We start from the raw sequence: 115343 nt of genomic DNA, 5'->3' as shown, positions 1-115343 counted from the left end.
AGGGCCTGCGCGCCACGTTGTTCCTCGACATCGGCACGCCGAAGCCGGGCGATGCCGCGCCGTTCACGACGCAGTGGTGCCTGGCGCAGCCCGTCGCCGCGATGGACAAGCTCGGCCCCGACGGTCACCCGGCGCGCGGCGGGTTTCTCCCGCCTGTGCCGCTGCCGCGTCGCATGTGGGCGGGCGGTGAAGTGCAGTTCATCGAACCGTTGCTTGTCGGCGACGAGGTCACGCGCTCCTCGAAGATCCTCGACGTCAACCTGAAGACCGGCTCGACCGGCGCGCTGTGCTTCGTCAATGTCGAGCACCTGATCACCACCAAGCGCGGCCTCGCCATCCGCGAGCGTCAGGACATCGTCTATCGCGCCATGCCGACCAGCATGGCGCCCCCGGCCCCCGCGCCGAAGGAGGTCCCTGCGGCCAAGCATCAGGAGACGCATTACGCCGATCCCGTGCTGCTGTTTCGCTACAGCGCGCTGACCTTCAACGGCCACCGCATCCATTACGACCGCGACTATGTCACCAAGGTCGAATTCTATCCCGGCCTCGTGTTTCATGGGCCGCTGCAGGCAGCCTTGCTGGTGGAGTTCGCGGCGAAGCTGAAGGGTGGCAAGGCGCCCGCGAAATTCAGCTATCGCGGCGTGTCGCCGCTGTTCGATGGCGCGGATTTTTCGGTGAATGCGAACGAGACGGCGGACGGGCTCGACGTCTGGACGGCGAACAATCAGGGCGCGCCGACCATGAAGGCCACCGCGAGCTGGTAGCCGAAGGAGCGCGCTGATCTTACCTCTCCCCGCATTGCGGGAGAGGTCGCCGCGTCTTCGCGGCGGGTGAGGGCATTGCGCTGTAAGAGCCCAACTCACTCCGCTTTCGGATCGCTCAATTCTTCGACCCGAGCATCTTGCAAATTTCGCGGGCGATGTGCCCCGCCCCTCACCCCACCCCTCTCCCCGCGCAAGATGCGGGGAGAGGGAGCGACGGCGCGCCTCCGCCCGATCGGCGCGGTTTTGCCCCCTCCTCCCCGATTGACTCCCGCCCCCCTCCTGCTGTTGATGAGTCAACGACACACGGCAGACAACTGCCCGATAACGTGAGGAAACGACCTTGGCCCGCGACAGCAAGACAACCGCCGCCCGTACTCCCGTCAGTGTCAAAGACGCCACGCTGAACCTGTTGCGCGGCTTCGGCATCACCAAAGTCTTTGGCAATCCCGGCTCGACGGAACTGCCGTTTCTGTCCGACTGGCCCGACGATATCGATTACGTGCTCGGCCTGCAGGAAGCCTCAGTCATCGGCATGGCCGACGGCTATGCGCAGGCGACGCGCAATGCCGCTTTCGTCAATCTGCATTCCGCTGCCGGCGTCGGCCATGCGCTGGGCAATATCTACACCGCGCATCGCAACCAAACGCCGATGGTCATCACCGCCGGCCAGCAGGCGCGCAGCATTTTGCCGCTGCAGGCGTTTCTCTATGCCGAGCGCGCCTCGGAATTTCCGCGGCCCTATGTGAAATACAGCGTCGAGCCCGCACGTGCCGAGGATGTGCCCGCCGCGATCGCGCGCGCCTATTATGTGGCGATGCAGCCGCCTTGCGGACCGACTTTCGTGTCGGTGCCGATCGACGATTGGACGCATCAGGCCCAACCTCTTGAAGCACGTTATGTGAGCCGCGAGCTCGGGCCAGATCCCAAGGCGATGCAGGAACTCGTCGCCGCACTCGGCACAAGCAAGAACCCGGCGCTCATCGTCGGCCCCGGGATCGATCGCGCAAACGCCGTCGATCTCATGGTCAGCGTTGCGGAGAAGACGAAGGCTGCCGTCTGGGTCAGTCCGTTTTCGGCGCGTTGCAGTTTCCCGGAACTTCATCCGCAATTCGCGGGGTTCCTGCATGCGTCGCCGGCACAGCTCTCCGACGCGCTGCGCGAACACGATCTGGTCGTCGTGATCGGCGCGCCGGTATTCACCTTCCACGTCGAAGGTCATGCCGCGATCTTCGACGGCGATACCACGATCTTCCAGATCACCGATGATGCGGACTCCGCCGCCGTGGCGCCGATCGGCACCAGCATCATCGCGACCATGAAGCCGGCCCTCAAGCTGCTGCTCGATCTGCTACCAGACACCAACCGACATGTCGCGAAGGGCCGCATCCTGCCGCCGCCGCCCGCAGGTGCTGACCCGATCCCGATAGATTATCTGCTGCACACGCTGTCGCGGGCCATGCCATCGGATGCGATGCTGGTGGAAGAAGCGCCCTCGCATCGCCCGGCGATGCAGAAGTATCTTCCGATGCGCGGCGCCAACAGTTTCTACACCATGACCTCAGGCGGTCTCGGCCACTCCCTGCCGGCATCTGTCGGCATGGCGCTGGGCTATCCCAATCGGCGCACCGTCTGCCTGATCGGCGACGGCTCGGCGATGTATTCGATCCAGGCACTGTGGACCGCCGCGCAGCGCAAATTGCCTTTAACCATAGTGGTTATCAACAATTCCGGTTACGGCGCGATGCGTTCCTTCAGCCAGGTGATGCAGGTGCGTAATGTTCCCGGGCTGGATCTTCCCGGTCTGGATTTCGTCAAATTGGCGGAAGGCATGGGCGCGCATGCGGTGCGTGTGAGCAAATCATCGGAACTTGCGGGCGCTTTCGCGGCCAGTCTGCAACATCCGGGCGTCAGCCTTGTCGAAGTCATCGTCGACTCGGCCGTTCCCGTGCTTTATGGACAGAAGCACTGATATGACGGGATCATAACGGAAGGTCAGGCATGACGAAGCAGGCAAGCGACTCCTCGAAGAAAACGCACAGCTCCCACTGGGGTGCCTTTTCCGGACAATGGGTCGACGGCAAGCTGGTCATCACGCCGCATCCGATCGATCCCGATCCGAATCCGATCATCCAGAATTTTCCCGAGGCGCTGCGCCACAAAGCGCGCATCGCCAAGCCGATGGTGCGTCGTGGCTGGCTCGAAAATGGCCCCGGCCCGGATGATCGTCGCGGCCGCGATGCATTCGTCGAGATGGAATGGGACGAGGTGCTCGACCTGCTCGCCGGCGAGCTGAAGCGCGTCAAGGATACTTACAGTGCCAAGGCGATCTATGGCGGCTCCTATGGCTGGTCGAGCGCGGGGCGTTTCCATCATGCGCAGAGTCAGATCCATCGTTTTCTGAATGTCGCGCTTGGCGGCTATGTGCGTTCGGTCAACAGCTACTCGGCCGGCGCGTCGACGGTGCTCATTCCGCACATCCTCGGCAATTACGAAGATATGACCCGCCGCAATATCGGCTGGGATGAAATCGTCGAGCACACCGATATTATTCTCGCCTTCGGCGGCATGAACACCAAGAACTCGCGCGTTGCCGGCGGCGGCATCAGCAAGCACACCGAACATCGCGACATGGTCGCGCTGAGCAAGCGCGGCGGCGAACTCGTGCTGATCTCGCCGCTGAAGAGTGACCTGCCCGATGAAGTGAACCAGGACTGGGTCGCCGCGCGTCCCGGCACCGATGTCGCACTGATGCTCGGCATCGCGCACACCGCCGTGATGGACGGCACGCATGATCGCGCGTTCCTCGCCAGCCATACGCACGGCTGGGATACTTTCGAAGACTATCTGATGGGCCGCAGCGACGGCCAGCCGAAGGATGCGGCGTGGGCTGCCGGCATCACCGGCCTCACCGCCGACGCCATCCTCACGCTAGCGCGTCGCTTGCCCGGCAAGCGTGCGCTCTTTGTTGTTGCGCATTCACTGCAGCGCGCGAAACATGGCGAACAACCGGTCTGGATGGCCTCGGTGCTATCAGCAATGTTCGGCCAGTCGGGCCTGCCCGGCGGCGGCTTCGGCTATGCGCTCGGCGCCATCGCAAACTATGGCCGTCGCCAGAATGCCGTGCCGATCGCCGGCCTGCCGCAGGGCAAGAACGGCGTGAGCGAATTCATCCCGGTGGCGCGCGTCAGCGACATGCTGCTCAATCCCGGCGCCCCGTTCGAATATAACGGCGCGCATATGACCTATCCGGATATCAAACTGGTCTATTGGGCCGGCGGCAATCCGTTCCATCACCATCAGGACCTCAACCGCCTGCGCAAGGCTTTCGCGCGCGTCGACACGCTTGTGGTGCACGACCTCGCCTGGACCGCATCGGCGCGCCATGCCGACTTCGTGCTCCCCTGCACCATGTCGCTGGAGCGCGAGGACATCGGCAGTTCGCAGACCGATCCGATGATGGTGGCGATGCATCAGATGGCCGAGCCGTTCGGCGACGCGCGCGACGACTACGCGATCTTCACCGGCCTCTCGGAACGCCTCGGCGCCGCCGACGCCTTCACCGAAGGCCGCACGCCGCGTGAATGGCTGAAGCATCTCTATCAGCCGACTTACGACGGCCTGGTCGCCAAGGGCCTCGACGCACCTGACTTCGATGCCTTCTGGGCGGCCGGCGAAGTGATGCTGCCGCAATTGCCGCTCGATGGCGGCACGCTGCGCGCATTCCGCGAGGATCCCGAGGGCACGCCGCTGCCGACCACCAGCGGCAAGATCGAGATCACGTCCGACACCATCGCCAGCTTCGGTTACGACGACTGCCCCGGCCATCCCGTCTGGCTGACGCCAGAAGACACTGTCGATGCGACCAACCCGCTGCAGCTTGTCGCCAATCAGCCGGCGTCGCGGCTGCACAGCCAGCTCGATTTCGGTGGGCATAGTTCAGCCGAGAAGCGCCGCGGCCGCGAGGTCGCGCGGATGCATCCCATCGATGCGGATGCGCGCGGCATCAAGGACGGCGACATCATCAGGCTGTTCAATCAGCGCGGTTCGTGCCTCGCCTCTGTGGTGGTCACCGAAGACGTCATGGCCGGCGTTGTGCAGCTGCCGACCGGCGCCTACTACGATCCCGAGGATCCGAATGAGGAAAAGCCGCTCTGCGTGCACGGCAATCCGAATGTGCTGACAAGGGACACCGGCACCTCGCGCCTGGCGCAGGGCTGCACCGGCCAGCTCACGGTGGTGAATGTCGAGAAGTTCACCGGCAACCTGCCGCCGATCCAGGCCTATGATCCGCCGGTCCCGGTGATCTGGCCGCGCCCGCCGAAGCTGGAAGCGGCGGAGTGATCTTACCTCTCCCCGCTCTTTGCGGGGAGAGGTCGCCGCGTCTTCGCGGCGGGTGAGGGGCCGCGCGCGACATTCGCCACAGCGCCAGTCTCTCGGGTCGCGAAATTCCCTGAACGACACGGCATCATTCAGAGAGATCCGAGAGGGCTTCTGTGTGGCTGGCCGTGTACCATGCCCCTCACCCGGCGCTACGCGCCGACCTCTCCCCGCAAAGAGCGGGGCGAGGTTGAGAAAGCATCCACCCCTACTTCCCAAACGTCTCCCGCATCTTCGCCTGGATCTTGGCCATGCCGCCGATCCAGCGGTCGTAGTTCTCGGTCTTCTTGCGCATGTAGTCGATGACCTGCTTGTGCGGCAGGATCAGGAACGTCTCCGCCTCGATGCCGGCGAGCGCATCCTGCGCGACCTGCTCCGGCGACAGGTTGCCGTCATTGGATTGCGGGCCCTTCGGGATGTTCTTCAGCATGTTGGTGTCGACACCCTGCGGACACAGGATCGAGACCTTGATGTTATCTGCCCGGTGCGAGATCGCGAGATTTTCGGCGAAGCCAACCGCGGCATGTTTGGTGGTCGAATAGGCCGGGCTGCCGACTTGCGAGAGGAGCCCCGCGGCCGAGATCGTATTGAGGAAGTAGCCGCCGCCGCGCGCCTTGTAGAGCGGGATCAGATGCCTGGCAGCATAGACATGCGCCATCACATGAATCGCCCAGCTCTTCGCCCATGGTTCATCCGACGTGCCACCGGCATTCGGACTCATGGGATCGAAACCGCCGCCGATGCCGGCATTGGAACAGAACAAAGCGATCGGCCCGTAATGCCGTTCAGTCAGTTCGATCACATGCTGAATGTCTTTTTCCTTGCCGACATCGCATCGGAATGCGGCGCCGCCGATGGACTCTGCAACGGCTGTCGCGCGCTCATCGTCGAGATCCACGACGACGACTTTCGCTGCACCCGCTTGATGAAATGTCTCGCATAGCGCCTGGCCAATGCCATTGGCGCCACCGGTCACGACGACGACCTTGCCGTCTACCCGCATGCCGCACTCCCTTTGTTTGTTTTTGTTTCTTATTAGAGCATGATCTGATCCGAAAACCGGTACCCACTTTTCGGGATGATGCTCTAGGTGCTCAGCACCATGTCGAGCACGGCCGTATAGTGGCATGCGGCGCCGAGCAGGACAAATGCGTGCCAGATGGCATTCTGGAAACGCAGCCGCTGCCAGGCGTGGAATATGACGCCCAGCGTGTACAGCGTGCCGCCGGCGGCGACGAACCACATGGTGAGCGGCGGCAGCGGCGTGAACACGGCGTCATAGGCCATCATCCCGCTCCAGCCCATGGCGAGATAGAGCACGACCGCAAGGCGATCGAAACGGCCGGGATAAACGAGCTTGATGACGATGCCGGTGATGGCGACGCTCCACACGCCAGCCAGCAGCGAGATCGCGAGCCGCGTATTGGCGATCTGCGCGAAGAACGGCGTGTAGGTCGCCGCGATCAGCAAATAGATCGCGGAGTGATCGAAGCGACGCAGGAACCACTTTCGCGGTGACACCGGCCACATATTATAGATGGCCGACAGCACTAACATTGCCAGCAGGCCGACGGAATAGACCGAGACGGTCACGACCTCATAGGCCGTCGCAAACACGGCGGCGAGCACGATGAGAACCGTGGCGGCGATCAGGCCGGAGAACACGCCGAGACCGTGAACGATGCCGTCGGCGATCAGTTCGGCACGGTCGTAATTCCAGCGGATCGCGCCGGCCACCATGTGGGCGGAATTGCTGGTCAGTTCTTTGAATCGGAAAACGGTCATGGTGGCGTCAACCCGGCCGGTGCGATGCGGTGAGCTTGCCCCGTAAGCCCGCCTGTGACTTCCCCTGAAATCAGCGATAGATCATAGGTTGGAGATCGTCAACGAAAGCCAAACGACGAAGTAACGACGCTTTCGTGACGAACTTGATTTCAGTCAGACAATCGCCATTTTTAGAGGCAGACCAACACCCGCGCACCATTCACCATGATGAGCTTTCCCGCACGATGCCCAGCCTGTCCGAACTCGTCGAAGAAGCACGGCTGTCCGCGCGCGCATTGCTCGATTATGGCGATGGTCTGTTCAATCCCACGGTGCGGCTTGGGGTCACAGGCCTGTCGCGCGCCGGCAAGACGGTCTTCATTACCGCGCTGGTGCATGGCCTGACGCGCGGCGGACGCTTTCCCGTCTTCGAGTCGCTCGCCACCGGACGCATCGCTAAGGCGCGCCTTGCGCCGCAGCCCGACGATGCCGTTCCCCGGTTCGCCTATGAAGAGCATCTGCGCACGCTGATCGACGACCGCCGCTGGCCGAACTCCACCACCGATATCAGCGAGCTGCGTCTGGTCATCGACTATCAGCGCACGAGCGGCGCCGACCGCAAGCTCACACTCGACATCGTCGACTATCCCGGCGAATGGCTGCTGGATCTGCCGCTGCTCAGCAAGAGCTATGAAGAATGGTCGGCGGAGAGCCTTGCGCTATCGCGGCAGGGCCCGCGCGCGGCGCTGGCTGCGGCGTTTCACGCGCATCTTGCCACGCTCGATCCCAATGCACCGGAGAACGAGCAGGCGACGCTGATCGCAGCGAGGCTCTTCACCGACTATCTGCGCGCCTGCCGCGACGAACGCTTTGCCATGAGCCTGCTGCCGCCGGGCCGCTTCCTGATGCCGGGCAATCTTGCGGGCTCGCCGGCGCTGACCTTTGCGCCGCTCGACGTCGCCAGCGATGGCAGCGCACCGGATGGTTCGCTGTGGGCGATGATGAAGCGGCGCTATGAGGCCTACAAGGACGTGGTCGTCCGCCCTTTCTTCCGCGATCACTTCTCCAGGCTGGATCGGCAAATCGTACTCGTCGATGCGCTCTCCGCCTTCAACGCGGGACCCGAAGCACTGCACGATCTCGAAGCCGCGCTGGCCGGCATCCTCGATTGTTTCCGTATCGGCCGCAGCACGATCCTCAGCACGCTGTTTCGCCCGCGCGTCGATCGCATCCTGTTTGCGGCGACCAAGGCCGATCATCTGCATCACCTCAGCCATGACCGGCTGGAGGATGTGCTCCGGCGCACCGTGACCAAGGCGGTGTCGCGATCGGAACTGGCAGGTGCGTCGGTCGATGTCGTCGCCATCGCCGCCGTGCGCGCCACCAAGGAAGCGCTGGTGCAGCGCGGCCGCGACAAACTACCGTCGATCCTCGGCACGCCGGCCGCCGGCGAGGTCGCCAATGGCGAGACGTTCGACGGCGAGACTGAAGTCGCGACCTTCCCCGGCGATCTGCCGACCGATCTCGATGGCTTGTTTACCGGCGGTTCTTTCAAGGGCCTCTCGACAGATGCCGCCGACAAGGCCGACTATCGCTTCCTGCGCTTTCGCCCGCCGCAACTCACGCGCGATGGCGGCGAGGAGCCGGCACTGCCTCACATCCGCCTCGACCGCGCGCTCCAGTTCCTGATCGGAGACAGGCTGCAATGACCGACCGTACGCGCCGCCCGGCTACGTTCCGGCTCGACGATCCCCATGTCACCGTCTTGGACGCCGACGAGGACGCCGGCCGCCTCGCCCGTGGCACCATCCGCATCACGCCCGAGGCCGATCCGATGGCGATGCCCGTCGTCATCGACGAGCCGCTACGACCCGTACGATCGGGCTTCCGCTGGGGCACGCTGTTCTGGACCGGACTCGGCGGCCTCGTGCTGCTCGGCACAGGCCTGGGCGTCACGCAACTGGTCCGCGACCTGTTCGCGATCAATGACGGCCTCGGCTTTCTTGGCCTCGGCTTCGCCGCGCTGGTCAGCATCGCGCTGATCGCCATCATCACACGCGAGGCGCTGAGCCTGATGCGGCTCGCCACCATCGAGAAGCTGCATGCCCGTGCGCTGACCGTGATCGCCAGCGACGACCATGCCGAAAGCCGCGCCGTTCTCGCCGACCTGCTGAAGCTCGCACATACCAATCCGCGCCTTGCCCGCGCACGCACCGCATTGCAGGGCCACGCCGATGACATCATCGACGGCGCCGATCTCATTCGCGTGGCCGAGCGTGAATTGATGAGCCCGCTCGATATCGAAGCGCGTCGCCTCGTCTCGGTCGCCGCGCAGCGCGTCTCGGTGGTGACCGCCGTCAGCCCGCGCGCGGTGGTCGATGTGCTGTTCGTCGCCGCCGCGGCGATCCGGTTGGTCCGGCAGCTCGCAAAACTCTATGGCGGCCGGCCGGGAACGCTGGGCATGATCACGCTGATGCGTCATGCCATCAGCCATCTCGCCATCACCGGCGGCATGGCCGCCAGCGACAGCATGATCCAGCAGGTGCTCGGCCACGGCATTGCGGCAAAGCTCTCGCAGCGGCTCGGCGAAGGCGTGCTCAATGGCCTGCTCACTGCGCGCCTGGGTCTCGCCGCCATCGACGTGACGCGGCCATTGCCGTTCACGGCGCTGCCACGCCCGCAGCTTGGCGATCTCGCGAAGGATCTGCTGCGCAAGCGGGACGGCGAGGATTAGTTCATTTTGGCGCAGTGATCGTAGGATGGGTAGAGCGAAGCGAAACCCATCACGGTCTTGTTTGGGTGATGGGTTTCGCGAAGACGCTCTACCCATCCTACGATCTTGCTAAACCGCTGCCACGCAGTCGACCTCGACGTCGAACGGGCCATGCCATCCCGCAACGATGAAAAAGCCGCGCGCCGGCGGATCCGCAGAGAAGTAACGCGCATAAACCCGATTGATGGTTTCGAACTGATCGGCCCCCGTGCAATAGACATTGCACTTGATCACCCTGCCGATCGATGAACCCGCAGCCGTAAGGCACAGCGCCATCTGATCGAGGACAATCTCGATCTGCCGCTCCAGCGGGAAGCGCTTGATTTCACCGGTCTCGGGATCATAGGACGGCAATTGCGAGACATAGACGAGATCGCCATAGCGCACGGCCGGCGCGACAGGAACCTTTCGTGCCGCGAAATAGGATGAGAACGGTTCGACGCGGATGAATTGCGCTTCCATGTATTTGCCTCCCGGTGCAATCAATTCCCGGCACATGATCGCATGGGCGGCGGCTCCGGATGGGCCAATTGGTTCGGCGCCGGCCGAACCGACGGGAGTGGCGAATTATCCGGCGAGCCGCTACGCTGGGATATGGTCGCCTCCGCAAACATGGTCGAAGTCGCAGCGCTGGTTGGTGACACTGCGCGCGCGACCATGCTTGCGGCACTCATGGGAGGTCAGGCGCTCACGGCAACCGAGCTGGCGTTTCAGGCGCGGATATCCCGCCCCACTGCGAGCGAACATCTGGTTCGGCTGCTCAACGCGCGATTGATATCGGTGACACCGAGCGGGCGGTTTCGTTACTATCGGATCACATCACCGCTCGTGGCCCAGATGCTGGAAAGTATGATCGCCGTCGCGGCCCTGGAAATGCCACCGAGGCATCGACCGCGCTCCGCCCGCGATGAAGCGTTATGCCTTGCGCGCAGTTGCTACGATCACATGGCCGGACGGTTGGGCGTTGCAGTCGCGGACGCGCTGATCGAACGAGACTACATGCATCTGAGCGCAGATGGCGGGGTGCTTACCGACGCAGGCCACCGCTTCCTCTGCGACTTCGGAGCCAGGCTTGAAACCGACCGCCGCAGCAAGCGCATCTTCTGCCGGGCCTGCCTGGACTGGAGCGAGCGGCGCTATCATGTGGGTGGGTTGGTCGGCGCCGAGCTGCAACGGCGGTTTCTGGAACTCGGATGGGTTGCGCGAACGGGCGCGACTCGCGCCTTTAAAGTAACGGATGCCGGCAAGGTTGAATTGAAAGACATATTTGGTGTCGACCTGGACGTCGCATGCACCAATCGCGGCCTACTTCCGCCTCGTCAACCGGGAGAGAGTCCTCAGCGCGCTGCCAGCTGAATGCGTGACGGCACAGTCATCTCCGCCAGGGCCGGCCAGCGATAGAACGGCGTATCGGGCTTCGGCGTCAGGTCAGGCGTCCAGCCGGTGAGCTTGTCGATCGCATAGTGCTTCATGGCCGTGCCGCGCCAGATGGTATCGACTTTGGTGACAGGCGTGAGCACTGCACTCGTCGTCGCCAGCAGCGGGCGCTGATTGTCCGCGGTCTGCGCGATGTAAAGTCCGTTGTGCCCCTTAATTCTGTCCATGCCGGGATCGCGGAAGCCGATAAATCTGGCGCGCTCGTTGACCTGCACCACCGGGACCTTGTCCTTCAGATGCCAGCGCAGCATCGCATAGGTGCGGTAGTCGGTCGTCGCGATCCAGGTGGCGCCGGTAGCCTTCATCTCCGCCAGTGCGCGGTCGGCCAGCACCTGATAGCCGCCCTCGCCGCCAAGCGGATCGTTCTTGCCGATCAGGTTCCACGGCGCGGCCACGCTATAGAGGAAGACCAGGACCACCAGCGGAATGCCGGTGGCGATGGCAGCGATGCTCCAGCCATAGGAGGCACGCACCATGCGCGGCGACCAGCCGTCGCCCGCGAGCTTCGTCAGGTTGATCGCCGCCGCAGCGATGCCGACGGGCCACAGGAACATCGGCCAGGTATCGCCGACACGCAGGGTCAGCGACTTCCATGCAAAGAAAAAGAACGGCACCAATACACAGGTGGCGAGCAGGATCGCGACCGGTTCGCGGCGGCGATAGCCACGCCATGCCGTGACGACAACCGCGGAGAGGATCACCGGCATCAGGATGAAGCCGACCTGACCGAACTGCAGGCCGAGAAAATCGCCGAGCGTGCGCAGCGACACCTCGTTGTTCGTGGTAGCGCGGATGAACTGGAACCTGAACGACGCCCAGTCGTGGCCGGCATTCCAGATCAGGACCGGCGACGAGATCGCCAGTGCGATCAGCACGGCCAGCCATGGATACGGGCTGCGCAGCCAGCGCCCGCGCCAATCCGGCACCAGCATGAAAGCGAGAATGCCGGGCACGAACATCACCACAGTGAGTTTCGACAGCAGCGCGAGACCGCCGAAGACACCGGCCGCGAGCCACCAGCGCCCGTCATGGCTTTCGGCAAGCCGCACCAGCGACCACAGCATCGCCATGGCGAAGGGGATCAACGCGACATCCGGCGCGACCTTGGCCATCAACAATCCGTAATACAGCGCCGCTTCCGACATCAGCACCGCCAGCAGCACCGCGCGCAGATCCTGCGTGACGCGGCGAACGATGTCGGCGAGCAGCAATTGCGTCACCGCCATCGCCACGATACCGGCGAAACGCGCGCCGAAATTGGTGTCGCCGAAGGTCAGCGTGCCCGCACGGATGAACCATGAGATCATCGGCGGATGATCGAGGAACGACAGCACGTTTTCCTTCGACCAGGTCCAGTAATAGGCCTCGTCGGTGCGCAGATCGAACAGCCCGGCATAGACCAGCCGCATCGCTGTCAGCGCGACCAGCAATGCACCGATCACCCAAAAGGCGCGGCGGGAGACATTCCGATCGAGGTAAGGGTCGGGGAAAGACGTCATCGCCGAGCTTTTCGGCGGACTTCGCCATGCTGTCAACTTGTTGACTTTACTGCTGGATAAGGTCTGTCCGGAGGCCGCTCCGGATGGCATCGGAGCGCGTCTCGCCGTAGGGTTTCGCCATGGACGCGACGTTCAAGACAGCCGGCAGGCCGCCCGGGGCCACCCCCGCCACCGCGTGGTGGCGCGGCATCGGGCTGCGCCAGGTCAGGCTGGTCTGCGGACTCGTGCTGTTCACCTATCTGCTCAGCCATTTTCTGAATCACGCGCTTGGCAATATCTCGCTCGACGCGTTGCAGACCGGCGTCGTCATCCATGCCGGCTTCTGGCAGTTCTTTCCGGTCGCGGTGACCTTCTATTCGGCGGTGACGATCCATGGCGTGCTCGGCATCTGGGCGCTGTTCGAACGCCGGCAATTCCGCTGGCGAGCCGTCGAGCCGCTGCAACTGGTACTCGGGCTCAGCATTCCCGCACTCATCGTCGGCCATGTGGTCGCTGTCCGCCTGGGAGAAAACCTGTACGACATCAATCGCAGCTATCCTCAGGTGTTCTATGGCTGGATCACGTCGCCCGCGAAGACGTGGTCGATGTATCTCGTGGTGGTCGTCTCCTGGCTACATGCTTGTATCGGATTGTATTTCTGGCTGGGGCTGAAAGCACACTTCAGGAGCCTGGCGCCCTATCTTCTGTCGGCTGCCGTGCTGATCCCGACACTGGCGCTGCTTGGCATCTTCCAGGGCAAGCGTGAGGTCGAGGCCAAGCTGGCATCGCCGCAATGGCAGGCCGAGAATTTCGGCCCGGACCGGATGGGCACCGCTCCACAGCAGCAGACACTGGGCGACATCACCGACGATCTCCTGATCGGCTATCTCGCGCTGCTTGGTATCGTGCTCGCGGCCCGCGCCATCCGCATGGTCGTCGAACGCCGCGCCGGGATGATCAATCTGTCCTATAGCGACGGTCGCAAGCTGCGCGTTCCTCTCGGCCTCAGCGTGCTGGAAGCGAGCCTACGTCATCGCGTGCCGCATGCCAGCGTCTGCGGCGGACGCGCGCGCTGTTCGACCTGCCGCATTCGCGTCACCAGCGGTGTCGAGACATTGCCGGCACCTTCCGCGCGGGAAGCCTTCGTGCTGAGCAGGATCGGCGGCGCTGCAGATCCCGCGGTCCGGCTGGCCTGCCAGTTGCGGCCGACAACTGATGTGGCCTTCGTTCAACTGTTCGCGCCGCAGGTGACCAGCGCGAATGCGCACGCATCGCAGCCGGCGCGGATCGGCCAGGAGCGTTATCTCGTCTGCATGTTCGTCGACATGCGCGGCTCCACCATGCTCGCCGAGAAGCGGCTGCCTTACGACACCGTGTTCATCGTCAACCGCTTTCTCGACGCCGTCTCGCGAGCTGTGATCGCAAGCGGCGGCAAGCCCAACCAGTTCATCGGCGACGGCGAGCTGGCGCTGTTCGGCCTCGCCTGCGATCCGCAGACCGCGTGTCGTCAGGCCCTGCAGGCTGCACGGCTCATTGCCGAGAATATCGACGAACTCAATCGCGCCCTCGCCCATGACCTGCCGCAGCCGCTGCGTTTCGGCATCGGCATTCACGGCGGCGAAGTCATCGTCGGCGATATCGGCTATCGCGATCACATGGTGTTCACCGCACTCGGCGATGCGGTCAATGTCGCCGCGCGCCTGCAGGACATGACCAAGAGCCTCGCTTGCGAAGTCATCATCTCCGAGGAAGTAAGCACCACTGCAGGCCTCGCGGGTGACGCGCTGCCACAACAGGACGTTGCGATCCGCGGCCGTGCCGCGCCGATGAATGTCCGCACGATCACAGATGCGAAGGTGCTGTCGTCTCTCGTTACCAGCGACATGGTTTCCGCGCTTTAACACTGTTCCTGCAGGGCGCACACGCTATGCTTGCCTGAACAAGCATTCAGAAAATTCCTACAGAATTTCTTCGAACCCGCTCCGAAATCGATGCGACGAATTTGCGATGGATCGAACAGACAGATCCCGCAACCAGCGCTTCGCGCATCACTGAAGGAGAATGACCATGTTTCGCAAACTCGCACTCGCATTCGTTGCAGCAGCTTCCCTCGGCGCGATGGCGCTCACGCCGTCCACCGCATCGGCCCATGGCTGGGGCTGGCATGGCCATCACCACCACTTCCATGGCGGCGGCTTCTACGGCCCCGCTTTCGGCGTCGGCTATGTCGGTGGCGGCGGTGGATGCTATGTGAGCCGCCGCGTGATGACGCCCTACGGCCTACGCTGGCGCACGGTTAACGTCTGCTACTAATCCTCGCATGAGGGCTGCGAACCCCGGTCACCTTGGCCGGGGTTTTGCATTGCAGCGATATCACCCGCGTGCAGGCGACAACGCATGGTCGTATTGCGACCGAACCCGGCACTCTACTTTTGCGACCTTCCGCCGCGTCGGAAACATCCTGAATAGCGACGAATCCCGGCAAATTGGACAGATAACGGTCGGTTTGGACGATTTCTGCACGCCGTTTGAGCTATCAAGCTTGGCAATCCGCGGGTAACGTGCGCATGTCGGATATGCCGGTTTGCGGGGACCGGCAGTTCGTTATCGATTTTGATCCCGCGGAGACGACGTGATGACTAAAGGCACTGTGAAGTGGTTCAACCCGACGAAGGGTTATGGATTCATCCAGCCGGCGAATGGCGGCAAGGACGTGTTCGTTCATATTTCGGCAGTTGAGAAGGCTGGCCTTTCGACACTGAACGAAGGACAGACCGTTGAATTCGAGGAAGTTGCCAACCGCGGCAAGACCTCGGCTGAGAACCTCAAGGTCTGATACATCTGGTTTGATACCAGTGTGATCCGGCTGCTTCCCCGAAGTTTTCCAGATCACGCCTCAACAATGTAGAGCGCATTCGGCACGAGCGGTTTCCTCCAAAGGGGCACCTCTCCTGCAACGCAATCAGTTTCACGCAGGATTGCGCTAATTCGATCCGCGGTGTGCGCTCTAGCCTAACTCCAAAAACCCGAGCTGAGATCTTTCGAAGGTCCGCTCCTCAGAGCCGCCAGTTGACGTGACGCACGCCTCAGCGACGCGACGGCGCTCCATTCCCCGCTTCAGTTTTCCTTGACCCACTGATCGGCCGGTTTGACGTCCGGGAGCTGCGCATAGCCGCGCGTCCACATGTCGACGACCCATTCGGTGCCTGTCGCGCGGTCCAGCAGCACGGCGGTATTGTGCGGCGTCTGCAGCACCAGCGCATTGCCGCGATAGCGCGGATTGCCCACCGTGTGATGCTTGAGCAAACCCCAGTCCTGGATGATCAGCAGCAGGCTGGTGACGTTGCGCGTCGTGTCCCAGCAATCGAAATTGTGCTTGTCGTCGAAATAGCGGAAATCCGCATTGGCGATCCGCTTGTCGGTGCCGAGCACCGGGCCGACGCGGCGGTCCCACCACACCACCGCCTTCTGCACCGCGGCGCGTTCCGCCACGGCCGACGCCTTGCCCGCGGCGAGAAGCTTGGTGAGCGCCGCCCTGTCGGCAGGCGTGAAATCGAAGGCGTGGCGACGCCGGCAGACGAAGCCGTAGCAGATGGTCATGGAACCGGCGGATGGCGGGTAGATCGACACCGACGTGTAGAGATCACTGACCTCGCGGGACATTTCGATCGCGCGCGCATGAGACGCGGAGAGGAGTCCTGCCGCAGCAAAAATTGCTGCCGCTACCGCGACACGAAGATTGAAGTGGCCTGCCCGCATGATTTGCTCCGAGAAAAACGCGCGGAAACCTAACGCAGGGTCTCCACGCTGCCAAGACAACGGCAAGGCAACGGTGGTGTTATCCCGGTTCGCTATCCCACCGGCAGCGGTGCGTCGCGCTTCACTTCTTCCATGACGGCGTAAGTGCGGCTCTCGCGCACGCCGGGCAGCGCCAGCAGGCTCTCGCCGAGAAAACGGCGATAGGCGCTCATGTCGGCAACGCGCGCCTTCACCAGATAATCGAAACCGCCGGCCACCATGTGGCACTCCAGCACTTCCGGCGCGAGCCGCACGGCGCGGGCGAAGCGCTCGAATACATCGGGCGTGGTCTTGTCGAGCAGAACTTCTACGAACACGAGGAGGCCGAGACCGAGCATCTGCGGGTTGAGCCGCGCGCCATAGCCTTCGATGTAACCGTCGCGCTGCAGCCGCTTCAACCGCTCGCCGATCGAGGTTGGGGACAGGCCGACCTTCTCGGCGAGCTCAACATTGGCGATTCGGCCGTCAGCCTGCAGGACGGCGAGGATTTTCCGGTCGATTTTGTCGATATCGCTCATATCGGAGGTATAGCACGGCTATTTCCGGAATATCTAAGGTAAAATCGCGATATCTCCTATCGAACTACGGAAAGACCGGGATTAGGCTTGCAGGATATTCAAGGAAACGCCCATGCCGCCCGATTTCATGCCTCCCTTCACCGCTCCCTATGCACCGGATGATGGGGCCATCGCCGCCGGGCTTCTGGCCGACGCAGCCATGACGCCCGCCCAGGACGCGCGGATCGACGCAACGGCAACGCGCCTGATCGACGCGATCCGCGCCAAAGACGACCGCTTCGGCGGCGTCGAGGACATGCTGCGGGAATATGCGCTGTCCACCAAGGAGGGCCTTGCGCTGATGGTGCTGGCCGAGGCGCTGCTGCGGGTGCCGGACGCACGCACCGCCGACGCCTTTATCGAGGACAAGCTCGGCCAGGGTGATTTCATCCATCACGAGACCAGGTCGAGCGCATTCCTGGTCAATGCCTCGGCCTGGGCGCTCGGCATCTCGCAGCGCGCGATCCAGCCCGGCGAGACGCCGACGGGAACGCTCGGCCGGCTGGCAAAGCGGATCGGCCTGCCCGCAGTGCGCACCGCGACGCGCCAGGCGATGCGGCTGATGGGCAGCCATTTCGTGCTCGGCGAAACCATCGACGCGGCGCTGGCCCGCGCCCGCACGCCGTCCGAGCGTCCGGCGCGCTATTCCTTCGACATGCTCGGCGAAGGCGCCCGCACTGCCGACGACGCGCAGCGCTATTTCGACTCCTATGCCTCGGCCATATCAGCCATCGGCCACGCCGCGGGCAACAACCTGCTGCCGGACCGGCCGGGTATCTCGGTCAAACTCTCGGCATTGCATCCGCGCTATGAGGCGGCGAGCCATGAGCGCGTGATGCATGAACTGGTGCCGCGCCTGATCGCGCTGGCGCAGCAAGCGAAGAGCTATCACCTCAATTTCACCGTCGATGCCGAAGAAGCCGACCGGCTCGAATTGTCGCTCGATGTCATCGATGCGGCCTTTGCCGATCCGTCGCTGGCGGGATGGGACGGTTTCGGGCTTGCGATCCAGGCCTATCAGAAGCGCGCCGAAGCGGTGATCGATCACATCGACGCGCTCGCGCGCCGTCACGATCGCAAGATGATGGTGCGCCTCGTGAAAGGCGCCTATTGGGACACCGAGATCAAGCGTGCACAGGAACGCGGGCTCATTGGCTATCCGGTGTTTACGCGCAAGGCGATGACCGACCTCAACTACATCGCCTGCGCGCGAAAACTGCTGGCATCGCGGCCGCGCATCTTCCCGCAATTCGCCACGCATAATGCGCTGACGGTCGCGACCATCCTCGAACTGGCCGGCACCAGCGGCGGCTACGAATTCCAGCGCCTGCACGGCATGGGCGATGCGCTCTATGAGCGGCTCGGCAAGGACCACCCCGCGATCCATTGGCGCACCTATGCGCCGGTCGGCAGCCATCGCGATCTGCTGGCCTATCTGGTGCGACGGCTGCTGGAGAATGGCGCGAACTCATCTTTCGTGGCCATCGCCGCGGATGACGCCGTGCCGATCGCGACGCTGCTTAAGCGGCCTGCCGCGATCATCGGCTCTTCGAATGGTGCGCACCATCCGAAGATCCCTTTGCCGGCCGATCTCTATCGACCAGAGCGGACCAATTCACACGGCATCGAATTTGGCGAACGCGCCCCATTGGATGAATTGCTGGCCGAGATTGCGGCCAGCAAGCCAGACATGGACGAGGTCGTTGATGCCAATGCCGAGCAGGCAAATGCCGCGGTGACGACAGCGCGCGCAGGCTTTGCGTCATGGAGCCACACCCCAGCACATGAACGCGCGGCTATCCTCGACAACGCCGCCGATTGTCTGGAACAGCGCCGCGCGTCCTTCATCGCATTGCTGCAACAGGAAGGCGGCAAGACGCTTGATGATGCGCTGTCGGAAGTCCGCGAAGCCATCGACTTCTGCCGCTATTACGCCGCGCGGGGCCGCAAGCAATTCGGCACTAGCCAGACAATGCCCGGGCCCACCGGCGAGAGCAACGTGTTGAGCCTGCGCGGCCGTGGCGTCTTCGTCGCCATCTCGCCGTGGAATTTTCCGCTGGCGATCTTTCTCGGCCAAGTGAGCGCCGCGCTGGTGGCCGGCAATGTAGTTGTGGCCAAACCGGCCGAGCAGACGCCACGCATCGCGGCGCATGCCGTGCGCCTGCTTCACGAAGCCGGTGTGCCCGCGTCAGCCCTGCATCTGATCCAGGGCGACGGCCGCACCGGGGCGGCGCTCGTCGCGCATCCCGCCATCGCCGGCGTGGTGTTCACCGGCTCGACCGAGGTGGCCCGATCCATCAACCGCACCCTCGCCGCCAAGGATGGCCCGATCGTGCCACTCATCGCCGAGACCGGCGGCATCAATGCGATGATCGTCGATGCGACCGCCCTTCCAGAGCAGGTCGCCGACGATGTGGTGATGTCGGCGTTCCGGTCCGCGGGCCAGCGCTGCTCGGCGTTGCGGCTGCTGCTCCTGCAGGACGATGTCGCCGACCGCATGATCGAGATGATCGTGGGCGCGGCCCGGGAACTCAAGCTGGGCGATCCCCGCGATGCCTCCACCCATATCGGCCCGGTGATCGACACCGAGGCAAAGCAAAAGCTCGATGCGCATATTGCGCGCATGACGACCGAAGCACGCGTGCACCTTGCGGGCACGGCACCTGCAGGCAACTTCGTCGCACCGCATATCTTCGAGCTCGCGAGCGCACGGCAGCTCACCGAGGAAGTATTCGGCCCGATCCTGCATATGGTGCGCTACCGCGCTGCCGACTTCGATAGGGTGCTGCAGGATATTGCCGACACCGGCTTCGGGCTCACGCTCGGCGTGCATTCGCGGATCGACGATATGGTTGAGCGCGTGATCGCGCGCCTGCCGGTCGGCAATGTCTATGTGAACCGCAACATGATCGGCGCTGTGGTCGGCGTGCAGCCCTTCGGCGGCTTCGGCCTGTCCGGCACCGGCCCGAAAGCCGGCGGCCCGCATTACCTCGCCCGCTTCGCCACCGAGCAGACCGTCACGATCAACACGGCCGCGGCGGGTGGCAATGCAGCATTGATGACAGATCAAAACTGATCCTTCTTACCCTCCCCTGGAGGGGGAGGGTCGGTGAGCAGCACGCAACGCGTGTTGCGAGACGGGGTGGGGTGAAGCCACAACGACGGAGCTTGCTGCTTCACCCCACCCCGCTGCGCGCTATGCACGCAGCGACCCTCCCCCTCCAGAGGAGGGTTAGCTGAGCCCGTTGCATCACCCATCGAAGATGGGTCAAATGCGCCACCGGATTCCAGATGGAATTAAATTCCGGCAGACGGCAAGAACAACACGCAGAACAAAAGCGACGGGAGTGACGCATGGAAGACGGTCTGTTCAAAGGGCTGAAGGTGCTGGACTGCGCGAGTTTCATCGCCGCGCCCGCCGCAGCCACAGTGCTGTCCGACTTCGGCGCCGACGTCATCAAGATCGAACCGCCCGGTGCCGGCGATCCCTATCGCAATCTGCCCAACCTGCCCGGTTATCCCAAGAGCGAGCACAATTATGCGTGGATGATGGAGAGCCGGAACAAGAAAAGCCTGGCGCTCGATCTGGCCAAGCCGGAAGGTCAGGCGGTGCTCTACAAATTGATCGCCGAAGCGGACGTGTTCATCACCAATTTCCCGCCGCCGGTGCGCAAGCGCCTGAAGATCGCCTATGAGGATATCGCACCGCTGAACGAGCGGCTGATCTATGCCTGCTTCACCGGCTATGGCGACAAGGGCGCGGAAGCCGACAAGCCCGGCTTCGACTCCACCGCTTGGTGGGCACGCTCCGGCATGATGGATCTCGTGCGCGCCGACGAGGACACCACGCCCGCGCGTTCGATCGCCGGCATGGGCGACCACCCCTGCGCCATGGCGCTCTATGGCGCCATCGTCACCGCACTTTACAAGCGCGAGAAGACCGGCAAGGGCTGCCAGGTAAAATCCAACCTGATGGCCAATGGCGTGTGGTCGTCGAGCGTGCTGGCGCAGGCCAAGCTGGTGGGTGCCAAGTTCGAGAAGCGCCGCTCGCGCGAGGAAGCGCTCAATGCCGTCACCAATCACTACAGGTGCCGCGACGGTCGCTGGATCATGCTGTCGCTGCTTGCCGAAGAGCGGCAATGGCCGGCTTTCACCAAATGCCTCGGCCGCGAGGACCTGCGCGACGATCCGCGCTTCGCAACCAAACCCGATCGCCATGCGCGCTCGGTCGAGCTGATCAGGATCCTCGACGAGGTGTTCGCGACCCGCGACCTCGCCGACTGGCGCGAGCGGCTCGACGGCAATGGCCTCGTGTTCGGCTTTGTCGGCATTCTCGACGATATTCCGAACGATCAGCAGATGAAGGACAATGACGTGCTGATCCCGTTCGAAGGAACCGACATCCTCACCATCAACAGCCCGATCTGGATCGGCGGCGAGACCAAGCGCAAGCCGCATCTGCCGCCATCCATCGGCCAACACAGCGACGAGATCCTGCGCGCCGCCGGCTTCGATGATGTCGATATCGCGCGGTTGCGCGCTTCCGGCACGGTAGCATAGTCGCGCCGCGGGTTACGCAGCTCGCGCGAAAGAGTTTCAAATTGCGATGCGGCCTGTGATCACGAAGTGGTCACAGGCCGACCTGAAACCGCCTCCCCTAAAACGCGTAGCTGGTCTCGTTAGCGCAACAGGCACTCGCCATGTCGCGCGGCAACGAGATCACCACGCCTGCGGATTCCCCGCCGGCGACGCCACTATCAACCGGGAGACGACCATGTCCAAGAAGCGCATTGCACTGCTGTCATTTGCCGCCTTCAGCACGCTGATGATTTCGGCGAGCTTCCTTGAGCCTGCTGCTGCCAAGATGATGAAGGGCGAGAACACCGTCATGGTAGGCGGCGCCGCGATGTATCCGTCGAAGAACATCATCGAGAACGCGGTGAATTCGAAGGATCACACCACGCTGGTCGCCGCCGTGAAGGCTGCCGGCCTCGTCGATACGCTGGCCAGCCCCGGCCCGTTTACCGTCTTCGCGCCGACCAATGCCGCATTCGGCAAACTGCCGAAGGGCACGGTCAATACGCTGGTGCAGCCCGAGAACAAGATGACCCTCACCAAGATCCTCACCTATCATGTGGTACCCGGACGGCTCTCGGCGGCCGACCTCACCGATGGCAAGAAGCTGACCACCGTCGAAGGCGAACAGCTCACCGTCAAGCGTTCGGGCGGCAAGGTCACGATCGTCGATGCCAAGGGTGGCGCCTCCACGGTGACGATCCCGAACGTCAACCAGTCGAACGGCGTGATCCACGTCGTCAACACTGTGCTGATGCCGGGCTGATCGTTCCAACGCACAGTCCGAATTGACGCATCTCGCCTCTCCCTGTCCGCAAGGAGAGGCATATTTTTCGACTAGCGCGCCAGCAGCCATCCGAAGAAGCCGAGCCCGAGCAGAACCGCCACACCGATCGCCCAGACGCTGACGCGGATGCTGCTTGTCGTCTGCTGCTTGCTTTCATTCTCGGCGATCGCGATGTCGCGTTCCTTGATCTCTTTGTCGGTCTCGTTCATCGCGTCCTCATTTCATTTCACGAAACACATGCCGATTGCAGACGACGCATCCGCGCCAACCTGCTGACAGGCGAGACCTTCGGCACAAGTCCAGGACGCGAAGCTCTTGTCCGCGACGCCCTTCTGCTTCGGTCGATAACATGTCGCACCCCAGCCATCGAGGAGAGGCGATCCCGCGAGTTCATTGTTACCACGCATCTGCGGGCGATCGGAGAAGCCGCGCGAAAAATCCGGCGCCTTTCCATCGCGTATCGCCATGACGATATCGCGACGGCGGGGCTGGTCACCGATGAAATGCGGCGATGCCGGAACCGTTCCCTGCGATTGCTCTGCCAGCGTATCCGCACCAGGAAAGTGAAACCCGCCGATGCCGCGAATCTGGTGGCAGCCGCCGCAGGTGATGTCGTTCAGCCGGCGAGCAAAGCCGGCCGGTGAGCGGATGTTCTCGAGCGCGCCGCCCTGCGATATGGCTCGTTCCAGCGCGTTCACGACGTCGCGCTCGCTGAACACGCCCTTCCCCTCGCTGTCTATCAGCCCGAACTCCGGCTGCAGGGCCGACGGTGCAAAGCCGACCGGTGTCGATGACAGCGACGAGGTGGCAAGGAATTTCTCGGGGATCAAAACCGTACCACGATCAAAGGCTCGCAGATTGTTCGGCGCGAGCAGCCAGTCGCGAAACGCGCGACCGAGCGCCGCATCAGCCAGCAACCGGTCACGGTCGATCTGGTTCTCCATGGGTGCTGCGCGAAACTGCTTCGCGGTGGCATCGAAGCGAAACACCTTCTGCAAATAGTCGGTGCGGAATTCCTGCGTATCGGACTTCGGTCGATGCGCGATCTGCAGATTGGTCTCGATGCGATCGACATGCGCGGCTGTGATTGTCGCAAGCGGGCCACCTGGTTTCAGCAGGCGATCCGCGCGTGCTGCGCCGGTCTCGGTGAATGACGCGGCGTCGAGCCAGCGCCCGGCGAGCTCCGCGCATGTCACCGACATATCGTTCGGGTCCTTCGCACGAAGCACAAGATTGAGCGTCATCGGCAGACGCGGCGGCATTGTGCCGGCGGCCGTGCGTGTGAGGCGATAGATCAGCCTGATTTCACCGCAGGTATCGGGTGCGACATAGGCGCGATCCATGCGGTTGACGATTCCGGCGAGCACGAACCGCGCGTCCGGCGATGTCAGCATCGCCTGGTCGAACAGTTGCACATCATGGCCGGGGCCGACACCAATGCTCACGCGCGGCTGGCGGCTCCGGTGATCGGCGAGATAGCGCGTGAACGCATCATCCAACGCGGCGCGGACCGGCGTCATCGCAGGCAGAGCGAACAGGGTATCACTGGGGATCGGTACCGATCGCGCGGGATCGAGCAACTGCGCGAGACCGAGACCGTGGGTCCCGTGCGTCTCCAGCGCCCGCAACACACCGGGATCGGTGACGGCGAGACCGTTGCCCTCTTCAGCCTGCGCGACGGGAGCCACGAGGCACAGCAGGATAGCGATGAAGTTCAAGCGAAGTCGCACGGCGCAATCCCGACGGGTCAGGACGCGAGGCTAGCGCAAAACAAAGGCCGCTGCACTGGCAGCGGCCCGAACGCTTGCATCACAGGAAGAGGGGATCAGCGGGCAACGATTAGGCCGCGGCTCGTGACCACCGTCCAGCGGCCGTCCTGCTTGCGGATCGCATCGACGCGGCCGAGACCCGGAACCGGATCACCGGCATAGACTTCGAAGATTCCGGCACGGCCCTCGATGGTGGCGCCGCCGCCGGCGATGTCGATGATGTGCCAACCTTCGACCATGGGCAGGCGCGCAACCTCGGGCTTCGGTGCCGGAGTGGGCACAGGCACGTTGATCGAACCGGTCACTTCCTTGGCCGGCGCGGAGGCAACCGGTGCCGGGGTCGGCGCTGGCGCAGCTGCAGGCGGCGGCGTGGTGCGCAGCTTTTCGACGGTTTCGCTCAGCTTGGCGAGTTTCGCGGCCGGTTCGGCCTGCGCCTTCTCAAGCTTGTCGAGACGATCGGCAGATTTCGCGCGCGCCGCAATGGACTGCTTGGCGTTGCGGTCAACCTCGGCCTTGAGCGCCGTGAGTTCGCTATCGAGACGGGCGACCTGCTCTTCCAGCGCATGAGTGGAAGACCTGGTGTCGTCGGCGGCAAACAGCTTGCCGAGGCCCGACATGGCGACCGAACCGCCAACCGCGCCGACGGTGATGCCGAGCGCGATCATCGCGGCAATCGCCATCATCCGGCTGCGGCCAGCCTTCTCTGCCGACTCAATCTTCGGCTCGGAATTGACGAGGTCTTCCCAGGAGTGCTCGCGCGATGCATTCTCGCGGGATGCGCCTTCGTGCGGGCCGCTGTCGCGGGAGGGAGCCATGATGGTGATCCGGCCAGGCGCACCGAGCTTCGGCGCTTCCCTCTTTGGCATCTGAGCACGGCGCTCGTCGCCCTGCTCCGGTGCGAGCTTCGGCGACTCCACGTGGATGTCAGTATCGTGGGAACCGGCCGCCGCCGCGCCGGTGTCGACGTGATCGCCGCTGACGTCTGGGGTGGAATCGGCCTTGTGCTCGCTCACGATCAAATTCTCCAGAATAGATGAACACTTTGGTAACTTTCATTGCTTGCCAAATCCTTACCGGGTGCCGTGCTTACGAAAATTTCACCTCTCGTCCGGCGGTGGGAACCGTTGCTTGACGCGCACGCGCCCCGCTCGCACAACACCTGCAAACAGAACAATCGGGGAAATGCCATGAAGCTCTACGATTCCATCGGGCCGAATCCGCGCGTGGTGCGCATGTTCTTGGCCGAGAAGAGCATCAGCCTTCCCGTCCAGACCGTCGATCTTGCTGGTGGCGAGAACCGCGAGCCCGCGCATCTGGCGCGCAATCCGCACGGCCAGATGCCGACGCTCGAGCTCGACGACGGCGCCTATGTGTCCGAGACGGTCGCGATCTGCGAATATGTCGAGGAGACGCATCCGATGCCGCCGCTGATCGGCACCACGCCCGAACAGCGCGCCGAGGCACGGATGTGGCGGCAGCGCGTCGATCTCAACATCTGCCAGCACATCGCCAACGGCTATCGCTTCGCCGAGGGGTTGAAGCGCTTCGAGACGCGCATCGTCTGCGTACCCGAAGGCGCGCCGGGCCTGAAGACAATCGCGATCGACCGGCTGCGCTGGCTCGATGGACAGATGGGCGGCAAGACCTTCATCTGCGGTGAGTGGTTCACGATGGCAGATATCGTGCTGTTCTGCTGGCTCGATTTCGCCGACAAGGTGAAGCAGCCCTGGGATCGCGGAAATGCGAAGGTCGCGGCGTGGTTCGAGCGGGTCGGTGCGCGGGAGTCGGCGAAGGCGTGAGCGGAGGTCAATGGCCTCTCCACGTCATTGCGAGGAGCGAAGCGACGCGGCAATCCAGAAGGTCACAAGCGAAGACTGGATTGCTTCGCTACGCTTGCAATGACGGCTGAGGGAGCAGCGCGTTACAGCACCACCGGCGCATCGGGCAGCTCATTCGCCAACGCGCCGTCCCGCGGAAAGTGAGCCGCCAGATGCTGCGTCACCGCGTCGATCCCCTTGATCACGCCGCGTTCGAAATGCCCGGCGCGAAACTCGGCTTCCATCATCTGGCAGATCGCTTCCCAGCCGGCTTTGCCGACGCGGGCATCGATGCCGCGATCGACCACGATCTCGACGTCGCGATCGGCGAGCAGCAGATAGATCAGCACGCCGTTGTTATGCGCGGTGTCCCAGACGCGCAGTTGCGCGAACACATCGATGGCGCGTTCGCGCGCGGATTGATTGCGGAACAGCGGCGCGCCGTCGAGCGCGCCCTCGACCACGAAGCGGATCTGTCCGGCATGGCTGGCTTCGGAGGCCTTGATGGCCTGTTCGATCGCCGCCAGCGATTGCGGCGGGAACGCCTTGCGGACCCGCGAGCGATTGCCGAGCAGATGGTTGCCGATGCGTTTCAGGCTCATCACCAACTCCCCGAAGCGCCGCCGCCACCGAAACTGCCACCGCCTCCACTGAAGCCGCCGCTGCTCGATGAACTCCCTGATGACCAGGAACCGCCGCCGCCCCCGATATAGCCACCACCGCGGCGTCCGCCGCCTCCGCCGCCCGACATGAGGGCCTCGCTGATCAGCGTAAAGAAAAACGCGATCGCGCCGAGAATGCCGCCGAACAGCAGGCTGCCGGCGACCAGCCAGACCACCGTGGTGACGAGCCCGCCGGTCGCCAGCGAGCCGAACAGCCGGCCGAAAATGTTGCGCAGGATGCTGCCGAAGATCAGAACGCCGAACAGCAGGAACGGCGCATATTCCATGATCTGATCGAGGGCATTCGAATTGCCCTTCCATTCATCTGGCGCCGGCAGCGGCTCGCCGTCGATCACCTTGATGATCTGATTGACGCCGGCTGTGATCCCACCCGCGAAATCGCCGGTCTTGAAGCGCGGCGTGATGATCTCGTCCATGATCCGTTTCGTGGCCACGTCGGTCAGTGCGCCTTCAAGGCCATAGCCGACCTCGATGCGCAGCTTGCGATCGTCCTTGGCGACCAGCAGGATCGCGCCGTCATCGACTTTCTTGCGGCCAATCTTCCAGGCTTCGGCAACGCGGATGGAGTATTGCGCGATGGCTTCCGGCGCCGTGGTGGGCACGATCAGCACCACGATCTGGCTGCCCTTGCGCGACTCGAAATCACGCAGCGTGCTGTCGAGCGACGCCCGGTCGGACTCGCTCAACGTCATGGTCTGATCGACCACGCGCCCCGTCAGAGCCGGCACGGCCACATCGGCCAGAGCAACGGCGCTCCAGCACAGCAGCAATGCCAGCAGACAGGCTTTGATCCCCTTCATCGGATCGGCCTGATCGGCACCGGCCTATTTCGCAGGCGCCGGCGTCGGGTTGAAGTCGACCTTGGGCGCGGTCGAGATTTCGCTCTCATTGGCGACGGAGAAATTCGCCTTCTCCTTGTAGCCGAACATCATGGCCGTCAAATTGTTCGGGAAGGTGCGCACGCCGACGTTATAATCCTGCACCGACTTGATGTAGCGGTTGCGCGCCACGGTGATGCGGTTCTCGGTGCCTTCGAGCTGCGACATCAGATCCTTGAACAGCGCGTCCGACTTGAGCTGCGGATAGTTCTCGGTGACCACGAGCAAGCGCGACAGCGCGCTGGAGAGTTCGCCTTGCGCGGCCTGGAATTTCTGCAGCGCGGCAGGATCGTTGACCACATCAGGCGTCGCCTGCACCGAGCCAACCTTGGCGCGTGCATTTGTGACGCCCAGAAGAACGTCTTTCTCCTGTTGCGCAAAGCCCTTCACGGAATTCACGAGATTCGGCACGAGATCCGCGCGGCGCTGATACTGGTTGACCACCTCCGACCAGGCCGACTTGACCTGCTCGTCATTGGTCTGAATCGCGTTGTAACCGCAATTGGTCAGGCTGAGGGTGGCCAGTGCTGCCAGCACGGTCAAAAACTTGCGCATGAAATTCTCCTGTGACGCGGCTCAAATGGCTCGACCGCTTCTAGCACAGGCAAACGACGAAAGCCGCCACAAGTTCATCGCGAATGCTGCAATGCCCATGCGGGTTTATGTTTGCATGCCCGGCATTCATTGTTAGCCTTGCCACAACCATCGGCCCACAGAAGCCGAGGACATTTGGGGAGGTTTCCATGACGGACGTGCTGAACACGTTTCCGACCGTTGGCGCGCAGACCTTGCGGGCGCTGGCGCGCTATCCGGATCGCATCGCTTTCAGCTGGCCCGGCGGCACCATCACCTATCGCGGCACCACGGACCTGATCGCACGACTGCAGAATGTGTTCATGAACCTCGGCGCATCGCCCGGCACGAAAGTGGCGCTGCTCACGGCCAACCGCGCCGACACCTGGTGCGCCGGCGTCGCCGCGCAACTGTCGCGTTTCGCAATCTCCTGGCTGCACCCGTTGGGCTCGATGCAGGATCAGATCGACCAGATCGAGGACGCCGAAGCAACGATCCTGATCATTGACGCGGACAATTTCCTGCAGCGCGGCGGCGAGCTCGCATCGCGCGCGCAAGGCCTGCAGCACGTGTTCACGCTGGGCCGTGCGGATTATGGCATCGATCTTCTGAAAGTCGTCGGCTCAGGCGGCAGCGTCACCGCGCGGGACTTTGCACATGTCGATGACATCGCCGTGCTGAACTACACCGGCGGCACCACCGGAAAATCCAAGGGCGCGCTGCGCCGGCATCGCGAAGTGTCGGGCTTTGCCAGCGCCATCCTGTCTGACTTCGAAATTCCGGATACGCCGAGCTATCTCACGGTGGCGCCGATCAGCCATGTCGCCGGCACCAAGGTGCTGCCGACGCTGATGCGCGGCGGCACAGTGCATATGCTGAAGGGCTTCGATCCCGAAGCGGTGTTCAAGACCATCGAACGCGAGCGCATCAATTTCACGCTGTTCGTGCCGACCATGATCTATGTGCTGCTCGACAACCCGACGCTGTCAAAGACCGATCTATCGTCGCTCGATCTGGTGCTTTACGGCGCATCGCCGATGTCGCCGAGCCGGCTGGTCGAAGGTATCGAACGGATCGGCCCGGTGTTCTCGCAACTTTATGGACAGACCGAATGCTATCCGGTGTCCGTGCTGCGCAAGACGGATCACGATCCCAGGAAGCCCGACCTGTTCCTGTCCTGCGGATTCCCCATCGCAGTCTGCGATGTCCGCATTCTCGACGATGACGATCAGGAGGTGTCGCCAGGCGAGGCCGGCGAGATCTGCGTGCGCGCGCCGCATGTCATGAAGGAATACTGGAAGCGGCCGGAGCAGACCGCGGAGACCCTCAAGAACGGCTGGCTGCACACCGGCGACATCGCCCGCGCCGACGAGCGCGGCTACATGTTCATCCTCGACCGCAAGAAGGACATGATCGTCTCCGGCGGCTTCAACATCTTCCCCCGCGAGATCGAGGATGTGTTGACCACCCATGCCGATGTGGCGATGTGCGCTGTGGTCGGCGTGCCCGACGACAAATGGGGCGAGGCTGTCACCGCCATCGTGGTCGCGCGTGGCGGTGCGAAGCCGGATGCGGATGAGCTGATCAATCTGGTGAAGACCCGAAAGGGTTCGGCTCATGCGCCGAAACACATCAAGTTCGTCAGTGAACTGCCAATGACCGGCGTCGGCAAGATCGACAAGAAGGCGCTGCGCGCAAGCTTCTGGGTCGGGCGCGAGCGGATGGTGGGGTAAGGACTTAGCACTAACGCCGTCATTCCGGGGCGCGTGTGCATCTTGCGCACGCGAACCCGGAATCTCGACATGGCTGAACACTTCGGGATTCCGGGTTCGCCTGCCAGCGGCTTCGCCGCTGACCTGCGCCCCGGAATGACAGTGGAGGGTCACCACCAAGTGACTTGCATGATGATAGTTACTCCCCTATCTTCCCGCCATGGAGCGCAAGAGTTTCGAGAAACTGGAATGCCCGGTTGCCCGCAGCCTCGAGCGCGTCGGCGAGTGGTGGAGCATTCTGATCATGCGCGATGCCATCTACGGCATGACGCGGTTCGATCAGTTCCAGAAGAACCTCAACATCGCGCCGAACATGCTGACCCGGCGCCTCGGGGTGCTGGTCGAGGCCGGACTGCTGGAGAAGCGGCAATACTGCGAAAAGCCGCCGCGCTACGAATATATCGTGACCCCGCGCGGCCGGGATTTCCGCTCCGTACTGTGGTCGCTGCAAAGCTGGGGCAACCGTCACTTCGCGCCTGAGGGTGAAAGCGTTGTTCTGATCGACAAGGAGACCGGCGAGACCGCCGATCCCATCCTGGTCGACCGCCGTACCGGCAAACCAATCACCGAAGCCACCCACGCCAATGCGCCCGGCCCTGCCGCCAGCGCACGCGTGCAACGGCGGCTCAGCAAACCGCGCCCGCAGAAGGACGGATCACCATGAAACTGGAAACGCCGCAGGCCATCGTCGCCGCCACGGCTGCGCCCGTCCACGAGATGAACCCGCGGACGCGGATGCTGCTGCAGGCGCCGATCGCCTCCACGCTGGTCAAGCTCGCCTGGCCCAATCTGCTGGTGATGCTGGCGCAGGCTTCCACCGGCCTGATCGAGACCTGGTGGGTGTCGCATCTCGGCAGCGACGCGCTGACCGGCATGGCGGTGGTGTTTCCCGGCTTCATGATGATGCAGATGCTGTCGGCCGGTGCCATGGGCGGCGGCATTTCCTCGGCGATTGCGCGTGCGCTCGGCGCGCGGCGCACCGACGATGCCGAAGCACTGGTGATGCACGCGACCCTTATCAATATCCTGCTCGGCCTCATCGGCTCGGCGATCTTCCTGATCTGGGGCCGTGCGATTTACACGGCGATGGGCGTCAGCGGCGGCGCGCTGGACGCGGCCATGCAGTATTCCAACGTGGTGTTCGGCGGCAGCGTGCTGGTCTGGCTGATGAACGGCTTCGCCAGCATCATCCGCGGCACCGGCAACATGCTGGTGCCGTCGCTGTCGATCTGTATCGGCGTCGTGCTGCTGATCCCTCTCTCGCCGCTCTTGATCTTCGGCTGGGGACCCATCCCGGCGCTCGGCATCGCCGGCGGCGGCTGGGCGGTGGTGCTGTCGACCTTCACCGTCGGCGCGGTGCTCGCAGGGTACATCCTCTCGGGCCGCTGCATCGTCCATTTCAAGCTGGCCCGCCTGCGCTGGGATCTCTCAGCCGACATCCTGCGCGTCGGCGCTATCGCCGCGGTGATCTCGCTGCAGACGAGTTTCACGGTGCTGCTGACCACCGCTCTGGTCGGCGGCTTCGCCGGCGGCGACGCCGTGGCGGGCTTCGGCACCGGCGTCCGGCTGGAATATCTGATGGTGCCGCTGGCCTTCGGGTTTGGCGGACCGCTGGTCGCCCTGGTCGGCACCAATATCGGCGCCGGACAGGAGCAGCGCGCGCTGCGGGCGGCGCTGATCGGTGGCGGCATGGTGTTCGTGATCACCGAAACCGTCGGCCTGGCGGCCGCGATCTGGCCAGCCGCCTGGCTCGGCCTGTTCGGGTCGGATCCGCAGATGATCGAGACCGGCAGCGCCTATCTGCGCATCGTCGGCCCGGCCTATGGCTTCTTCGGCCTCGGCCTGTCGCTCTATTTCGCCTCGCAGGGCGCCGGCAAGATGCTCTATCCCCTGCTGGCCGGCGTGCTGCGCCTCCTGATCTCGATCGGCGGCGGCTGGCTGGCACTGCGGCTGACGGGATCGCTGACCTGGCTGTTTGCCTGCCTGACATTCGCCTTGGTGGTCTACGGCACTATCATCGTCACGGCGGTGGCGTCCGGGACCTGGTTCAAGACCAAGCCGGTCTGACGGCGATGTAATCGCTAGCGATGTGATCGCCTGACAGCGATGTGATCAGCCGAAAGCGGATTTTCAGCTGGGAATAAAGATGTGCATATGCCTCATGCAGTTACACGCCTGTAGGGGCAAAGCGAACTATCCTAGATAGCGCGGATCGGCGGCCAGTTCGGCCGCACCCAGGAATCCCCAGCTATGGCAGACGGTATCGCGGCACAGGCTCCCCAGCCGACGGAAGGGCTGACGCCGAGCCAGCAGCGTTGGGCGCGGCTTGCCATCTTTACCGCCCTTGCCATGGCCTCGCTCGATACCGCCATCGCCAATATCGCGTTGCCCTCCATCGCCAGCGACCTCCATGCCACGCCAGCGGATGTGATCTGGGTGGTCAATGTCTACCAGATCGCTATGGTCGCCACGCTGCTGCCGTTCGGCGCGCTGGGCGAGATTGTCGGCCATCAGCGCATCTATCTCGGCGGGCTGATCCTGTTCACCATCGCGTCCGTCGCCTGCGCATTCGCGTGGTCGCTGGACACTTTGCTGTTCGCGCGGGTGCTGCAGGGCCTCGGCGCCGCCGGCGCCATGAGCGTCAATGCCGCGCTGGTCCGCGTGGTTTATCCCCCAAGCCATTTCGGCCGCGGGCTCGGTCATAACGCCCTCGTCGTTGCGACGGCCTTCACCCTCGGCCCCACCATCGCCTCGGGCATCCTGTCGGTTGCAACCTGGCCCTGGCTGTTCGCGATCAACCTGCCCTTCGGCCTCGCCGCCATTGTCATCAGCCTCAAGACACTGCCAAAGACCACGCGTGCCACCCATCGTTTCGATTTTCTCGGCGCCCTGCTGACCTCGCTCTGCCTCGGCCTGCTGATCCTCGGCATCGACAGCGCCGCCCATCACACGGCGCCATCCATCGTCGTCGCCGAACTGGTTGCCGGCCTGCTGTTCGGCTGGCTGCTGCTCCGCCGGCAGGCCGATCACCCTGCACCGATGCTGCCGATCGACCTGTTCCGCCGCCCACTGTTCGCGTTGTCGGCGGCCACGGCGGTTTGCTCCTTCTCCGTCCAGGGCCTCGCCTTTGTGTCGCTGCCGTTCTATTTCGAAGAAGTTCTGCATCGTTCGGCAGTCGAGACCGGCTTCTTCCTGACGCCCTGGCCGCTGGTCGTCGGCATCATGGCGCCGATCGCCGGTCGGTTGTCGGACCACTATCCCGCCGGGCTTCTTGGCGGTATCGGCATGGCCCTGCTCGGCATCGGCATGGTGCTGCTGGCCACCCTGCCGCCCGACCCGAGCGTCGCCAATATCGTCTGGCGGATGGTGATCTGCGGCGCCGGCTTCGGCTTCTTCCAGGCGCCGAACATGAAGGCGATCATGTCGAGCGCCCCCGCCGGCCGCAGCGGCGGCGCCAGCGGTATCGTGGCCACCGCCCGGCTGACCGGCCAGAGCATGGGCGCAGCGCTTGCCGCCTTCTGCTTCGGCCTGTTCGGCCATGGCGGCGCGACCTGGGCGCTGGCGCTCGGCGCCGGCTTTGCCGCGCTCGGCTGCGTCATGAGCTTCCTGCGGCTGATCGTCCCGTCGTCACCCGGTCACTGACTTCAGAGATAATTTAGCGAACTCACATTTCTCTTTTGCAATGCCGTATTAAGTGATGTGATATACTGCAGTGCAGAGACAGATATTTTGCAGCGCAAGTAACAAAACTGAGTTCCATTGCCCTTCGGTTCCGTAAGTACCCAAAGACGCTGGACCAGTTTCGTATCCTTGTAGGCGCGGCGGGCACGAGGGCATTTCTTGAGGGTACTGTTCGTCACTCCAGAGATTGACGACTTCATCCGGGTGGGCGGCCTTGCAGCCGTGTCCGCCGCTCTCCCTAGAGCCCTGCGCATCTGGACCGACGTTCGCATCATCCTTCCCGGCTACCGCGACGTCGTCACGCAGTTTCCTGATATCGAGATCGTCGGCGAATGCCCGGCACTGGCGGAAATGCCCGCCTGCTCGGTCGGTCTGGCTGCGACCAAGGACGGGCTGCCGATCTATATCCTGCTCTGCCCGCAGCTCTACGATCGTCCAGGCAATCCCTATGGCGACGCCTGCGGCCGCGACTGGCCGGACAACGACATCCGCTTCGCACGCTTCGCGTCCGCTGCCGCCCTGCTCGCCTCCGGCAAGCTCGACAAGAACTGGTCGGCCGATCTGGTCCACGCCAATGACTGGCAGGCGGCCTTGGTGCCGGCCTATCTCGCCTGGAGCGGCGTGAAGATCCCGACCATCCTGACGATCCACAATCTCGCTTATCAGGGCCTGTTTCCGAAGTCTTCGCTGCGCCGGATCGGTGCGCCCGCGGAGTCGTTCCATATCGACGGGCTGGAATTCTACGACAAGCTGTCCTTCCTCAAGGGCGGCCTGATCTACTCGTCGCATCTGACGACCGTGAGCGAGACCTATGCGCGTGAAATCACCACGCCGGAACTCGGCTGCGGGCTGGAAGGCCTGCTGACCAAGCGCTCCAACGAGTCGCGGCTCACCGGTATTCTCAACGGCATCGACGAGAGTTGGGATCCGCGCGTCTGCGCGGAGCTCATGAGACCGTTCGGCGCGGGCGACTGGGAAGCCAAACGCGCCAATGCCGACGGGGTACGTCAACAATTTGGGCTCGCACTCTCCCGCGGGCCCATTTTTGGTTTGGTCGCCCGCCTCGTGCATCAGAAGGGCGTCGACCTCGTGCTGTCGGCGGCCGACGCCATCGTGTCCGCCGGCGGCCAGATCGTCGTCACCGGCCGCGGCGAGACCGAACTCGAAAACGCGCTGATGGACGCGCATCGCCGCCGTCCGGATGCGATCGGCGTCGCCATCGGCTTCAACGACCGCGAGGCACGGCGCATCTTCGCCGGCAGCGACTTCACGCTGATGCCGTCGCGCTTCGAACCCTGCGGCCTGAGCCAGATGTATGCGCAGCGCTTCGGCTCGCTGCCGATCGGCCACCAGACCGGCGGCCTCGCCGAAACCATCGTCGATGGCGAGACCGGCTTCCTGTTCACGCAGCCCTCCACCGAGTCATTTCTGGGCGGCATCCTGCGGGCTTTCGCGACCTATGGCTCCAAGGATCGCCTGAACTCGATGCGCCGCAGCGCCATGTCGAAATCGTTCAGCTGGAATATTTCTGCCGCCAGCTACAGCGCGCTGTATCGCAAGACGATCGTCGCCGGCGTGTAGCGCGGGAAATCGGCGGGCGAACCCCGATCTTGGCTTGCGGATCAGTTCCGTTTCACAATAATGGCAAAAGCTGGCAACAACTATCATCCATGAAGGCGTGGCCGGTACCCCCTGTGATGAAAGCTAGCCCGTGCTCAAAGCTTCGCCTCCCGCCGAGCCGCTCGTCGACTGGCGATCGGAAATCAGCGCCGGTCTGATCTCAAGCCTCGTCTGCCTGCCGCTCTGCCTTGCTTGCGGACTGCTGGTGTTTGCGCCGCTCGGCCCCGACTATGTCGCAGCCGGCGCTGCAGCCGGCCTGTATGGCGGCGCCATCGTCGGCCTGGTCGCGGCCGTGGTCGCCACCTCGTCCTATATCGTGACGACGAGCCGCGTCAGCATGGCCCTGGTGCAGGCCGGCCTGACCACGACGCTGGTCAATGACGCCACGCTTGCGAGCCAGCCCGCGATGATCGTGACCGCGATCATGCTGTGTTTGTTTCTGGCCGGGCTGTGGCAGGTCCTGTTCGGGCTGCTCGGCCTGACACGCGCCATCAAATTCGCGCCGCACCCGGTACTCACCGGCCTGCTCAATGGCGTCGGCATGCTGATCGTGATTTCCCAGTTCAAGCCGTTCTTTGCCGCGCATACGCTGTGGCCGAACAAGCCGGCGATGCTGGCTTACGTCGTGGCCTTGGCGCTCTTTGTTCTGAACTATCCGGCAATAGCAGGCTGGCTGCGGCTGCCGGACTGGCTGCGGAAGATACCGGGATCGCTTGCAGGCTTCATCGCCGGCACCGCGCTCTACTATCTGATCAGCGTCCCGACCGGTCTCGATCTCGGGCCGACCATCGGTGAGATCCATGTCAGCTTCCCGCCGGCCATGCCGCTCGGCGCGGTGTTCGACGGCTCGATCACTCCGGAACTGACCGCCGTGCTTCCGCATGTCGTGCTGGTATCGCTGGTGCTGGCGATCATCGGCACGGTGGAGACCATGCTGGCGTTTCGCGTGGCACAGCAGCTCGACGATACGCATATCCATCCGGTGCGCGACCTCGCCGCGCAGGGCATCGCCAATGCGGCAGCAGCGCTGGGCGGCGGCATCGGCGGATCGGCGATCCCTTCCGTCATCCTGCTTGGCTATCGCATGGGCGGCCGCACGCGCTGGACCAGCATTTTCGTGGCTCTCAGCCTGTTGGCCATCACATTCGCGCTGTCCTCGGTGCTCGCACAGGTGCCGCGCGCGGTGTTCGCCGGCCTGCTTCTGGTGATCGGCATCGTGCTGTTCGATCGCTGGAACCTGCAACTGCTGGCCGATATCCGATACAGCATCGAGCCGCAGGTTCGCCGGCACGCGGTCTACAACCTGATCGTGGTGCTCGCGGTGATGGCCGTGACCGTGTTCAGCTCGGTCGTTTCCGGAGTGATCGTCGGCATCATCCTGTCCTGCATCATCTTCGTCATCAATATGAGCCGGCCACTGGTACGCCGCGCCCATCTCGGCGACACGCTGTTCTCCAAGCGCATTCGCTCGGCCGACGATCTCGCGATCCTGCAGCAGACCGGGCAGCAGCGCGCCATCCTGCAGCTCGAAGGCGCGCTGTTCTTCGGCAATGCCGACGACCTCTCGCTCCGCGTCAAGGACTTGTTCAACAGCACGGACATGATCCTGCTCGACATGGGCGCCATCTCCGACCTCGACATCTCCGGCATCAACGCATTGCGAACCCTGCGCCAGAAGGCGACTGAAAAGAAACGGCGACTGATCTACTGCAACGTCCGGCCCATCCATGCCGCCATCATCGGCAACGGGATCGGGCACGATCCCGCATCGCCGTCCATGACGCAGGATCTCGATTCCGCACTGGAGTGGATGGAGCAGACCATGCTCGACCGCTCAGCTACGAGGCAGGGGCAAGCGGATGAACTCACGCTCGAGCAGATCGACTTTCTCGATGGTGTATCGGCGAACGAGATGGCCGAACTGACCACAGTGATGACCAGACGCGAATTCGCGTGCGGCGATACGATCTGCCGCGAGGGCGACGCCGGCGACCGCATGTGGCTGATCCTGAAAGGCAGCGTCAGCGTGCTGCTGCGTACCGACGGACATCACGAGCGACGCCGCATCGCCGGACTTGGCCGCGGCACGACGGTCGGAGAAATGGCGCTGGTGGAATCGGTACCACGCTCGGCGACCATCGTCGCCGACGACGCGGTGATCTGTTACGAATTCCCGCGCGACGGCTTCGACCTGATCCTGAAGAAAAATCCGGTGCTCGCCACCAGGCTTCTGGGCAACCTGGCGCGCGAACTCACCCGGCGACTGCGACAGACCTCACAAGATCTGCGCATCAGTCATCATTGAGGCGGTTAAACCTCGACCACGCGCTCCACATGCACGCGGCGGCAATCCATCTCGTATTCGAGATCGACGACCGGCGGACGGTTGAAGTGCCAGGTCAGGCCGTTGCGGAACACGCCACGACGACCGAGTTCGCTTTCCAAGAGCGCATAGACGTCGCGCACGGTGTAGAGCTGCGCGCCGGTGGTCTGGTCCCAGGTGCCGGAGAATGCGCTCATGCGGCGCTCCATCTCGTCGAGCACGAACTTGGCTTTTTCCAGCATGCCCGACGGGCTGATGTCGCCGAGACGCACGGTGTTGTCGCGATAGTCGCCCTTGCCTTCCGCGGCCTCGCCGCTGCCGGCGATGACGAAGGATGCCGGCGCATTCGGCGCGACGGTCGTGAAAGAGAAAGCGTGGAAGCCGGGCTCCGACGGCGGATCGATCTTCGGACACACATTGCTGCGCGCGATGGGATTCACGCGATCCTTCATGATGCCCCAGTCTTCGAGGGTCTTGATGTAGATCTCGTTGAAGTCGATGAACCCCTGCTCCGTGAACGGCGCCGGCGAGCGCAATTCGCAGGCCGCAAAGGCGGTCAGCGGCCGGCCGGCGGCCTTGATGATCTCGGCAACCCTGGCGAAGCCTTCCTTCAGCGGAACGACTTTCGAGAAGCGCACGCGCTCCAGCGCGAAGCCGGGCAGCGCGCCGACGCCGCAGGAATACTGGAACACGCCCGGCATGTAACGGTAGCCGCTATTGGGGGCTTCGACGGTCTCGATCATGTTTGCCTCTTTGGATGAAATCAAAGTCAGTCTTCGAGGACGCCGAGATAGGCGTCGCGGATGATTGGATCGGCCAGCAATTCGGCGCCCTGCCCGGTGCGCACGATGCGGCCCATATCCATGATGTAGGCGTGATGGCAGAGATCGAGCGCCGTGGTGACGTCCTGCTCCACCAGCAGGATCGACATGCCTTCGGAGTTCAACTGGCGCAGCGCCGCGACCAGTTGCTCCACCAGCAATGGCGACAGGCCGAGCGAGAGTTCGTCGATCATCAAGAGGCGCGGCGCGCTCATCAGCCCGCGGCCGATGGCGCACATCTGCTGTTCGCCGCCGGACAATGTCGCCGCCGCCTGGTTGCGGCGCTCACGCAGCTTCGGAAAGGTCGTGTAAACGCGATCGAGATCGCGATTGAGCTCGGTACGGCCAACGCTGCGCGAATAGGCGCCCATCAGGAGATTGTCCTCGATGCTCATGGCGCCAAACAGGCGGCGGCCTTCCGGCACGTGCACAATGCCATGCGCCAGCATCTGCGCAGCCGTTGCCTTGGAGAGATCGACGCCTTCGGAGACATATTTGCCGGAGACCAACGGGATCAGCCCGGACAGAGCACGCATTAGCGTGGTCTTGCCGGCACCGTTGGAGCCGATCAGCGCGGTGATTTCGCCGGAGCGCACCGCCATGTCGATGCCCCACAGCACCTGAATTTCGCCGTAGCCGGCGCAGACCTGATTGAGTTCGAGCATCGGATGATCAGCCACGGGCAGCGTTCCGTTGTGCATATTGCTGGCCAAGATAGGCATCGACGACGGCAGGATCCTTGATGATGTCGCGCGGCGCGCCGTCGGCGATCAGCTTGCCGTTATGCAGCACCGCGATACGGGTGCACACATTGAGCACGACCTTCATCAGATGTTCGATCATCACGATGGTGATGCCATCGGCAGCAAGCTGATGGATCAGCTTCGTGGCGCGCTCGACCTCGGCGCTGTTGAGGCCGGCATTGACCTCGTCGAGGAACAAGAGCTTCGGCTTCATCGCCAGCGCCTTGGCCAGTTCCAGCCGCTTGCGCATGGCAAGCGTCAGCGTCGCCGCTGATTGATCGGCCTGCGCGTCGAGACCCACAAAAGCGAGATGCGCGCGGGCGGCCTCGCGCGCCGACTTCAGGCTCTCGCCCGGTTGCGAGAACAAGGCGGCAGCAGCGACATTGTCGAGCGCCGAAAACTCCGCAAAGGGCTGCACGATCTGGAAGGTGCGCGACAGCCCGAGCCGCGCCGATTGATAAGTCTTGATCCGCGTGATGTCGCGGCCATCGAAGGTGACGACACCGGACGACGCCGGTGTCACGCCGCAGATGGTGTTGACCAGCGTGGTCTTGCCGGCGCCGTTCGGGCCGATCAGGCCGACCACCTCACCCTTGTTCACCGACAGCGACACGTCGCTCAGAGCTTTCAAGCCGCTGAAGTGACGCGAGACGTTGCTGAGATGCAGGATTTCGTGACGGATCTCAGACATGTTTTGCCTTTCGTCCGAACAGCCCGCGCCAGATCTTGCCGGCATGGAGCGAGACCAACCCATGCGGCAGGAACAGCAGCAGCAGGATGATGAGGACGCCCAGCACGCCCGAATGGATCTGGATGTAATTGCGCCAGACCACTTCCTCGAGGCCGAGATAGACGAAGGCGCCGCAGACCACGCCGAGTGGCGAGCCGAGCCCGCCCATCAGCGCCATCACGATGGGCTTTACCGAATAGAGAATGTCGAACACATCGGACGGATCGATGTAGTGCACCCAGGCGGCATAGAGCCCACCGGCCGCACCGACGAAACAGGCGGACAGGCCGAAAGCCACGGCCTTGTAGAGCGTCGAATTGAGACCGACCATGTTCGAGGCCGTCTCGTTCTGCCGGATGCAATTCAGACCGAAGCCGAGCTTCGACATCGAGACTGCGATGACGACGAGCGCGGTGATCAGCAGCAATCCCCACATCGCGTAAAAGAAGAACGTCGCGTCGGAAAGGACACTGGAGCCGGACACCAGCGGGATATTCAGGCCCATGCCGCCGCCGGTGAGGTCGGTGGCGTTGTTGACGAGTTCGCGGAACACTTCGACCAGCGAGAGGCTGGCGATGGCGAAGTAATGGCCGCGGAGGCGAAGCAGCACCGCACCGAGCGCTGCAGCAAGCAACAGGCACAATACCAGCGACCCCAGCAGCGACAGGGGCAGCGGCACGCCCTTGTTCATGAGAATGCCGGTGGTGTAGGCGCCGAGCCCGAAGAAGGCGGCCGTCGCGAAAGACGGGTAACCGGCAAAGCCACCGACGATGTTCCATGACAGCGCGAAGATCGCATACATGCAGGCCATGGTGCCGAGACGCAGCGCATAGGCGTCGCCGAACAGCGGCAGCGATGCTACGCAGGCAATGAGGACGAGAAGCGCGATATTGGTCCGGGTCATTCAAAACCCTTTCGGCCGAGCAGGCCCTGCGGCCTGACCACAAGGAAGATGATGAGCAGGACGAAAGACAGCGTCACCGCATGGGCCGGGCCGAGATAGACCGAGCCGACGCCCTCGACGAGCGCCAGCAGCAAGCCGCCAGCCAATGCGCCGGACACGCTGCCGAGACCGCCGAGGACACAGACCACGAAGGCCTTGCCGAGATAGGCCGACGAGGTCAGCGGCGAGATCGGGAAGATCAGCGCCATCAGCACACCGGCGCAACCGGCCAGCGCGGCACCGAGGCCGAAGGCGATGGCGTAGATCGATTTGACGTCGACGCCCATCAGTACGGCGGCATCGCGATCAAGCCGGACGGCGACAATGGCGCGGCCGACTTTCGAGCGACGCAGCAGCAGATAGAGCAGAAAGGTCAGCGCCAGCGCTGAGGCGGTTGCGATCAGACGGTCGACGGGGACGACGACGTCGAAGATCGAGATCGATCCCGTGGGCGGATTGAGGATCAGCTTCCGGTAATCGGCCTTGAAGTAATAGATCATCGCATTGTTCAGGATCAGATCGAGCCCGAAGGTCAGCGTCAGCGTCACCAGTACCGGGGCGGTGATGACGCGGTTGAGCAGCAACCGTTGCAGCAGATAGCCGAACACAAAAAAGGCCGGTGCGGCGATCAGCAGCGCATACCACGGCGACAGCCCGAGCGAATTATACGCACCCCAGGCCAGATAGGCGCCAAGCACGATGAACGAGCCGTGAATCAGGTTGATGACGTTGAGTACGCCCCAGACCAGCGAGAAACCGATCGCGATACAGGCATAGAGACACCCGAGCACGAGTGCATTGATCAGGACCTGGATGGCCAGCATGTGGATTCCCCGCCGGTCTTAGCAGACTTGCTTGAGCATGATCTTGTCCGAAAACCGGTATCCACTTTTCGGGATCATGCTCAGTTCACGCCGAGCTTGAAGTCGCCCTGCTTGATGGCGTCCGGGAACAGCACCACCGGCTTGCCGGCCTGGATCTGGAAGACCGGCGGCTCCAGCGAGTTGATCTGGCCGTTGGCGCCGAACTTGACCGGCCCCCAGAAGGTCACGACGTCCATCTTGGCGAGTTCGTCACGCACCTTGTCACGGTCCAGCGAACCGGCCTTCTCGATGGCCATCTGGAACAGCGCACCGCAGACCGCAGCCGACGCATGGGCGTAGTCGGGCTCAAGCTTGTACTTGTCCTTGAACAGCTTCACGAAGTTGGCCGTGGTGCCGAAAATGTCTTTGCCGTTGTACTGTTCGGCCGGATGCCACCACGACGCACTGGAGATGTTCTCGGCGCTCTGCCCGGCGGATTCGATGAATTCCTGATAGGCCGGACCGGCGATCATGGTCACGACATTGGCCTTCATCTGCTGATCGACCATCTGCTTGCGGATCAGCAGCAGATCGTTGGTGTAACCGGTGACAAACACCCATTGCGGATTGAGCGACCTGATCTGCGACAGGGTTGCGGAGTGGTCGAGCGTGTTGATGGCGTATTTTTCGAAGTACACGACCTCAAGACCGTTGGCCTTGGCGGACTTTTCCATTTCCTGCGCGATGGCCAGCGGGAACAGATCGTTGCGCGCGAGGATCGCAACCTTCTTGACGTCCGCCGCCTTGGCCTTGACGAGCTGCGTCAAGGGCGTGGTCAGCGTGTCGTTCGGCGTGAAGGTGCCGAACAGATATTTGTAGTTCTGGTCGTAGACCTGGGATGACGATGCCGTCGCGGCCAGCATCGGCACCTTGTACTTCTCGGCGATCGTGCTGGCGGCCTTGGCGGCGCCCGAACCGAACGGGCCGAACATGAAGTTCACCTTGTCCTGGGTGATCATCTGTTCGGTGGTCTGCACCGAGCGCGGCGTGTTGGACTGGTAGTCCGAATAGACGATCTCGACCTTGTACTTCTTGCCGCCGACATCGATGCCGCCGGCCTTGTTGGCCTGTTCGGCCCAGAGGTCATAGCCCTGCTGCTGCTTCACGGCTTCCGGCGCCAGCGGCCCGGTGATCGGCAGCGGTGCGCCGAAGCGGATCACATCCTGCGCCGAAGCCATTGAGGAGGTCGCTCCCAAACCGGCCGCAGCCAGCAGGAGGGATGCGGAAAAAGCCGAGACAGCAAGCCGGGGATGAAACATCCAAATTCTCCATCGATGACGGGACCGTGACCTGATCAAAACTCTGTCAAATTTAGATTTCGAATAAAAGCATTGAATTTCGATGTGAGAGGTCTGAAAATCAGAACGCTAGTCAGGTCCTGCCATCGCGCTGGGCAGCCAGCCGCGAGGGACTGAGCATGATCGAATCCACCGCCATTCGCTATTTTCGCGTGGTTACCGAGTCCGGCTCGATCAAACAGGCCGCCGCAGCGCTCCGCATCGCCCCCTCCGCCATCAGCCGGCAGGTGCAGGGGCTGGAGGAGGAGCTTGCGGTCAAACTGTTCGAGCGCGGCGCGCGCGGCATGAACCTGACCGATGCCGGCCACGTGCTCTATCGCTATGCAGTCGAGAACCGCAGCCAGCTCGACGGGCTGCGCAGCCAGGTCGAGGAATTCGCATCGCTGCGCCGCGGCCAGGTGAAGATCGCCACCGTCGAAGGCATGCTGTCGAGCTTCCTGCCCAACTCCTTCGTCGACCTGTCGCAGCAATATCCGGGGATCGCGCTATCTGTCACCGCCGTGGGCGCTCGCGATGTGGTCGAGATGGTCAGCCAGAACGAGGTCGATCTCGGCCTGATCTTTGGCCGCGCGCCGCGACGCGATCTGATCGAACTCGGACGCATGCGGCAACCGGTCTGCCTGATCGTCGCGCCCACGCATCCGCTGGCCGGCCAGAACTCATACGCGATGAAGGATCTTGCAGGGTTGCGCGTGATCCTTCCGGACCCATCCTTCGGCATTCGTCAGGAACTCGACAAGTCCTGCGCACAGGCCAGTGTGCGGCTGGAAATGTGCAGCGAGACCAACTCGCTGGCCTTCACCCAGACCGTGGCTGCCCGCACCGATCTTGCGACATTCCTGCCGATGGTCTCGGCGACGGCGGCCATCAACGCCGGCACACTGGTCGCGATCCCGCCGCGGGACCGCAGACTGGAGTCAACACAGGTGACGCTGGTGCAGTCGGCCGCGCGCATGGCATCGCCATCAACGCGACTGGTCGCCGAGATGCTGGTGGCGCAGATGAAGGACAGTGAAGAAGGGTAGACGCCTTAAGCAGCGAGCTTTCCAGCCAGCGCGCGGAAACGCTCAAGCTGATCCTGCTTCAGCGCGCGGGTCTCGTCGCGGCCCACGAAGACCTTGAACATCACGCCGCCATCGACATTGAGGAATGCGACGAAGGCCGACGACTTGCCCATGAAGGGGCGCTCGACGAAAGCCACGCCGCCGCAGCGCTCATGACGCAGATGGCCATGCAACCCCTTGGGCTGCGTCAGATTATAGTAGCCGTGGCCAATGGCGCCCGGCGACAGCGGTGCGGTGGTCTCGAAGATGCCGTCCTCGGTATGCACGATCAGCGTCACCTCGCCCCATTCGGCGATATCCGTCATCGCCGTGACGAACGCATCAGCGCCGCCGCCGATGGTCACCATCCCCTCGGGCAGCGCTTCCAGCACCGCACGCGGCGTGACGCCCCGCTCACGCGCAACGGTCTCGATCACGGCGCCGGGATTCTCCGCCATATAAGTCTTCAGCGCGACGAGATCCGTATTCAGCATGAGATGGCTCCGTGATCGATCATTGATGTGAGACGCAGTGCCTGCGATCAGGCCGCAGCGCTCTTGCGGCGCTCGGACTGGATCACCTCGAAACCCTCGAACTTGGGGTGACCGAGATAGAGGCTGGCGCCTTCCGACTTGTTGTCAGCGCGGGCATGCGCCTTGCGGAACTGCTCGGACTTGGTCCAGCCCTCGAAGTCTGCCTTGCTGGCCCAGACCGTATGCGACGAATACAGCGTGTGATCCTCGGCCACCGACCCCTTCAGCAGGCTGAACTCGATGAAGCCCGGCAATTCCGAGAGATAGGATTCGCGGGTCGCCCAGATGTTTTCGAATGCGGCTTCGGATCCGGTTTTGACCTGAAAGCGGTTCATGGCGATGAACATGGATGTCTTTCCTTTCGTGACGTCGAGAACCTATCATAACCGAAATCGCGCCCGGACATGAGCGCGATTCCTTGGAGGCTGGTGGATGCAGATGGCGATTATGCGCCGCCGAAATGCACCTTGATGCCGCCCTTGTAAACGATGCCCGGACCAGGGGCAGTCCACAACGCGTCGTTCTGCGTTGTGCCATCGCTGGTCGACCCGGGAATAGCATAGGGGCGGTAATACTGGTTCAGGATATTGTCGACCCCGAAATTCAAGGTGATGTCCCGCGTCGGTTGATAGGCGACGTAGAGATTGACGAGATCGTAGGAGGTCGATGGCACGTATCCGGCCGGAAGGTCGGTATTGGCCGCGACCGAAGCCCACTGAGCCGAGATTGTCAGCTTGCGATCGAGCAGGCGGACGCCACCGGTGGTCGTGACCTTGCGCGGCTGGATTGTCGCCAGACCAACATTGGTCTGGGTGTTCTTGCCGCTTTGAACCGTCGCGCCGACGCCCAGGAACCAAAGACCCGCGTCATAGGCCGTCTCGGCCTCGAAGCCTTCGATCTTCGCATTGGCAATGTTTTGGTACTGATAGAAGTTGCTGTTGAGGATGGTGCCAGGACGCCCCATGAATACATAGTTGACGAGAACTGGCGTAGAGGCGACGAGGTCGATGTAGTCATCAACGTCGTTGCGGAAGAAGTTAAACTTGGCGCGGAAGCTGTCGCCAGACGTAAAGACGTCATTGTATTTCAGATTGATGCCGACTTCCTTGTTCTTGCCGACTTCTGCCCGGAGGTTCGGGTTCGGCAAGAAGCAGAACAGGCCAGCGGTACCATCAGCACAGGTGACGAAAGTCGGTCCGCCGCCGGAAGCGTGGCCACCTGCAATGAGCGTTTCACTGATGGATGGTGCACGATAACCCTCCGCATAGCTCACATAGGGCGTAAAGCCCGCTACCGGCGTCACGCCGAGTGTGATCTTGGGCGACAGGCGGTCACCGCTGGATGAAACATTGTTAACACCCACGGCTGTCCCGCTTGAATTGAGCTCATAGTGGTCATAACGCAGCGCGCCTATGACTTCGAGCCAACTCGAATAGTTGGTCTTTAGCTGGACGAAGCCGCCGGAGACTGTGCGCTCGCCGCTCGGCGTGGTGATGTTGGAGTTTCCGCGCGAGTCGAATGTTTTCACCTTGTCGTTGAAGACGTCGAAGCCATAGGTCACAGCATTGCGCCACTCACCGATATTGAAGCGAGACGTGTTGTTGACGTCGACGCCGAACGTATCCAGCAAGTAGCCGCGCTGATCGCCAACGCAACCAGAAATGTTGTTACCGGCACTACCAGCACCGCAGAGCGCGGTGCCGGCCGTCGAATAGTGGTAGGTCTTGGTCTGGTCGTTGTCGACGCGATTGCCGTAAAGCGAGACGTTGAAATCGAACAGCATGTCCTCTGGACGCGCGTATTTCCACGTCACCGTACCGGTATAGTTCTTTGCATTGGAGGCATAGACGGACGAGCCCTGATTCAGAGCGATCAAGGCCGGCGTTGTAGTTGGACCACGATTCAACTGACCAATCGTGTAGCTGTAGTCCTGGAACAGGCCGCCGAACTTCACCTCATGGCCGTCGGCCGGGCGAACCGTAACTTTCATCAGGCCCGCAGCGATGTCGTTGCCTGTATTGCCGATCTCGGTACCGGCGCCATCCTTGTAGTTGCCCTGGGTGCGATAGACCGCACCGCCGAACACATCGACCGTCGGGTCGACACGCACGCCGCCGAACACGGAGCCGAGACCGCGATTGTTGTTGGAGCCGTAGGAGCCGCTCATATCCACGCCCCAGCGCTCGCCGGGTCGCAGGACGTCATTGATGTCCTTGGTGCGGAACGAGGCCACGCCGCCGATGGCACCGGAGCCGTAAATATTGGCAGTCGGACCGCGGGTGATATCGATGCCGCCGATCAGTTCGGGATCCAGAAAGAACGAGCCATTCGCATTGTGACCGGAGCGCTGATAGTTCTGGCGCGCACCATCGACCACAACGGCGACACGGCCGAAGTCCTGCAAGCCGCGGATATTAATCGCCGTGGACGGATCATCGCCACGATCCTGCATCCAGACACCAGGAACATTGTAGAAGAGCTGGCTCAGCCGGCTCGGCTGCTGCAGCTGGATCTGTTCCTGCGTCACGACGCTGACCGGAGCCAGCGCATCGATGGCGCGCTCCTGGGTCTTCGAAGCCGTCACCGTGATTTCATCGAGTGACTGCCCGGTGCGGCTGGCCTGCGCATTGGCGTTTGCTACCTGCGCCGGCACGGCCGCCGGCTTGGCAGCAGCACGCTTTTTCTTGGCGGGTTTCGGCTTTTGCGGCTGCACGTCGCCTGCCTGCGCGGCGGCCTGTGCCAAGGCGGTCTCGGAGACCAACGCCCCCATTGATACGATCGACACACCCAACAACAAGGCGCGCGTAGTCATGCCCCCAAGAGCCATAGCCTAATCCCCAAACACAAATTTCAACGGATCGTGGCTGGCTGGCGCTGCACGAGGCAGTGAGCTTGCTGGCTCTCGAATGCGACTCGGGGACCCCTGCCACCAAGTTGCCATTTTCGATTACGGTTCATTAACGGGGGGGTCAAGCAATCCCCGCCCTGTTTATACTGATTATAGACTGCAGTGCTTGGCGATGAGGTGCGACAAAACCTATAACGATGACAGAGACTTTTACGGATGGGATAGATCGGCGCTATGGATACGGGTTCTCACGACGGCAGCGCTGCCGCTCACGCCAAATCCTCAGCCGGACGCAATGTGGTCATAAATGGCGACCGGATGGACAGCAAGGAGCTGTTCGCGGATCAGCGTGAGTTGCTGATTACGCATGGCGACGAGACTTATCGCCTGCGCCTGACGTTCCAGAACAAGCTGATCCTCACCAAATGACCGCCGGTCTCCCCGTTCGACGTCATCGCATCGCACGTGCGCTGCAATGTGTAGCGCTTGCCAGCACGCTGGCATTGTCCGCCGCGGCCGCGGCGGAAGACGCCGTCGTGCGCGACGCGCGCGGACGCGACGTCACAATCGGTCATCCGACCCGCATCGTCTCAATCGGCGGCGCGGTGACCGAAATTCTTTATGCTCTCGGCGCTGACGATCGCATCGTCGCCGTCGATACGACCAGCCTGTATCCACCGAAGGCCATGGCCGACAAACCCAATGTCGGTTACATGCGCCAGCTCTCTGCGGAAGGCGTGCTGGGGCTGAATCCGCAACTGGTGCTCGCCATCGCGGGCTCCGGCCCGAAGGAAACCATCGACGTCATCGACGCCGCCAAGATTCCGCTCATCATGGTGCCGGATACGTTCACCGAAGCGGGCATGGTGGAGAAGATCCGGTTGGTCGCCAAGGTCGCGGGCGTCGAGGCACACGGCGAATGTCTCGCCAATGCCGTGGCCGGCGATCTTGCCGCGCTGCGTGAATTGCGCGCCAAGGTGAAGACCCCGCCACGGGTGATGTTCGTGATGTCCTTCCTCGATGGCCGCGCCATGGTCGCAGGCCAGAAGACGGCAGCCAACGAAATCATCAAGCTGGCCGGCGGTGTGAATGTCGCGGACAGTTTCGACGGCTACAAGATCATGAGCGATGAAGCGATCGCCGCAGCCAAGCCGGATACCGTGCTCTCGATGGAGCGCGGCAAAGATACGCTGCAGGCCGACACCGTGTTTGCCAGCCCGGCATTCGCACTGACGCCGGCCGCGAAGACCAAGAATCTGGTCGCCATGGACGGCCTCTATCTGCTCGGCTTCGGCCCTCGCACGGCCGCCGCCGCGCGCGACCTTGCCGTGAAACTCGATCCGGCACTGACCGCTGACGCAGCCTCGTTCAAGCCCGTCTCGCTCGCCGTCAACTGCCGCCAATAAGATGAGCGCTGCCGACGCCAAGCTGACTGCGTTTGTCAGAACGACGGGTCGGGTGCGTCGCCCTGCCACCGTTATCGTGCTGTGCGGCCTGCTCGCGGCACTGCTGCTGACGGTGCTGCTTGCCGCCACCGTGGGTGCCGCCGGCATCCCACTGTCCCGCCTGCCCGCAGCACTTGGCCTCGCGGCCGCCGATCCCGCCAATCCATTTGCCGCACGCGATCAGCTGATCCTGTGGTCGATCCGGATTCCGCGCATTGCCATCGCCGCCATGATCGGCGGTATGCTGGGCGCCGCCGGCGCGATCATGCAGGGCCTGTTTCGCAATCCGCTCGCCGATCCGGCGCTGGTCGGCGTCTCCAGCGGCGGGGCATTTGCTGCAGCGGGCGCCATCGTCATCAGCGACAGCCGCTTTGCGCATTACGTTGCTTTTCTGCAGCCTTTTCTATTGCCGTTAGCCGCCTTCATCGGCTCGCTACTCACCACCATTATTCTTTATCGAATTTCCAGCCGCAGCGGACGCACCTCCATCGCGCTGTTCCTGCTTGCCGGCATCGCCATTGCTGCGATCGCCAATGCGGGCATCGGCCTTTTGGTGTTCATCGCCGACGACCGACAATTGCGCGACATCACATTCTGGCTGCTCGGCTCGCTCAGCGGCGCGACCTGGAGCAAAGCGGCGACGATTGCACCTATGCTAGCGCTAGGCTTGATCGGGATGCTGTTCACCAGCCGCGGCCTCGACGTGCTGATCCTCGGTGAGTCCGAGGCCTTCCATTCCGGCGTCGATGTGGAGCGCCTCAAGCGCATCTGCATCGTGCTGATCTCCGTTATGACCGGCGCAGCGGTTTCGGTGTGCGGCGTGATCGGCTTCGTCGGCATCGTCGTGCCGCACCTACTGCGGCTGATGATCGGACCGGGTCATCGGTTGTTGCTGCCGGCATCCGTCGGTCTCGGCGCGAGCCTGCTGGTCGGCGCCGATACGCTCGCCCGCACCATCGTGGCGCCGGCCGAGATGCCCATCGGTATCCTGACTGCCGCCGTGGGCGCGCCGATATTCCTGCTGATCCTGCTACGTCAGCGCGGACTGGTGGGGCTGTGACGTCAATGGCCGACACACCCGTCCTCACAGCATCCGGCATCTCGCTGACCATCGGCCAGGCCACGCTGCTCAATCATGTCGATCTCGCCATCACCAGCGGCGAGATGGTCGCCATCGTCGGTCCCAACGGCGCCGGCAAGTCGACGCTGCTGCGCCTGCTGTCGGCCGATCTGCGCGCGTCGCGCGGCGCCATCACGCTCAAAGGCCGCGACCTCCACGCCTGGTCGCCCGCCGAACTGGCGATGCGGCGCGCGATGCTGTCGCAACATGTCAGTGTGAGCTTTCCATTCACGGTCGAGGAAGTCGTGCAGATGGGTCGGGGCAACCTGCCGCTGGCTTCTGCGCAAGCGCTGGTCGATGCCGCCATCGATGAAGTGGGCCTTGGTGACTTCCGTCATCGCGAATTACCAACGCTGTCAGGCGGCGAGCAACAGCGCGCGCATTTCGCGCGCATCCTCGTACAGCTCGCCTGCGGCGAAGCGGCCCATGGTCCAGGCATCCTGCTGCTCGACGAGCCGACATCATCGCTCGATCTGCGCCATCAGATCGAACTCGTCGAAATTTCGCGGCAGCGTGCGCGCAACAGCACGGCCGTGATCGCAGTGCTGCACGATCTCAATCTCGCGGTTCGGTTTGCGGATCGCATCATCGTAATGCGCAACGGTGCCGTTGCAGCGGAAGGAACGCCTGCGGAAACGATCACGAGCGATGTGATCCGCCGCGTGTTCGATATCGACGTCGTCGTTGCACGAACGGACGATGGCGCGCCCTATCTGCTGCCGCAGATGATGCAACAGATTGCAAACTCAACTTCCGTAGCGGGTTAACTGCAGTTCTGCCGGCACATCATCCTGCGCAGGCATGTAATTTGCGTGAGTAACATTGTTGCTCACGGGAACTCACTTTTATCTGAACCCCTGATGAACTCACGCATTGCCCTCCTGTCGCAACCAAACCACGGAGGCTCCCCCATGGGTTATGCACACAGGTCGACAGCGCTGGTGGTCGAGAACGACGAAGCACAACGCACACTGGTCAGCCTGCTGCTCGAAGAGAGCGAGATGAACGTCATCGAATGCGAAAGCGCGGAGGCCGCCGTGCTGGTGCTGGAGGAATCCGGTGACAATGTTGCGATGGTCTTCACGGACGTGGAACTCGCGGGCATGATGGACGGCATCGAGCTCGCTTATCTCGCCAAGCAACGATTCCCCGATATGCATGTGATCGTGACCTCAGGTGCGCCTCGCGTGCGTCGGCTGCCCGACGGCACATTGTTCATGGCCAAGCCATGGAGCCCGATCGATCTGCTCCGCGCCGCACAACAATCGTTTCACTGATACAGGTCAAATCGGTCCGCGCGGACCGGCGGATGCCGCCCACGTGGGACCGTCTTGCATTGCTGCAGCGCAACGCCGATAATTCGGCGACCACACCTGCAGCAGCAAGGGTTTCATGCCGTTCGACCTCCTCATTCGCAACGCCACGCTTCCCGACGGCCGCACGGGCCAGGATATCGCCATTGAATCGGGCCGTATCGTCGCGGTGCAGCCCAATCTGGCGGGAGAGGCCGGACGTGTGATCGATGCCGCCGGGCATCTGGTCTCGCCGCCATTCGTCGACATCCACTTCCATATGGATGCAACGCTATCGCTGGGCCTGCCGCGCCTGAATGTGTCCGGCACCCTGCTCGAGGGCATTGCGCTGTGGGGCGAGTTGAAGCCACACCTCACCTATGAGGCACTGGTCGAACGTGCGTTGCGCTATTGCGATCTCGCGGTGGCACAGGGCCTGCTCGCGGTGCGTACCCATGTGGATATCTGCGACGACCGGCTGCTCGCTGTCGATGCGCTGCTCGACGTCCAGAAGCAGGTCGCGCCCTATCTCGACCTCGAACTGGTCGCGTTCCCGCAGGACGGCTATTTCCGCTCGCCGACGGCTGCTCAAAATCTCGCCCGTGCCCTCGACAAGGGCGTCAGCATTGTCGGCGGCATTCCGCATTTCGAGCAGACCATGGCCGATGGCGCCGCGTCGGTGAAAGCACTCTGCGAGATCGCCGCCACGCGCGGACTGCGCGTCGACATGCATTGCGATGAAAGCGACGATCCGCTCTCGCGCCACATCGAAACGCTGGCTTACGAGACCCAGCGGCTGGGATTGCAGGGTCGCGTCGCCGGCTCGCATCTGACCTCGATGCATTCGATGGACAACTACTACGTCTCGAAGCTGCTGCCGCTGATCGCGGAGGCCGGCGTCGCTGCGATCGCCAACCCGCTGATCAACATCGTGCTGCAGGGGCGCCACGACAGTTACCCCAAGCGCCGCGGCCAGACCCGCGTGCCGGAGATGCGGCCCTACGGCATTAACGTGGCCTTCGGCCAGGACTGCTGCATGGACCCGTGGTATTCGCTGGGCTCGGCGGACATGCTCGAAGTCGCGCATATGGGCCTGCATGTCGGGCAGATGACCAGCCGCGACGCCATGCGCTTCTGCTTCGATACCGTCACCACCAATCCGGCAAAGATCATGGGCCTCGATGGCTACGGCTTCGATGTCGGCTGCAATGGCGACCTCGTGCTGCTGCAGGCGCGCGATCCCATCGAGGCGATCCGGCTGAAGGCGACGCGGCTTGCGGTCGTGCGCCGCGGCAAGGTGATCGCCGAAACGCCCGCGCGGATCGGCCGGCTCGCACTCGACGGCCGCCCGGCATCGGTCGATCCGGCCGCCTACGCGCCGCCGACCTGATATCTTCGACATCCTTTCCTCGCATCGTCCGGTAGCATGACATCATCTTCCCCCAAATCCCTGCGCGTTGCCGTTATCGGCGGCGGCGTGGCCGGCGCATTCGCCGGCATCATTCTGGCCAGGCTGCCGCAGATCGGGCCGATCACCGTGCTGGATCGCGGCGGCGCGTTCGGGCGCGGGCTCGCCTATTCCGCGAAAGCGAAGTGGCACCGTATCAACGTCCCAGCCTCAAAGATGGGCGGACTCGGCGCCGAAGATAACGGCTTCGTCGAATGGCTAACGGAGACCGGCCAGGCGGACTGGCCGGACTATTCAACCTCCTTCGTGCCTCGCCGGGTCTATGGCGACTACATCTCGACGAAGTTCAACGAATTGACGGGCAGCGGACGCGTAACACCGCGGCAGGATGTGGCTCTGAGTGTGACGCGGCAGGGCGATGGTTATCGCGTTGCGACAGCATCGGGTGCGACCATCGACGCCGATCTGGTGTTCCTCTGTCTTGGCAACCAGCCGCCGTCGCCATTTCCCGGCATCGAGGCGTCGCCGCGCTCGATCACCAATGTCTGGGCGCCGGGCGCGCTCGAACCGATCGGCAAGGACGATCGCGTACTGGTCATCGGCACCGGCGCCACGGCGGTCGATATGGTGATCGATCTCGTCCATCGCGGCATGCGCGCGCCCATCACGATGGTCTCGCGGCGCGGATTGCTGCCGCTGATCGACGTCCCGGCGCAGACCGATCCCGATCCGATGAACTCATTCCCGGTGCCCACCGCCCGCGGCCTTCTGGCGGCATTGCTCAAGGACACCCGCCGCAAGGTTGCGGCGGGCATTCCATGGCAGACGATGGTCGACACGTTTCGATTGTCCATCGGTGAACTCTACAGGAACGCCTCTGAGGCCGAACGTGCCCGCTTCGCGCGGCATCTGCGCGCAATCTGGATGGTGCACCGGCATCGGCTGGCACCGGACGTCGCCGAACTGCTGGAGCAGTTGCAACGCGATAAACGACTCGATGTGATCGCAGGTCGCATCACCAGCGCAGTTGCGACACCATCAGGACATGACGTCACTATCCGCAAGCGCGGACACGGCGAGACGGTCAACCTCGCCACCAACTGGATCCTGAACTGTACCGGCCCGGAAGAGCGTTATGATCGCCTGGGCGATCCGCTCATCAAGTCGCTGCTCGAAACCGGGCAAGTGCGGACCGGCTTCAACGGCCTCGGCCTCGATGTCGCCCCAACCTGCGAGCTGCGTGACAGCGCCGGTCATGTTCAGCCCGGCTTCTATGCCATCGGCCCGGCGACGCGCGGCGCGTTCTGGGAAGTGACTGCGGCATCCAATATTCGGCGGCAGTTGCTGGCGATTAGAGATGCGCTGGAGAATTCGCCGTCAACTGCGTCGTAGGATGGGTAGAGCGCAGCGAAACCCATCACTCACGCGCAAGAAGTCGATGGGTTTCGCTCCGGCGCTTCGCGCCTTTCGCTCTACCCATCCTACCGGCTCAGCCCTTCCGCCACGGCACGATGGCCCGCTCCAGTGCGTCGAAGCCGGCATTCATCACGAAGCCGATGATCGCGATGACGAACAGGCCGACATACATGGTCTGTACGTCGAACAGCTCCCACGCATTCCAGATCATGTAACCGAGCCCCTGCTTGGCGCCGACCATCTCGGCGATGGCGATCAGCACTAGGCCCATGCCGGCACCGAGCTTGATGCCGGTCATGATCAACGGCAATGCGCCGGGCAGCGCCACGGTACGAAACATGTTGAAGCGGCTGGCGCCAAAATTGCGGCCGACATCGAGGAAGATCGGTGCGATCTGTCGCACGCCGGCCGCCGTGTTGATGACCACCGGATAGAACACGCCGATCGCGACCATGGCGATCTTCGAGCTTTCACCGAGACCGAAGATCAGCAGGATCAGCGGCAGCAGGGAGCTCTTCGGAATTGGATAGGTCGCGGAGATCAGGGGATCGAAGGCCGCACGTATCGGCCGATAGAGGCCGATAGCGATTCCGATCACGATGGCCGGCACGCAGCCGACGACAAAACCGGCAGCGAGGCGATAGAGGCTGGCTCCCACATGACGCCACAGCGCGCCGGAGGAAGCGAGTTCGAACAGATGCCCAATGATGTTAGAGGGCGCCGGAAAGAACCTGACATCCACGATGCCCGTGCGGGCGCAGATTTCCCACAGGCCCAGTAGCACCAGCGGCGAGAGGATGCTGATGGCGCGCTCGCTCCACAGTGCGCCGGTGCGGGCCGCGCTCATGCCTTGCTCCCCGGCTCGCGGCTGCGCGCGCGATCGACCTCTTCACGCAGCTGCGCCCAGATATCGTAGACCAGTTCGCCATAGGCCGGCGTGTGCCTGAGCTCGACGACATTGCGTGGCCGCGGCAAGTCGACCGGCACGATGGTCTTGATACGGCCGGGCCCGGCAGTCATCACCATGATGCGATCACCGAGCGTCACGGCTTCATCGACACTGTGGGTGATGAAGACCACGGTCTTGCGGGTCTCTTCCCAGATCCGCAACAGCTCTTCGTGCAGCAATGTCTTGTTCTGCTCGTCGAGCGCCGAGAACGGCTCGTCCATCAAGAGAATGTCGGGATCGTTGGCAAAGGCGCGCGCGATGGAGACGCGCTGGCGCATGCCGCCGGAGAGCTGATGCGGATAGAGCGTCCGCGCGCCATACATGCCGGTCTTGTTCAGATAATGCCCGACCACATCGTCGATGCGCACCTTCGGGACATTGCGCATCGTCAGGCCATAGGCGGCGTTGTCCCAGACGGTCATCCAGGGAAACAACGAGTCCCCCTGGAACACCATGGAATTCTGCGGATGGCCGGGCTGCGGATTGGCGATGTCGATCCGGCCCTCCGATGGCGCATCCAGCCCGGCAAGCATGCGCAGCAAGGTCGTCTTGCCGCAGCCGCTCGGGCCGACCACCACGAAAAAGGTGCTGGTCGGGATATCGAGCGTGATCCGGTCCAGCGCCAGCCGTGCATCGTGACGCTTGGTGACGTCGCGCAGGCTGATCTTCGGCGCGGGCGCTGGCCCGCTGTCCCCGATTGCTGCTGTCGACATCTGCACCGTCATCGCCACACTTCTCTTCACCGTTTCACTTGGGCCGTGCGAACGGCCCCAGGACTGGCTTCAGTGCATCGACATAGGACATGTCGACGACCTTGGCGGCCTCGATGTCGCTGGTGACCAGCCCGCGCGACTTGAAATAGGCAAGATCGGTCTCGACGCTGGGAAGATTGATCTGACCGTCGGGATCGATGAACACCGGCACGATCTGATGCAGCAGCGCCGTGTCCTTGATGCCCGTCATCTCGGCAATGTCCTTGATCATGTCCTCGGCGCCGGGACCCGCGATCTTGCCGTCCTTGAGGGTCGCGGCATAGGCGCGCACCCCGCGCAGATAGGCCTTGAGAAACGCCGTGACCGTCTTGCGGTCCTCGGCGAACTTGCCATTGATCAGCAGCATCGCCGTCTGTTGCACTGGATAGAAATCGTCGAGGCCGGTGAAGCGCACAGCGACATTGTTGCGCACCATCGCCGTCACGCCCGGCTCCGCCGAAATCGCCGCGTCGATCGCCTTGTTGGCGAAGGCGGTGAGATGCTGCGGGAACGGAAGGAAGACCTTTTCGATATCCTCGTCCTTCAAACCGGCCTTTTTCAGCGCCTGATTGATGACCGACTCATCGGCCGCGCCATTGGCGATGATCGCGACCTTCTTGCCCTTGAGATCCGCAAGCGACTTGAACGCACCTGACTCGATCAGATCCTTGCGCACCATCAGCGCCTTGTAGCTGTAACCGGCGATATTGGTGCCCTTGTCCGCCACCATCTTCAGCTTGAGACCGCGATTGACAGCATTATAGAGCCCGGCGGAGGCCGCGCCTGCCGATGCGTCGAGATCGCCTGCGCCGAGCGGCGCAACCATCTTGGCGCCGGAGTCGAACGGTATCAGTTCAACCTTGACACCCTCTTCCTTGAAGTAGCCGCGCTTCTCAGCGAGGAATAGGCCGATATCCGACGACAGATTGGTCGTCCCCACCTTGACCGTCTTCATCTCCTGGGCGTTCGCAAGACCCAGCATCGACATCGCAACACCGGCGGCAACAAGCAGACGTTTCAGCATGATCGGTCCTCTTTATCTCGCATGAAGATGATACGGCAGAACGCACCGCAGCTCAGGGCAAGCGTGGAAACAGACGCCTCGGATTGGTTTCGGTAATCAGTTCGATATCGGCAGCGGAAAAGCCCGCAGCCTTGACGCTGGCGAGGGGATCGCGATCCGCCGGCGGGAAGGACTCGTCAGTACCGAGCGCCACACGTTCGATGCCCACGGTATCGGCGAGGAAACGCAACGCTTTCGGCGCATGCACGATGCTGTCATAGCCGATGCGCGATGCGTAGACCGACGGGTCGCATTGCGCGACATCGCCCTGCCCCGCGCGATCCATCCGCGCATGCATCACATCGAAGCGACCCAGCAGATAAGGAAATGTGCCGCCGCCATGGCTGAGGACGATCGAGAGCGCCGGGAAGCGATCGAGCACACCCGAGAGGATGATCGAACCAATGCCGAGCGTGGTGTCGAATGTGTATTGCGCGATCTGCGTCAGCGCGAATTTCGCGGCACGCGGCGCAGCATCCACCAGCACGGGATGCAGGATGACTGGCAGTCCCAACGCTTCCGCCTTGGCCCAGAACGGATCGAGCGGCTTCTCGCCGATATTGACGCCTTCAACATTGGCCGGGACCATGACCGCAACAGCGCCAAGGCCAACGGCGCGATCGAGTTCAGCCGCGGCATCGGTGGCGTCGGCTAAAGGCACCGATGCGACAAAGGAAAAGCGGTCATTGTTCGTATGGCACCACTCGCCCAGCGTATCGTTGAGCATGCGGTGCCAATGCGCGCAGGCATCTTTCGCCAGACCGTAGCCGTAGATATCAGGCCATGTGGCGACGAGCTGCCGGTCGAGACCCTGGCGGTCGAGGCTGGCACGGCGTTGTTCAACCGGCTCGACCAGTTGCGGGAAGAACGGCCGAACCCTGAAACCATAATCGAAGCCGAGGGCCGGCGGCTTGCCATTCCCGGCTGGCAGCAGCCTCACGCCGCAATAGGCGCCGCGGCCATCGATCGCGGACAGCAGCTGCGGCGGCACATAATGGGCGTGGATATCGATCGGCACAATCGGTCCCTATGCAGCGTTGCTCGCGCGCTCGCGCGCGTCCTTGATGAGGCGCCACAGACGCGGCGGCGTCAGCGGCAGGTGATGAATCTCGACATTGAGCGGCGCCAGCGCTGCCGCCACCGCATTGGCCGTCGCTGCGGCCACAGCAACGATACCGCCCTCGCCCGCGCCCTTTGCACCCAGCGGGTTGCTCGGTGACGGCCGCAGCTCCAGCGTCACCGCCCGCAGCACCGGAAAGTCGCTCGCGGTCGGCACCAGATAATCGGCCAGAGAGGCGTTCAAGAGCTGTCCCTGCTCGTCATAGATCAGATGATCGAGGAAAACGCCACCCAGTCCCTGCACGATGGCGCCGATCGCCTGTCCGTGCACGATGGCCGGATTGATGGCGCGACCGACATCTTCGACCGCGATGTAATCGAGAACTTTCACCGCGCCCGTGCGCGGGTCGACGGTGACATGCGCCGCATGGGTGCCGTAGCTGTAGGTGCGCACATCGTTGGAGAATGTGCCGTCTGCCTGCAATTCGCGCCCGGCTGCGAGCGTCGCGAATGACACGGATGTGCCATTGTCAGCGATGACATTCGCATTAACGATCTTCAACTCGCTGTTCGGTCTACCCAGGTGATTGGACGCCTGCTGCAGGATCTTCTCGCGCAGCCGGGTGGCAGCATCGAGCACGGCCGAACCGCCCATCACCACCGCACGCGAATGATAGGTGCCAAAGCCCTCATCGAGCAGCGTGGTCGAGCCATGCAGCACACGGATGCGATCGAACGGGATCGACAGCGTATCCGACGCGATCTGGCCGAGCACCGTCTCCAATCCCTGCCCCAGCACGGATGAGCCGACTGCCACCGTCAGCGAGCCATCCTTTTCAAGGGTAAGCGCTGCGTTTTCCTTCGGGCCGGCACCGCCGCTTTCGACGAAACAGCCGAGCCCAATGCCATGACGTACGCCATCAACCAATTTACCCTGCAGATGACGTTTCTCGTGCCAGCCGATCTCTTTCAAGGCACGCTCGAACACCTCGACATAGTCGCCGGTGTCGTAGGATGTCGGCCCCTCATAGGGCACGAGCCCATCGATCGGATAAGGCAATTCCTGTTCGGTGATCAGGTTCTTGCGCCGGAATTCGGCGATGTCGATGCCGAGATCGGTCGCAGCCATGTCGATCAGCCGCTCGCGAAAGAAATTCGCCTCGAAGCGGCCCGGCCCGCGATAGGTGCCGACCGGCGTCTTGCTGGTCATGAAAGCTTCGACCGACACGCTGACATGGGGGATGCGATAGGGGCCGGGCAGAAACTGCGCCGCCTTGGCCGGCACCACGCCGCCATTGGTGCGGATATAGGCGCCCATATCGGCGAATACCCGGCCGCGCAAACCCAGCATCATTCCGTCGCTGCGGCAGGCGAGCGACAATTCGCAAGCGATGTCGCGTGAGTGATTGATCGCCATCAGATGTTCGCGGCGATCCTCGATCCATTTGACCGGGCGTGCCAGTTTGCGGGCAGCGAAGGGGATCAGGAAATCCTCGGGATAGAATTCGCCGCGTACGCCGAAGCCGCCGCCCACATCGATCTCGATCAGGTCGATATCATCCTCGCGAAGGCCCAGCATCTGCGCCAGCGCGCGGCGGTTATAGAACGTGACCTTTGTCGCGCCTGTGACGACGAGTCGACCCGCCGATGAATTCCATTCTGCGAGGAGGCCCCGCGTCTCCATCGGCAGCGCCGTGTGGCGCTGCACGCTGAAGCGCTCGGTGCGCACATAGTCCGCCGCCGCGAAGGCCGCATCGGCATCGCCAAAACCGGCATCGTAGCGCAACGCAACGTTATCTTCGGCGAAGTCGAACAGCGGGGTTTCACTTGCGCCGCGCTCAGTGACGGCGGACAGTGCTTCAAATTCGATGCCGATCGTCTCCAGCGCATCCTCGGCCAAAGCGCGGCTGTCGGCGACGACAATAGCGATGGGCTCGCCGACATAACGCACCTTGTCACGGGCGATGACGGGCTGGCGGAATGGCTCGAATTCGGGCAGCGGCGCCAGGCGAAGCGGGATGACGGGAATATCGCCATCAACGTCGCAGGCCGTGAACACGGCGTGAATGCCCGGCATGGCCAACGCAGCCGATGCGTCGATGGACACGATCCGTGCATGCGCGATCGGGCTGCGCAGGATCGCGGCATGCAGCATCCCCTCGACGGCGAGATCGTCAGCGAAATTGCCGGATCCCGACAGGAAGCGCGCATCCTCCATGCGCTCGACCGCGCTGCCGACCAAGAGTTTGGCGATATCGCTCATTGCGCCGCCTCGCATTGCACGTCGCTATAGGCAATGCGAGCTTCCATGATCGCCGCGATCATCGGCAGATAACCGGTGCAGCGACATAGGTTTCCGGAAATCACCTCGCGGATGCGGTCCTCGTCCGCATGCGGCTCATCGGTCAGCAATGCATGGGCCGTCGTGAGGATACCGGCGGTGCAGAAGCCACACTGCAAAGCGTGATGCTTGCGGAACGCAAGCTGCAACGCACTGAGATGCGCGGCGCTGCCAAGACCCTCGACGGTGGTTATCTCTCGCCCTTCTGCCTGCGCCGCCAGCATCAGGCAGCCGCGTACGGCGGCACCATCGACGATGACCGTGCAGGCACCGCAGACACCGTGCTCGCAGCCCAGATGCGTGCCGGTCAGGTGCAGCTCGTTACGCAGCGCATCCGCCAGCGTGGTGCGAGGCTCGACGGTAACGGTCGTCGCGGCACCGTTGACGGTGAAATGGACGGGACGGGCCGACGTCATGCGGCCTCCGGCAGAGTGATATTGGCTGCGCGCGCCAGCGCCCGCTCCAGCAACACGCCGAGAAGATCGCGGCGATAGGCGGCTTCCGCGTGGATATCATCGGCGGGATCGACCGCGTCCCGCGCAGCAGCTGCGGCCCGTAAGATCACGTCGGCATTGATCCGACGGCCATCGAGGATGGCCTCGACACCGGGCAGCCGCATCGGACGATCGGCAACGCCGATGACCCCCACATGCGCGCTGTACGTCAGGCCCTGCGCGTCGATGTCGTAGAATGCGGCAACACCCGCCAGCGCAAAATCTCCGCGGCGGCGTGCGAATTCCTCGAAGGCCCAGCGCCGCGCCTTCTTCCAGAGCGGCAGACGTATGCTGGTCAAGATTTCGTCGGCCCCCAGAACCGTGCTGAGGCCGCCGGTGATGAATTCATCTGCGCGCACGATGCGGGTCCCGGTCGGTCCGACGATCGTCAGCATCGCGTCGCAGGTCACCGCAATACCCGGCATTTCGGCGGCCGGATCGGCATGGGCCATACTGCCGCCGACGGTACCGCGGTTACGAACCTGGTAATGTGCGACATGGGCGATGGCCGCCGCCAGCAGCGGATGCGCCTGTGCGAGCTGCGCATCGCGCTCGATGTCGCGCCAGGTCACCAGGGCGCCAATGTCGATGCCCTCAGCGGAAATACTGATACTTTTGAGATCCGGCAGCCGTCCGATATCGACCAGCACGCCTGGCGCCGCCAGCCGGAAAGCAAGCATCGGCATCAGGCTCTGCCCACCCGCGATCACCTTGGCATTGCCACCATGAACCGCGAGCGCGGCAATCGCCTCGATCAGCGTAGCAGGGCAAATATAGTCCAGCGGCGGAAGCTTCATGGGCTGATTTGCTACTTCTCAATTGCTGAGAACACTATCTTATCTTATAAGAAGGCACGCGCACGGCAATGTTTGTTGGTGCGCAAATGATATCCACTTGCTGCCGTTTCCATTGGCAAGCATTACCGAATGGAGGTTCCGTTGGCCATCAAGAGAGCCGCAACTGCGTCGAAACGCGTCGACCAGACGGACCGTCCTCCTGCTGCGGATGGCAGTTCGCGAAAGATACTTCGCGCCCTGCTGGCCTTCTCCACCGATCGCCCGCGGCATTCCGCGGAAAGCCTGTCTGAACAGATCGGGGTGCCACTGTCGTCGACCTATCGGTACATTGGCATCTTGCGCGAAGCCGATCTCATCGACGAAGACGGCCGCGGCTCGTTCGTGCTCGCGCCGCGCGTCATCGGCCTTGCGCAGGCGGCCCGCGCCGGCACCGACCTTGCCTCCATTGCGCGCCCCTTCATGAAGCGCGTCTCTCAGGAAGTCGGAGAAACCATTATCTTGCTGCGCCGCTCGGCCGATCGCGCCGTATGTATCGAGCGCGCAGAATCGTCATCACGCATTCGCCTGACCTTCGAGGTCGGAACGGCCTTGCCGCTGCACCGTGGCGCCGGACCGAAAATGCTGCTCGCGCACATGCCTGAAGCTGAATGCGAGACAATCCTCGACGACGCCGTTCGGCGCGATCCCGGCTTCGCACCACATCGCAGGCTACTGGTGCGCGAGCTCGCCGTGATCCGCGAGCAGGGATGGTCGGAGTCGCGCGCGGAAATCACACCGCATGTTTATGCCGTCTCCGTTCCCGTCCGCGATTCCGGTGGCGTGATCGCCGCAATCTCTTTCGTAACGCCGGCATTCCGCACGCCGAAAGCCAGCCAGATCAGGTTGCGCGAGCATCTGCAGCACGCAGCCGCAGATATCAGCAAGGCCTACGCTGCCGTCAGCTTCTGACGGCCGCGTGTAACGGACACGATCAGATCGGATAGTGCTGCGGACCGGTCTCGATGGTGATCCATCGCAGTTCCGTGAATTCGGCAATGCCGGCTTTGCCGCCGAACCGACCGTAGCCCGACGCCTTCACCCCACCGAACGGCATCTGCGCTTCGTCATGCACGGTCGCGCCGTTAATGTGGCAGATTCCAGACTCGATCCGCTTGGCGACATCCAGCGCGCGGGCGATATCGCGGCCGAACACCGCTGCCGATAGTCCGTATTCGGTATCGTTGGCAACGCGCACGGCTTCGTCCACGCCATCGACGCGCACGACACTCACGATCGGCCCGAATGACTCCTCATTGTAGATCCGCATCGTCGAGGTAACGTGATCGAGTACTGTAGCCGACATCAGCGTGCCATCGACGCTGCCACCCGCCACAACACGGGCACCCTTGCCCACGGCGTCCTTGATCAGTGCCTGCATGCGATCCGCGGCATCCTTGCCGATCAGTGAACCGAGCGGTGTATCGCCCTTGCGCGGATCGCCGGCGACTAGGCTACCCGCCTTGGCCGCGAGCTTAGCCACGAAGGTGTCGGCGATCTTCTGATCGACAACAAGCCGCTCGGTGGACATGCAGATCTGCCCCTGGTTCATGAATGCTCCAAAGGCCGCGGCCGCCACTGCTGCATCGAGATCAGCATCGTCGAGCACCACCAGCGGCGCCTTGCCGCCGAGTTCAAGCAGCACTGGCTTGAGATATTTGGCGGCGGTCTCTGCGATGATGCGGCCGACGCGGGTCGAACCGGTAAAGTTGATCCGGCGCACGGCGGGATGCGAGATCAGTGCGTCGATCAGCGCGGGCGCATCTTCCGGCGCGTTGGTGATCACATTAAGTACGCCAGGCGGCAGACCGGCCTCGCGCAGGCACTCGCCGATCAACCGATGTGTGCCCGGGCAGATTTCCGATGCCTTCAGGATTACTGTATTGCCGCAGGCCAGCGGCAGCGCGACCGCACGTACGCCGAGGATGACCGGCGCATTCCACGGCGCGATGCTGAGCACAACACCCGCGGGCTGGCGGATCGCCATCGAGATACAGCCGGGCTTGTCGGACGGGATCACCTCGCCGGAAATCTGCGTCGTCATCGATGCCGCTTCGCGCAGCATGTTGGAGGCGAGATGAACATTGAAGCCGGCCCAGCCGGCAGTCGCGCCGGTTTCCGACGCCATCAAGGCAATGAAATCAGGCGCCTTGCTGGCAAGGATATCAGCCGCCTTCAGCAGGACGGCGCGGCGTGCGCCCGGGCCGGTCGCCGACCACGCAGGGAAAGCAGCGGCGGCAGCATCGGCAGCGCGCTTGGCATCGGCGATTTGGGCTGCCGCGGCGCGCGAGGCGATATCGCCGGTCATCGGATTGAGACGATCGAATGTCGCGCCGTCGATGGCCTGCACATCCTGGTTCTCGAGCAGCAGATTGATCTGGTTCATGGCGACGTCCTCCGTTGACTGTTTTTGAAATGCTCAGGCAGCGCCGCTGGCAAGCCCACCAAGATAGGCGCGGCGCACGGCGTCGTCGGATTGCAGGGCTGCAGCGGTGCCGCTGCCGGTGATTTTACCGTTCTCGATCAGATAGCCGCGATCCGCGATGGCGAGACTCTCGCGCGCGTTCTGCTCGACCAGCAACAGCCCGACACCCGTCTCGCGCACCTTGCGCAAGGCGGCGAACAATTCGCGGACCAGCAGTGGCGACAGGCCGAGCGACGGCTCGTCGAGCAGAAGAATGTCCGGGTTCGACATCAGCGCGCGGCCGATTGCCACCATCTGCTGCTCGCCGCCGCTCATGGTGCGCACCGTCTGCGCCAGGCGTTCGCCGAGCCGAGGAAACAGCGTCATCACCTTGGCACGCTGCGTTGCCTCGACCGCCCGCGCACGCCTTGGATTGGCGCCGAGCAACAGATTTTCGGCCACGGTCAACTCTCCGAACACGCCGCGCCCTTCCGGTACCAGCGCGAGTCCGGCTTCCACGATCTCATGAGGCGGCAGGCGGGACAGATCACGACCGGCGAGTTTGACGATCTTGGCTGGTGACGGCAGCAAACCGGCAATGGCCTTGAGCAACGACGACTTGCCGGCGCCATTGGCGCCGAGAATGACGATGATCTCGCCGCGCTCCACATGGAGCGCCGCATCGCTCAGCGCGTGATGCTGGCCATAGGTGACGCTGATGTTGGAGACCTCAAGCATCCGCCGGCACTCCCAGATAGGCTTCGATCACCGCGGGGTCGCTCAGCACAGCAGCTACAGGCCCTTCTGCAATCTTGCGGCCGCTGCTCATGACCACGCAGCGATCGCAGAGCGAACGGATCGCATCCATCACGTGCTCGACCAGCAGGATCGACAGCCCCTCCTGTTTGAGCGATCGGATCAGCTCGATCCCGATCAGCAATTCGGACGGGTTCAGACCGGCGAGCCATTCGTCGAGCAGCAGCAGGCGCGGCTGCAGCGCCAGCGCGCGTGCCAGTTCGAGCCGCTTGCGATCGATGTAAGTGAGCTCCGATGCGGGCCGTCTGCCAAATCCGGCGAGACCGACCCGCGCGAGCAGGCCGGCCGCAGCGGCCGCCATCGCGTCGCGTGCAAGCGGCGTATGATGAAAGGCCAGCCCGGCCTCCACATTCTCCCCGCAGGTCATGCCGTCGAGCACGCGGACCAATTGGAAGGTGCGTGCCAGACCGAGACGCGCGATGCGATGGGTCGGCCAGCCCGCGATGTCGTGGCCAGCGAAGGCGATCACGCCGGCATTCGGCGACAGCACGCCGGATATCAGGTTGAGCGCCGTCGTTTTGCCCGAGCCGTTGGGACCGAGAAGGCCGACGATCTCGCCAGCATGGACAGTGAGGTCGATGCCGTTGACGGCGATGAGACCGCCAAAGGCGCGGGTCAGGCCTTCGATGCGAAGCACCGGCATTGCACTGGGGGTCATGCCTGCGCTCCCCGCATCTTCGACGCCGTGGGTCGCCAGGCTTTCAACTTCTCCCAGAGGCCGACCACGCCTGATGGCAGCGCATAGACGATCAGGAGGAACACCACGCCCATGATCAAGGTCGATGTGCTGGGGAAGCGTGCGGACAGGAAGTCGAACAGCAGCGTCAGCGGAATGGCGCCGAGCGCCGGCCCCCACAGGCGGTGGGCGCCGCCAAGCAGTGCCATGATCACCACTTCGAAGGAGATGGTGGCGTTGAAGGCGATCGATGGCTCGATATAGGTGAAGCGCGGCGCCATGATCGCACCGACCAGCGTCATGAAGGTGGCCGTGATGGTGAACAGCGCGACCTTGGCGATGGTGACATTGATGCCGCAATGCCGCGCCACAGCCTCGTCTTCGCCGATGATGCGCAGTGCGAAGCCGAAGCGCGAGCGGGCAATCAGCCAGCCGGTACCGAACACGATGACGGCAAGCGCCAGCAGCTGCCAGTAAATGTCGTTCTGGGTGATATCGACAAAGACATAACGCCCGAGCACACGGGTCTTGTTGACCTCGTACCAGACCACGATCTGGCGCACGAGCTCGGCGAGGCCGAAGGTGAAGATGACGAAATGCACGCCGCTCAGCCGCAGCGTCGACAGGCCGACGATGACGGCCATGACCGCGCCGATCACGGCCGCAATCAGCAGCACCAGCGACCACGGCAATTGTTCGCCCAGAACGGCGACGGTGTATGCGCCGACACCGAAGAAGGCTGTGGTGGCCAGCGAGACATAGCGCGTCGGGCCTGAAAACATGCCCCATGCCGTCGCCAGTACCGTGAATTGCAGGAGACTGATCGCGAGCGCGAGGTGATAGGCATCGACAATCATCGGGACGAATGCGAGCGCAACCACGGCTGCGAGACAGATCGCACCGGTGGTCATTTGGGTACGGCTCATCGCTGCGCCCTCCCGAAAATGCCAGCCGGCTTCACCAGCAGCACGCCGAGGAACAGCGCGAAATTCACGGCCAACGTGAGTCCCGGATCGATGAAAGTCGCCACCAGCGCTTCGCTCAATCCCAGCGCCAGCCCGGCGACGAGACAGCCCAGCAAATTGCCGACGCCGCCCATCACGACCACGATCAGGGCCTTCATGGTGAACACCACGCCGGAGGTGGCGCTAAAGGTCAGAAACATGCTGATCAGCACGCCGGCAGACGCCACCAGCGCGCCGCCGAGCGCAAAGGCCAGCGCCGATGTCCTGGTGACATCGATGGCAACAAGCTGTGCCGCGATGGGATCGACGGCCACGGCGCGGATGGACGTCCCGATCCGTGTGCGGGTCAGCGTCAGATAGAGCGCAAGGCCGACCACGACCGCAAGCCCGAATGCAATCAGGCGGTTCAGTGCCAGCACCTCGCCGACGATCGTCACCGGCACAGCGAGGAACGAGTAACTAAAGTAAGCGCCGCCAAACATGGTCAGCATGATGCCCTGCACGATGAACATCATGCCGAAGGTGGCGAGAATGCTGTCGACCTCAAGGGCGTCGCGGGTGCGCGCGCGGCGCACCAGCGGCGTGAGCAACACGCGGTACAAGAGATAGCTGATGCCGAAACTGACCGGAATGACAAACGCCAGTCCTGCGAGCGGATTGAGCGCCCAGCCGGTGAACAGCCAGTAGGACGCAAAGGCCGCGCCGATCAGGAACTCGCCATAGGACAGGTTCATGATCCGCGCCACGCCATATTGCAGGGTCAATCCCATGGCGATCAGCGCGTACATGCCGCCCAGCACGAGGCCGGTGAGAACCGCGTTTGTCATTCTGTCAGACCAGATGCAGGAGGGACGCGATCACTGCGCCTTCCATGCCGGCTTCGGCACGACCGGCGCACGCGCGCCTTCGTTACCCGACGGGCCGACGCCGTAGAACTCGCCGTCCTGCCACTGCCCGACCCACCAGTATTTAGTCGGCATGTTGTTCTCGAGCTTCACCTTGCCGATCACGGTGTCGAACGTGCCGCTCTGCAGGTCCTTGATGACCGCAGCGCGATCGACCCTGCCGACACGTTCGATCGCCTGCTGCAGCATCTGCAGGCCGGCATAGGTGACCGCACTGGCCCAGCGATCCGGCTCCGCGCCATTCGCGGCCGACGCCTTGTGCCGCGCCAGATAGTCCTTGATGGCCGGGCTGTCGCCATTCCAGCCGCCGATGCCCATCACGCCTTCCGCGTTGGCGCCGAATTTCTGCTTGAACAGCGGAAATGCCGTGCCGACACCGGTGTAGAAGATCTTCGGATTGAAGCCGGAGATGCGTGACTGTTCGGTGATGGCGATCGTGTCCGGCGGATAGCTGAAGGCGATGAACACGTCGGGGTTCAGCGCCTTCACCTCATTGATGATCGGGCTGAGATCCTGGGTACCGACCGGATAGGTCTTGTCATAGGCGAGCTTGAACTTGGCAGCCGTGAGTGCGGGTCTGGCCGCACCAGAGAGATCGATGCCGAAGCCGTCGGCGATGCTGGCCATCGCCACCGTATCGCCAATCTTGCCTTCGGTGCGCAGCTTCACCAGCAGCTCAACCAACGTCTTGGCAGCATCGGCGCTGGTGCCGAGCAACCAGAAACTGTTGGGCCAGCGCTTGGCCAGTTCGGGCGCACGGTCGGTCACGGCCGTCGATGCAATGTGCGGATAGCCGGCCTTGTTCAGGATCGGTCCGACCGCGAGATTCAGGCCGGTGCCCCAGGGTGGCAGGATAAAATCGACCTTGTCCTGGGTGATCAGTCGCTCCAGCGCCTTGGCGGCTTCTTCTGCGCTCGACCGGTCGTCATACTGGACGACCTCGATTGGGACGCGCTTGTCGCCGAGCTTGAGCCCGCCGGCGGCATTCACTTCCTTCACCCACAGCTCGTAGTTGGGAATCGTCGTCACCGCAGCGCCGCCGGCAGCGGGGCCGGTGCGCGAGATGGCATAACCGATCTTGACCGACGTCTGGGCCTCCGCTGCACCGTCCCACCCGACGGACGCCGCACCGGCCACTGCGAGTAGTCCCGCCGCAAGGCGCTTGACTGCTGACACCATGATATCCTCCCCGAATTCCTTTCACCGACGCCTTGTGGCGTTCGATGGCCGGAGACTAGTCCAGCGTTTGGGGCTGGGAATTGGACGCATCCGGGGAAAGATTGTATTGATCCGTGTAGGCGAGCTATTTCACGCGACGGATTGTCCCAGTGCTTGAGACCGCGCACATCGTTTCTGGTCCCACCGGCTTCGCGGAGAAGCCGCTTCCGGCATTGCATGCGGAAAGATTCGCACCCGGACTGGCGCCGCGCAGCTGGACCATCCGGCAGTCGGTTGCCCGGCGCCCGCATCTGCTGGTGATCGAGACCCGGCGCGGCACCGCCACCATGCGCGGCGCCACGGTTGCCATTCAGTCCCCGGGCCTGTTGTGGCTTCCCGGCGATCACGAGGGCACGTTGGAGGTCGAAGCCGGCGCGCAAGGCTATCTGATTTCAGTGTCGGACGATGTCCTCACCCGTACCGTCGCCGGCAGTGCCGAGGCGCTACATCTGCGGCGAACCATCGACCGGCTGGTCCTGCGCGAAGGCGCGCAACTCGCGACGACTTTTGCGGCCATCACAGAATCCTGCAGCACGCTGGTGCGTGAGTTGAATACGCCGGGCCGCGGCAGCGCGACGATGACATCGACGCATGTGTTGTTGCTGTGCCTCCACATCTGGCGATCGGTGATTTCGGAGGAAGCCCCCGACGATGCAGCACAGCGCGGCGACGGTCCGCGCCTTGTCGGCAATTTCCTGCAGATGGTCGAACTGCATTATCGCGACGGCTGGCCCATCGCACGCTATGCGGCTGCACTCGGCGTCACTGACGACAAGCTGCACGCACATTGCAAGCGCGAGAAGGGCTACAGCCCGCGCGCCATCGTGCATCAGCGCCTGATTCACGAAGCCTGCATGCGATTGCGGCAGCTCGATCTGCCGGTCGAGCAGATCGGCTATGGCCTCGGCTTCCGCGATCCCGGCTATTTCAATCGCTTCTTCCGCAAGTATCAGAATGCGTCGCCAGGCGCCTATCGGCGTCGCGCGCGGCTTGATCCAAGTCAGCACGGTCCGTCCTATGCGGCCTGGCCGTAACTGTCCCACGCTCGATCAGTGCTGTGTCTCTTTGAACCTGCGTGATCAATTTGGAACAGCGCGCGTTAAGCATGACTCGATATTGAATCGGGGTCACGACATCCATTTCAGCGCTCTGTTTCAGATGTCACTTCAAGACGCCGTTCACCATTCAGCCCGAAGCGCTGGCAAATGCTGCCCGACGAGGCGTCGTCGACGTAGCATCGCACCAATACGACGCATGCAACCGCACCAATTACCGACACCAGGTAGAGCGGAATACTACTTCGCACGGCGGGGCTGCATTCACTCGACTGTGTCCGAGTGTTTCCGCCGATATGCCTTATCGCGAAGGTGAAATCTTAGACGTTGTGCTGGTGACAAAAGCCTGCGAAAGCAGGATATTGATGAAATTGCGACTTATCAGCGCACCTACGGTATTGGCGTTCACCCGTTTTCATAGTGTCGGCCCATGACCATCGAGATCGTCCAGATCGTCCAGGAGTTGAGTTCGGTCGGCGGCGTTGAAAGCGTGGCCAGCGAACTCGCATGCGCCTTCAGCCGCGCCAAAATTGCCAACACTGTTCTCGCTAGCGCCGTCGGCGACAAGGCAACGCCAGGTACGCGCATCGAGCGCGTCGGCGCTTGGCTTTCGCACATCAAGACGCGCGGCATCCTGCGCTATCTCGGTCGCGCTTTTGTCGTTCCCACCTTCACATTACTGGCGACGCGCGCCGCCTATCATCATCCCAAGGCCGTCATCATCAGCCACGGCGACAGCCTGACGGGCGACGTGTTGGTCGTGCACGCGGTCAATGCGCAGAGCCTCGCCGAAAAGCGCAACGCCGGCTCCTGGTCATGGATGCTGAATCCCATGCATCTGTGGGTGGCCCTGCGTGATCGCTGGATGATCGGCGGCTTGCGCTATCGCATGTATGTCGCGGTCTCGCCGCGCGTCGCAACTGAACTGCAACAGATCTACAAGGTGCCAGCGTCGCGCATCCGCGTGATCCCCAACGGCATCGACCTCAATCGCTTCGCCCGCGACACCGCGGCCGGTCTCAGGATCCGTCAGGAATTCGGCATCCCGGTGGACGCAAAGCTGCTTCTGTTCGCCGGCCATGAATTCCGCCGCAAGGGTCTGGCACCTGCCATCGGCGCGCTCGAACGCCTCGGCCCCGATGTCTGGATGCTTGTGGTGGGCTCGGATAATCCCGCGCCCTATCGCAAACTGGCGACGACCTCCGCCGATCGGCTGGTCTTTACGGGATCGCGTACCGATATGCCGGCCCTCTACGCTGCGGCCGACGCCTTTGTACTGCCGACTGCCTATGAAACTTTCTCGCTGGTCTGCATGGAAGCCATGGCCTGCTCGACGCCGGTTTTTGCAACGCCGGTTGGCGGCATCGAGGATTATCTCGTCGATGGCGTAAACGGCTATCAGATCAAGATGGACGGCGCAGACATCGCCGACAAGATCGCGATGGCTTTCTCCGATCCGGCGACACTGGCCCGGCTGTGCGAAGGCGCGCATGCCACGGCACTGAATTACGGCTGGGATTATGTCGGTTCGCGCTACATCGAGCTGCTGGAGCAGGTGCAGGCGTCGAAGAACGAATTTGCGCCGGCCGCTATGGCGGTCGGCGCCTGATCGCAAGCGCCTGCTTCAAGGGCGCGGCCGATCAGCCCCCCGCTTTGCATCGGCGGCCTGCTGGCAGGCCGACACCAGCGCATTCGCCACCACCTCGTAAGTAAAACGCGTCAGCACGTTGTCGCGCGCGGCCGCGCCGCGGTCCAGCAACTGCTGCGGGTGGGCAGCAAGCCGATCCAGCAGTGTCGCCAGTGCATCGGGATCCCGTTCGGGAATAGTCCAGCCGCCCTTGCCGACAACATCGGGAATAGCGCCGCCCGTCGAACCGATCACCGGCACGCCGCAAGCCTGCGACTCGACGATCACCCGGCCGAACTGCTCACGCACGGCGCTGGTGGTGCGCGTCAGCAGGATCATTGCATCGAGACCGCTCAGGAATGACGCGACATCGGCCGGTTTGCCCCAGCCCCGGAATGTGACGCGGTCGGTCAGTCCCAGTTCGTTGACGCGCAGTTTCAACGCAGGCTCATGCGGACCTTCGCCCATGATCGCCAATGTCACATTCGCCGTGGCGCGTTTCATCGCGTCGAGCGCGTCGTCGAGACCCTTCTCCTCGACGAGACGCCCGACATAGCCGATGCGTAGTCCCTGCCCGGGCGCAATCGGCGCCTGGCGCGCGCCGGTCTGATTGAAGGTCGCGAGATCGACGCCATAGCCGATCGGCGACGCTGGGCCGGTATAGCCCCGCGCACGGACGACTGCTGTCGCCTCCGGACTGCGCGAGAGGATATGATCCGTATTCCGCAGCACGTCCTTGCGGATGAACTCGAATGGCGGCGGCAAGCGCTTCAGGATGTTCTGATCGACTTCCAGGACCATCGCGGCGCGGCCCTTGAGGATGCGCGCCTGCATCGCAACGACGCTCCACGGCTCTTCCCAGAGATGGATTACATCGGGATCGACCTCACGGATGAGACGCCGCAAGCCCGGATAAAAATGCAGATACCAGCTCATCGGGCCGGCGCGCGGCAAGCGGATCGGCATCACATGCACGGTCATTCCGGGATCGTCGGATGGATCCGCAATAATCGTACGGCCGAACTGATACCACGTAGCCGGAACGACGAGATGCATATCGACGTCATCGCGCCCGACGAGTGGATAGTATCGCAGACGCCCCGCATCGCGGCTGACGGCGGAATGAGCAATTGAGAGGACCTTGAGACGACGACTGCTAGACACGCCCCGTCATCCTCGCGGCCACACCCGTCAGGCCAGACAGATGGAGCTCCATGGTCGCGAGACTGCGATCCGCGCCGTTGATCGTGCAGCGTGGCAGGTTGTAGGCATCCTGGCCGTTGCGCACGAGGCCCTTGCGCGTTGTCGCTGCACTCGCATAACCGGCATCGCGCGCGATCGCGAAATCGCGCGGACCGCAATCGCCCGAACGTCCATAGGGAAATGCGAAATGCCTGGCGGGAATGCCAAGGCGCTCGACCAACCGGTCGCGGCTGCCCTTGAGTTCGAAGCGTGCCCCATCCGGCGACAACGACGAAATACGGGCATGCGTCACGGTGTGGCCGCCGATCTCCACCAGCGGATCGTCGCGCAGCTCTTCAAGCATCTCCCAGGTGATCGCATGCTTCCAGTGCATCGCGTCGATGTCGACACCATTGTGCTCGCAAAACTTCTTGTAAGAGGCCGCAGCCTGCGGACCATCCCAACGGTCTGCAATACGATGGAATGCCGCACGCTTGGCGTCAGACGTCGGCACGTCAATCGCACCGTCCTCGAGAATGACCCGGTCGTTGTTGAGCAAGGTATCTTCCAGACCTGCGGCCCACAGCGGAAGCGTGCCGTCAGGAATGCCCGTCGTGACAAACAGCGTCACCGGCACGTTGTGGCGGCGAAACAGCGGCACGATCTCCTCATAGGTATCGCGATAGCAATCGTCGACGGAGAAGTTGACGAAGCGATCGTTGGACTTTCCAGCCTTCGAGCGCTGGATCGCCTCTTCCATCGTCACGACGTCCCAGCCGCGTTGCTTCAGATGCGACAGGAACTGATCGAGAAAATTCGTATCGAGATAGAAATCGCGGTTCGGCAGTTTTTCCCAGGCCCGAGCGGAGGCGCCGCGATGAAAGGTCATCAGGCAGCCACGCGTGCCCATGAACATATCGGCAGCCATGCTGATCGGGCGAACCAGCGCTTCGGAAGACGCCATGCGTCGGGCGGCGCTGGATAACAGGTGCTTCATCGAAAAGTCCTCAGACGATCAAGGCACTCTCTAATACAAAAACACATATCAAAATCACAAGCGCCCCCGGACGCGCGCAAATGCCGCAATGTAGACGCCCGGCATCAGCATCGCGACAGACAGCGCGAGGCAGACCAGATAGGCGAAGCCACCGGCGAAAAGCCGCTGCCACGGGCCCGTCAGAACCTCATGAATTTGCCAGCTGAAGAGTGCCATCAGCGCTGCCGGGAAACACGCGAGAAACATCAGGTAGAGCAGCTTGCGCCGGGACCCCAGGACGATCATGACGCCAGCCAGAAGAACGATACCACGGGCGGCTTCGCCCAGTCCAAGCAACAAGGTGCCCCATTCATGCGCCGTGGGCAGGTATGAGGTGAGAAGGTTAACTACGATATTAACCAGATAGGCAGTGACGATGATGGCAGCGGCCGCAAAATTCCGGCCTGCGCCATTGAGAATGCGGATCAGGATCCAGCCAAGCGTCGCGGCCCACAGGCCAAGTGCAATGCCGCGCAAGGCCTGACTGGTCAGGAACAATGCGTGCTCGTTGAAGGCGCCACGCAAAAAAACCAGCCGCACGATCTCCGGCGCGAACATCGCAAGAAAGACCGACGCTGGCACCGCCAGTGCGAGAATAGGCCGCGCGATCCCTTCGATCTGCGCGCCGACGTCCTTCGGCGGGTGGCTGGACAACACCGCCAGCCCGACCGGCTGGCTGATCAGCAGCAACGCGCTTTCGGTCAGCGTGCGTGCATAGTCCAGCGAGGCCACTGCACCGGTCCCGACCCGCGATGCCAGCAGGCGTTCGATCCAGACATTGGCCTGTTCGGCGACCGGTAGCGCGAGCAGCGGTCGCAGTCGACGGAAGAATTCGCGGCCCGACGCCAACACCGATGACAGCGACAGGCCCTTGAAGCTGAGCACGCCCTCGCGCCACATCGTGTAGAGCCCCCAGGCGCCGAGCGCGTTGAAGGCAGCCGAGAACGACCAGGCCAGTGTATGAAAGTTGCCGGACACAGCAACGAGGGCAATGCCCATCAGCACGGCGACGTTCAGGATGCTGGCGCGGATATTCGTCAAGCGGGTCCGACCGAGCGCGATTTCGCCTGCAGCCAGCACGTTGATCATCGCCGAGGCCGGCATGCCCAGCGCCATGATGCGAATGAAGTCGAGAGTGAGGCTACGCCCCTCCGCCGAAAAGCCGCCGACCAGCGCATCCACAGCCCGCTCACCGAGCGCCTGCAGCCCGATCATCAGGATCATGGCAATGCCGGTGATCGCCACCGTCATGGCGCCGAGGCGCTGAGGTCCGTTGCCGTCCTTCAGCGCATCCCGGTGCATTGGGATCATTACGGCGGGGACGGTTTCGTTCTGCAGAAAGGCCAGCGGCAGCATTACCGCCGTGATCGCACCACGAAAACCGTCGGCGACCAGCGAAGCGCCAAGCACCTGCGCCATCAAGATCTCACGGCCGAAACCCAGCAGCTTGCTGGTCAGCGCACCGCTGATGAGAATCGCCGTAAACTTCCGCGTCGAGTGCCGGGCGCCGCTCATAAGCGCGCCGCTACGGCCCGATCAGGGGCCGTCCAGGAACTCAAATTGCAAACTGAGCGGCGATACGCGGTCACACGGGAGCTCCGGCAGCCGCTCGCCCGATCAAGTTTGAAACCGTCTGCAGCATCTGATCGACGCTGTAATGCGAGCGCGCCCGCGCTTCGGCATAGTGCAACTGGCTCGCCAGTTCAGGCGGGCGCGACATGACCTTGGTAATAGCGGCGGCCAGCGCATCGGCGTCCCCTGGCGGCACCAGCGTCCCGGCCTTGCCGGCTTCGAGAATATCAGACGCCGCACCGGCATCCGTCGCAATCACAGGCACATCGGCGAGCATGGCTTCGACGAGCGTGCGACCGAAGGGCTCGGGATCAATCGACGGATGGATCATCGCATCGACGGCGCGCATCAGCCTCGGCACGTCGCCGCGCTGGCCGAGGAAATGCACGCGATCGCCAAGACCGAGATCCGCCACCATCCGGTTGAGCTTCTCGGCATAAGGCTCTTCGCCAAACAGCGCAGCTCCTGCAATAATACAGCTAACGCCCGGCGTCTTTGCGAGAGCCTGCAACACGATATGCTGCCCCTTCCAGGCCGCGAGGCGGCTGAAGACGCCGACGAGCGGTCCTTCGGGCAATTTCAACTCGCGCCTAATCTCAAGCGGCGTGCTAGCGTCCGGCGGCACATCAAGACCGTTGGGCACGATCGCGACCAGCTGCTTGCGGCCGCCTTGGGCAATGAAGGCATCTGCAGCAGCTTGCGAAGGAACGATCACCTTTGCCGTACAATAATTCGCCAGCGCCACCTGCACGCGGCGCTGCGTGGCGCCGAAATGCTCACTGCTGATGATATCGTGCAGGTGCCAGATCAGCGGACGCCGCGCCAGCGTGGCGGCGACGGCCGATAACACAAAGGCTTTCTGCGAGTTCGCATAAATGACGTCATGGCGGCGCGCCTCGCGCGTCAATTCGGCAATGATGGCCCCGAGCCGACCAATCAGCGGAAAGGCTTTCAGGATTGAGCTGTCGCGCCTGACATCCGAGAGCCCCTCGCCCCAGCGCGACACACGCACCTTCAGGCCCTTAGCTGCAAGCGCCTGATGCAGCGGGCCATCCTCGAACAGGAAGGCCGCCTCGCCCGCCCATGGCTGAACGAGATCGATCAGCACGAGTTCAGCGCCGGAGATCGAGCCCGTATGGCAGACGAACAGAACGCTGGGAGCGGGCATCACGTCGCTCCGGCATAGGCATTATTCGAAACCCGGTCTGTGCCGCTCGGCGTATTGGCGTCCGGCATCATCGTGACCGCAATGCCGAAGACGCTGCCGCCCGCGACACGGATCGCGCTGGATGTCGCCACTGCCTGCCCGATCGACGAGCGGCCGGAACGCATGCAGAGCAGCACGCCATCGACCTGCCTGGCCAGCACGCCCAGATCGGTCTGGATGCCCGGCGACGGCGCGTCGATCAGGACAACGTCGTAGATCTGGCTCCAGAGCAGGAGATCGCCGAGCGGTTTACGCATCAGCAATTCGGCGGATGCCGAGAACGGCCCGGCAGGAATGACGTCGAGATTGGGAGTCGCGGTGCGGACCACCGCTTCGCGCGGCGTGATGTCGCCGCGCAGAATTCCCTGCAGCCCCATGCTGCTGCGCAAGCCCAAGGCTGTTTCGAACTTCGGCGCGCCGAAATCGCATTCGATCACCAGCACGCTGCGGCCAGCCGTTGCGAGATATTGCGCCAGGGTCAGGGTCAGAAACGTTTTGCCCTCGGCCGTCGTCGGCGACGCGACCAGAATCTTGCGGCGTGTCCTGGCGTCGTTCGACGTCAGCAGGCCCGTCGCCAGATCGCGGAGTGCATCCTGATAGTGCCTATCCTGCAGCGCGAGCGGCAGCGCACGCGACAGCGAGGCGCCGGACTGCGCCGTGAGGATCGCACCGATCGGCGATTCCGACGGATCGCGCTTGACGGTCGGCAATCGTGCCAGAATGGGTGCGCCGGTGACGACGGCCAGCTCCGATGACAATGCCGCCGCTGGCGGTGGTCCGGGACGCGGCGCCACTGGGGCAGTCGCCTGGACAGGTGTCGGCGGAGCGACTGGCGCAACAACGGCGACAGGCTCCGGCGTGGGCGCTGGCGCGGCTGCGCGCGTCGGGCGAATAGTTGCAGTCCGCAGCCGGGACAGACCCGCAAGATTGACGCGATCGCCGAAGAAGGCTGCGACGAATGCGAGCAGCAGGCCGAGCGTGCCGCCAGCGGCCAGGAACGGAATTTTCTTCGGGAAAAACGGCTTGGTCGGAAGTTCGGCAAGGCTGACCAGTCGTGTATTGCCAATGAGCACGCGCCGCTCGGTTTCGAGTTCGCTGGCGCGCTTGTAGAGATCGGCATATTGCTGGCGCTTGATCTCGGTGCTGCGCACCATGCTCTCGATCGAGGCTTCGTCCGATGTCGCCGAGCCGACTTCAGCCTTCACGGCATCCATCTGCTTTTTGAGTGCGTTCACGAGGGCATCATTGGCGTCGAACGCCTTCTGCGCGCTGGCTGCAATGCTCGCCACTTCCGTGGCCATGCGCTCCTTGATCGCGGACTGCTCCTGCTCCAGCGCACGCAGCGACGGGTGCCGCGGCCCCAGTACATTGGCCTGGCTGGCGAGCTGCGCAGTGACAACCGTGAGCTGCTGCTTGAGATCGGCGATCGAACGGTTCGACAGCACTGACGGCGAGTCGGCAGCGCGCGCCTGATTGGTCTTGATTTCCTGCAGGCGGGCGAGCGCATCGGCACGCGCGGTCTCGGCGGTCGACAGCTGCTGGCTGATGCTGCTCAGCCGCTCCGAGCTGATCGGCGCCAGCGATCCGCGCATCAGGCCCTTGTTGCGGCGAAATGCCTGGATCTTGGCATCGGCATCCCGCAACTCTGCATCCAGCTGCTTGGCTTCCTTCCAGAGATAGGACGCGGCAACCTCGCGGCTGCTCGCACCCGATGTCCGCTGCTCGTCGAGAAACGCATTGGTCAACGCATTCGCCATCTTCTGCGCGACTTCGGGGATCGACGAAGTGTAGGAGATATTGATGACGCGCGAACGTCCAACAGCACCGATCGCGAAATTTCCCGACACATAGTCGATCAGCGCCGCCGTATCGGTCCGCATCTTTTCGCAGGTGGAGCTGCTGCTCCTGCTCTGACACTCTTCAATCGCGGCTTCCGTGACGCCCGGCTGCTGCATGGCGAGCCGCATCACCCGCGGCGAGCGCGCGATCAAGAGCTGGCTTTCGACGTCGGCGGGGTCGCCGATCTTCTGCGCCCAGGCGGCAGATGCATTGCTGTTGCTGGGCTCCTGCTCGGCGACGATCACCGAACCTGTGGCGAGATAGCGCACCGGCAGCACAACCAGCGCAATGACCGTCAGGATCATCACGCCGAGAAACACAGCACCGAACAGGCTACGATTGCGCCAAACCCTGAGCAGCGGGCTCTCGCCCGCCGCGCCATCGGCGGCTTCCGTATTCGTAACGATGGCGCGTTTGGTGAACATGCGCGTCAGACTTTACTACGGGGCGCTGGCACCGCACATCCCTGCGCCGTAACGGTGCTCACCCTGCGCAACCACCCATGACCGACCGCGACACGCATACTGAACCCTTTGTCCCCCGAACCACAAATCCACTGCGGGGAGCAGGTCTACTATCCATTCATTAGGGATGTTTTGGTTAAGGGCGGGTTTAAAATGCTAACCAATACCTTTGCGCTGCCTAATTAGTAGGCTGTTACGCATCCCCCCGGACCGGTGCCGCATTAGCGAGCTAGGTAGGTACGGCATTTGGTTGCGAGCCGGAACCAAATCTCGCAGCGCGGCGTTCCGGAATTGCTGCAACCGGAGTTCCCCGATGAGCCTTCTGAAATGGGCGCTGATCTTCTTTCTGATTTCCGTCGCCGCCGGCCTGTTCGGCTTCACCGGCATCTCCGCCGCGACGGCCGATGTCGCACGCGTGCTTTTTTATATCTTCCTCGTGATCTGCATCGTGCTGCTGGTATTGGGGATCACGATCTTTCGAGCCTGACGCGCCAGCCGGCGCGCCAATCTGGGATCTAGTGAATGCCGACGCCGACCAGCCGATCGACCAGCGCGCGGTCGGCGGTCAGCACATCCGGCGTGCCGCTCCAGCTGGTGCGGCCACGCTCCATCACCATGACGCTGCTCGCGAAATCCAGCGCACGCTCGATTTGCTGTTCGACCAGAATGATGGTGACTTCATTGGTGGCGGCCAGCTTCGCCAGCAATGCCATCAGCTCGTCGCAGATCACGGGCGCGAGGCCTTCCAGCGGCTCGTCCAGCAACAGGATCGACGGCTTGCCCAGCAGTGTCCGGGCCATCGACAGCATCTGCTGCTCACCGCCTGACAGCTGCTTGCCGTAATTGCCGCGGCGTTCGCGTAGCCGCGGAAACATCGCATAGGCTTCATCGAGCGCCGACGCCGGCCGCCCCTTCAGCCCGGTGCGCAGATTCTCCTCCACCGTCAGCGAGGCGAAAATGTCGCGGGTCTGCGGCACATAGCCGATACCAAGATCGGCGCGCGCCGAGGTCCGCTTGGCCGTGACGTCCTGGTCGCCGATCCTGATCTCGCCGCCGTGACGCGTCGTCAGGCCCATCAGCGTCGCCAGCAGTGTAGTCTTGCCCATACCGTTGCGGCCGAGCACGGCGAGACGATCACCTGCTTTCACCGAGAACGAAATGCCCTCGATGATCCGCGTCGGGCCGTAGCCGGCGCTCAGGTTCTGGATATCAAGTGGCGCGGCGGGCATCGGCATAGCTCCCCAAATACGCGCGGCGCACTTCGTGATCGGCGGTGACCTCATCGGGCGATCCCTCGAAGATCAACCGCCCGGCCGCCAGCACCAGTACGCGCGTGGCAAACTTGAACACCAGATCCATGTCGTGCTCGATCATCAACACGGCGATATCAGGTGGCAGCCGATTGATCGCCTCGAGGATTTTGGGCGCCTCGTCATGCGGCACGCCCGCGGCGGGCTCGTCGAGCAGGAGCACCTTCGGATGCAGCGCAAGGCCGATAGCTAGCTCGATCAGGCGCTGCTGGCCGTAAGCGAGCTCGACCACCTTGCGATAGGCCAGCCTGTCGAGACCTAGATGGCTGAGAATCTCGCTCCACTCGGCACGCACTTCCGGCAGCTCCGTCGAGCTCGAGAAAAACCTGCGCGTGATTCGCTTGCGCTGCATGATCGCCAGCGCGACATTGTCGGCGACGGTGAGATTGGCAAACAGCCGCGTGGTCTGGAACGTGCGCACCAGACCGCGACGCACGCGATCCGGAATGCTGAGACCGGTGATCTCATCGCCGCCCATGAAGAACTGGCCTTCACTCGGCGCGATGTCGCCGGTGATCAGATTGACCAGCGTGGTCTTGCCAGCACCGTTCGGGCCGATCAGCGCGACGCGGTCGCCGGCAGTCAATTTGAAATTGACGTCGCGCGTCACGTGCAGACCGCCGAACGAGCACGACACGCCGCGGGCTTCGAGGAGATTGGTCATGCCGCCTCTCCCTTGCGCTTGAAGCGGGAGGCCAGCGACAGCACCGGTTCGATCAGCCCGCGCGGCGCGAACACCACAATCAGGATCAGCAGCAGGCCGACCAGCGTCATCCAGTGGAACGGATTGGCGGCGGCCACGATATGCTCGAAGATCATGAAGATGATCGTCCCCGCCAGCGCGCCCCACAGATGCCCTGCACCGCCAAGCACCAGCATCACCAGAACTTCGGCCGAGCGTTCGAAGCTGACGCTATCGAGACCGACGACGCCGGTGCTAATCGCCGTCAGCGCTCCACCGATCCCGGCAACGGCACCAGCGACGCCATACATCACGACAAGGCGCGGATAGATCGAGACGCCGATCATCTTGGCGCGCAGATCGTCATCCTTGATGCCACGGCACATCAGACCAAACGGCGAGCGCACGAAACGCTGCAGCAGCACGAACACAATGACCAGCACGCCCAGCGAGAACAAAAATGCCGTGCGGCTGTACATGTCGAAATTGAAGATGCCGAACACCTTGCCCGGTGTGATGCCTGACAGGCCGTCGCTGCCGCCCGTCAGCCACGACAGCTTGTTGGCAAGTGCGGCGACCAATTGCCCCACGGCAATCGACAGCACCAGTTGTGGGAGCCCGCGAAACCGCGTGATCAGCGCACCGGAGATCAGCCCCATGACCGTTCCCGCGAATACACCGATCGCCAGCAACGCAATGGGATCGGTGATGCCACGCACGCAAGCAATGCCGGCGGCATAGGCGCCGACGCCGAATTGCGCGGCATGGCCGAGAGTGGCGACGCCGCAATAACCTGTGACCAGATCGAGCGACAGCACCAGGAATGCGATGCCGATCAGCCGCGTCAGGAACGCCAGATCGTCCGGATACAGAAAGTAGCCGATGGCACCGAGCACGATGATACTCAGCGCACCTGCCGCCTCCTGACCGAAGGGAATGCTGCGCTTGTGCGGAACATGGGTCGCGACGATCTCGCTCATGCGTGCGACCTGCCAAATAGGCCATGCGGAAACAGGAAGACGACGAAGATCACCGACAGATAGAAGAAGAAGTCGCCGAACTCCGGCGCGAGATATTTGCCGGTGGTGTCGGCGAGGCCGAGCAGGAGCGACGCCGACAGAGCGCCAAGGATCGAGCCTGCGCCGCCGACAGAGACGACGACAAGGAACGTCACCATATAACGCAGTGCATAGAACGGTTCGATCGGCAGGATCTCCGCGCCGACCACGCCACCGAATGCGCCGAGCCCGATCGCCAGCGCGAAGGTCACCGCATAGATGATTTCCGTGCGGATGCCCAAGGCGTCCGCCATACCACTATGATCGACCGAGGCGCGCAGCTTGATTCCGAACTCCGTCTTCTCGATCAGAAGCCACAGCGCCAGAGCCGTAACCACACCGCAGGCGATGACAAAGATGCGATGGGTTGGCAGCATGCGGAAACCGATATCGAGCGGACCACTGAGGGTCTGCGGCAGTGGAATCGATTTCAACGACGGGCCGAAGATGAAATTGACGATGCCGATGATGAAGAACGTGATGCCGATGGTCATCAGCACCTGAATCAGCGGATCGGACTTCCGGTAGATCCGGCGGTACAGCAGAATCTCGAACGGGATCGAAACAATGATGGTGCCGACCACCGCCATCAGGATCGCGACGCTGTAATGCACATGCAGGTCGCGGATCGCATAGGAGGCCAGATAGCCGCCAATCATGGCGAAAGCGCCATGGGCGAGGTTCACGACGCGCATCAGCCCCATCATGATGGACAGGCCGATGGAAATGATGAACAGCACCATCCCGTAGGCGACGGCGTCGGTCATGATGCTGAAGACGGTACGCATGATTGATCCTATGCCGAAGCAGCGCCCGAGCGCCATTCCGGAAACTGCGGCATCGCGTCATGGACGACAGCGCCGCGCACCATGGTGAGTAACACCTTCGTCTCTTTCAGAGGGAGGCAGTCGGCGGCGAAGGGATCGCGATCAAGGGCGATCAGATCGGCCGCCATGCCCGGCATCAGCGTGCCGCGCCAGTCTTCCTGCCTCATCGCGATGGCGCCACCGACCGTATAGCTGTGAATGGCTTCGCGGACGCTGATGGCTTCACCCTGCCCGATCGGCGCACCATTGTCCGAGGCGCGGCTCACCGCATCGGCGATGCCATCCCACGGAGACCACGACCCGGTCGGCGCATCGGAGCTGGCGATGTAAGTGACACCCGCGTCGATCACGGAGCGGCCGGGATAGCAACGATCGGCGCGCGGACCGAATGCGCCGGCAATCGAGCGCCGCATCCGGGTGAGGAAACTTGGCTGGGTGACGACGAGCGCGCCCAATGCCTTCATCCGTGCCAGCCCACCGGCGGGCGGCACGAAGTAATGTTCGATGCGGTGCCGGACATCGGCGCGGGGATGTGCCGCCTGCGCCTTCTCATAGGCTTCGATGATGCAGTCGATACCGCGATCGCCGGTACAATGAACGGCAACCTGCCAGCCGCCCGCATGGGCCTCCGCGACCACGCGTTGCAGTTCGATTTCATCGCGCATGAACATGCCGCGGGACGGCGTATCGAAGAAATCCTCGCTCACCGCCGAAGTTCGCGCGCCGACGATGCCATCGGCGAAATATTTCAGCGTCATCGACTGCCAGTCGGCGTCGTGCGTCGGCACCAGCCCACGCGCCGCCGCTTCAGCCGGGTCGAGCTGGTTCATGAAGCCGAGCCGCATTGGCAGCACATCACCATTTGCGCGGATCTCGTTCCAGATCGCGAATTCATCATCGAAGCCGACGGTGAATCCGACCGCGGCTTCTACGACAGCAACAAGACCTAACCTGGCGCTATCGGCAATTGTCGCGCGCAGAGCTGCGGTGAGCTCATTGCGATCCATCGGCGGTGCAGCACGGAATATCAGTTCGGCTGCGCTTTCTTTGGCGCTGCCGTCCAGTCGGCCATCCTCGGAGCGGCCGAACGTGCCGCCTTCCGGGTCGGCGGCAGCATCGTCGATGCCCAGCAGTCGCAGCGCGGCACTGTTGACGACGGCGACATGACCGCAGAAGCGGCGGATCAGCACCGGATGATCGGGAATGGCGCCGTCGATCTCGGCCCGTGTCGGCAGTCGATGCTCGGCCAGTCCGTTCTCATCGAGGCCCGCGCCGTAGACCCATTTATCACAGGAAATGGCGCGCGCACGCGCAACCAGCAAATCAAGCACATCGGATATCGTGGGCGCGTCACGCGGCGTCACCGCCACCTGCAAGCGCGCATGCGCAATCGCGAACAGATGGATATGCGCATCGGTCAGGCCGGGAATGACGGTGGCGCCCGCGAGATCGATCGTCTCGTCGGCGGATGGCGCAACATCCGCTGCACCAATCCAGACCACCTTGCCATCGCTGACGACGATGCTGTCCGCGGGGGTTTCATCCCAGGCAGAACGATAGATGCGGGCATTGGTGAGCAGAAGCGATGGAGCGGACTTGGTCATCAAGTTGGAAATCTTCGGCGATGATCGATCAAGAGGCTGTCATTCCGGGATGTCTTGTAGGCGGCAAAGCCGCCGGAAGGACAGACCCGGAATCCCGGTGTGGTGATAAACATCGCCAGATTCCGGGTTCGCGATCGCCAAGTGGCGCTCGCGCCCCGGAATGACGGCTCTGCCGTCACTTCGTGCTCAGCGCCCAGTCCGGCTGATCGGCGAAGGTCTGGCTCTCCTTGTTGATCAGCTTGCCGTCCACCTTCTCCACGCTGCGCAGATAAACGTTCTGGCGAATGTGACGCGTGGTGGGATCGATCGACACCGGACCCCGCGGCGAGACCCACTTCATGTCCTTGACGGCATCGACCGCCTTGGCGGCATCGCGCTTGCCATCGGTGGCCTCGATCATCTTGTAGATCAGGCGCGCGCCGTCATAGGCTGCGACCGACGTCATGGTGACTTCGTCGAGGTTGCCGCCGCCCTTCTTGATGGTGGCAAGGAAGGCCGCGTTTTCCTTGGAGTCGTGCGACACCGAATAGTGATAGGTCGAGAGGATACCGATGCCGGCATCGCCGATGTTCGGCAGATCCGGCTCGGTGACGACGTCACCGGTCGACATCAGCTTGACTCCGCCGGCCTTCAACCCGTTATCGATATAGGCCTTGACGAACCCCAGCGTCGGCGGGCCGGATGGCAGGAAGGTGAAGATGGTGTCCGCGCCGGAATCCTTGATGCGCTGCATGATCGGGCTGAAGTCGGTGGTGGCGAGCGGAATGCGAACCGCTTCGACCACTGCGCCGCCCTCACCTTCGAACGTCTTCTTGAATGCCGCTTCAGCATCCACACCCGGACCGTAATCGCTGACCGCGATGGCCACCTTCTTGGCGCCGTTCTTCAACGCAATTTTCGCGGCAGGCACGGTGTTCTGCCACATCGTGAACGAGGTACGGACGATATAGGGGCTCTTCTCGACGATCGACGAGGTCGCCGCATTCATCACGATCAGCGGCGTCCTGGATTCTTCCAGCAGCGGCGCGATGGCCATCGCGTTCGGCGTGAAATAGACGCCAGCGAGATATTGCACCTTGTCCTTGACCAGCAGCTCCTGCGCCAGCGCCTTTGACTTGGCGGGATTCGGGCTCTCTTCATCGCGATAGATGAATTCGACATCATGCTTGCCTGCTTTGGTGCCATGCTCGGCGACCCAGGCGTCGATGCCCATCTTGAAGTTCTTGCCAAACAGCGCGTAAGGACCCGACATGGTGCCGATCACGCCGACCTTGATGGTGTCGGCGGAGGCCGTGCCGGTCATCAGGCCGAGAACGGCTAGTGCAAGAATGGATTGGCTGCGTCTGTTCATTGCGGTTGTCCCCGTTGGAAAGTTAAGAAAACTATTCGGCAAACCTGTATTCAATAAACGTGCCGAGATGGCCCGTTTGATCCGGCATCAGCGCGCCGAAATGACGCGTCAGAACATCTCGAAGTATTCGCGCTGCTCCCAGTCGGAGACTTCCGCCTGGAAGCGATCGATCTCGGCATTCTTGATATGCGTATAATAGTCAACCATCGTCGCGCCCATCTTCTCGCGGAAGAAAGGATCTTCCTTGAGCGCGAAGGTCGCCTCGCGGAGCGACTTTGGCAGCAGATCGGCATTGGTCTCGTAAGGCGTGTCGGCTGATGGCCCTGGATCGAGCTTGCGATCGACGCCGTCGAGGCCCGACAGGATCTGCGACGACATATAGAGATAGGGATTGGCGGCGGGTTCGCCGACGCGATTTTCGATACGCGTCGCGGAATCGCCGGCACCGCCGAGGACGCGCAGCATCGCGCCACGATTGTCGCGGCCCCAGATCGCCCGATCCGGCGCCAGCGAATAGGAGCGATAACGCTTGTAGCCGTTGATGGTCGGCGTCGTGAATACGGTCGCCGCGCGTGCATGCGTAAGAAGCCCCGCGAGATAGCCCTGCCCGAACGATGACAGCGGCTGCGTGCCCTCGGTCGGCATGAACGCGTTTGCGCCGGTTGCACGCGATACAATCGACTGGTGCAGATGCCAACCCGACGACACGACGTTCGGAATCTTCGGCCGGCACATGAAGGTGGCGTGGTAGCCGTGGCGATGCGCGATCTGTTTCACGGCCGAGCGGAACAGCACCATGCTGTCGGCCGGTGTCAGGCCCACCGTCGGCGCGAAAGTGAATTCGCATTGGCTCGGGCCGTATTCGACCTCCACCGAACGTAATGGGAGACCGAGCGCAATCACGTCACGCCGGATGATTTCGAGCACCGGCTCCATCTGGTCGTAGCGCTGCTCGGTGAGGTAGTTGTAGCCGTGCGAGAGAAGACTGACCTCCGGCGAATTGCCGGGCTGACCGGCATCCTCCGGCTTCATGCGGTTGTTTTCGACGTTGAAGATATGAAATTCAACTTCAAGACCGGCGACGAAATCGTAGCCTCGTGCGCCGAGATCGCCGAGCACCTTCTTGTACAGGTTGCGCGTCGCGAACGGCACCGGGCGGCCATCGGCGAAATGCACGTCGCACAGCACCCATCCGGTTTCAGGCGCCCAGGGCAGCACGCGAAACGTAGAGGGATCGGGGATCATCAACACGTCGGCCGCGCCCTGCATTTCAGGAATGCCGAAACCGCCACCGGCGGTGAACACCGGAAATACCGTCTTGTGCGATGTGTCCTTGGCGAACATGGTCGTGGTGATCGAGCAGCCGCTTTCGAGACAGCGCAATGCCTCGCTGGCGATCAGCGTCTTGCCGCGCAGGATGCCGTGCTGATCCGGAAACGACAGCCGGATCACTTCGAGCTTGTGCTCTTCGACCATGCTGCGCAGCCGGACGGCTGCTTCCTTTTGCTCCGCGGACCACAAACCGTGACGTTCAACGAAACTCAACGCACTCTCCCGCGGCTGTTCTGATCGATCTTCACTCTGCCGCCGGCAGGTGGATGACATTGGACCCCGGCTCGGTCTGGTCGGCCGGAGCGGCTGCCATCCATGGCGCGCCGCGACGACGGGCGACGTCGACTTCCATCCAGTAGGTTTCCCAGCCCTTGGTCGGCCCGATGCCGTCCATGGTGCCCGGGCCCTGAATGCTGCGCGCGGTGTCCGCATCGAGCGACATCATCGGCCTCTGGCCGCCGGCAACTTTCTCGATCTCCGCACGCAGCAGCTTGCGATAGGCGATGATCGCCTTGTCGCTGGAGCCGAGATGCTCGCGGGTACGATCCTGGATCTTGCCCATCGACTCCACCGCCCACTGGTCGTGGACGTTGATGTCGGCGCCCATGCCCGTATAGGTCTCGTGCTTCTGCTCGTGCGGATTGAAGCCGTAGTCGTTGGTCTTGTTCTTGCGCGAGGTGTAGTTCGGCAGCTCGTAAAGTTCGAGCCGCTGGTCGGTCATCTTCTTCTTGTCGACCGGCGTCGTGTAGCTGGTGAAGATCGCATACCAGTAGCAGTTCTCGTCATCGACCGGCACGTGCCACTGGGTGATCGTCATCTCCGTGCTCATGGGGATGACGAAGCCATGCGGGAATAGCTGGTTGGTGACGCGCACATGGGTACGCTCCTCGTCGAGCTCGCGCAGCGCAATCAGGCGCAGGCCGTATTCGGTCGATTCCACATTGATGATCGGGCGATCATATTCGCGCAGGATCTTGGTCATCGGCAGTTCGGTGCCGGCGGATGCGCCGCGGAACTGCTTGCCGTAAGACGCTTTGACGTCCTCATCCTCAAAGAAGCGATGCAAGAACGAGGCGTGCGCAGGATCGATGCCGACTTCCAGCGCCTGCAGCCAGTTGCATTCGAACAGGCCCTTGAAGGCGAAGGTATATTGGCCGGGTGCGGCGAAGCAGTCGATTTCCGGGAATGCCGGCGGCTCGCCCTCGCCCAGATAAGCCCAGAGAATGCCGCCCTTCTCGACCACGGGATATGCGCGCTGCTTGATGCCGGCGCAGAGTTTCGAAGTCTTCGGTTCGGCCGGCGTCTCCAGGCACTTGCCCTCGACGTCGAACAGCCAGCCATGAAACGCACAGCGCACGCCGCCGCCTTCGAGACGACCGAAGGCAAGGTCAGCGCCGCGATGCGGACAATCGCGGTCGAGCAGGCCATAGCGGCCCTGTTCGTCGCGGAACAGGACAAAATCTTCACCGAGCAATTTGACCGGACGGATCGGACGATCCCCTTCGAGCTCATCGACCAGCGCCGCCGGCTGCCAGTACTGGCGCATCAGCTTGCCCGCCGGCGCCTTGGGCCCGATGCGAGTGATCAGATCGTTCTGCTCTTGGCTCATCATGGCAAAATGTCCTTTATAACTCTGGCGATGCGCCGCTTATCGCTGAAATACAATCTTGCCGCCGACCATCGTCATATCGGCGGTGATGTCCTTGATCTGGTCGTCCGGCACCGTCATGAAGTCGGCGGAGAGCACCACGAGGTCGGCCAGCTTGCCGGCCTCCAGCGTCCCCTTCCGCGTTTCCTCAAACATGTAGCGCGATGCCGCGCTAGTATAGAGGCGAAGCGCCTGTTCGCGCCCGATCGCTTCGGATGCGCCGTAGACCTGGCCGGCCGGGTCCTTCCGCGTCACCATGATATACATCGTGAGGAACGGGTTCAGCGGATTGACCGGGAAATCGGTGCCGGCGCCGAGATTCTCCAGTCCCATTTTCTCGATCAAAGTGCGCGTCGGGACCGCACGATCCGCGGTCGGCCTGCCGAGGAAACGCGCGACCGTCGCCGCCTTGTCCCACATGAAGGCGTTCTGGAAATCGATCCGCGCCCCGACGCGGCGTGCCCGCTCCATCTGTTCGGGGCGGATCAGGCTGGCATGGATCAAAACGAAGCGGCGATCCTTGATCGACTTTTCCTTGTCGGCGGCTTCGAACGCATCCAGCACCTGATCGACGCCGAGGTCGCCAACGACGTGAACGCCGACCCGCCAGCCGCGAAGGTTGGCGATCGATACCAGCTGCTTCAGCCGTTCGGGCGTAACCTGCGCGATTCCATGATAATCGTCATGCGAGTCCGGATAGGCGTCGCGCATCATGGCCGTCTTCAGGGTCATGCCGCCGTCGTAGAAGATCTTGATGCCGCCGAGCTTCAACCAATCGTCGCCGAAACCCGAAGTGGCGCCGTTGCCGCTCATGACGGCGTCCCACCCGGCCGAATCTGCGGGCGGCTCCGGTCGAAACATGGTTCCGACCCGCACCGTCGCATCGCCGGCCAGAGCGAGCTTCTGCAGAATCTGCGTGTCGCGCGCGCTTGTCGCCCCCTCGACGACGCTGGTGATACCGAGGCGGTTGAGCGCGGCCTCGGCGAGACGATATTGCCGCAACTCCTCGTCTTCGGTGTAGGGCGGCACGATGTTCTCGACCAGCGGGATCGCCGTCTCGACGAGCACGCCATTGATGTCGCCGCTCGCGTCCCGCTCGAACGCGCCGCCGGCTGGATCCGGCGTGCTCTTGCTGATGCCCGCCTTCTGCAACGCCAGCGAATTGGCCATCGAAAAATGACCGACGGTCCGCAGATAGACCGGATTGTTGGGGGACACGCTATCGAGTTCCTGGCGGGTCAGGTAGCGCTTTTCCGCCAGCTGCGACGGCGGATGCCAGCCGCCGGTCGTGATCCACGCGCCGGGCTGCTTCTTCGCAACGAACGCCCGAATGAGATCGAGCGCGCCGGCCACGTCCTTGGCGCCGCTGAGATTGACCACATAGTCGCCGAGCCCGGCCGCCTTGAAATGCGCGTGGGTGTCGATCAGGCCGGGGACAACCGACTTGCCGGCGAGATCGATGACCCGGGTCTGCGGACCGGCCAGCGGCTTGATCGCGGCGTCACTGCCGACCGCGAGGATCTTGCCGTCGCGGATGGCCAGCGCTTGCGCGATCGTCGATTGGCCGTCGAGGGTGAGGATCTTGCCGCCCGTCAGGACGACCTGGGGCGCGTTCGGGTTAGATTGCTGCGCCACCGCCGGCAAGACGGAGGCGCCAATTGCAATGGCTCCTGCAATCAGACATTTCGCACCCAGATGCATCTCGCCGCTCCATCAACGATGTTCAATAGACGAACGAATGTGCGAATATTATCGTTAGACTAATTCCAGGCAAGCAGAATTTTGCAGCATGATTTGATGCCTTAGTGAGCAAATGCAGCAATTCACGCCTAAAGCATCACCTTGCGCAGAACGAACACTTGTTCAATATACGGACGCAATTCGGGAGTTGATGATGTCGAAGACTTTGAATTCGCGTACGGATCGGACCCAGGGAGCGCGCTCGTGAGCGGCCTCGTGATCATCGGCGCCTCTTATGCGGGCGTCCAGGCCGGCATCAGCGCGCGCGAGAAGGGCTATCAGGCGCCGATCCGCATCGTCGCCGATGAAATCCATCTGCCGTATCAGCGCCCACCATTGTCGAAGGCATTCCTGTCCGGCGATGTGGCGCACAACAGTCTTTTCCTCCGCGGCGAGGACTATTTCAAGACCCAGGGCATCGAACTGGTGTTGGGCCATCGCGCCATCGGGCTCGATCGTGCAGCCGGCCGGATCGCACTGGACGGCGGCGACAGCCTGCCTTTCGATCAGCTTGTCATCGCCACCGGCTCACGCGCGCGGCGCCTCAGCGTGCCCGGCCATGAGCGCGACGGCATCGTCTATCTGCGCACCCTTGATGACGCGCTGCATCTCAAGCCGCGGCTCGAAGCAGCCAACGATGTTGTCATCGTCGGCGGCGGCTTCATCGGCCTCGAAGTGGCATCGACTGCTGCCAAGGCCGGCAAGAAGGTGACGCTGATCGAGGCGCAGTCGCGCCTGCTGGAGCGCGCGGTATCGCCGCTGATCTCGCAGTTCCTTCTGGATAGCCATCGCTCCCATGGCCTCGACATCCGCTTCAACGAATCCGTCATTGCCATCGAAGGCAACAGCGCCGTGCATGAGGTCGTCTGCTCCAGCGGCCTGCGGGTGCGCGCCGATCTGATCGTCGCCGGCATTGGCGGCATCGCCAATGACGAGCTGGCCGCGCAGGCCGATATCACCTGCACCAATGGCATCGATGTCGACGAACATGGCCTGACCAGCGTGCCGAACATCTATGCCGCCGGCGACGTCAGCAATCACCACAACGGCTTCGCCGGCCGCCGCGTCAGGCTGGAAGCCGTGCAGAACGCCACCGATCAGGGCAAGGCTGTGGGTGCGATGATCGCCGGCAAGCCGGAAGCCTATGACGCAGTGCCGCGTTTCTGGTCGGATCAATATGACGCCAAGCTGCAGATCGTCGGCCTCTCCGCGCCGACCGACAGCGCGGTGATCCGCGGGTCGATGGATGATGGCAAGTTCTCGGTGTTTTATTATCGCGACGGCAAGCTCACCGCCGTCGACAGTATCAACCGGCCGGGCGACCAGATGATCGCGCGTCGCCTGATCACCGCGTCACTGTCGCCAACACCAGAACAAGCCGCCGATCTGTCATTCGATCTGAAAAAATTCGAAGCAGGCAAATAGGGCGGACCCACGGCTCATGCCCAAGATCAAGCGCCCCGACGACGAACGCGGCAATACCGACTTCATCGAGAGCCTCGATCGGGGCTTGAGGGTGTTCGAACTGTTCGGCGCACATTCGCGCCCGATGACGCTGAGCGACGTCGCCAAGGCCGCCGAGCTGCCGCGTGCCACTGCGCGCCGCATCCTGTTTACGCTGGAACGCAAAGGCTATGTGACCAGCGACGGCAAGCTGTTCGCGCTGTCACCGCGCGTCCTGGCGCTGGCTGGTTCTTACATGACGTCCAATCAGGTCGTCACCATCCTGCAACCCGTGCTCGACAGCATCTCCAGCGACGCGCAGGAGATTTCGTCGCTCGCGGTGCTCGAGGGCCACGAGGTGATCTTCGTCGCCCGCGCCAGCCCGGCGCGCGTGTTCTCTGCCGGCATCGATCTCGGCTATCGGCTGCCCGCCTTCTGCTCGTCGGTGGGCCGCGCCATGTTGGGCAAGTATTCCAACGACGACCTCACCGCGACGCTGGATGCCATGGACCTCGTGGCAATGACGCCGTTCACGGTCATCGACAAGGAACTGCTGAAGGCCACCATCATCACCGACCGCGAGAAAGGCTATTCGCTGGTCGACCGCGAGGCCGAACCGGGCTTCCGCTCGATCTCCGTACCCGTGCGGCGCTACGATGGCGCCATCGTCGCCGCCATCAATATGGGCGCCCATGTGGACCGCGTCTCCACCGGGGAAATGATCGACCGCTTCCTGCCGCTGCTGCGCGACGCCGCGGATTCGGTGAAGCCGCTGCTTCTTTAACGCTGCCCCCTCATCCTGAGGAGCGGCCACTTGGCCGCGTCTCGAAGGATGAGGAGCCCTACACTCATGGTTCGAGACGGCGCCAAGTGGCGCCTCCTCACCATGAGGTCCGAGATTGAACACGCACCAGGAATTGTCGTCTCATGCCCCATATCGTCATCGAACATTCCACCGACGGCCATGGCGACGCGCTCGACATCGCCAGCCTGATGCAGGCGTTGCACAATGCCGGCGCCGCCACCGGGGTAATGAAGGCCGCCGACATCAAGGTGCGCGCGATCCCATATGCGCATCACCTGATGGCCGGCCGGGCCGAAGGCTTCTGCCACCTGTCGGTCTCGATGCTGGAGGGCCGCACACCCGAGCAGAAAGTCGCCGTGAGCGAGGCGTTGCGCGCGGCAATGGTTTTGCTGCTGCCGCACACCAAAAGCCTCAGCGTCGATATCAGGGATATGGACGCGGTCGCCTACAAGAAGCGCGTGAACGATTAGAGCCGCGCTAACTGCCTTCTCCCCGCCTGCGGGGAGAAGGTGGCGTCGCGAAGCGACGACGGATGAGGGGGAGCCTCCGCAGGCGCGGAGCGAATGGAGAGCCCCCTCACCCGACTTCCACACGCTTCGCGCGTTGCAGTCGACCTCTCCCCGCAAGCGGGGAGAGGTCAGGCACTCCCCAAAACGAAAACGGCGCGGCATCCCCAGGGAATGCCGCGCCGTCCTCAATTCTGGTCGGCTGCGGTCACCTCATGGGCGACCGCGCCGAGGGTCCGCTTAGACCGCGTCCTTCGCAGCCTTGACCGGGCGGGCGCGCACGATCTTGCGGGCCGGCTTGGCCTTGAAGGTCATTGCTTCGCCGGTGAAGGGGTTGGTGCCCTTGCGTGCCTTGGTGGCGGGCTTCTTGATGACGACGAACTTGGCGAAGCCGGGAACGAGGAACACGCCGCTCTTCTTCAGCTCTTTATAGCCGAGGGTCGCCATGGTCTCGATAACGCCCTTGACGTCCTTCTTCGAGAGCTCAGTGGTCTCAGCGATTTTCTCGATGAGCTGCGACTTCGTCATTTGGTCTGCCATTTTGCACCTTTTGGTTTGCCGTGATTCGGTGAGACAGACACTATGAGGAATTACGGGAAAAAACCCGTGCTCAATGAAATTTTCACAGATTTTGCCGGGAAAAATGATGTTTTTTGACCATCAAACCCCGATTCGACTTGTACGGCAGGGTTTCAGGACCCTCGCAAGCGCAAAATACTTGAAACAAGGGGCCTACGGAGTCGCGGCAGGCGACAGAAACGCACCGCGATAATCACCCCCAGATTCGCCCCCTCACCACATGGTCTGGCGCGCCCTTTCCGGCCATTGCCGATCGTATTCCGGACCGCCGACCCGGCGCTCGCTCATCTCCGCCAGGATCTCGCCGGGCGTCGGCAGGGTCTTCGGATCGACGCGTTTATCAGGGTTCCAGAGATCGGACCGCACGATGGCGCGGGCGCATTGGAAATAGATCTCCCCGACCGTCATCACGATCACCGTGCGGGGAGCCTTCTCCTCCACGGCGAAGGACGCCAGCAGGTCCGGGTCCGTTGAGAGATGCGCCGTCCCGTTGATGCGGAGCGTGGTGCCGGCACCAGGGATCAGAAACAGCAGCGCGATCTTGGGATCGCGCACGATGTTGCGCAGAGAGTCCACGCGATTGTTGCCGCGGCGGTCCGGCATCATCAAGGTGCGCTCGTCATGGATCCGGACGAAGCCCGGTTTGTCGCCGCGCGGTGAGCAATCCAGCCCCTCGGGGCCGGTGGTCGCCAGTGCGGCGAAGGGCGAGACCTCGATCAGCCGCCGATACTGCGCCGTTACGCAGTCGGCTACCTTGGCGGTGGATGCTTCGCCGATGTCATCGAGACGGCCGTAGATCTCCTCGAGCTGCTCGATGGTTTCGATCACCGACATGGCCGCACTCCCCTCCGCCGTATCTATTGACCCCTGATGACCCGTATCAGGTCATCCGCATGATCTTCCGCGACACCAATATTGTTGATCGTGACGTCCGCACCTGATGTCTCGACGCTGCGCTTGAGCCGATCGCCGATCGGCCCATCGCTTGAGCGTCCCCGCGCCGCAAGTCGCGCCGCAAGCACTTCCGGCGGCGCCGTGATCGACACCACGACGACATCTTCATAAGCGGCACGTAGCGCCGGGATAACCGTCCGCGAGATATTGGCAACGACATTGCGGCCGGCGCGAAGCGCATCATCGATCGAGCGCGGAAGCGCATAACAAAGACCATGCGCTTCCCAGTGGACGGCGAAGGCGCCGCTGGCCTGGGCGTGACGGAACGCCTCCGGCGTGACCTGCGCATTATTTTCGAATTCCGACGCCTCGCGAGTCACCACGCGGCGCGTGAACACCACATTGTCGTCATCCGCGCAGGCGGCCTGCGCCAGACCGATCAGCGTATCCTTGCCGGCACCCGACGGGCCGACCACCAGCACCAACCGGCCGGGGCCGATCCGGCCTGCTTGCGCTTCGGATATCGCCGCGGTGTCGGTCATGCCACCCGATGTCCTTCGCGCCAGACATTGCGCACCACCGGTACCTCATGCGCCACATGGACGCGGATCACGTCGGCGCGCTTGCCGACCGCAATCTCGCCGCGGTCCATGAGCCCGACGGCTTCCGCGGGCCGCTTGGTCACGGTTCGGATCGCGCTGGCGAGATCGATGGAGGGCACCTTGCTCGAGAGCTGCAGGGCTCCCATCAGAAGGCTCGACGGCACATAGTCCGACGACAGAATATCCAGCATGCCTTCGCGGGCGAGATCGATAGCCGCGATATTGCCGGAATGCGAGCCGTTGCGGACGACATTCGGCGCCCCCATCAGGATGCCGATGCCGGCCTTGTGCAGGCCTTGGGCCGCTTCCAGCGTCGTCGGGAATTCGGCCACCGAGACCTTGTCTCCAACGGCTTCGGTCACGTTGTCTTCCGTAGTGTCGTCATGGCTCGCCAGCGGAATATTGCGCCCGTGAGCCAGCGCCACGATCGCACGCATATTGCCGGCCGCATATTGCTGCTGACAGGCCAGACGTTGCGCGAACATCACATCAAGCTCGGCATCGCTCTTGCCACCCTTGCCGCGATAGTATGTGCGCAGCTTTTCTTCGTCGCGGAACTGGCGCTGCCCGGGCGTATGATCCATCAGCGACATCAGCCGGACGTTCGGCTTCGCCAAGAGCGCCTTCGCTTCCTCGACCACGGTTGGCATCGGAATCTCACAGCGCAGGTGCAGGAAGTGATCGACCCGCAGGAGACTGGCTTCGCCGGCAGAAGCAATGGAATCCACCAGCACGCCGGCATAGCTGTCGATGCCCTGGCTTGAGTCCTCACACCCGACCCGCACCGAGTCGAGCACCGTGGTGATGCCCGACGTAGCAAGCTGGCCGTCATAGGAGACGACGGCAGCGATGGGATCCCAGAACACCTTGGGCCGCGGCATGAAATGGGCTTCGAGATGATCGGTATGCAGTTCGACAAGACCCGGCATAATCAGATCGCCGCGCGCATCGTCGCTACCGCGTGGCGCATCACCCTCGCCGAATTCGGCGATGCGTCCACCAGCGAAGGCGATCCAGCCCTTGTCGATGACGCGGTCGGCAAGAACGATCCTGGCGTTGCCGATGACGGTTTCGGTCGATGATGCGGTCATGGTTCTCTTTCTCAGGCAGCAGCGGCGAAGGATGCGACGTCCACCAGCCGGTCGGCGATCAAGTGCCGCACTTCGTCGTCATGCACAATGGCAACCATGGCGACGCCGGCACGTTTTTTCTCGGCGACCAGTTCAACGACCACGGCTCGGTTGGCGGCATCGAGCGACGCAGTCGGTTCATCCAGCAGCAGGATCGGCAGATCGGAGATAAAACCGCGCGCGATATTCACGCGTTGTTGCTCGCCGCCGGAAAAGGTCGAGGGCGGCAGCTTCCACAGCCGCTCGGGAATGTTGAGGCGCTTGAGCAACGCCCCCGCACGCGCACGCGCCTCCTCGCGCGTTACGCCGGCAGCGAGCAGCGGCTCGGCCACGACATCGATGGCGGCGACACGCGGCACCGCGCGCAGGAACTGGCTGACATAGCCGATGGTGTCGCGGCGCACACCCAGGATCTCGCGCGGCTCGGCGGTGGCGATATCGATGACATCACCGTTGTGGCGTACGCCGATGGTGCCGCCGTCGCAGCGATAATTGCCGAAGATCATCTTCAGGATCGACGACTTGCCCGCCCCCGAGGGACCGGACAGCACCACGCATTCGCCGGGCGCGACATGGAACGAGACGTTGCGCACCACCGGCAGGCGAATGCCGTCCTGCAGGTGCATCACGAAGGTCTTTTCGGCGTTGCGGATATCGATCATCGGAATCATGTGGACCTCACGCCGGCAGGATCGAGGAAACGAGCAATTGCGTATAGGGCTCTCTGGGATCGTCGAGCACCTGATCGGTGAGCCCCGTTTCGATCACGCGGCCGCCCTGCATCACCATCACGCGATGCGACAGCAACCGCGCCACCGCGAGATCGTGCGTCACAACGATGGCCGAGAGACCGAGCTCGCTGACCAGCGTGCGCATCATGTCCAGCAAGCGCGCCTGCACGGAGACATCGAGACCGCCGGTCGGTTCGTCCATGAAGACGAGACGCGGTTCGGTGACGAGGTTGCGCGCGATCTGCAACCGCTGCCGCATGCCGCCAGAGTAAGTCCGCGGCGCGTCGTCGATGCGATCAGCGGAAATTTCGACGCGCTCGAGCCACGAGGTCGCGGTGTCGCGAATCTTGCCATAGTGGTTCTGGCCGACGGCCATCAGTCGCTCACCGACATTGGCGCCGGCGGAAACCGCCATGCGCAGCCCCATCGCCGGATCCTGATGGACAAAGCCCCAGTCGGTGCGGAACAGGAAGCGGCGCTCGGCTTCGCCCATCGCCGCGAGATCGCGGGTCACGCCGTCGCGCATCCGGTAGGAGACGCTGCCGGTGGTCGGCGCTAACTGGGCGGCGAGGATCTGCAGCAGTGTCGATTTGCCGGACCCGGACTCGCCGACGATAGCCAGCACCTCGCCGGAATAGAGTTCGAAGGACACGTCGCGACATGCCGCAAGACGGCCATAAGATTTTCCCAGGTTTGCCGCAACAAGCAACGGCTCGTCACTCGCAGCCGCGCGCGCCCCCGGTGCAGTTGAATTCGCTGTCACATCAAGCATTTGCGCTCTCCGCATAGGGCGCAGCATTCTCGCTGCCGCGGTGCCCCTGTGATTGCCGCGTTTCGCAATAATCGGTGTCGGAACAGACGAACATCCGGCTGCCCATGTTGTCGGTAACGATCTCGTCGAGATAGCTATCCTCGGCATTGCACAGTGCACAGCAGGCCTTGTGCTTGTAGGGCTCGAATGGATGATCCTCGAAATCCAGCGACACCACCGATGTGTAAGGCGGGATCGCATAGATGCGCTTCTCGCGGCCGGCACCGAACAGTTGCAGCGCCGCGCAATTGTCCATCTTCGGATTGTCGAATTTCGGCGTCGGCGATGGGTCCATCACGTAACGCGCATTGACCTTCACCGGATAGGCATAGGACGTGGCGATATGGCCGAAGCGCGCGATGTCTTCATAGAGCTTCACGTGCATCAGCCCGTACTCGGCGAGTGCATGCATGCGCCGTGTTTCGGTCTCACGCGGCTCGAGGAAGCGCAGCGGCTCGGGGATCGGCACCTGATAGACCAGCACCTGATGCGCCTGCAGCGTCGCTTCGGGAATGCGATGCCGTGTCTGGATCACAGTCGCATCGCCCGTGCTCGTGGTTACCGCAACGCCGGCAGTTTTCTCGAAGAACTTGCGGATCGAGATCGCATTGGTGGTGTCGTCAGAGCCCTGGTCGATCACCTTGAGCTTGTCGACGGGGCCGAGAATCGCCGCCGTGACCTGCACGCCGCCGGTGCCCCAGCCATAGGGCATCGGCATTTCCCTGCTGGCGAACGGCACCTGATAGCCGGGGATCGCGATCGCCTTGAGAATGGCGCGGCGGATCATCCGCTTGGTCTGCTCGTCGAGGTAGGCGAAGTTATATGTCGGCGCGTTCATTCCGCGGCCTCCTGAAGAGCAACTGGCGTCTCGTTGGCATCGGCGAATTCCTTGCGCAGCTTGCGGAGCAAGCCGAGCTCGGACTGGAAGTCGACGTAATGCGGCAGCTTCAGATGCTCGACGAAGCCGGTCGCCTGCACATTGTCGGAATGCGACATGACGAATTCCTCATCCTGCGCTGGCGCCTTGATGTCCTCGCCGAGCTCACGCGCGCGCAGCGTGCGATCGACCAGTGCCATCGACATCACCTTGCGTTCGCTCTGGCCAAAAGCGAGGCCATAACCGCGCGTGAAGCACGGCGCCTCGGTATCCGAGCCCTTGAACTGGTTGACCATCTGGCATTCGGTCAGCGTGATCGAGCCAAGCGGCACGGCAAAGCCGACATCCTCGGCCATGAATTCGACCTCGACTTCACCGAGGCGAATCTCGCCGGCGAAAGGATGGTTACGGCCATAGCCGCGCTGCGACGAATAGCCGAGCGAGAGAAGAAAGCCTTCATCGGCCCGCGCGAGATTCTGCAGCCGCAGATCGCGGTCTGCCGGGAAGCTCAGCGCGTCGCGCGTGAGATCGCCGACCGGCTTCTCGGGATCTTCGATGGGAGACGTTTCAATCAGGCCGTCGCGGCCAAGAATATCGGTGACGCGCGGCATCACGCCCGGCTCTGCATCGGTCATGGCCGGCTGCTCGGGCGAGGATTCGCCGGTCAGCACCGGATCGAGCAGACGATGCGTATAGTCGAAGGTCGGGCCGAGCACCTGGCCGCCCGGCATGTCCTTGAAGGTCGAGGACACGCGGCGACGCACCTGCATCTGCGACGTATCGACGGGTTCACTCGATCCAAAACGCGGCAGTGTGGCGCGGAAGGCGCGCAGCAGGAAGATCGCCTCGATCATGTCGCCGCGCGCCTGCTTGATGGCCAGCGCCGCGAGCTCGCGGTCATAGAGCGAGCCTTCGGTCATCACGCGATCGACGGCGAGGCCGAGCTGATTGGAGATCTGCGCCAGCGATACTTCCGGCACGTCGCGATCGCCGCGGCGTTCATGAGCGAGCAGACGATGCGCATTCTCGATGGCGCGTTCGCCACCCTTGACGGCGACATACATGCTCAGCCCTCCTTCGCGACAAGGCGCGTGGTGCGCGGCAGCGCGACGATGGATTCGCCGGAGACCAGCACGAGATCGATGCCGCGGGGAAACAGCGAGGCATTCAGCGCAAGACGATCCAGCAGATCCGGCACGCCGATCGCGGCGCGCAGGATGGTGGCGCCGTCGATCCCGGGACCGCGCAATTCATAGGCAGGGCCTTCAGTCAGGCTCGCCACCTGCAGGATGATGGTGGTGGAACGATCCGGATATTCGCCGGTGCCGAAGGCGAAGTGCTCGAAGGACGGTAGCGCAGCGGGATCGGCCACCACGGCAAAGGCGCACACCGCCGGATCGGCAATCACAGGCGCGCTAGTGTGAAACTTGATCCACTTGGCAACATCCATCGTCGCCGCCAACTTGCTATCGAGCCACACCGGCGTGTCCTGATCGAACAGCGTGAGCGCGATAGCGGCCGCGCCGCGCATCATCGGCGCAGGTACGCCCGAAACAGCCTGAATGCGCTGCACGGTGCCGGGACGCGCCATCGCGTCCATCACCGAACGGAAGGTCGATTGCGCCGCGAGGACCTTATCCACGAAACCGGCCGGCATTTCCGCAACTGTCGTCATGATCAGCCCTCCCCGCGTACGAGCGTGTAGAAATCGACTTTGGTCGCCGCGGTCTCCGCAGCCTTGCGCTTGCTATCGGCGACGACGCGCGCACGCAGCGGCGTGAGCACCTTGGTCTCGACAGCATCTGAAAATTCAACGGTCTGGATGAGTGCGTCGCAGAGCGCGATCAGGTGCGCCTTCGCGCCGTCACGGCCCAGTGTGTAGCCGAAGCCGACCTCACCGCTGGCAAGCCGTACAGCGGCACGCGACACCGTCGCCTCGCCGAGATTGAATGGCGCGCCATCGCCGCCGATCCGGCCGCGCAGCATCACCAGGCCGTTTTCCGGCTGACGCAGTTGTTCATGGGCGGGAACAGCCACTGCATCGAGATAACCGGCGATATCCGCCGTGGCGGAGTGCCCAAGCACCCCCATCGCCTCACGGCGCCGGGCCTGCTGGTGGTTCAGGGAGGATGAAGTCATGTCACCGTCGCTCAACAAGTTGTATGATTTACTAGACAACTTTATAGGCGGAGGCAATGACCGTTTCGTGACAGCGGCACGATTTTTCGCTAATGCGTGGTCGACATCATTCCGGGACCAATTTTGTGACCATTCAGGACAAGCCAACAGGCGTTGCATTGTGGCGGCACGTCGCCGACGGCATCGAGCGCGGCATTGCAGATGGCCGCTATGGCGCTGGCGAAAAGCTGCCCGGCGAGACCGAACTGGCTGACATCTACCGCGTCAATCGGCACACCGTGCGCCGCGCGCTCGCGACCCTGGCCGAACGCGGCCTGGTGCGCGCCGAGCGCGGCAGCGGCACCTATGTGGAATCGCCAAAGCTTGCATATCCCCTGCGATCACGCACGCGCTTCTCGGAAATTGCCGGTGCCGGCGGGCGCGAGCCGCAAGCGCAATTGATCGGAGCCTGGGACGATGTGGCAACACGCGATCTCGCAAGGCAGCTTGGCCTCAAAGCCGGCGCTCCGCTGATCCGCATTGAAGCCTTGCGGTTGGCGGACAAGACGCCGATCTGCGTCGGCACCAACTGGCTGTCGGCCGAACGCTTTCCCGATTTCGGCAAGGTCTATGAGCGCGTGCGCTCGATGACCAAGGCGCTGGCGCATTACGGCATCAAGGACTATCGCCGCGCCTCGACGAAGGTGACCGCGGGGATCATCGACGCGACCGATGCGACACGGCTTGGTGTTGCACTCGGGCGCCCGATCTTGATTGTCGATTCCATCGATGTGGATGCCGACGGCACGCCGCTCAGCGCTACGCATTCGCGCTTCGTCGCCGAGCGCGTCGAATTCGTGGTCGATAGCGGTTCGCTTTAGTTAGAACGGGTCGGTGCCGAGACCCGGCACATCGGCCGGACGCGGCCCCGGCGCCGGCCACAGGAAACGGCGATCCTTCTCGGCAATCGCAACGTCATTGATGCTCGCCTCGCGGCGCCGCATCAGGCCGGCCTCATCAAATTCCCACTGCTCATTGCCATAGGAGCGATGCCAGTTGCCGGCGTCATCGTGCCATTCATATTGAAAGCGCACGGCAATGTGATTGCCGTCGAACGCCCACAAATCCTTGATCAGCCGATATTCGTGCTCCTTCGCCCATTTACGGGTGAGGAATTCGACGATCGCCGGGCGCCCCTGAAAGAACTCGCCGCGATTGCGCCAGGTCGAGTCCTCGGTATAGGCGAGCGACACTTTCACCGGATCGCGTGAATTCCAGGCATCTTCGGCCATGCGGGCCTTCTGGGCGGCGGTCTCTCGGGTGAAGGGCGGAAACGGTGGACGCGACATGGGACCCTCGGCTTTGGAATGTTGCAGGGATTGTAGCCCTGCCGCATGCGGAGTCGATGCCGTTTCACCTATGGGGCGATTGCTAAATCTGATCGGCCTTCATGGCGATCCGCAGCGCTTTCGGAATCGGCTTGGCGCGGCCGCCGGAGACAAAGGCCACCTTGACCTTGGCCTCAAGCAGCAACTCATCGCCGCGGCGCACTTCCTGCCCGAGCAGGATCGAAGCGCCCCTCACCTCTTGTGGAACCGTGACGACGTCAAGCAGATCGTCCAGGACTGCCGGTTTTAGAAAATCAATTTTCATCGAACGAACAACGAAAGCAAAGCCGGGCGCATCCTCTCGCGCTTCTTTCAGCAGCTCTTGTTGACTCGTTCCGAGCAAACGCAAGTAATTCGTTCTCCCGCGTTCCATGAAGCGCAAAAAATTCGCGTGATAAACAATCTGGCCGGCGTCAGTATCTTCGAAATAAACGCGGACCCGCATATGATGACGACCATCGCGAATTTCGCCATCAAGAGAGGCTGTCACAGGGAGATTCCTCTTATCACACTTCGGAGAGTAACCGTCTTGCACAGAGGCACCTTCCCCAGCAAGTGCCAATCGCTTTGGGCTTGAACCTTGCTCGGGATGCACCTGGAATCTTGGTCGCGGGGACGCGCATCTCTTTGTCGAATGACAATCAGCCGGCGTTGGTCAGTGTCCGGCCGATTCCCGGCTCATTTTCTCCAAAAGACCGCGCATCGCGTCGATCTGCGTGCCGAAGCCTGCCCAATCCCCAGACCTCAACAGCTTCGTTGCCTCGTTGTAGCGATCAAGCGCCTCCTGCGCCCTGTTTTCCGCAGGGCTCGCACGTGGCATTTCCGTCGCAGCACTCAGCGATGTCGGCGATGCGTTAGTTTCGATGAAGAGCGCGGACAAGGCCTCTGCAAGCGTTTCTTTCATGACGACATGCTCGCCGTAGGCGGCGATCACGCGCTTGAGCTCCGGCAAGTGTCCGTGGACCGCGCGCAGGTACAGCGGCGATACGTACAGGATTGAATTCTCGATCGGGATCACCAGCAGGTTTCCGCGGATCACCCGTGAACCCATCTGGTTCCACAACGATATTTGCTGGGAGATCTCCGTGTTCTGATGAATGCGCGCCTCGATCTGGAACGGTCCGTAGACGAGCTTCTCCTTGGGAAATTCGTAGACGATCAATTTTCCATAGTCAGGGGCGTCGCAGCGCGCTGCCAGCCATGCGATCATGTTGTCGCGTCGGCTTGGCACCATGGGGATCATGATAAAGAACTCGGCCTGGGTTTCTCCGGGCAGCCGCATCACAATGTAGTAAGGGACCATCGGCGCGACGCCGTCGCCAGCCGGCTGGCGCGGAAACTGCCAAAGATCCTCCCGGTTATAGAAAACGTCGGCAGATGCCATGTGATAGGTCTGGTAAAGCTGCGCCTGAATCAGGAAGAGGTCCTCGGGATAGCGAATGTGCTTTTGCAGATCGGACGGCATCGCCGCAAACGGCTTGAATAGCCCCGGAAGGATTCGCTGGTAGGTGGCCGCGATCGGGTCCGCCTGGTCCGTCAGATAAAAGTCGACACTGCCGTTATAGGCGTCGATGACGGCCTTCACGGAATTGCGGATGTAATTCAGATTGCGGCCGGGCGCAGGCTGCGCAGAGGGAAAATAGTTACTGGTTGTATAGGCGTCCTGGATCCAGAACATCCGCCCTTCGCTGATGACCAGATAGGGATCGTGGTCGAGGCTGAGGAACGGGGCGATCGTGCGTAACCGTTCCCCCATATTGCGCCGGATCATGATCCGGCTGTCGTCGGTGATGTAACTGGAGAGCAGCAGGTTCATGTCGTTGAAGTGGTGAGCGAAGATGATTTTTCGCACCATCCCCGTCAGCGGCACGCCACCGGCACCGTCGTAGACCGTGTATGCGTTTTCACTCCCCTTCGGATAGTCGAATTCCGGCGTGGTCGTCCTGACGACAACGTAGTTGCTCTCCTCTTGTCCATAATAAATGCGCGGTTCGCGGATCTCGGGACCGCCGTCCGCAACGGGAGGAATATCCCGCAGGTAAAGCAGCGGAAGCCCTTCAGCGCTCTTGTGCATTACCGGGCTCATCACCGCTCCATTGCCGTGGGTGAACAGCAGGTGGAGGTTGACCCACGTCTGGGCGTTCGGCGGCAGCAGTGAGGATCTGAGCTCGCGTGCCGACAGCATCACGCTCTGGTAGGTGCCGCGAAGCCAGTAGCGGTCGACATCCAGGTCACTTAATTTGTAGTAGGTGCGTATCTCCTGCAGCTGGGCGTAGGTATCGGCTAGCGGCTGCCCGTCCCACAATCTGATGTTCTCGATGGTCGCCTTGTTGGCTTCGAGTGTCGCGAAGGTAAGGTCCTGTTCGGCAGGAAAGGGCTTGGCGGCGATCTTGTCGAGATTATAGGCTTCCCTGGTCAGACGGATGCTGCGCTCGATGTAGGGCCGCTCCAGTTCCAGTTCGTTCGGTTTCACGTAGAAGCGCTGAAACAGCGTCGGGATCACGCCGGACAGCAGGAAAGCGCCCCCGAAGACGAGCAACATCGCGGCAGTGGGGAGCCAGTAGGTACGCGCCCACAGGTTCGCCCACGCGGCGCATGCCGCAACGATCGAAAGCCCGATCAGCAACCAGAGAACGGGTAGCTGAACGTGGACATCGGTGTAGCTCGCGCCAACCACTACGCCATTGTCTCCGTAGAGCAGCAAATAGCGGTCGAGTCCGTAGGACCATGCCTTCACCACAAAGAGCAAGCCGAGCAGCGCCGAGCCGTGAGCAACCGCTGGCGGTGATATCGACCACCGCTGGACCTGGTATTCGATCTGACCATGCAGCCAATAGATCACTGCGGCGAGAAGTGCGCTCATGAATAGCGTTAGCAATGCCCAATTCTTGATGCCGATATAGGCGGGCAGAGAAAACAGATAGAATCCAATATCCTTGTCATACAGCGGATCATTCGCGCCATATGGCACCTGATAGAGGAACTGGAGAATGATGCTCCAGTTGCCGACCTCCTCCCATGCGACAAGCAGAGCGAGGAATCCGGCGCCGCCAGCGATGGCAAGGCGCCATGGCAACCGATCGCGTATGAATTCGAACGGATCGGGCGGCACCGCGGTGGCCGCGAGCTTCCAGTCGAAGTCGACGGGAAGCCGGCCTCGCCGCCGTCGGACAAGAAAAAGTGCCAGCCGGGCGTTCGCCCACGCAATGACGGCAGTTGCCGCGAAGACGACAGAAAAGACTGCGGCTTTCGCGCCGATCGATGTCCAAAAAACCTGCGAATAGCCGACCGCGGAGAACCACATCCAGTCGACCAGGAAGTCGCCGACAATCGCGAGAAGGATCAGGCAAATTCCGGAGAAGATGGCAGTCACAATCACCCCGACCACGGCGTTTCGCCCTGGCGTCTTCCGTTCGGGCCCGGTAATCCCGATCGTCATGAACGGATTATAGCAGAACGGGAGAGGTGGCGGTGCCTGTCTTGAGCCCTCGCACCTGTTTTTTCTGCGTCGGCCTTCCTACATCAGAACTAAGGTGCGCATCGCCTTACGCGCGCCCAATCGGGAGAGCGCGCCATGAGCGGTGATCTCACGATGTAGTTGTGCTTGTGCGCCCTCACCAACGGTCGGGATGGCATGCCGAACCGGTGCGGGGGAGGAACGCGGCAGGAGCGCTTGTCATGACTGATTTCGCCAGTCTCGAAGCCCGTTTTGGCGCAGGAAACTATGCACCGTTGCCGGTCACGATCGTCCGCGGGGCTGGTGTCTACGTGTGGGACGAGGCTGGCAGACGCTACATCGACATGATGGGCGCATATTCGGCGGCGAGCTTCGGCCATTGCCATCCGCGCCTCGTCAAGGCGCTGACAGAACAGGCACGACGCCTGGATACGATTTCGCGCGCTTATTTCAGCGATCGGCTGGGGCCTTTCCTCGCGAAGGCTTGTGCACTTACCGGTATGGACGCCGCGTTGCCGATGAACAGCGGCGCGGAAGCCGTCGAGACGGCGCTCAAGGCGGCACGTAAATGGGCCTACAGGGTCAAGGGAGTGCCGACTGACCGGGCCGAAATCATCGTCGCGGAAGGAAATTTCCACGGCCGCACCATCTCGATCGTCGGCTTTTCTTCGCAAGCCCAATATCGCGACGGCTTCGGGCCGTTCCCGCCCGGCTTCACGCGCGTGCCGTTCGGCGATGCGTCGGCGCTCGCCGCGGCCATTACCCCTGACACCGCGGCCTTTTTGGTCGAACCAATTCAAGGCGAAGGCGGGATCAATGTGCCGCCCCCTGGATATCTCGCTGAGGTCGCGCGCATTTGCAAGGCGAACAACGTGCTGCTGCTGTGCGACGAGATCCAGAGCGGTCTGGGACGCACCGGACGTCTGCTCGCGTGTCAGCATGAAGGAGTAACACCCGACGGTCTGATGCTCGGCAAGGCGCTCGGCGGCGGGATGTTGCCGGTTTCGCTTTTCCTCGCCCGTCGCGAGGTCATGCAGGTTTTCACTCCGGGTGACCACGGCAGCACGTTCGGAGGCAACCCGATTGCATCAGCGGTTGGATTAGCCGCCCTCGACACACTGATCGACGAGCGATTGATTGAACGCGCCGCGACTGTCGGCGCGCATCTCCTCGATCGGCTCTCCGCGATCAAAAATCCGATCATTCGCGAGGTGCGCGGTCGCGGTTTGTTTGCGGGGGTCGAGTTGCACCGCAACATGGCTAGTGCCGGTACGGTGATCAGCCGCTTGCTTCAGGCGGGCGTGCTGACCAAAGATACTCACCGGAACACGATACGCTTTGCGCCGCCCTTGATTATCAACGAGTCACAGGTGGATTGGGCCGTAGACCGATTGACCGAAGTACTGGACGAGATCGCCGCATCGACGGTTCAGGCCTAGCGGCCGCCAATATTGGGCAAGCCTGCTATCTGAGAATTACCGAAGCCAAACGAAAGATTTGCCTGCATGCGATGCAGGCCGTCGGCGATGGCGTCGCCCAGATGGAAGGTCGTAGCACCCGTCATAACGAAAAGCCGTGAGCTGCGAGTGGCAGCACATGATCACGCGTCAATGGCGCCAGGATAATAGCCTCAGGCGCAGTTGGATTGATCCAAATCGCTTCGGCGATCTCGGCCTGGGGCTCGATCGCGCCATCCACTTTGACCGCATAGACGCTTGCCTGCACCCGCCATCCCGGCTCATTCGCGGCGACGCTGTTGAATTGTCCGAGCGCTTGCGCAGAACCCGGCACCATCCGGCAGCCGAGCTCCTCGCTGATCTCGCGCTCCAGCGCGGCCAGATCGTTCTCGCCGGCATCGCGTTTGCCGCCCGGCTGCATGAAGGCCTCGGTGCCGCGCTTGCGCACCACCAGCATGCGCCCTGCGTCATCGCGGATCAGCGCAGCGACGACGCCGATGATCTTGTCAGTCATTGCGAACTACTCCTCGTCGCCCGAACCGAACAATCCGATCTGGCTCTCGTCCCGTTTCGGTTCACTCAGTCCGAGATGCTTGAACGCATGCGAGGTGAGCAGACGCCCACGCGGGGTGCGCTGCAGATAGCCGCACTGGATCAGATAGGGCTCGATGATGTCCTCGATGGCATCACGCGGCTCGGACAGCGCGGCCGCCATGGTCTCGACACCAACGGGGCCACCAGCATAGTTCATGGCGATGGTGGTGAGATAGCGGCGATCCATGGCATCGAGACCCGCACTGTCGACTTCCAGTGCGGACAGCGCGTGGTCGGCGATTTTGCGGTCAATCGCTGACGCATCCGCAGCGGAGGCAAAGTCACGCACACGGCGCAACAGACGCCCGGCGATGCGCGGCGTGCCGCGGGCGCGGCGCGCAATCTCGTTAGAGCCTTCAGGGGTCATGCCGATGTCCAGCACGCGGGCGCCGCGCGTGACGATCTTTTCGAGCTCGTCGATCGTGTAGAAATTCAGCCGCAGCGGAATGCCGAAACGATCACGCAGCGGATTCGTCAGCAGACCCGCACGGGTGGTCGCGCCGACCAGCGTGAATTTCGATAGTTCGATTTTCACCGAGCGTGCCGCAGGGCCTTCGCCGATGATGAGATCGAGCTGGAAGTCCTCCATCGCGGGATAGAGCACTTCCTCTACTGCAGGGCTGAGACGGTGGATCTCGTCGATGAACAGCACATCGCGCTCTTCGAGATTGGTCAGCAATGCCGCGAGATCGCCGGCCTTGGCGATGACGGGACCGGATGTCGCGCGAAATCCGACGCCGAGCTCGCGCGCCACGATCTGCGCCAGCGTGGTCTTACCGAGGCCGGGCGGCCCCACAAACAATGTGTGATCCAGCGCCTCGCCGCGCTTGCGGGCGGCATCGATAAAGATTTGCAGATTGGCGCGCGCCTGCGCCTGGCCGACGAAGTCGGACAGCGACTGCGGGCGCAGCGTGGTGTCACCGACATCGTCGGAGCGGCGCTCAGGTGTAACCATGCGATCGGGTGGCGTATTCATGATGCGACGTTACCACGGTGCAACGGCCGCGCGAACCACCAGCACAGGCTGGCTGGAATCACGGCAATGCCCGCGAGCAATGCGGACAGTGACAGCGCCTGCGTGAGTGATCGAACGCCGGGCAAAATCACCGCCGACGATTCCGAGGGCTGAACGAACATTCCAAACCCGATGAAGCCGGCAATGCCGACGGCCGCAGCAAGCCACGCCATCCAGATCGCGTTTTGTCCGGCATAGACGGCCGACAGCGCGAAGACGACGCCGGCACCGAGCGACGGCAGCAGCGCCGCCAATGCAGCAACGAATGCCAGCAGCCACAGTGCAATCGAGACAAGCGATCTGAAACCATCGAGATCGGCGACAGAGAAGATCAATTGCAGGATCGACGCACCCAGACCGACGACGAGCAACGATACGAGCGCAGCCACGGATAGCGAACCGACAATACCGAAGATCGCGACATTGCCGATCACACGGGCGATTCTGGCCAGGCTCACTTCGCCAATTCCTTCAGCCCGAGCTTGATGAGTTGCGCCGTTTCCGCACCCTCGCCTGCGCTGCGCGACGCGGCTGCGACGGCGGCCGCCGCCTGTGGCTGGCCATAGCCGAGATTGACCAGCGCGGAGATCGCATCCCTGACGGCGCCTGGTGCGCGGTTGTCGTCCATCGCACCGGCGAGTTGCGCGACCACCGGATCGACGGACGCAAAGGCCGGCGCCTTGTCCTTCAATTCGCTGACGATGCGCTCGGCCACTTTAGGACCGACGCCCGGCGTGCGCGCCACGGCCGTCTTGTCGCGCAGCGCGATAGCGTTGGCGAGGTCGGCCGGCGGCAGCGTGCTGAGCACGGCGAGCGCGACCTTGGCACCAACGCCCTGCACGGTCTGCAGCAGGCGAAACCATTCGCGCTCCATATCGCTGCGGAATCCGAACAGCTTGATCTGGTCTTCGCGGACATAGGTTTCGATGGCGAGCACCGCAGCTTCGCCCGCCTGCGGCAGTGCCTGCAGCGTGCGAGCGGAACAATGCACCTGATAACCCACGCCCTGTACGTCGAGGATCACATAGTCCTCGCCATAGCTGTCGATCAGGCCTTTGAGCTTGCCGATCACGCGCCGACGACCTTGAGGCGCAGTGCCGTGCTCTGACGGTGATGCGCATGGGTGATGGCGATGGCCAGCGCGTCGGCCGCATCGGCGGATTTCGGCTCAGCCTTCGGCAGCAGGATCTTCAGCATCACCTGGATCTGGTTCTTGTCGGCGTGGCCCGCGCCGACCACGGTCTTCTTCACCTGATTGGGCGCGTATTCGGCGACGGCAATGCCGAACATCGCCGGCGTCATCATGGCGATGCCGCGCGCCTGGCCGAGCTTCAGCGTCGCGACGCCGTCCTTGTTGACGAAGGTCTGCTCCACCGCAGCTTCGGCCGGTTGGAAGTCGCCGAGGATCTTGGCGAGACCTTCATGAATGCCGAGCAGCCGGCTTGCCAACGGCAGATTGTCCGGCGGTTCCACCGAACCGCAGCCGATATAGGTCAGCCGGTTGCCATCGATCTCGATCACGCCCCAGCCGGTGCGGCGCAGGCCCGGATCGATGCCGATGATACGGACAGGAGGGCGAATCGGAGGGTTTGTCATCCCACAGGGATAACGCCGGAGGGCAGGGAACGAAATAGAAACGCGAAGCCGTCCCAAAGGAAAGAGAGGGAAGCTGAGCCCCTGCTCAGCCGCCCATCTTGGCCATCAGCGCGTCGGACACCTCGAAGTTGGCATAGACGTTCTGCACGTCGTCATGCTCGTTCAACAGGTCCATCAGCTTGATCAGCTTTTCGCCGGTCTCGTCATCGACCGAGAGCGTGTTCTGCGGCTTCCAGATCACCGCCGCCTTGCGGGCTTCGCCGAATTTGGCTTCCAGTCCCTTGGCAACTTCGCGAAAGGTTTCCTGCGAGGCATAGACCTCATGGCCGCCCTCGCCCGACACGACGTCGTCGGCGCCAGCCTCGATGGCGGCTTCGAGCATGTCATCGGCCGAGGCCTTGTCGGCGTCATATTCGATCACGCCGACATGGTCGAACATGAAGGAAACTGAGCCGGTTTCGCCCAAATTGCCGCCGGATTTGGTGAAGTAGGAACGGATGTCGGAGGCGGCGCGATTGCGGTTGTCGGTCAGCGCCTCGACGATGACGGCGACGCCGCCGGGGCCGTAGCCCTCGTAGCGGATTTCATCGTAGTTCTCGCCGTCGCTACCGATCGCCTTCTTGATGGCGCGCTCGATGTTGTCGCGCGGCATGTTCTCCTGCCGGGCGGCTATCACGGCGGAGCGCAGCCGGGCATTCATCGACGGGTCGGGCGTCCCCATCTTGGCAGCGACGGTGATTTCGCGCGCCAACTTGCTGAACAGCTTGGACTTCTGGGCATCCTGCCGGCCCTTGCGATGCATGATGTTCTTGAATTGGGAATGTCCGGCCATGCGGTCTCTCTTGAAGCGTCAGGGTAGTTAGGGCTGCGGCGCGGGGTTATAGGCCGCGAAATCGGCAAAATCAAAAATTTGCAGCCGAATCCGGCAGATCTTCGCAATACCGCGACCGACCTTAACCATCACTTCACGCCGAGGTGCAAGGTTACCCGCATAGATTGTATTCATTGGGGTCACCGATGGCGTTTGGACTGTTCCGCAAGCGGCGGCCGGAAGCGGCTGAAGTGGTGATGATTGCTGAAAACACAGCACCTTCTGTGGCACCGCAGCATCCTGAACCAGATACCGCTCGGGACATCCTTGAGTTGCTGGAACTCGAGCTGGGCGCGCTTATCCGCCAGCTCGAGCGTGCCGCGACATCCGTCGCCGGCGGCGCCGAATCGACCGCCGCCACCCTCTCCGCCATCCGCGCCCGCACCGACGTGCTGGCCGACCGCAGCAGCGCCGCGCAATCCACCGCCACAACCTTTGCGCAGGCCGCCGACAAATTCACCCATTCGGCCGAGGGCATCGGCACCCAGGTGCGCGATGCCAGCCGGCTCGCGGACGAGGCCGGCGCCGCCGCCCATGAAGCCAGCGCCAATGTGGACCGCCTGCGCGACTCCTCCGCTGCAATCAGCAATGTGTTGGAGTTGATCGCGCAGATTGCCCGGCAGACAACGATGCTCGCGCTGAACGCGACCATCGAGGCGGCACGCGCCGGCGCTGCAGGCCGCGGTTTCTCGGTCGTCGCCACCGAGGTCAAGGCGCTGGCAGTGCAGACTCAGAACGCCACCGAAGAGATCAGGAAGAAGATCGACACCCTGCAGCGCGACGCAGCGAGTTCGGTCGATGCGGTGCATCGCATCTCCACCGCCATCGACGCGATCCGCCCGGTTTTTGCCAATGTCAACGGCGCGGTCGCCGAGCAGAACGCAACGACCAGCGAGATGTCGCACAACGCCACCACCGCCTCGCAATTCATCGTCTCGGTCGGCAACAGTGCCGCGGAAATCGATAGCGCTGCAAAGGAAGCGGCTGCCCATGGCGAGCATGTCGCGCAGGCCGGCCAGGCCGTCACGATGTTTGCCTCACGGCTGAAGTCGCGCTGCGCGGTACTGCTCAAACAAAGCGAGCGCGAAGACGAGCGACGACGCGAAAAGCTGCCATGTCACCTCAACGTCGATCTTCAGGCACGCGGCGGCCAGATCAGCGCGCCGGTCTATGAAATCTCGATGGACGGCATTCTCATCGGCGGACCGGACGCGAACCGGCTTCCGTTGCACGACATCGTTGCTGCTGAACTCAGCGAGGTCGGCCCCTGCCGCCTGCGCATTGCCGAACATTCCCCCGCCGGCGCACAGGCACTGTTCGTCGTGCCCGACGGGGCTCTCATCAGCCGGATCGAAGACCGACTATGGGCGATCCATGACGAGAACACCGAATTCGTCACCCGCGCCATCGACGCCGGCGCCGTGCTCAATAAGATCTTTGCCGACGGTATTGCATCCGGCGCTATCAGCATCGACGACATGTTCGACGACAACTACGTCGAAATCCCTGGCTCCAGTCCGGTACAGTACCGGACAGAGATTCTCGGCTGGGCCGACCGCGCGCTGCCCGAATTCCAGGACACGTTTCTGGCCAAGGACAACCGCATGGCGTTCTGCGCCATGATCGACCGCAACGGCTATCTACCGGTGCATAACAGCATCTATTCGAAGCCGCAGCGCCCGGGTGATGCGAGCTGGAACACTGCCAACTGCCGCAACCGCCGCATCTTCAACGATCCGGCTGGATTGGCCGCCGGTCGCAATACCCGTTCCTACCTGATCCAGAGTTATGCCCGCGACATGGGCAACGGTCAGACCGTGATGATGCGCGAGATCGACGTGCCCGTGCGCATACAGGGACGCCATTGGGGCGGCTTCCGCACGGCGTACAAATTATGATTTGGGTTTGTAAACGGCGCTGCTACCTGAGACCTGGCGCAGCGCCGCATATTCCGTCTGCGAGTGGGTTAGCAGCCAAAACTGCCAAGCCCTCCTAGCCGCCGCTCGTTCGGCCTTCCGCATTGTCATCTCCGCCGTATGAACCGCCGCCATATCCATATGGCGCGCTGTATCCATATGAACCTGAACCGGGGCCGGCACCAAATCCGCGATAGACCGTTACGGGGGCGCTTCCCTCATACCGCGCGTGAGAGGACATGATCCGTCGATGCTTGCTGGCAGCGCTCTGCCCGTCTTTGGCCTGCGCGGTCCAGCTCGCAGTGCCGGCGATCAGTAAAGCGGCGCCCAACAGAATGAATTTATTCATCACATTTTTCCTTGGTCAACGAGCCCCGCGACCTCAGATGCGCACGCTTGGCTCTCAAGGTAGCGCCAATCACGCGTAGTTGAATTTCGGCTTGCGGCACCCCGTCCTGCATGGACAGCGGCGGCGAGACCCATCGGGGCCATTTCCCCATTCGCCCCGGGGCCTGGGAGGCAGTGTCACACCGCTGACATTTGCATCGGTCCATAACCGTGAACCCATTCGATACAAGCGGAGCTGCCATGACCGAACATTCCCTCGACGACGCGCAAGCAATCCACGACCGCATTCGTGCAGAGATGCTGGACGGCTTCGATGAAGAACTCGAGCTCGAGATCGACGACGATCGTCTCGACGCCCTGACCAACGAAATGTCCGACCACAGCCCGGCGGAGACCATCGAGCGACGCCTCTATTTCAAGGAACTGTTCCGCCTGCAGGGCGAATTGGTGAAGCTGCAGAGCTGGGTGCAGCAGAACAAGCTCAAGGTCGTGGTGATCTTCGAGGGTCGCGATTCCGCTGGCAAGGGTGGCGTTATCAAGCGGATCACCCAGCGGCTTAATCCGCGCGTCTGCCGCGTTGCCGCACTCCCCGCGCCGAATGAGCGCGAACGCACCCAATGGTACTTCCAGCGTTACGTCTCGCATCTCCCCGCCGGCGGCGAGATCGTGCTGTTCGATCGTAGCTGGTACAACCGCGCCGGCGTCGAGCGCGTGATGGGTTTCTGCACCGAAGATGACGTGGAGGAATTCTTCCGCTCGGTGCCGGAATTCGAACGCATGCTGGTGCGCTCGGGCATCATCCTGGTCAAATACTGGTTCTCGATCACCGACGAAGCGCAGCACCTGCGCTTCTCGATGCGTATCGCCGACCCGCTCAAACAGTGGAAGCTCAGCCCGATGGATGTCGAGGCGCGCACCCGCTGGGAGCAATACACCAAAGCCAAGGAAGCGATGCTCGAGCATACGCATATTCCGGAAGCCCCGTGGCATGTGGTGCAGGCCGTCGACAAGAAGAAGGCGCGCTTGAACTGCATCGCGCATCTGCTCGAACAGCTTCCCTATCAGGAGGTCGAGCATCCGCCCGTGGTCCTGCCTGCACGCGTGCGCAATCCCGACTATCACCGCACGCCGGTGCCAGCCGAAATGTATGTGCCGGAGCGGTACTAGCCCCACAGTCGGCAGATTGCGTAACGTTTTTCGGGCAGGCCGAGCCTAACGCAACCGCAATATTCTTTTGAATAAAAGTCATCCGACGCCCACGAAGAGGGCGTCGGATGACGTCGCGCAGATTTTACCGCGATTTATCCGACAGACACGCTCGCGCGACATACAAACCAATGTATAGTCCTGCTGCATCTTATTGCTGCTTTTGAAATGATGACCGTACGCCTATAGTACCGTCGTTGGTCGATGACGAACCATTCGCCATTGCATCATCGAGTCGAGCAAACGGGGGTCTCACTGTGGCAAATCTCAATATCAACGGCGAGCAGAAGTCCTTCGACGCACCAGACGACATGCCCCTGCTCTGGGTGCTGCGCGATATTCTCGGCATGACCGGCACAAAATTCGGCTGCGGCGTTGCGCTATGCGGGGCATGCACCGTGCATGTCGACGGCAAGGCCGTGCGCTCCTGTCTGCTGCCGGTCAGTGCGGTGAGCGGACGCGCCATCACCACAATCGAAGGCGTCGGCACCACACCGGTCGGCGCCAAGGTGCAGAAGGCCTGGCTCGATCTCGAAGTCATTCAATGCGGTTACTGCCAGTCCGGGCAGATCATGTCGGCGGCCGCGCTCCTCGCTTCTACGCCGACCCCCGACGATTCTGACATCGATGCCGCCATGGCCGGAAATATATGTCGCTGCGGCACCTATGTCCGGGTGCGTGAAGCCATCAAGCATGCTGCCTCCGAACGGCAAACCTAGGAGTCGGTCATGAAACTTGCAGACAACATGCTTGTTGCGACCAGTCCTGCAAACAAGCCTTCTGGCCTGTCACGGCGCAATCTGCTCGCTGGCGCCTTTGCCGGCGGCTTTATGTTCGCCTTCCAGCTTCCGGTACGCGCGGCCAATGAGCCGACGCAACCTCCCGATACAACGGAGGGCAAATTCGCCCCCAACGCGTTCATCCGCATCGACACTACCGGCAAAACGACGCTGGTGATGCCGCAAGTCGAGATGGGGCAAGGCATCTATACCGCCATCGCCATGATCCTCGCCGAAGAGCTCGACGCCGACTATGCGCAGATCACGCTGGAACATGCGCCG

The 115343-nt window shown here is 62.8% G+C and carries 109 protein-coding genes (2 of these 109 only partly in view); 40 read left to right on the top strand and 69 right to left on the bottom strand.

Annotated features, from left to right (window positions below):
• From AB8A23_RS13885 to AB8A23_RS13875, 3 genes are all read left to right on the top strand, one after another.
• Positions 1-764 carry the 3' portion of an FAS1-like dehydratase domain-containing protein gene (locus tag AB8A23_RS13885; RefSeq protein ID WP_439059435.1) on the top strand. Its footprint begins 88 nt before the window's first position, so only the last 764 of its 852 coding nucleotides appear in the window; the start codon falls outside the window, past its left edge; the stop codon is at positions 762-764.
• 340 nt (positions 765-1104) lie between these two features.
• The gene (gene mdlC, locus AB8A23_RS13880; protein ID WP_439059436.1) at positions 1105-2733 is read left to right on the top strand and encodes a benzoylformate decarboxylase; all 1629 of its coding nucleotides are present in this window, start codon (positions 1105-1107) and stop codon (positions 2731-2733) included.
• A gap of 29 nt (positions 2734-2762) precedes the next feature.
• On the top strand, positions 2763-5105 hold the full coding sequence (locus AB8A23_RS13875) for a molybdopterin guanine dinucleotide-containing S/N-oxide reductase (protein WP_439059437.1): 2343 nt from the start codon (positions 2763-2765) through the stop codon (positions 5103-5105).
• 244 nt (positions 5106-5349) lie between these two features.
• Here the strand turns inward: AB8A23_RS13875 and AB8A23_RS13870 are convergent, their stop codons facing one another.
• The gene (locus AB8A23_RS13870) at positions 5350-6144 is read right to left on the bottom strand and encodes an SDR family oxidoreductase (RefSeq protein ID WP_439059438.1); all 795 of its coding nucleotides are present in this window, start codon (positions 6142-6144) and stop codon (positions 5350-5352) included.
• Positions 6145-6227: 83 nt separating this feature from the next.
• A complete protein-coding gene (gene trhA / locus AB8A23_RS13865) occupies positions 6228-6926 on the bottom strand; it encodes a PAQR family membrane homeostasis protein TrhA (RefSeq protein ID WP_439059439.1) in 699 nt (232 codons plus the stop codon).
• A gap of 224 nt (positions 6927-7150) precedes the next feature.
• Here trhA and AB8A23_RS13860 point away from each other — a divergent pair, with 224 nt between their 5' ends.
• Entirely contained in the window at positions 7151-8614 is a 1464-nt protein-coding gene (locus AB8A23_RS13860) for a YcjX family protein (RefSeq protein WP_439059440.1), read from the top strand.
• Positions 8611-9639, top strand: a complete 1029-nt coding sequence (locus tag AB8A23_RS13855) for a YcjF family protein (protein WP_439059441.1) — start codon at positions 8611-8613, stop codon at positions 9637-9639. The genes AB8A23_RS13860 and AB8A23_RS13855 overlap by 4 nt, the downstream gene beginning before the upstream one ends.
• Positions 9640-9747: 108 nt before the next feature.
• Here AB8A23_RS13855 and AB8A23_RS13850 read toward each other — a convergent pair whose 3' ends face one another.
• Positions 9748-10140, bottom strand: coding sequence for a RidA family protein (locus AB8A23_RS13850; RefSeq protein WP_439059442.1), 393 nt, complete (start codon positions 10138-10140; stop codon positions 9748-9750).
• A 42-nt stretch (positions 10141-10182) separates the two neighbouring features.
• Here AB8A23_RS13850 and AB8A23_RS13845 point away from each other — a divergent pair, with 42 nt between their 5' ends.
• Positions 10183-11034, top strand: coding sequence for an ArsR/SmtB family transcription factor (locus tag AB8A23_RS13845; protein WP_244628601.1), 852 nt, complete (start codon positions 10183-10185; stop codon positions 11032-11034).
• Here the strand turns inward: AB8A23_RS13845 and AB8A23_RS13840 are convergent.
• Positions 11016-12614: a glycosyltransferase family 39 protein gene (locus AB8A23_RS13840; protein WP_439059443.1), complete on the bottom strand. Its 1599-nt coding sequence runs from the start codon at positions 12612-12614 to the stop codon at positions 11016-11018. The two genes, AB8A23_RS13845 and AB8A23_RS13840, sit on opposite strands and share 19 nt — an antisense overlap.
• 119 nt (positions 12615-12733) lie before the next feature.
• Between AB8A23_RS13840 and AB8A23_RS13835 the strand changes: the two genes are divergently transcribed.
• From AB8A23_RS13835 to AB8A23_RS13825, 3 genes are all read left to right on the top strand, one after another.
• Positions 12734-14494 (top strand): adenylate/guanylate cyclase domain-containing protein, encoded by a 1761-nt coding sequence (locus AB8A23_RS13835; RefSeq protein ID WP_439059444.1) that lies wholly within the window; start codon positions 12734-12736, stop codon positions 14492-14494.
• 166 nt (positions 14495-14660) lie between these two features.
• The gene (locus tag AB8A23_RS13830; protein ID WP_439059445.1) at positions 14661-14906 is read left to right on the top strand and encodes a hypothetical protein; all 246 of its coding nucleotides are present in this window, start codon (positions 14661-14663) and stop codon (positions 14904-14906) included.
• A 322-nt stretch (positions 14907-15228) separates the two neighbouring features.
• Positions 15229-15429, top strand: a complete 201-nt coding sequence (locus tag AB8A23_RS13825) for a cold-shock protein (protein WP_068734210.1) — start codon at positions 15229-15231, stop codon at positions 15427-15429.
• Positions 15430-15710: 281 nt separating this feature from the next.
• On the opposite strand, the gene AB8A23_RS13820 is transcribed toward AB8A23_RS13825, so the two are convergent.
• Together AB8A23_RS13820 and AB8A23_RS13815 are read right to left on the bottom strand one after the other, a co-directional pair.
• Positions 15711-16352 (bottom strand): hypothetical protein, encoded by a 642-nt coding sequence (locus AB8A23_RS13820; RefSeq protein WP_374725719.1) that lies wholly within the window; start codon positions 16350-16352, stop codon positions 15711-15713.
• Positions 16353-16444: 92 nt separating this feature from the next.
• The gene (locus tag AB8A23_RS13815) at positions 16445-16909 is read right to left on the bottom strand and encodes an Lrp/AsnC ligand binding domain-containing protein (protein ID WP_068734214.1); all 465 of its coding nucleotides are present in this window, start codon (positions 16907-16909) and stop codon (positions 16445-16447) included.
• Positions 16910-17021: 112 nt separating this feature from the next.
• Here AB8A23_RS13815 and putA point away from each other — a divergent pair, with 112 nt between their 5' ends.
• From putA to AB8A23_RS13800, 3 genes are all read left to right on the top strand, one after another.
• Entirely contained in the window at positions 17022-20024 is a 3003-nt protein-coding gene (gene putA / locus AB8A23_RS13810) for a bifunctional proline dehydrogenase/L-glutamate gamma-semialdehyde dehydrogenase PutA (protein WP_439059446.1), read from the top strand.
• 278 nt (positions 20025-20302) lie between these two features.
• Complete coding sequence (locus tag AB8A23_RS13805) at positions 20303-21508, top strand: CaiB/BaiF CoA transferase family protein (protein WP_439059447.1); 1206 nt, start codon at positions 20303-20305, stop codon at positions 21506-21508.
• 214 nt (positions 21509-21722) lie between these two features.
• Positions 21723-22289, top strand: a complete 567-nt coding sequence (locus AB8A23_RS13800) for a fasciclin domain-containing protein (protein ID WP_439059448.1) — start codon at positions 21723-21725, stop codon at positions 22287-22289.
• Positions 22290-22360: 71 nt separating this feature from the next.
• Here the strand turns inward: AB8A23_RS13800 and AB8A23_RS13795 are convergent, their stop codons facing one another.
• The 3 genes from AB8A23_RS13795 to AB8A23_RS13785 form a co-directional block, all read right to left on the bottom strand.
• Positions 22361-22519, bottom strand: a complete 159-nt coding sequence (locus tag AB8A23_RS13795; RefSeq protein WP_176454609.1) for a hypothetical protein — start codon at positions 22517-22519, stop codon at positions 22361-22363.
• A gap of 12 nt (positions 22520-22531) precedes the next feature.
• A complete protein-coding gene (locus tag AB8A23_RS13790) occupies positions 22532-24040 on the bottom strand; it encodes a hypothetical protein (RefSeq protein WP_439059449.1) in 1509 nt (502 codons plus the stop codon).
• Between the two features lie 95 nt (positions 24041-24135).
• The gene (locus AB8A23_RS13785; protein WP_439059450.1) at positions 24136-25092 is read right to left on the bottom strand and encodes a hypothetical protein; all 957 of its coding nucleotides are present in this window, start codon (positions 25090-25092) and stop codon (positions 24136-24138) included.
• Positions 25093-25266: 174 nt separating this feature from the next.
• Here AB8A23_RS13785 and AB8A23_RS13780 point away from each other — a divergent pair, with 174 nt between their 5' ends.
• Positions 25267-25878, top strand: coding sequence for a glutathione S-transferase family protein (locus tag AB8A23_RS13780; RefSeq protein ID WP_439059451.1), 612 nt, complete (start codon positions 25267-25269; stop codon positions 25876-25878).
• A gap of 122 nt (positions 25879-26000) precedes the next feature.
• Here AB8A23_RS13780 and AB8A23_RS13775 read toward each other — a convergent pair whose 3' ends face one another.
• Genes AB8A23_RS13775 through AB8A23_RS13765 form a run of 3 tightly spaced genes read right to left on the bottom strand, consistent with a single transcriptional unit; the run spans position 26001 to position 28012 of the window.
• Positions 26001-26498, bottom strand: coding sequence for a TPM domain-containing protein (locus AB8A23_RS13775; protein ID WP_439059452.1), 498 nt, complete (start codon positions 26496-26498; stop codon positions 26001-26003).
• Positions 26498-27379, bottom strand: coding sequence for a TPM domain-containing protein (locus AB8A23_RS13770; RefSeq protein ID WP_439059453.1), 882 nt, complete (start codon positions 27377-27379; stop codon positions 26498-26500). Before AB8A23_RS13770 ends, AB8A23_RS13775 begins: the two co-directional genes overlap by 1 nt.
• Positions 27380-27403: 24 nt before the next feature.
• Positions 27404-28012 carry a LemA family protein gene (locus AB8A23_RS13765; protein WP_089265314.1) on the bottom strand — a complete coding sequence of 203 codons (609 nt, stop codon included), beginning with the start codon at positions 28010-28012 and terminating at the stop codon, positions 27404-27406.
• 188 nt (positions 28013-28200) lie between these two features.
• On the opposite strand from AB8A23_RS13765, the gene AB8A23_RS13760 reads away from it, so the two are divergent.
• From AB8A23_RS13760 to AB8A23_RS13735, 6 genes are all read left to right on the top strand, one after another.
• Positions 28201-29763, top strand: coding sequence for an AMP-binding protein (locus AB8A23_RS13760; RefSeq protein WP_439059454.1), 1563 nt, complete (start codon positions 28201-28203; stop codon positions 29761-29763).
• Between the two features lie 199 nt (positions 29764-29962).
• A complete protein-coding gene (locus AB8A23_RS13755; RefSeq protein ID WP_184519770.1) occupies positions 29963-30466 on the top strand; it encodes a helix-turn-helix transcriptional regulator in 504 nt (167 codons plus the stop codon).
• Positions 30463-31869: an MATE family efflux transporter gene (locus AB8A23_RS13750; protein WP_231079783.1), complete on the top strand. Its 1407-nt coding sequence runs from the start codon at positions 30463-30465 to the stop codon at positions 31867-31869. The genes AB8A23_RS13755 and AB8A23_RS13750 overlap by 4 nt, the downstream gene beginning before the upstream one ends.
• Before the next feature lie 183 nt (positions 31870-32052).
• Positions 32053-33444, top strand: a complete 1392-nt coding sequence (locus tag AB8A23_RS13745) for an MFS transporter (RefSeq protein ID WP_439059455.1) — start codon at positions 32053-32055, stop codon at positions 33442-33444.
• A gap of 198 nt (positions 33445-33642) precedes the next feature.
• Entirely contained in the window at positions 33643-35064 is a 1422-nt protein-coding gene (glgA, locus tag AB8A23_RS13740) for a glycogen synthase GlgA (RefSeq protein WP_089265318.1), read from the top strand.
• Between the two features lie 130 nt (positions 35065-35194).
• Complete coding sequence (locus tag AB8A23_RS13735) at positions 35195-37408, top strand: SLC26A/SulP transporter family protein (RefSeq protein WP_439059456.1); 2214 nt, start codon at positions 35195-35197, stop codon at positions 37406-37408.
• Positions 37409-37413: 5 nt separating this feature from the next.
• Here AB8A23_RS13735 and cnbZ read toward each other — a convergent pair whose 3' ends face one another.
• From cnbZ to AB8A23_RS13705, 6 genes are all read right to left on the bottom strand, one after another.
• Positions 37414-38169: a 2-amino-5-chloromuconate deaminase CnbZ gene (gene cnbZ / locus AB8A23_RS13730; protein ID WP_120291590.1), complete on the bottom strand. Its 756-nt coding sequence runs from the start codon at positions 38167-38169 to the stop codon at positions 37414-37416.
• Positions 38170-38195: 26 nt separating this feature from the next.
• Positions 38196-38912 carry a branched-chain amino acid ABC transporter ATP-binding protein gene (locus tag AB8A23_RS13725; protein ID WP_120291905.1) on the bottom strand — a complete coding sequence of 239 codons (717 nt, stop codon included), beginning with the start codon at positions 38910-38912 and terminating at the stop codon, positions 38196-38198.
• Between the two features lie 7 nt (positions 38913-38919).
• Complete coding sequence (locus AB8A23_RS13720; protein ID WP_439059457.1) at positions 38920-39681, bottom strand: ABC transporter ATP-binding protein; 762 nt, start codon at positions 39679-39681, stop codon at positions 38920-38922.
• The gene (locus AB8A23_RS13715; protein WP_439059458.1) at positions 39674-40624 is read right to left on the bottom strand and encodes a branched-chain amino acid ABC transporter permease; all 951 of its coding nucleotides are present in this window, start codon (positions 40622-40624) and stop codon (positions 39674-39676) included. The genes AB8A23_RS13720 and AB8A23_RS13715 overlap by 8 nt, the downstream gene beginning before the upstream one ends.
• On the bottom strand, positions 40621-41487 hold the full coding sequence (locus tag AB8A23_RS13710) for a branched-chain amino acid ABC transporter permease (protein WP_089265322.1): 867 nt from the start codon (positions 41485-41487) through the stop codon (positions 40621-40623). Before AB8A23_RS13710 ends, AB8A23_RS13715 begins: the two co-directional genes overlap by 4 nt.
• Before the next feature lie 80 nt (positions 41488-41567).
• Positions 41568-42785: an amino acid ABC transporter substrate-binding protein gene (locus AB8A23_RS13705; RefSeq protein ID WP_439059459.1), complete on the bottom strand. Its 1218-nt coding sequence runs from the start codon at positions 42783-42785 to the stop codon at positions 41568-41570.
• Between the two features lie 158 nt (positions 42786-42943).
• On the opposite strand from AB8A23_RS13705, the gene AB8A23_RS13700 reads away from it, so the two are divergent.
• The gene (locus AB8A23_RS13700; RefSeq protein ID WP_175368379.1) at positions 42944-43849 is read left to right on the top strand and encodes a LysR family transcriptional regulator; all 906 of its coding nucleotides are present in this window, start codon (positions 42944-42946) and stop codon (positions 43847-43849) included.
• 5 nt (positions 43850-43854) lie between these two features.
• On the opposite strand, the gene hutX is transcribed toward AB8A23_RS13700, so the two are convergent.
• The 3 genes from hutX to AB8A23_RS13685 all read right to left on the bottom strand — a co-directional run bounded on the left by hutX (position 43855) and on the right by AB8A23_RS13685 (position 47227).
• Entirely contained in the window at positions 43855-44361 is a 507-nt protein-coding gene (gene hutX, locus AB8A23_RS13695) for a heme utilization cystosolic carrier protein HutX (protein WP_439059460.1), read from the bottom strand.
• Between the two features lie 47 nt (positions 44362-44408).
• Positions 44409-44747 (bottom strand): antibiotic biosynthesis monooxygenase family protein, encoded by a 339-nt coding sequence (locus AB8A23_RS13690; protein WP_309948377.1) that lies wholly within the window; start codon positions 44745-44747, stop codon positions 44409-44411.
• A gap of 98 nt (positions 44748-44845) precedes the next feature.
• Positions 44846-47227: a TonB-dependent hemoglobin/transferrin/lactoferrin family receptor gene (locus AB8A23_RS13685; RefSeq protein ID WP_439061186.1), complete on the bottom strand. Its 2382-nt coding sequence runs from the start codon at positions 47225-47227 to the stop codon at positions 44846-44848.
• 255 nt (positions 47228-47482) lie between these two features.
• On the opposite strand from AB8A23_RS13685, the gene hemP reads away from it, so the two are divergent.
• The 7 genes from hemP (at position 47483) to AB8A23_RS13650 (ending at position 53905) form a co-directional block, all read left to right on the top strand.
• A complete protein-coding gene (gene hemP, locus AB8A23_RS13680; RefSeq protein ID WP_068735289.1) occupies positions 47483-47677 on the top strand; it encodes a hemin uptake protein HemP in 195 nt (64 codons plus the stop codon).
• Positions 47674-48654 (top strand): heme/hemin ABC transporter substrate-binding protein, encoded by a 981-nt coding sequence (locus AB8A23_RS13675; protein WP_439059462.1) that lies wholly within the window; start codon positions 47674-47676, stop codon positions 48652-48654. Before hemP ends, AB8A23_RS13675 begins: the two co-directional genes overlap by 4 nt.
• A gap of 1 nt (position 48655) precedes the next feature.
• On the top strand, positions 48656-49753 hold the full coding sequence (locus tag AB8A23_RS13670; RefSeq protein WP_439059463.1) for a FecCD family ABC transporter permease: 1098 nt from the start codon (positions 48656-48658) through the stop codon (positions 49751-49753).
• 5 nt (positions 49754-49758) lie between these two features.
• Positions 49759-50580: a heme ABC transporter ATP-binding protein gene (locus AB8A23_RS13665; RefSeq protein WP_439059464.1), complete on the top strand. Its 822-nt coding sequence runs from the start codon at positions 49759-49761 to the stop codon at positions 50578-50580.
• A 144-nt stretch (positions 50581-50724) separates the two neighbouring features.
• Positions 50725-51090, top strand: a complete 366-nt coding sequence (locus AB8A23_RS13660; RefSeq protein WP_068735283.1) for a response regulator — start codon at positions 50725-50727, stop codon at positions 51088-51090.
• Between the two features lie 115 nt (positions 51091-51205).
• Positions 51206-52495 (top strand): amidohydrolase family protein, encoded by a 1290-nt coding sequence (locus AB8A23_RS13655; protein WP_439059465.1) that lies wholly within the window; start codon positions 51206-51208, stop codon positions 52493-52495.
• Positions 52496-52531: 36 nt separating this feature from the next.
• Positions 52532-53905, top strand: a complete 1374-nt coding sequence (locus AB8A23_RS13650; RefSeq protein ID WP_439059466.1) for an FAD/NAD(P)-binding protein — start codon at positions 52532-52534, stop codon at positions 53903-53905.
• Positions 53906-54002: 97 nt separating this feature from the next.
• Here the strand turns inward: AB8A23_RS13650 and AB8A23_RS13645 are convergent, their stop codons facing one another.
• From AB8A23_RS13645 to AB8A23_RS13615, 7 genes are read right to left on the bottom strand one after another with little or no spacing between them, the layout of a single operon-like run.
• Entirely contained in the window at positions 54003-54776 is a 774-nt protein-coding gene (locus tag AB8A23_RS13645) for an ABC transporter permease (protein WP_439059467.1), read from the bottom strand.
• Positions 54773-55591, bottom strand: coding sequence for an ABC transporter ATP-binding protein (locus tag AB8A23_RS13640; protein WP_439059468.1), 819 nt, complete (start codon positions 55589-55591; stop codon positions 54773-54775). Before AB8A23_RS13640 ends, AB8A23_RS13645 begins: the two co-directional genes overlap by 4 nt.
• 34 nt (positions 55592-55625) lie before the next feature.
• On the bottom strand, positions 55626-56654 hold the full coding sequence (locus AB8A23_RS13635) for an ABC transporter substrate-binding protein (RefSeq protein ID WP_120291610.1): 1029 nt from the start codon (positions 56652-56654) through the stop codon (positions 55626-55628).
• A gap of 52 nt (positions 56655-56706) precedes the next feature.
• Positions 56707-57711, bottom strand: coding sequence for an amidohydrolase family protein (locus tag AB8A23_RS13630; protein ID WP_439059469.1), 1005 nt, complete (start codon positions 57709-57711; stop codon positions 56707-56709).
• A gap of 9 nt (positions 57712-57720) precedes the next feature.
• Positions 57721-60015 carry a xanthine dehydrogenase family protein molybdopterin-binding subunit gene (locus tag AB8A23_RS13625; RefSeq protein WP_439059470.1) on the bottom strand — a complete coding sequence of 765 codons (2295 nt, stop codon included), beginning with the start codon at positions 60013-60015 and terminating at the stop codon, positions 57721-57723.
• Positions 60012-60509, bottom strand: a complete 498-nt coding sequence (locus AB8A23_RS13620) for a (2Fe-2S)-binding protein (protein ID WP_439059471.1) — start codon at positions 60507-60509, stop codon at positions 60012-60014. The genes AB8A23_RS13625 and AB8A23_RS13620 overlap by 4 nt, the downstream gene beginning before the upstream one ends.
• Complete coding sequence (locus AB8A23_RS13615; protein ID WP_439059472.1) at positions 60506-61384, bottom strand: FAD binding domain-containing protein; 879 nt, start codon at positions 61382-61384, stop codon at positions 60506-60508. Before AB8A23_RS13615 ends, AB8A23_RS13620 begins: the two co-directional genes overlap by 4 nt.
• Positions 61385-61525: 141 nt before the next feature.
• Here AB8A23_RS13615 and AB8A23_RS13610 point away from each other — a divergent pair, with 141 nt between their 5' ends.
• On the top strand, positions 61526-62332 hold the full coding sequence (locus tag AB8A23_RS13610) for an IclR family transcriptional regulator (protein ID WP_439059473.1): 807 nt from the start codon (positions 61526-61528) through the stop codon (positions 62330-62332).
• A gap of 22 nt (positions 62333-62354) precedes the next feature.
• Here the strand turns inward: AB8A23_RS13610 and AB8A23_RS13605 are convergent, their stop codons facing one another.
• The 6 genes from AB8A23_RS13605 to AB8A23_RS13580 are packed head-to-tail and all read right to left on the bottom strand — an operon-like array spanning position 62355 to position 68365.
• The gene (locus tag AB8A23_RS13605; protein WP_439059474.1) at positions 62355-63806 is read right to left on the bottom strand and encodes an aldehyde dehydrogenase; all 1452 of its coding nucleotides are present in this window, start codon (positions 63804-63806) and stop codon (positions 62355-62357) included.
• A 33-nt stretch (positions 63807-63839) separates the two neighbouring features.
• Complete coding sequence (locus AB8A23_RS13600; RefSeq protein WP_320445145.1) at positions 63840-64562, bottom strand: ABC transporter ATP-binding protein; 723 nt, start codon at positions 64560-64562, stop codon at positions 63840-63842.
• Complete coding sequence (locus AB8A23_RS13595) at positions 64555-65298, bottom strand: ABC transporter ATP-binding protein (protein WP_439059475.1); 744 nt, start codon at positions 65296-65298, stop codon at positions 64555-64557. The genes AB8A23_RS13600 and AB8A23_RS13595 overlap by 8 nt, the downstream gene beginning before the upstream one ends.
• Entirely contained in the window at positions 65295-66242 is a 948-nt protein-coding gene (locus AB8A23_RS13590; protein WP_439059476.1) for a branched-chain amino acid ABC transporter permease, read from the bottom strand. The genes AB8A23_RS13595 and AB8A23_RS13590 overlap by 4 nt, the downstream gene beginning before the upstream one ends.
• Positions 66239-67108: a branched-chain amino acid ABC transporter permease gene (locus tag AB8A23_RS13585; RefSeq protein WP_068735257.1), complete on the bottom strand. Its 870-nt coding sequence runs from the start codon at positions 67106-67108 to the stop codon at positions 66239-66241. The genes AB8A23_RS13590 and AB8A23_RS13585 overlap by 4 nt, the downstream gene beginning before the upstream one ends.
• Before the next feature lie 30 nt (positions 67109-67138).
• On the bottom strand, positions 67139-68365 hold the full coding sequence (locus tag AB8A23_RS13580) for an amino acid ABC transporter substrate-binding protein (protein ID WP_439059477.1): 1227 nt from the start codon (positions 68363-68365) through the stop codon (positions 67139-67141).
• 149 nt (positions 68366-68514) lie between these two features.
• Between AB8A23_RS13580 and AB8A23_RS13575 the strand changes: the two genes are divergently transcribed.
• Positions 68515-69438, top strand: coding sequence for a helix-turn-helix transcriptional regulator (locus tag AB8A23_RS13575; protein WP_439059478.1), 924 nt, complete (start codon positions 68515-68517; stop codon positions 69436-69438).
• Between the two features lie 451 nt (positions 69439-69889).
• Positions 69890-71068 carry a glycosyltransferase family 4 protein gene (locus tag AB8A23_RS13570; protein WP_439059479.1) on the top strand — a complete coding sequence of 393 codons (1179 nt, stop codon included), beginning with the start codon at positions 69890-69892 and terminating at the stop codon, positions 71066-71068.
• 15 nt (positions 71069-71083) lie between these two features.
• Here the strand turns inward: AB8A23_RS13570 and AB8A23_RS13565 are convergent, their stop codons facing one another.
• The 5 genes from AB8A23_RS13565 to AB8A23_RS13545 form a co-directional block, all read right to left on the bottom strand.
• On the bottom strand, positions 71084-72250 hold the full coding sequence (locus tag AB8A23_RS13565; RefSeq protein ID WP_439059480.1) for a glycosyltransferase family 4 protein: 1167 nt from the start codon (positions 72248-72250) through the stop codon (positions 71084-71086).
• On the bottom strand, positions 72243-73265 hold the full coding sequence (locus tag AB8A23_RS13560) for a polysaccharide deacetylase family protein (protein WP_439059481.1): 1023 nt from the start codon (positions 73263-73265) through the stop codon (positions 72243-72245). The genes AB8A23_RS13565 and AB8A23_RS13560 overlap by 8 nt, the downstream gene beginning before the upstream one ends.
• A gap of 54 nt (positions 73266-73319) precedes the next feature.
• Complete coding sequence (locus AB8A23_RS13555) at positions 73320-74819, bottom strand: lipid II flippase MurJ (RefSeq protein ID WP_439059482.1); 1500 nt, start codon at positions 74817-74819, stop codon at positions 73320-73322.
• 70 nt (positions 74820-74889) lie between these two features.
• A complete protein-coding gene (locus tag AB8A23_RS13550; RefSeq protein ID WP_439059483.1) occupies positions 74890-76044 on the bottom strand; it encodes a glycosyltransferase family 4 protein in 1155 nt (384 codons plus the stop codon).
• Positions 76044-78347, bottom strand: a complete 2304-nt coding sequence (locus tag AB8A23_RS13545) for a GumC family protein (RefSeq protein WP_439059484.1) — start codon at positions 78345-78347, stop codon at positions 76044-76046. The genes AB8A23_RS13550 and AB8A23_RS13545 overlap by 1 nt, the downstream gene beginning before the upstream one ends.
• Positions 78348-78699: 352 nt before the next feature.
• Between AB8A23_RS13545 and AB8A23_RS13540 the strand changes: the two genes are divergently transcribed.
• A complete protein-coding gene (locus AB8A23_RS13540; protein ID WP_089265352.1) occupies positions 78700-78873 on the top strand; it encodes a DUF1328 domain-containing protein in 174 nt (57 codons plus the stop codon).
• Between the two features lie 28 nt (positions 78874-78901).
• Here the strand turns inward: AB8A23_RS13540 and AB8A23_RS13535 are convergent, their stop codons facing one another.
• The 9 genes from AB8A23_RS13535 to AB8A23_RS13495 all read right to left on the bottom strand — a co-directional run bounded on the left by AB8A23_RS13535 (position 78902) and on the right by AB8A23_RS13495 (position 89899).
• Positions 78902-79615, bottom strand: a complete 714-nt coding sequence (locus AB8A23_RS13535) for an ABC transporter ATP-binding protein (protein ID WP_439059485.1) — start codon at positions 79613-79615, stop codon at positions 78902-78904.
• Positions 79596-80360: an ABC transporter ATP-binding protein gene (locus AB8A23_RS13530; RefSeq protein ID WP_309948416.1), complete on the bottom strand. Its 765-nt coding sequence runs from the start codon at positions 80358-80360 to the stop codon at positions 79596-79598. Before AB8A23_RS13530 ends, AB8A23_RS13535 begins: the two co-directional genes overlap by 20 nt.
• Positions 80357-81358, bottom strand: coding sequence for a branched-chain amino acid ABC transporter permease (locus AB8A23_RS13525; protein WP_309948418.1), 1002 nt, complete (start codon positions 81356-81358; stop codon positions 80357-80359). Before AB8A23_RS13525 ends, AB8A23_RS13530 begins: the two co-directional genes overlap by 4 nt.
• The gene (locus AB8A23_RS13520; RefSeq protein ID WP_184519134.1) at positions 81355-82224 is read right to left on the bottom strand and encodes a branched-chain amino acid ABC transporter permease; all 870 of its coding nucleotides are present in this window, start codon (positions 82222-82224) and stop codon (positions 81355-81357) included. Before AB8A23_RS13520 ends, AB8A23_RS13525 begins: the two co-directional genes overlap by 4 nt.
• An 8-nt stretch (positions 82225-82232) precedes the next feature.
• Entirely contained in the window at positions 82233-83867 is a 1635-nt protein-coding gene (locus AB8A23_RS13515; RefSeq protein WP_439059486.1) for an amidohydrolase, read from the bottom strand.
• A gap of 175 nt (positions 83868-84042) precedes the next feature.
• Entirely contained in the window at positions 84043-85218 is a 1176-nt protein-coding gene (locus tag AB8A23_RS13510; RefSeq protein ID WP_439059487.1) for an ABC transporter substrate-binding protein, read from the bottom strand.
• 108 nt (positions 85219-85326) lie between these two features.
• Positions 85327-86763 (bottom strand): glutamine synthetase family protein, encoded by a 1437-nt coding sequence (locus tag AB8A23_RS13505; protein WP_439059488.1) that lies wholly within the window; start codon positions 86761-86763, stop codon positions 85327-85329.
• Between the two features lie 31 nt (positions 86764-86794).
• A complete protein-coding gene (locus AB8A23_RS13500) occupies positions 86795-88162 on the bottom strand; it encodes an aromatic ring-hydroxylating dioxygenase subunit alpha (protein WP_184519140.1) in 1368 nt (455 codons plus the stop codon).
• A gap of 36 nt (positions 88163-88198) precedes the next feature.
• Entirely contained in the window at positions 88199-89899 is a 1701-nt protein-coding gene (locus AB8A23_RS13495; protein WP_439059489.1) for an amidohydrolase, read from the bottom strand.
• Between the two features lie 243 nt (positions 89900-90142).
• Here AB8A23_RS13495 and AB8A23_RS13490 point away from each other — a divergent pair, with 243 nt between their 5' ends.
• The 3 genes from AB8A23_RS13490 to AB8A23_RS13480 all read left to right on the top strand — a co-directional run bounded on the left by AB8A23_RS13490 (position 90143) and on the right by AB8A23_RS13480 (position 92656).
• Positions 90143-91363, top strand: coding sequence for an NAD(P)/FAD-dependent oxidoreductase (locus tag AB8A23_RS13490; RefSeq protein WP_439059490.1), 1221 nt, complete (start codon positions 90143-90145; stop codon positions 91361-91363).
• A gap of 16 nt (positions 91364-91379) precedes the next feature.
• A complete protein-coding gene (locus AB8A23_RS13485; protein WP_089265361.1) occupies positions 91380-92165 on the top strand; it encodes an IclR family transcriptional regulator domain-containing protein in 786 nt (261 codons plus the stop codon).
• Between the two features lie 143 nt (positions 92166-92308).
• Positions 92309-92656 (top strand): 5-carboxymethyl-2-hydroxymuconate Delta-isomerase, encoded by a 348-nt coding sequence (locus AB8A23_RS13480; protein ID WP_089265362.1) that lies wholly within the window; start codon positions 92309-92311, stop codon positions 92654-92656.
• A 276-nt stretch (positions 92657-92932) separates the two neighbouring features.
• Here the strand turns inward: AB8A23_RS13480 and AB8A23_RS13475 are convergent, their stop codons facing one another.
• The 10 genes from AB8A23_RS13475 to phnG all read right to left on the bottom strand — a co-directional run bounded on the left by AB8A23_RS13475 (position 92933) and on the right by phnG (position 100455).
• Complete coding sequence (locus AB8A23_RS13475) at positions 92933-93232, bottom strand: HU family DNA-binding protein (protein ID WP_068735221.1); 300 nt, start codon at positions 93230-93232, stop codon at positions 92933-92935.
• A 252-nt stretch (positions 93233-93484) separates the two neighbouring features.
• Positions 93485-94105, bottom strand: coding sequence for a pyridoxamine 5'-phosphate oxidase family protein (locus AB8A23_RS13470; RefSeq protein WP_175368343.1), 621 nt, complete (start codon positions 94103-94105; stop codon positions 93485-93487).
• A 23-nt stretch (positions 94106-94128) separates the two neighbouring features.
• Positions 94129-94707, bottom strand: a complete 579-nt coding sequence (gene phnN / locus AB8A23_RS13465; RefSeq protein WP_439059491.1) for a phosphonate metabolism protein/1,5-bisphosphokinase (PRPP-forming) PhnN — start codon at positions 94705-94707, stop codon at positions 94129-94131.
• Complete coding sequence (locus AB8A23_RS13460) at positions 94704-95858, bottom strand: alpha-D-ribose 1-methylphosphonate 5-triphosphate diphosphatase (protein ID WP_439059492.1); 1155 nt, start codon at positions 95856-95858, stop codon at positions 94704-94706. The genes phnN and AB8A23_RS13460 overlap by 4 nt, the downstream gene beginning before the upstream one ends.
• 11 nt (positions 95859-95869) lie before the next feature.
• Positions 95870-96568: a phosphonate C-P lyase system protein PhnL gene (gene phnL, locus AB8A23_RS13455; protein WP_120291666.1), complete on the bottom strand. Its 699-nt coding sequence runs from the start codon at positions 96566-96568 to the stop codon at positions 95870-95872.
• 7 nt (positions 96569-96575) lie between these two features.
• Positions 96576-97400, bottom strand: coding sequence for a phosphonate C-P lyase system protein PhnK (gene phnK, locus AB8A23_RS13450; protein WP_439059493.1), 825 nt, complete (start codon positions 97398-97400; stop codon positions 96576-96578).
• Entirely contained in the window at positions 97393-98277 is an 885-nt protein-coding gene (locus AB8A23_RS13445) for an alpha-D-ribose 1-methylphosphonate 5-phosphate C-P-lyase PhnJ (protein WP_439059494.1), read from the bottom strand. The genes phnK and AB8A23_RS13445 overlap by 8 nt, the downstream gene beginning before the upstream one ends.
• Positions 98274-99380 (bottom strand): carbon-phosphorus lyase complex subunit PhnI, encoded by a 1107-nt coding sequence (locus AB8A23_RS13440; RefSeq protein ID WP_089265368.1) that lies wholly within the window; start codon positions 99378-99380, stop codon positions 98274-98276. The genes AB8A23_RS13445 and AB8A23_RS13440 overlap by 4 nt, the downstream gene beginning before the upstream one ends.
• 2 nt (positions 99381-99382) lie before the next feature.
• Positions 99383-99991: a phosphonate C-P lyase system protein PhnH gene (phnH, locus tag AB8A23_RS13435; protein ID WP_439059495.1), complete on the bottom strand. Its 609-nt coding sequence runs from the start codon at positions 99989-99991 to the stop codon at positions 99383-99385.
• A 2-nt stretch (positions 99992-99993) separates the two neighbouring features.
• Positions 99994-100455, bottom strand: a complete 462-nt coding sequence (gene phnG, locus AB8A23_RS13430) for a phosphonate C-P lyase system protein PhnG (RefSeq protein WP_439059496.1) — start codon at positions 100453-100455, stop codon at positions 99994-99996.
• Positions 100456-100580: 125 nt separating this feature from the next.
• On the opposite strand from phnG, the gene phnF reads away from it, so the two are divergent.
• A complete protein-coding gene (phnF, locus tag AB8A23_RS13425; RefSeq protein WP_068735417.1) occupies positions 100581-101315 on the top strand; it encodes a phosphonate metabolism transcriptional regulator PhnF in 735 nt (244 codons plus the stop codon).
• Here phnF and AB8A23_RS13420 read toward each other — a convergent pair whose 3' ends face one another.
• The 3 genes from AB8A23_RS13420 to AB8A23_RS13410 form a co-directional block, all read right to left on the bottom strand.
• Positions 101316-101783 (bottom strand): nuclear transport factor 2 family protein, encoded by a 468-nt coding sequence (locus AB8A23_RS13420; protein ID WP_315843247.1) that lies wholly within the window; start codon positions 101781-101783, stop codon positions 101316-101318.
• An 82-nt stretch (positions 101784-101865) separates the two neighbouring features.
• A complete protein-coding gene (ybgC, locus tag AB8A23_RS13415) occupies positions 101866-102312 on the bottom strand; it encodes a tol-pal system-associated acyl-CoA thioesterase (RefSeq protein WP_184519176.1) in 447 nt (148 codons plus the stop codon).
• A gap of 165 nt (positions 102313-102477) precedes the next feature.
• Positions 102478-105261, bottom strand: coding sequence for a UPF0182 family membrane protein (locus AB8A23_RS13410; RefSeq protein WP_439059497.1), 2784 nt, complete (start codon positions 105259-105261; stop codon positions 102478-102480).
• Positions 105262-105500: 239 nt separating this feature from the next.
• Between AB8A23_RS13410 and rocD the strand changes: the two genes are divergently transcribed.
• Positions 105501-106718, top strand: a complete 1218-nt coding sequence (gene rocD / locus AB8A23_RS13405) for an ornithine--oxo-acid transaminase (protein ID WP_231079737.1) — start codon at positions 105501-105503, stop codon at positions 106716-106718.
• A 121-nt stretch (positions 106719-106839) separates the two neighbouring features.
• On the opposite strand, the gene AB8A23_RS13400 is transcribed toward rocD, so the two are convergent.
• The 7 genes from AB8A23_RS13400 to AB8A23_RS13370 form a co-directional block, all read right to left on the bottom strand.
• Positions 106840-107250, bottom strand: a complete 411-nt coding sequence (locus AB8A23_RS13400) for an NUDIX hydrolase (RefSeq protein WP_120291684.1) — start codon at positions 107248-107250, stop codon at positions 106840-106842.
• A gap of 6 nt (positions 107251-107256) precedes the next feature.
• Positions 107257-108306 carry a Holliday junction branch migration DNA helicase RuvB gene (ruvB, locus tag AB8A23_RS13395; RefSeq protein WP_231079736.1) on the bottom strand — a complete coding sequence of 350 codons (1050 nt, stop codon included), beginning with the start codon at positions 108304-108306 and terminating at the stop codon, positions 107257-107259.
• Positions 108303-108803: a hypothetical protein gene (locus AB8A23_RS13390; protein WP_439059498.1), complete on the bottom strand. Its 501-nt coding sequence runs from the start codon at positions 108801-108803 to the stop codon at positions 108303-108305. Before AB8A23_RS13390 ends, ruvB begins: the two co-directional genes overlap by 4 nt.
• Positions 108800-109417, bottom strand: coding sequence for a Holliday junction branch migration protein RuvA (gene ruvA / locus AB8A23_RS13385; protein WP_089265378.1), 618 nt, complete (start codon positions 109415-109417; stop codon positions 108800-108802). The genes AB8A23_RS13390 and ruvA overlap by 4 nt, the downstream gene beginning before the upstream one ends.
• On the bottom strand, positions 109414-109941 hold the full coding sequence (ruvC, locus tag AB8A23_RS13380; protein WP_089265379.1) for a crossover junction endodeoxyribonuclease RuvC: 528 nt from the start codon (positions 109939-109941) through the stop codon (positions 109414-109416). Before ruvC ends, ruvA begins: the two co-directional genes overlap by 4 nt.
• Positions 109942-110026: 85 nt before the next feature.
• Entirely contained in the window at positions 110027-110773 is a 747-nt protein-coding gene (locus AB8A23_RS13375; RefSeq protein WP_089265380.1) for a YebC/PmpR family DNA-binding transcriptional regulator, read from the bottom strand.
• Between the two features lie 27 nt (positions 110774-110800).
• Positions 110801-110947: a hypothetical protein gene (locus AB8A23_RS13370; RefSeq protein WP_158596842.1), complete on the bottom strand. Its 147-nt coding sequence runs from the start codon at positions 110945-110947 to the stop codon at positions 110801-110803.
• 62 nt (positions 110948-111009) lie between these two features.
• Between AB8A23_RS13370 and AB8A23_RS13365 the strand changes: the two genes are divergently transcribed.
• Positions 111010-112710, top strand: a complete 1701-nt coding sequence (locus tag AB8A23_RS13365) for a methyl-accepting chemotaxis protein (RefSeq protein ID WP_439060528.1) — start codon at positions 111010-111012, stop codon at positions 112708-112710.
• Between the two features lie 94 nt (positions 112711-112804).
• Here AB8A23_RS13365 and AB8A23_RS13360 read toward each other — a convergent pair whose 3' ends face one another.
• Complete coding sequence (locus AB8A23_RS13360; RefSeq protein WP_439059499.1) at positions 112805-113077, bottom strand: hypothetical protein; 273 nt, start codon at positions 113075-113077, stop codon at positions 112805-112807.
• 239 nt (positions 113078-113316) lie between these two features.
• On the opposite strand from AB8A23_RS13360, the gene ppk2 reads away from it, so the two are divergent.
• From ppk2 to AB8A23_RS13345, 3 genes are all read left to right on the top strand, one after another.
• Positions 113317-114243: a polyphosphate kinase 2 gene (gene ppk2, locus AB8A23_RS13355; RefSeq protein WP_092144861.1), complete on the top strand. Its 927-nt coding sequence runs from the start codon at positions 113317-113319 to the stop codon at positions 114241-114243.
• Between the two features lie 296 nt (positions 114244-114539).
• Positions 114540-115001 carry a (2Fe-2S)-binding protein gene (locus AB8A23_RS13350; protein WP_199712107.1) on the top strand — a complete coding sequence of 154 codons (462 nt, stop codon included), beginning with the start codon at positions 114540-114542 and terminating at the stop codon, positions 114999-115001.
• Positions 115002-115010: 9 nt separating this feature from the next.
• A protein-coding gene (locus tag AB8A23_RS13345) for a molybdopterin cofactor-binding domain-containing protein (RefSeq protein ID WP_439059500.1) crosses the window boundary here: on the top strand, positions 115011-115343 show its 5' portion. Its footprint extends 1872 nt past the window's final position; the window shows 333 of its 2205 coding nt (coding positions 1-333); the start codon lies at positions 115011-115013; its stop codon lies beyond the right edge, outside the window.

Origin of the sequence: Tardiphaga sp. 619_E2_N8_4 (assembly GCF_051810905.1) — a bacterium.
Taxonomy (GTDB): Bacteria; Pseudomonadota; Alphaproteobacteria; order Rhizobiales; family Xanthobacteraceae; genus Tardiphaga; species Tardiphaga robiniae.
The sequence above is the reverse complement of the archived record's forward strand: the minus strand, read 5'-3'. Positions and strand labels throughout refer to the sequence as shown.

Coding starts and splice junctions, on each gene's coding strand:
- AB8A23_RS13875 (WP_439059437.1), top strand. CDS start 2,763: ATGACGAAGCAGGCAAGCGACTCCTCGAAGAAAACGCACAGCTCCCAC.
- AB8A23_RS13870 (WP_439059438.1), bottom strand. CDS start 6,144: ATGCGGGTAGACGGCAAGGTCGTCGTCGTGACCGGTGGCGCCAATGGC.
- trhA (WP_439059439.1), bottom strand. CDS start 6,926: ATGACCGTTTTCCGATTCAAAGAACTGACCAGCAATTCCGCCCACATG.
- AB8A23_RS13860 (WP_439059440.1), top strand. CDS start 7,151: ATGCCCAGCCTGTCCGAACTCGTCGAAGAAGCACGGCTGTCCGCGCGC.
- AB8A23_RS13855 (WP_439059441.1), top strand. CDS start 8,611: ATGACCGACCGTACGCGCCGCCCGGCTACGTTCCGGCTCGACGATCCC.
- AB8A23_RS13850 (WP_439059442.1), bottom strand. CDS start 10,140: ATGGAAGCGCAATTCATCCGCGTCGAACCGTTCTCATCCTATTTCGCG.
- AB8A23_RS13845 (WP_244628601.1), top strand. CDS start 10,183: ATGGGCGGCGGCTCCGGATGGGCCAATTGGTTCGGCGCCGGCCGAACC.
- AB8A23_RS13840 (WP_439059443.1), bottom strand. CDS start 12,614: ATGACGTCTTTCCCCGACCCTTACCTCGATCGGAATGTCTCCCGCCGC.
- AB8A23_RS13835 (WP_439059444.1), top strand. CDS start 12,734: ATGGACGCGACGTTCAAGACAGCCGGCAGGCCGCCCGGGGCCACCCCC.
- AB8A23_RS13830 (WP_439059445.1), top strand. CDS start 14,661: ATGTTTCGCAAACTCGCACTCGCATTCGTTGCAGCAGCTTCCCTCGGC.
- AB8A23_RS13825 (WP_068734210.1), top strand. CDS start 15,229: ATGACTAAAGGCACTGTGAAGTGGTTCAACCCGACGAAGGGTTATGGA.
- AB8A23_RS13820 (WP_374725719.1), bottom strand. CDS start 16,352: ATGCGGGCAGGCCACTTCAATCTTCGTGTCGCGGTAGCGGCAGCAATT.
- AB8A23_RS13815 (WP_068734214.1), bottom strand. CDS start 16,909: ATGAGCGATATCGACAAAATCGACCGGAAAATCCTCGCCGTCCTGCAG.
- putA (WP_439059446.1), top strand. CDS start 17,022: ATGCCGCCCGATTTCATGCCTCCCTTCACCGCTCCCTATGCACCGGAT.
- AB8A23_RS13805 (WP_439059447.1), top strand. CDS start 20,303: ATGGAAGACGGTCTGTTCAAAGGGCTGAAGGTGCTGGACTGCGCGAGT.
- AB8A23_RS13800 (WP_439059448.1), top strand. CDS start 21,723: ATGTCCAAGAAGCGCATTGCACTGCTGTCATTTGCCGCCTTCAGCACG.
- AB8A23_RS13795 (WP_176454609.1), bottom strand. CDS start 22,519: ATGAACGAGACCGACAAAGAGATCAAGGAACGCGACATCGCGATCGCC.
- AB8A23_RS13780 (WP_439059451.1), top strand. CDS start 25,267: ATGAAGCTCTACGATTCCATCGGGCCGAATCCGCGCGTGGTGCGCATG.
- AB8A23_RS13775 (WP_439059452.1), bottom strand. CDS start 26,498: ATGAGCCTGAAACGCATCGGCAACCATCTGCTCGGCAATCGCTCGCGG.
- AB8A23_RS13770 (WP_439059453.1), bottom strand. CDS start 27,379: ATGAAGGGGATCAAAGCCTGTCTGCTGGCATTGCTGCTGTGCTGGAGC.
- AB8A23_RS13765 (WP_089265314.1), bottom strand. CDS start 28,012: ATGCGCAAGTTTTTGACCGTGCTGGCAGCACTGGCCACCCTCAGCCTG.
- AB8A23_RS13760 (WP_439059454.1), top strand. CDS start 28,201: ATGACGGACGTGCTGAACACGTTTCCGACCGTTGGCGCGCAGACCTTG.
- AB8A23_RS13755 (WP_184519770.1), top strand. CDS start 29,963: ATGGAGCGCAAGAGTTTCGAGAAACTGGAATGCCCGGTTGCCCGCAGC.
- AB8A23_RS13750 (WP_231079783.1), top strand. CDS start 30,463: ATGAAACTGGAAACGCCGCAGGCCATCGTCGCCGCCACGGCTGCGCCC.
- AB8A23_RS13745 (WP_439059455.1), top strand. CDS start 32,053: ATGGCAGACGGTATCGCGGCACAGGCTCCCCAGCCGACGGAAGGGCTG.
- cnbZ (WP_120291590.1), bottom strand. CDS start 38,169: ATGATCGAGACCGTCGAAGCCCCCAATAGCGGCTACCGTTACATGCCG.
- AB8A23_RS13725 (WP_120291905.1), bottom strand. CDS start 38,912: ATGCTCGAACTCAATCAGGTCTGCGCCGGCTACGGCGAAATTCAGGTG.
- AB8A23_RS13720 (WP_439059457.1), bottom strand. CDS start 39,681: ATGTCTGAGATCCGTCACGAAATCCTGCATCTCAGCAACGTCTCGCGT.
- AB8A23_RS13715 (WP_439059458.1), bottom strand. CDS start 40,624: ATGACCCGGACCAATATCGCGCTTCTCGTCCTCATTGCCTGCGTAGCA.
- AB8A23_RS13710 (WP_089265322.1), bottom strand. CDS start 41,487: ATGCTGGCCATCCAGGTCCTGATCAATGCACTCGTGCTCGGGTGTCTC.
- AB8A23_RS13705 (WP_439059459.1), bottom strand. CDS start 42,785: ATGTTTCATCCCCGGCTTGCTGTCTCGGCTTTTTCCGCATCCCTCCTG.
- AB8A23_RS13700 (WP_175368379.1), top strand. CDS start 42,944: ATGATCGAATCCACCGCCATTCGCTATTTTCGCGTGGTTACCGAGTCC.
- hutX (WP_439059460.1), bottom strand. CDS start 44,361: ATGCTGAATACGGATCTCGTCGCGCTGAAGACTTATATGGCGGAGAAT.
- AB8A23_RS13690 (WP_309948377.1), bottom strand. CDS start 44,747: ATGTTCATCGCCATGAACCGCTTTCAGGTCAAAACCGGATCCGAAGCC.
- AB8A23_RS13685 (WP_439061186.1), bottom strand. CDS start 47,227: ATGGCTCTTGGGGGCATGACTACGCGCGCCTTGTTGTTGGGTGTGTCG.
- hemP (WP_068735289.1), top strand. CDS start 47,483: ATGGATACGGGTTCTCACGACGGCAGCGCTGCCGCTCACGCCAAATCC.
- AB8A23_RS13675 (WP_439059462.1), top strand. CDS start 47,674: ATGACCGCCGGTCTCCCCGTTCGACGTCATCGCATCGCACGTGCGCTG.
- AB8A23_RS13670 (WP_439059463.1), top strand. CDS start 48,656: ATGAGCGCTGCCGACGCCAAGCTGACTGCGTTTGTCAGAACGACGGGT.
- AB8A23_RS13665 (WP_439059464.1), top strand. CDS start 49,759: ATGGCCGACACACCCGTCCTCACAGCATCCGGCATCTCGCTGACCATC.
- AB8A23_RS13660 (WP_068735283.1), top strand. CDS start 50,725: ATGGGTTATGCACACAGGTCGACAGCGCTGGTGGTCGAGAACGACGAA.
- AB8A23_RS13655 (WP_439059465.1), top strand. CDS start 51,206: ATGCCGTTCGACCTCCTCATTCGCAACGCCACGCTTCCCGACGGCCGC.
- AB8A23_RS13650 (WP_439059466.1), top strand. CDS start 52,532: ATGACATCATCTTCCCCCAAATCCCTGCGCGTTGCCGTTATCGGCGGC.
- AB8A23_RS13645 (WP_439059467.1), bottom strand. CDS start 54,776: ATGAGCGCGGCCCGCACCGGCGCACTGTGGAGCGAGCGCGCCATCAGC.
- AB8A23_RS13640 (WP_439059468.1), bottom strand. CDS start 55,591: ATGTCGACAGCAGCAATCGGGGACAGCGGGCCAGCGCCCGCGCCGAAG.
- AB8A23_RS13635 (WP_120291610.1), bottom strand. CDS start 56,654: ATGCTGAAACGTCTGCTTGTTGCCGCCGGTGTTGCGATGTCGATGCTG.
- AB8A23_RS13625 (WP_439059470.1), bottom strand. CDS start 60,015: ATGAGCGATATCGCCAAACTCTTGGTCGGCAGCGCGGTCGAGCGCATG.
- AB8A23_RS13620 (WP_439059471.1), bottom strand. CDS start 60,509: ATGACGTCGGCCCGTCCCGTCCATTTCACCGTCAACGGTGCCGCGACG.
- AB8A23_RS13615 (WP_439059472.1), bottom strand. CDS start 61,384: ATGAAGCTTCCGCCGCTGGACTATATTTGCCCTGCTACGCTGATCGAG.
- AB8A23_RS13605 (WP_439059474.1), bottom strand. CDS start 63,806: ATGAACCAGATCAATCTGCTGCTCGAGAACCAGGATGTGCAGGCCATC.
- AB8A23_RS13600 (WP_320445145.1), bottom strand. CDS start 64,562: ATGCTTGAGGTCTCCAACATCAGCGTCACCTATGGCCAGCATCACGCG.
- AB8A23_RS13595 (WP_439059475.1), bottom strand. CDS start 65,298: ATGACCCCCAGTGCAATGCCGGTGCTTCGCATCGAAGGCCTGACCCGC.
- AB8A23_RS13590 (WP_439059476.1), bottom strand. CDS start 66,242: ATGAGCCGTACCCAAATGACCACCGGTGCGATCTGTCTCGCAGCCGTG.
- AB8A23_RS13585 (WP_068735257.1), bottom strand. CDS start 67,108: ATGACAAACGCGGTTCTCACCGGCCTCGTGCTGGGCGGCATGTACGCG.
- AB8A23_RS13580 (WP_439059477.1), bottom strand. CDS start 68,365: ATGGTGTCAGCAGTCAAGCGCCTTGCGGCGGGACTACTCGCAGTGGCC.
- AB8A23_RS13570 (WP_439059479.1), top strand. CDS start 69,890: ATGACCATCGAGATCGTCCAGATCGTCCAGGAGTTGAGTTCGGTCGGC.
- AB8A23_RS13560 (WP_439059481.1), bottom strand. CDS start 73,265: ATGAAGCACCTGTTATCCAGCGCCGCCCGACGCATGGCGTCTTCCGAA.
- AB8A23_RS13555 (WP_439059482.1), bottom strand. CDS start 74,819: ATGAGCGGCGCCCGGCACTCGACGCGGAAGTTTACGGCGATTCTCATC.
- AB8A23_RS13550 (WP_439059483.1), bottom strand. CDS start 76,044: ATGCCCGCTCCCAGCGTTCTGTTCGTCTGCCATACGGGCTCGATCTCC.
- AB8A23_RS13545 (WP_439059484.1), bottom strand. CDS start 78,347: ATGTTCACCAAACGCGCCATCGTTACGAATACGGAAGCCGCCGATGGC.
- AB8A23_RS13540 (WP_089265352.1), top strand. CDS start 78,700: ATGAGCCTTCTGAAATGGGCGCTGATCTTCTTTCTGATTTCCGTCGCC.
- AB8A23_RS13535 (WP_439059485.1), bottom strand. CDS start 79,615: ATGCCCGCCGCGCCACTTGATATCCAGAACCTGAGCGCCGGCTACGGC.
- AB8A23_RS13530 (WP_309948416.1), bottom strand. CDS start 80,360: ATGACCAATCTCCTCGAAGCCCGCGGCGTGTCGTGCTCGTTCGGCGGT.
- AB8A23_RS13525 (WP_309948418.1), bottom strand. CDS start 81,358: ATGAGCGAGATCGTCGCGACCCATGTTCCGCACAAGCGCAGCATTCCC.
- AB8A23_RS13520 (WP_184519134.1), bottom strand. CDS start 82,224: ATGCGTACCGTCTTCAGCATCATGACCGACGCCGTCGCCTACGGGATG.
- AB8A23_RS13515 (WP_439059486.1), bottom strand. CDS start 83,867: ATGACCAAGTCCGCTCCATCGCTTCTGCTCACCAATGCCCGCATCTAT.
- AB8A23_RS13510 (WP_439059487.1), bottom strand. CDS start 85,218: ATGAACAGACGCAGCCAATCCATTCTTGCACTAGCCGTTCTCGGCCTG.
- AB8A23_RS13500 (WP_184519140.1), bottom strand. CDS start 88,162: ATGATGAGCCAAGAGCAGAACGATCTGATCACTCGCATCGGGCCCAAG.
- AB8A23_RS13495 (WP_439059489.1), bottom strand. CDS start 89,899: ATGCATCTGGGTGCGAAATGTCTGATTGCAGGAGCCATTGCAATTGGC.
- AB8A23_RS13485 (WP_089265361.1), top strand. CDS start 91,380: ATGCCCAAGATCAAGCGCCCCGACGACGAACGCGGCAATACCGACTTC.
- AB8A23_RS13480 (WP_089265362.1), top strand. CDS start 92,309: ATGCCCCATATCGTCATCGAACATTCCACCGACGGCCATGGCGACGCG.
- AB8A23_RS13475 (WP_068735221.1), bottom strand. CDS start 93,232: ATGGCAGACCAAATGACGAAGTCGCAGCTCATCGAGAAAATCGCTGAG.
- AB8A23_RS13470 (WP_175368343.1), bottom strand. CDS start 94,105: ATGTCGGTGATCGAAACCATCGAGCAGCTCGAGGAGATCTACGGCCGT.
- phnN (WP_439059491.1), bottom strand. CDS start 94,707: ATGACCGACACCGCGGCGATATCCGAAGCGCAAGCAGGCCGGATCGGC.
- AB8A23_RS13460 (WP_439059492.1), bottom strand. CDS start 95,858: ATGACCGCATCATCGACCGAAACCGTCATCGGCAACGCCAGGATCGTT.
- phnL (WP_120291666.1), bottom strand. CDS start 96,568: ATGATTCCGATGATCGATATCCGCAACGCCGAAAAGACCTTCGTGATG.
- phnK (WP_439059493.1), bottom strand. CDS start 97,400: ATGCTTGATGTGACAGCGAATTCAACTGCACCGGGGGCGCGCGCGGCT.
- AB8A23_RS13445 (WP_439059494.1), bottom strand. CDS start 98,277: ATGAACGCGCCGACATATAACTTCGCCTACCTCGACGAGCAGACCAAG.
- AB8A23_RS13440 (WP_089265368.1), bottom strand. CDS start 99,380: ATGTATGTCGCCGTCAAGGGTGGCGAACGCGCCATCGAGAATGCGCAT.
- phnH (WP_439059495.1), bottom strand. CDS start 99,991: ATGACGACAGTTGCGGAAATGCCGGCCGGTTTCGTGGATAAGGTCCTC.
- phnG (WP_439059496.1), bottom strand. CDS start 100,455: ATGACTTCATCCTCCCTGAACCACCAGCAGGCCCGGCGCCGTGAGGCG.
- AB8A23_RS13420 (WP_315843247.1), bottom strand. CDS start 101,783: ATGTCGCGTCCACCGTTTCCGCCCTTCACCCGAGAGACCGCCGCCCAG.
- AB8A23_RS13410 (WP_439059497.1), bottom strand. CDS start 105,261: ATGACGATCGGGATTACCGGGCCCGAACGGAAGACGCCAGGGCGAAAC.
- rocD (WP_231079737.1), top strand. CDS start 105,501: ATGACTGATTTCGCCAGTCTCGAAGCCCGTTTTGGCGCAGGAAACTAT.
- AB8A23_RS13400 (WP_120291684.1), bottom strand. CDS start 107,250: ATGACTGACAAGATCATCGGCGTCGTCGCTGCGCTGATCCGCGATGAC.
- ruvB (WP_231079736.1), bottom strand. CDS start 108,306: ATGAATACGCCACCCGATCGCATGGTTACACCTGAGCGCCGCTCCGAC.
- ruvC (WP_089265379.1), bottom strand. CDS start 109,941: ATGACAAACCCTCCGATTCGCCCTCCTGTCCGTATCATCGGCATCGAT.
- AB8A23_RS13375 (WP_089265380.1), bottom strand. CDS start 110,773: ATGGCCGGACATTCCCAATTCAAGAACATCATGCATCGCAAGGGCCGG.
- AB8A23_RS13370 (WP_158596842.1), bottom strand. CDS start 110,947: ATGAATACAATCTATGCGGGTAACCTTGCACCTCGGCGTGAAGTGATG.
- AB8A23_RS13365 (WP_439060528.1), top strand. CDS start 111,010: ATGATTGCTGAAAACACAGCACCTTCTGTGGCACCGCAGCATCCTGAA.
- AB8A23_RS13360 (WP_439059499.1), bottom strand. CDS start 113,077: ATGAATAAATTCATTCTGTTGGGCGCCGCTTTACTGATCGCCGGCACT.
- ppk2 (WP_092144861.1), top strand. CDS start 113,317: ATGACCGAACATTCCCTCGACGACGCGCAAGCAATCCACGACCGCATT.